Source organism: Carboxylicivirga caseinilyticus, from assembly GCF_050589785.1.
Lineage (GTDB): Bacteria > Bacteroidota > Bacteroidia > Bacteroidales > Marinilabiliaceae > Carboxylicivirga > Carboxylicivirga caseinilyticus.
The window spans coordinates 1-89,042 of record NZ_JBNGOX010000022.1; the positions used below are offsets into that span (position 1 = coordinate 1).

At 36.1% G+C, this 89,042-nt stretch carries 65 protein-coding genes; 41 read left to right on the forward strand and 24 right to left on the reverse strand.

Annotation, left to right across the window (positions count from 1 at the left end; genetic code table 11):
• Positions 1 to 289 precede the first annotated feature (289 nt).
• The 5 genes from ACRD62_RS12235 to ACRD62_RS12255 all read left to right on the forward strand — a co-directional run bounded on the left by ACRD62_RS12235 (position 290) and on the right by ACRD62_RS12255 (position 3,896).
• Positions 290 to 880 carry a hypothetical protein gene (locus ACRD62_RS12235; RefSeq protein WP_430820400.1) on the forward strand — a complete coding sequence of 197 codons (591 nt, stop codon included), beginning with the start codon at positions 290 to 292 and terminating at the stop codon, positions 878 to 880.
• Positions 881 to 1,181: 301 nt separating this feature from the next.
• On the forward strand, positions 1,182 to 1,547 hold the full coding sequence (locus tag ACRD62_RS12240) for a DUF2200 domain-containing protein (protein WP_430820401.1): 366 nt from the start codon (positions 1,182 to 1,184) through the stop codon (positions 1,545 to 1,547).
• 99 nt (positions 1,548 to 1,646) lie between these two features.
• Complete coding sequence (locus tag ACRD62_RS12245; protein WP_430820402.1) at positions 1,647 to 2,369, forward strand: carboxypeptidase-like regulatory domain-containing protein; 723 nt, start codon at positions 1,647 to 1,649, stop codon at positions 2,367 to 2,369.
• A 17-nt stretch (positions 2,370 to 2,386) separates the two neighbouring features.
• Positions 2,387 to 3,139: a hypothetical protein gene (locus ACRD62_RS12250; RefSeq protein ID WP_430820403.1), complete on the forward strand. Its 753-nt coding sequence runs from the start codon at positions 2,387 to 2,389 to the stop codon at positions 3,137 to 3,139.
• A 79-nt stretch (positions 3,140 to 3,218) separates the two neighbouring features.
• Positions 3,219 to 3,896, forward strand: a complete 678-nt coding sequence (locus ACRD62_RS12255) for a carboxypeptidase-like regulatory domain-containing protein (protein WP_430820404.1) — start codon at positions 3,219 to 3,221, stop codon at positions 3,894 to 3,896.
• Between the two features lie 10 nt (positions 3,897 to 3,906).
• Here ACRD62_RS12255 and ACRD62_RS12260 read toward each other — a convergent pair whose 3' ends face one another.
• The 3 genes from ACRD62_RS12260 to ACRD62_RS12270 all read right to left on the reverse strand — a co-directional run bounded on the left by ACRD62_RS12260 (position 3,907) and on the right by ACRD62_RS12270 (position 10,582).
• Positions 3,907 to 5,193, reverse strand: a complete 1,287-nt coding sequence (locus ACRD62_RS12260; RefSeq protein ID WP_430820405.1) for a pectinesterase family protein — start codon at positions 5,191 to 5,193, stop codon at positions 3,907 to 3,909.
• Between the two features lie 5 nt (positions 5,194 to 5,198).
• Positions 5,199 to 5,975: a rhamnogalacturonan acetylesterase gene (locus ACRD62_RS12265; protein ID WP_430820406.1), complete on the reverse strand. Its 777-nt coding sequence runs from the start codon at positions 5,973 to 5,975 to the stop codon at positions 5,199 to 5,201.
• Positions 5,976 to 6,199: 224 nt separating this feature from the next.
• Positions 6,200 to 10,582: a two-component regulator propeller domain-containing protein gene (locus ACRD62_RS12270; protein WP_430820407.1), complete on the reverse strand. Its 4,383-nt coding sequence runs from the start codon at positions 10,580 to 10,582 to the stop codon at positions 6,200 to 6,202.
• Positions 10,583 to 10,841: 259 nt separating this feature from the next.
• On the opposite strand from ACRD62_RS12270, the gene ACRD62_RS12275 reads away from it, so the two are divergent.
• The 10 genes from ACRD62_RS12275 to ACRD62_RS12320 all read left to right on the forward strand — a co-directional run bounded on the left by ACRD62_RS12275 (position 10,842) and on the right by ACRD62_RS12320 (position 28,171).
• Positions 10,842 to 12,413 (forward strand): glycoside hydrolase family 28 protein, encoded by a 1,572-nt coding sequence (locus ACRD62_RS12275; protein WP_430820408.1) that lies wholly within the window; start codon positions 10,842 to 10,844, stop codon positions 12,411 to 12,413.
• A gap of 13 nt (positions 12,414 to 12,426) precedes the next feature.
• Positions 12,427 to 13,641: a glycoside hydrolase family 88/105 protein gene (locus tag ACRD62_RS12280; protein ID WP_430820409.1), complete on the forward strand. Its 1,215-nt coding sequence runs from the start codon at positions 12,427 to 12,429 to the stop codon at positions 13,639 to 13,641.
• 14 nt (positions 13,642 to 13,655) lie between these two features.
• The gene (locus ACRD62_RS12285) at positions 13,656 to 14,987 is read left to right on the forward strand and encodes a pectate lyase family protein (protein ID WP_430820410.1); all 1,332 of its coding nucleotides are present in this window, start codon (positions 13,656 to 13,658) and stop codon (positions 14,985 to 14,987) included.
• Positions 14,984 to 18,229, forward strand: coding sequence for a SusC/RagA family TonB-linked outer membrane protein (locus tag ACRD62_RS12290; RefSeq protein WP_430820411.1), 3,246 nt, complete (start codon positions 14,984 to 14,986; stop codon positions 18,227 to 18,229). The genes ACRD62_RS12285 and ACRD62_RS12290 overlap by 4 nt, the downstream gene beginning before the upstream one ends.
• An 18-nt stretch (positions 18,230 to 18,247) precedes the next feature.
• A complete protein-coding gene (locus ACRD62_RS12295) occupies positions 18,248 to 20,062 on the forward strand; it encodes a RagB/SusD family nutrient uptake outer membrane protein (RefSeq protein ID WP_430820412.1) in 1,815 nt (604 codons plus the stop codon).
• Positions 20,063 to 20,097: 35 nt separating this feature from the next.
• Positions 20,098 to 21,684 carry a DUF5123 domain-containing protein gene (locus ACRD62_RS12300; protein WP_430820413.1) on the forward strand — a complete coding sequence of 529 codons (1,587 nt, stop codon included), beginning with the start codon at positions 20,098 to 20,100 and terminating at the stop codon, positions 21,682 to 21,684.
• Between the two features lie 90 nt (positions 21,685 to 21,774).
• Positions 21,775 to 23,487 carry a pectate lyase family protein gene (locus tag ACRD62_RS12305; RefSeq protein WP_430820414.1) on the forward strand — a complete coding sequence of 571 codons (1,713 nt, stop codon included), beginning with the start codon at positions 21,775 to 21,777 and terminating at the stop codon, positions 23,485 to 23,487.
• A 194-nt stretch (positions 23,488 to 23,681) separates the two neighbouring features.
• Complete coding sequence (locus tag ACRD62_RS12310) at positions 23,682 to 25,118, forward strand: tagaturonate reductase (protein WP_430820415.1); 1,437 nt, start codon at positions 23,682 to 23,684, stop codon at positions 25,116 to 25,118.
• A 3-nt stretch (positions 25,119 to 25,121) separates the two neighbouring features.
• Positions 25,122 to 26,609 (forward strand): UxaA family hydrolase, encoded by a 1,488-nt coding sequence (locus tag ACRD62_RS12315; RefSeq protein ID WP_430820416.1) that lies wholly within the window; start codon positions 25,122 to 25,124, stop codon positions 26,607 to 26,609.
• A 47-nt stretch (positions 26,610 to 26,656) separates the two neighbouring features.
• Positions 26,657 to 28,171: a right-handed parallel beta-helix repeat-containing protein gene (locus ACRD62_RS12320; protein ID WP_430820417.1), complete on the forward strand. Its 1,515-nt coding sequence runs from the start codon at positions 26,657 to 26,659 to the stop codon at positions 28,169 to 28,171.
• Between the two features lie 331 nt (positions 28,172 to 28,502).
• Here the strand turns inward: ACRD62_RS12320 and ACRD62_RS12325 are convergent, their stop codons facing one another.
• The 11 genes from ACRD62_RS12325 to uxaC all read right to left on the reverse strand — a co-directional run bounded on the left by ACRD62_RS12325 (position 28,503) and on the right by uxaC (position 41,636).
• Complete coding sequence (locus ACRD62_RS12325) at positions 28,503 to 29,342, reverse strand: hypothetical protein (RefSeq protein ID WP_430820418.1); 840 nt, start codon at positions 29,340 to 29,342, stop codon at positions 28,503 to 28,505.
• A 232-nt stretch (positions 29,343 to 29,574) separates the two neighbouring features.
• Complete coding sequence (locus ACRD62_RS12330) at positions 29,575 to 30,825, reverse strand: tagaturonate epimerase family protein (RefSeq protein ID WP_430820419.1); 1,251 nt, start codon at positions 30,823 to 30,825, stop codon at positions 29,575 to 29,577.
• A gap of 103 nt (positions 30,826 to 30,928) precedes the next feature.
• Positions 30,929 to 31,981 carry a LacI family DNA-binding transcriptional regulator gene (locus ACRD62_RS12335; RefSeq protein ID WP_430820420.1) on the reverse strand — a complete coding sequence of 351 codons (1,053 nt, stop codon included), beginning with the start codon at positions 31,979 to 31,981 and terminating at the stop codon, positions 30,929 to 30,931.
• Between the two features lie 78 nt (positions 31,982 to 32,059).
• Entirely contained in the window at positions 32,060 to 33,490 is a 1,431-nt protein-coding gene (locus ACRD62_RS12340; protein WP_430820421.1) for an MFS transporter, read from the reverse strand.
• A 39-nt stretch (positions 33,491 to 33,529) separates the two neighbouring features.
• A complete protein-coding gene (gene gnd / locus ACRD62_RS12345) occupies positions 33,530 to 34,984 on the reverse strand; it encodes a decarboxylating NADP(+)-dependent phosphogluconate dehydrogenase (protein ID WP_430820422.1) in 1,455 nt (484 codons plus the stop codon).
• A 24-nt stretch (positions 34,985 to 35,008) separates the two neighbouring features.
• Entirely contained in the window at positions 35,009 to 36,283 is a 1,275-nt protein-coding gene (locus tag ACRD62_RS12350) for a nickel-dependent putative hexonate epimerase (RefSeq protein WP_430820423.1), read from the reverse strand.
• A 23-nt stretch (positions 36,284 to 36,306) separates the two neighbouring features.
• Positions 36,307 to 37,386, reverse strand: a complete 1,080-nt coding sequence (locus ACRD62_RS12355) for a sugar kinase (RefSeq protein ID WP_430820424.1) — start codon at positions 37,384 to 37,386, stop codon at positions 36,307 to 36,309.
• Between the two features lie 115 nt (positions 37,387 to 37,501).
• On the reverse strand, positions 37,502 to 38,341 hold the full coding sequence (locus tag ACRD62_RS12360) for an SDR family oxidoreductase (RefSeq protein ID WP_430820425.1): 840 nt from the start codon (positions 38,339 to 38,341) through the stop codon (positions 37,502 to 37,504).
• 3 nt (positions 38,342 to 38,344) lie between these two features.
• Positions 38,345 to 39,016 carry a bifunctional 4-hydroxy-2-oxoglutarate aldolase/2-dehydro-3-deoxy-phosphogluconate aldolase gene (locus ACRD62_RS12365; protein ID WP_430820426.1) on the reverse strand — a complete coding sequence of 224 codons (672 nt, stop codon included), beginning with the start codon at positions 39,014 to 39,016 and terminating at the stop codon, positions 38,345 to 38,347.
• Positions 39,017 to 39,189: 173 nt separating this feature from the next.
• A complete protein-coding gene (locus ACRD62_RS12370) occupies positions 39,190 to 40,227 on the reverse strand; it encodes a PfkB family carbohydrate kinase (protein ID WP_430820427.1) in 1,038 nt (345 codons plus the stop codon).
• 5 nt (positions 40,228 to 40,232) lie between these two features.
• Positions 40,233 to 41,636 (reverse strand): glucuronate isomerase, encoded by a 1,404-nt coding sequence (gene uxaC, locus ACRD62_RS12375; protein WP_430820428.1) that lies wholly within the window; start codon positions 41,634 to 41,636, stop codon positions 40,233 to 40,235.
• A 314-nt stretch (positions 41,637 to 41,950) separates the two neighbouring features.
• Here uxaC and ACRD62_RS12380 point away from each other — a divergent pair, with 314 nt between their 5' ends.
• The 9 genes from ACRD62_RS12380 to xylE all read left to right on the forward strand — a co-directional run bounded on the left by ACRD62_RS12380 (position 41,951) and on the right by xylE (position 51,693).
• Positions 41,951 to 42,961 (forward strand): LacI family DNA-binding transcriptional regulator, encoded by a 1,011-nt coding sequence (locus ACRD62_RS12380; protein ID WP_430820429.1) that lies wholly within the window; start codon positions 41,951 to 41,953, stop codon positions 42,959 to 42,961.
• A gap of 16 nt (positions 42,962 to 42,977) precedes the next feature.
• Entirely contained in the window at positions 42,978 to 43,814 is an 837-nt protein-coding gene (gene kduI, locus ACRD62_RS12385) for a 5-dehydro-4-deoxy-D-glucuronate isomerase (RefSeq protein ID WP_430820430.1), read from the forward strand.
• 9 nt (positions 43,815 to 43,823) lie between these two features.
• Positions 43,824 to 44,162, forward strand: coding sequence for a cupin domain-containing protein (locus ACRD62_RS12390; RefSeq protein WP_430820431.1), 339 nt, complete (start codon positions 43,824 to 43,826; stop codon positions 44,160 to 44,162).
• A gap of 15 nt (positions 44,163 to 44,177) precedes the next feature.
• Positions 44,178 to 44,978, forward strand: a complete 801-nt coding sequence (locus tag ACRD62_RS12395) for a gluconate 5-dehydrogenase (RefSeq protein WP_430820432.1) — start codon at positions 44,178 to 44,180, stop codon at positions 44,976 to 44,978.
• A 1-nt stretch (position 44,979) separates the two neighbouring features.
• On the forward strand, positions 44,980 to 46,140 hold the full coding sequence (locus ACRD62_RS12400) for a BT3233 family polysaccharide utilization protein (RefSeq protein WP_430820433.1): 1,161 nt from the start codon (positions 44,980 to 44,982) through the stop codon (positions 46,138 to 46,140).
• A gap of 158 nt (positions 46,141 to 46,298) precedes the next feature.
• Complete coding sequence (locus ACRD62_RS12405; RefSeq protein ID WP_430820434.1) at positions 46,299 to 47,285, forward strand: GntR family transcriptional regulator; 987 nt, start codon at positions 46,299 to 46,301, stop codon at positions 47,283 to 47,285.
• A gap of 64 nt (positions 47,286 to 47,349) precedes the next feature.
• The gene (locus ACRD62_RS12410; protein WP_430820435.1) at positions 47,350 to 48,822 is read left to right on the forward strand and encodes a xylulokinase; all 1,473 of its coding nucleotides are present in this window, start codon (positions 47,350 to 47,352) and stop codon (positions 48,820 to 48,822) included.
• Between the two features lie 27 nt (positions 48,823 to 48,849).
• Entirely contained in the window at positions 48,850 to 50,163 is a 1,314-nt protein-coding gene (gene xylA, locus ACRD62_RS12415; RefSeq protein WP_430820436.1) for a xylose isomerase, read from the forward strand.
• A 135-nt stretch (positions 50,164 to 50,298) separates the two neighbouring features.
• Entirely contained in the window at positions 50,299 to 51,693 is a 1,395-nt protein-coding gene (gene xylE / locus ACRD62_RS12420; protein ID WP_430820437.1) for a D-xylose transporter XylE, read from the forward strand.
• 209 nt (positions 51,694 to 51,902) lie between these two features.
• On the opposite strand, the gene ACRD62_RS12425 is transcribed toward xylE, so the two are convergent.
• The 3 genes from ACRD62_RS12425 to ACRD62_RS12435 all read right to left on the reverse strand — a co-directional run bounded on the left by ACRD62_RS12425 (position 51,903) and on the right by ACRD62_RS12435 (position 53,728).
• A complete protein-coding gene (locus tag ACRD62_RS12425) occupies positions 51,903 to 52,616 on the reverse strand; it encodes a LytR/AlgR family response regulator transcription factor (protein WP_430820438.1) in 714 nt (237 codons plus the stop codon).
• Between the two features lie 70 nt (positions 52,617 to 52,686).
• Entirely contained in the window at positions 52,687 to 53,367 is a 681-nt protein-coding gene (locus tag ACRD62_RS12430; protein ID WP_430820439.1) for a TrmH family RNA methyltransferase, read from the reverse strand.
• A gap of 88 nt (positions 53,368 to 53,455) precedes the next feature.
• Positions 53,456 to 53,728 carry an HU family DNA-binding protein gene (locus ACRD62_RS12435; RefSeq protein WP_319397756.1) on the reverse strand — a complete coding sequence of 91 codons (273 nt, stop codon included), beginning with the start codon at positions 53,726 to 53,728 and terminating at the stop codon, positions 53,456 to 53,458.
• Positions 53,729 to 54,121: 393 nt separating this feature from the next.
• On the opposite strand from ACRD62_RS12435, the gene ACRD62_RS12440 reads away from it, so the two are divergent.
• Both ACRD62_RS12440 and ACRD62_RS12445 read left to right on the forward strand, forming a co-directional pair.
• Positions 54,122 to 54,655, forward strand: coding sequence for a dihydrofolate reductase family protein (locus ACRD62_RS12440; RefSeq protein ID WP_430820440.1), 534 nt, complete (start codon positions 54,122 to 54,124; stop codon positions 54,653 to 54,655).
• Positions 54,652 to 55,203 carry a WcaF family extracellular polysaccharide biosynthesis acetyltransferase gene (locus ACRD62_RS12445; protein WP_430820441.1) on the forward strand — a complete coding sequence of 184 codons (552 nt, stop codon included), beginning with the start codon at positions 54,652 to 54,654 and terminating at the stop codon, positions 55,201 to 55,203. The genes ACRD62_RS12440 and ACRD62_RS12445 overlap by 4 nt, the downstream gene beginning before the upstream one ends.
• 1 nt (position 55,204) lies before the next feature.
• On the opposite strand, the gene ACRD62_RS12450 is transcribed toward ACRD62_RS12445, so the two are convergent.
• Positions 55,205 to 55,819, reverse strand: a complete 615-nt coding sequence (locus ACRD62_RS12450; RefSeq protein WP_430820442.1) for an IMPACT family protein — start codon at positions 55,817 to 55,819, stop codon at positions 55,205 to 55,207.
• A 243-nt stretch (positions 55,820 to 56,062) separates the two neighbouring features.
• On the opposite strand from ACRD62_RS12450, the gene ACRD62_RS12455 reads away from it, so the two are divergent.
• The 5 genes from ACRD62_RS12455 (at position 56,063) to ACRD62_RS12475 (ending at position 63,561) form a co-directional block, all read left to right on the forward strand.
• A complete protein-coding gene (locus ACRD62_RS12455; protein ID WP_321411031.1) occupies positions 56,063 to 56,578 on the forward strand; it encodes a KdsC family phosphatase in 516 nt (171 codons plus the stop codon).
• 52 nt (positions 56,579 to 56,630) lie between these two features.
• A complete protein-coding gene (locus ACRD62_RS12460) occupies positions 56,631 to 57,572 on the forward strand; it encodes a geranylgeranylglycerol-phosphate geranylgeranyltransferase (RefSeq protein ID WP_430820443.1) in 942 nt (313 codons plus the stop codon).
• A gap of 109 nt (positions 57,573 to 57,681) precedes the next feature.
• Complete coding sequence (locus ACRD62_RS12465) at positions 57,682 to 58,269, forward strand: Maf family nucleotide pyrophosphatase (protein ID WP_430820444.1); 588 nt, start codon at positions 57,682 to 57,684, stop codon at positions 58,267 to 58,269.
• A gap of 14 nt (positions 58,270 to 58,283) precedes the next feature.
• Entirely contained in the window at positions 58,284 to 60,464 is a 2,181-nt protein-coding gene (locus tag ACRD62_RS12470) for a S46 family peptidase (RefSeq protein ID WP_430820445.1), read from the forward strand.
• A 307-nt stretch (positions 60,465 to 60,771) separates the two neighbouring features.
• Entirely contained in the window at positions 60,772 to 63,561 is a 2,790-nt protein-coding gene (locus tag ACRD62_RS12475) for a LamG-like jellyroll fold domain-containing protein (RefSeq protein ID WP_430820446.1), read from the forward strand.
• Positions 63,562 to 63,970: 409 nt separating this feature from the next.
• Here the strand turns inward: ACRD62_RS12475 and ACRD62_RS12480 are convergent, their stop codons facing one another.
• Positions 63,971 to 64,651 (reverse strand): Crp/Fnr family transcriptional regulator, encoded by a 681-nt coding sequence (locus tag ACRD62_RS12480; protein WP_430820447.1) that lies wholly within the window; start codon positions 64,649 to 64,651, stop codon positions 63,971 to 63,973.
• Between the two features lie 332 nt (positions 64,652 to 64,983).
• Positions 64,984 to 65,397, reverse strand: coding sequence for a DUF2116 family Zn-ribbon domain-containing protein (locus tag ACRD62_RS12485; protein WP_430820448.1), 414 nt, complete (start codon positions 65,395 to 65,397; stop codon positions 64,984 to 64,986).
• 116 nt (positions 65,398 to 65,513) lie between these two features.
• On the opposite strand from ACRD62_RS12485, the gene ACRD62_RS12490 reads away from it, so the two are divergent.
• Together ACRD62_RS12490 and ACRD62_RS12495 are read left to right on the forward strand one after the other, a co-directional pair.
• Entirely contained in the window at positions 65,514 to 65,858 is a 345-nt protein-coding gene (locus ACRD62_RS12490) for a single-stranded DNA-binding protein (protein ID WP_430820449.1), read from the forward strand.
• Between the two features lie 225 nt (positions 65,859 to 66,083).
• The gene (locus ACRD62_RS12495) at positions 66,084 to 67,619 is read left to right on the forward strand and encodes a SulP family inorganic anion transporter (RefSeq protein ID WP_430820450.1); all 1,536 of its coding nucleotides are present in this window, start codon (positions 66,084 to 66,086) and stop codon (positions 67,617 to 67,619) included.
• Between the two features lie 117 nt (positions 67,620 to 67,736).
• Here the strand turns inward: ACRD62_RS12495 and ACRD62_RS12500 are convergent, their stop codons facing one another.
• Together ACRD62_RS12500 and ACRD62_RS12505 are read right to left on the reverse strand one after the other, a co-directional pair.
• Positions 67,737 to 68,378, reverse strand: a complete 642-nt coding sequence (locus ACRD62_RS12500; RefSeq protein ID WP_430820451.1) for a hypothetical protein — start codon at positions 68,376 to 68,378, stop codon at positions 67,737 to 67,739.
• 96 nt (positions 68,379 to 68,474) lie between these two features.
• Positions 68,475 to 70,316: an ABC transporter ATP-binding protein gene (locus ACRD62_RS12505; protein ID WP_430820452.1), complete on the reverse strand. Its 1,842-nt coding sequence runs from the start codon at positions 70,314 to 70,316 to the stop codon at positions 68,475 to 68,477.
• A gap of 261 nt (positions 70,317 to 70,577) precedes the next feature.
• Here ACRD62_RS12505 and ACRD62_RS12510 point away from each other — a divergent pair, with 261 nt between their 5' ends.
• Positions 70,578 to 70,781 (forward strand): hypothetical protein, encoded by a 204-nt coding sequence (locus ACRD62_RS12510; protein ID WP_430820453.1) that lies wholly within the window; start codon positions 70,578 to 70,580, stop codon positions 70,779 to 70,781.
• A gap of 100 nt (positions 70,782 to 70,881) precedes the next feature.
• Here ACRD62_RS12510 and purB read toward each other — a convergent pair whose 3' ends face one another.
• Positions 70,882 to 72,237, reverse strand: a complete 1,356-nt coding sequence (purB, locus tag ACRD62_RS12515; protein ID WP_430820454.1) for an adenylosuccinate lyase — start codon at positions 72,235 to 72,237, stop codon at positions 70,882 to 70,884.
• A gap of 96 nt (positions 72,238 to 72,333) precedes the next feature.
• On the opposite strand from purB, the gene ACRD62_RS12520 reads away from it, so the two are divergent.
• On the forward strand, positions 72,334 to 73,122 hold the full coding sequence (locus tag ACRD62_RS12520) for an EI24 domain-containing protein (protein ID WP_430820455.1): 789 nt from the start codon (positions 72,334 to 72,336) through the stop codon (positions 73,120 to 73,122).
• Here ACRD62_RS12520 and ACRD62_RS12525 read toward each other — a convergent pair.
• The gene (locus ACRD62_RS12525; protein ID WP_430820456.1) at positions 73,107 to 77,156 is read right to left on the reverse strand and encodes a hybrid sensor histidine kinase/response regulator transcription factor; all 4,050 of its coding nucleotides are present in this window, start codon (positions 77,154 to 77,156) and stop codon (positions 73,107 to 73,109) included. The two genes, ACRD62_RS12520 and ACRD62_RS12525, sit on opposite strands and share 16 nt — an antisense overlap.
• A 278-nt stretch (positions 77,157 to 77,434) precedes the next feature.
• On the opposite strand from ACRD62_RS12525, the gene ACRD62_RS12530 reads away from it, so the two are divergent.
• The 6 genes from ACRD62_RS12530 (at position 77,435) to ACRD62_RS12555 (ending at position 88,925) form a co-directional block, all read left to right on the forward strand.
• Positions 77,435 to 78,655 carry a glycoside hydrolase family 53 protein gene (locus ACRD62_RS12530; protein WP_430820457.1) on the forward strand — a complete coding sequence of 407 codons (1,221 nt, stop codon included), beginning with the start codon at positions 77,435 to 77,437 and terminating at the stop codon, positions 78,653 to 78,655.
• A gap of 2 nt (positions 78,656 to 78,657) precedes the next feature.
• A complete protein-coding gene (locus tag ACRD62_RS12535) occupies positions 78,658 to 81,039 on the forward strand; it encodes a glycoside hydrolase family 2 protein (protein WP_430820458.1) in 2,382 nt (793 codons plus the stop codon).
• Between the two features lie 234 nt (positions 81,040 to 81,273).
• The gene (locus ACRD62_RS12540) at positions 81,274 to 84,213 is read left to right on the forward strand and encodes a SusC/RagA family TonB-linked outer membrane protein (RefSeq protein WP_430820459.1); all 2,940 of its coding nucleotides are present in this window, start codon (positions 81,274 to 81,276) and stop codon (positions 84,211 to 84,213) included.
• A 48-nt stretch (positions 84,214 to 84,261) separates the two neighbouring features.
• Positions 84,262 to 85,851 carry a RagB/SusD family nutrient uptake outer membrane protein gene (locus tag ACRD62_RS12545; protein WP_430820460.1) on the forward strand — a complete coding sequence of 530 codons (1,590 nt, stop codon included), beginning with the start codon at positions 84,262 to 84,264 and terminating at the stop codon, positions 85,849 to 85,851.
• Between the two features lie 11 nt (positions 85,852 to 85,862).
• A complete protein-coding gene (locus tag ACRD62_RS12550; RefSeq protein ID WP_430820461.1) occupies positions 85,863 to 87,827 on the forward strand; it encodes a DUF5114 domain-containing protein in 1,965 nt (654 codons plus the stop codon).
• Between the two features lie 57 nt (positions 87,828 to 87,884).
• A complete protein-coding gene (locus tag ACRD62_RS12555; RefSeq protein ID WP_430820462.1) occupies positions 87,885 to 88,925 on the forward strand; it encodes a glycoside hydrolase family 53 protein in 1,041 nt (346 codons plus the stop codon).
• Positions 88,926 to 89,042: the final 117 nt, after the last annotated feature.

Sequence of the window (89,042 nt, forward strand, 5' to 3'; positions counted from 1 at the left end):
TGGTAAAGCTTTTTTTTCATGATACAATATTTTATTAACACAAATAAAGGTAGCAAGGGCAACGGACTTTAGCTACCTTTAGGTTTAGTGCAACATCGTGTCAAAAGCAATGGCTGGCGATAGCAAAAAGTTTTAAGGTGTCGACTCTCGTCTGATTCTTATATCCTTGCGGACACAGAATCACTCCGAAACCCACCACTGCTCTTACGCGAACTGTTGTAGCTAATTTAAGAATATGAAGAACCATTATATTTTTTTTACCCTTTTTACTTTCTTAATTTCGAGTTGTATGTTCAACAATTATGAAAACGTAAAGCTGAGGAATGGTGATGTCGAATTAATAAAAACTATTCAGATAAATGATACCTTGACTCACAGTTACTTTGACAATAATAATCTTTACATGGAAGTAAAAAAGCAACAAGGATTAAAAGGCCTGGAGGAGACTTTCGTATTACATTTCAAAAAGAATGGACAATTAGATAAATACTCAGTTTATATTGACGACAAATTGAAATTTTACAAATTCTATGAAGACCAACCTTCCTATGGTGGAAATCCCTTATTATATTATGACTTAGATTGTGAATATTATGACACTGTGATGTCAAAGACATACTTCAAAATTGATTATCAAATTGCTTACCCTCCTCATTGTATTCCTCATTTAATGTATGGCATTTATGTCGAGAATGATAAACTAAGGGATTTAGAAAAAGAACCAGTATATGAAATAGATATAAAAAATGGAAGAACCTTCATTCATGATAAATTTGATCTGACTGGAGATTATAAAAAAACAATTTATTGGTCAATTAGAGATACATTAATAGACCATTACTATAATGGAAAGAACATCTTAAACTTTCATGTAAAATAAACTAGCTACAACCCGCTAGAAATTAGGAAAAACTGGGTTTAATCGTCCCAATTTAGTATTATCATCTTACATTAGAATAAATGTATATTGCTAATGTAGTGGAATAAAACGTTGTTTAGTTGGCGGCTTATAGTAGCTTTTATAATTATAGTAAATATTGAACCAAGATTGTATATTTACTACAGTTGTCAATATGGGATACACATATTTTGATATTATCTGACCATTAATAAAACCCTGAATTGCTATATAATATGATTATAAGTTGGTGGATCCTAAACGAAATGTTAAAAAGATTATCATGAAAACAACACCTGAGCATAATAAGAAAATAGCTGAAATGACCTTTGCTTCCGTTTATCCGCATTATCTATCAAAAGTTGAAAATAAGGGCAGAACTAAGGACGAATTACATCAGGTTATAGAATGGTTAACCGGCTTTGATAATGAGAAAATCAAGGAATTGATAGATGACAAGGTAAACTTTAAATCATTTTTTGAATCAGCAAAATTAAATACAAATGCAGGCCTTATAAAAGGTGTGATTTGTGGTTATAGAATAGAAGAGATTGAGAATCCAATTACCAAACAAGTAAGATACCTCGACAAACTAGTAGACGAATTAGCTAAAGGTAAAAAGATGGAAAAGATTCTTAGAACAGTCTAGATGTTAATTAAATAAATTATTGATTAAGAGAAAATATTAATTTGTTTAATAGTATTTGTATATTTGAATTACACATCTCCTAATTGTTGAATCAATTCTATGAAAAACCTTATTCTTCTGACTATTTTGTTAATTATTGCATTTTGTAGTTGTAAGAAAAATGAAATATTGCCCATTGATTTAAAGGGAACTATTCAGGGAACATGGTATACCCGAGACGAATTTGGTAATACTGTTGATGACAGAATAAAGGTTGTAATTCAATTAGAAGGAAGTGATCCTTTAATAAAAACTGAGACAGATATAGAGGGGAGATATGTATTGAATAACATTCCAACCGGCACCTATAATTTGATTATATCAAAAGATGGCTATGGAGAATTTCAAACTCAGGGATTACAAATTGTTGGCGGAGATGAGCCCCTATACAGTGGCGGATTTCTTGTGCAAAAATCGTCAACACGAGTTAGTAATCTCTACTTGGAACTTGATGATAATGGATTATTATATTTAAAAGGAATCATACATCAAAATAATCCATGGGGAATGGTATTTGTACGGTTTTATTTTCATAATAGTGAAGATATTTCTAGTATAAACTATTTAAAAACAATGAATTTAATAGTTTCTGAACCCAATGGTTCTGAATTTAGCTTTAGGCTTTATGATAATTATAAAACAGGTGATTTCGCAAGTAAATTGCATGCCATTGCTTATGGAGAATCAGAATGGTCAGGTGGATATTATGACATTGCATCTCAACAATATGTAATTACAACACTTGGTGAAGCATCCAATGTAGCAAAAATAGAATTTAACTAAATCTGAAAATCTCTAAAATGAGAAATCTAACACCAAAAAATAAGTTGCAACTGTTTCTTATTATGGTTTATGTTGGTTTGTTAAGTGGATGTACAAAAGTAATCGAATATGAATTGCCCAAAGGGGCATTATTGGTGCAGGTTAATCTAATGGATCTTGCAGGTAAAAGTATTCCCGAAAATGGTGGTGTTGAAGTTACTTTGGAAGGGAGTACTCCATTAATAAAGGTCTCAACAGATGAAAATGGAATGGTTGAGATAAGTAACCTGAATAGTGGAACATACAACATTCTTTTTAATAAGGAAGGATATACCCAATACCGTCTTATGTCTTATCAGTTTGTTGGAGGTAATGAAATAACAATGGTGAATGGTTATCTATATGAGAATTCAAATGCTCAAATTCATGATCTGACGTTGTCTGAATCTGATTACTATTTTTATCCTAATATATTACTCGAAGCTGATATATCAGATAACGATCGGGGTAACAGTTTTATAGGTCGTTATTTTATAAGTAATTCACCTGATGTTTCTTATATGGATTATCAGGTGACAGGTGTGATCAATGAAAAATTGGATTATAATCATTTACAGTATAATTTAAGATATAATACAGAAACTTATCCTGTGGATTCAAAAGTTTATGTTATTATGTATCCTGCATCAATTAATGGCATGCAGTACATAGATATAGATTCTGGTCAACTCATATATACTGATATAAATTTAGATAATGGTTCTTCTGTAGCCAGTTATACAATCAAATAAGCAGATAAATATGTTCGAATATTTGAAAAGCATAAATATAAAAGTGTATAAGATGGCCTTTGTGTCCATATTTATGTTGATGAATACGGCGTGCAGTAAAAAAGACTATATTTATCCTGAAGGCAGTATTGTAGGATTTATTAGGTTGATAGACACAAATGGAAAAATGCTTACAGATAATAGTGGTGTCATTGTAACCGTTGAAGGAACAAATATCAATGCTATAACCAATGAAATTGGTCGCTTTGAGTTAGTAGATGTGCCGGTAGGTACTTATAATATTGTTTGTGAAAAAAATAATTTTGGTTCTTATATATACGAGAGTTTCCAATTTATAGGTGGAGATGTACCTGCTTTTATATATATGCCCAAAATTTACCAACAGTCTGAAGTTGAAGTGACTAATGTTGATATAGATATTACAGAGAGTGAAATAGAAATTAGAGGTGGCCTATCAGAATCAAAGGGCCTTAGATTCTTTATTTGTATTGGTAATCAAGAAGATGTTTCTTTTTTAAACTATGATTTCGCTTACAGGGGATACTGGACCGGAGTTGGATCAGAATTTAATCTATATGACAGTAATGATGGAAAATATCACTATTCTGCCGGAGAAAGGGTTTATGTTATAATATACTCTGTAAATGCGTATGAAGAGTATGGATTTCTCAATAAAGCTATTGATGAATACATTTATACCAGTTTAAAACAAACTTATAATCGGGTAGAAGTGGTAGTTGAGAAATCTAAATCTTAATTCAATATATTTATTCTCTACAACTTAGCTCTGTTATTTGAGCATTTGATGTGAATATTGTTTCGCCAATATTGATTGAGGTATCTGTTATACGTGCTGTATTGGAACCTATCTTGCCTTGAATTATTTTGATCGATTGTTTAAAATCAGATTCCTTCAAATCAATACGGGAACTAAACTGTAAAATATTTCTTCCCGTTCCTTGCATAAAAACTAATTCAATCCCGGTTTCAGTTTGTAGTTTTAATGAATTATCTGCTCCCACAGATTCATTAAATTCAAGAAAAACATTCCGTTTATCAACTATTTTAATTTGAGAAACATATGGCTTCTCTTTTGATTCTGGATCCCATTGTTGGATAAAAGTCCAGGCAGGAGATAAGTCAGAAGGAGAGAGGTCGACTATGCCTTTACTGATGAAATTATCATCAAACCAATTGTAATGGAATCCATCACCTATACATCCTGAAAAGTAATAGCGGTCTTTCCAGAAATAGGGGCGGTTTTTCTCTGGTTTGTTTGGATAACTAACATAGTAGATTGGCTTGTCTGCCATGCCTTTTCCAAAAGAGCAATCAATTAAATAGAAAGCGGCTTCGTAGTGATGACGACCTAATTGCCATCCATCCACACCAGTAAATTTGCAATTCTGAAGCACAAATTTCTTTTCTTTATCGTCCACTGCTGCATGCCATAGAGTTGCAGTATTTTTTAATTGGTGAAATTCAGAATCTTTAATAAAGCACCATCCTCGTGGACAAACAAAATCAACACATCCTTCGAAATAACAATTAGCATGGTAATACATACCTTGTTTGTAATTCCAAAGCGAAACGGTATCTCCTCCTTTACTTGTAATGTTGCAATTGGTCAGGATGGTTCGCGTACCATTACCTAAAATGGCAAAGGCATGCGGACCAATTTCGGGCTGTGTATTTCTTATGGTTAGATTGTCGAGAACAATATCATCCGCCTCAATATTAATGACAGCTGGTCCGATTATATCCGGATGTTCAATCCAATCTTCACGAAGTTGGGAATATTCAATAATTGTGCTATCCCGACTCTCACCTCTGATAGTCAGGTAATCTTTTCCTATCCGAATCTTTTCATTGTAAATACCATTCTTTACAAAAATCACCACACGTTCGTAATTATAATATGGTAGTTGATTGATGGCTTCAGTTAAGGTGTTGTAATCTCCTGTTCCGTCTGCAGCAACAACAATATCAGGCTTATTATCAGCCCATATATTAATACTGAAGAATACGCAAAGTATGCTAATGAAAAGTCTCATTTTAGTTAATGTTGAGTGATCAGATCATTTTTAATTGCAAGGTCAGATTCTTCAATTGCTCTAACCGCAAGTTTTGCAATTTTCTTAGCACCCATGTTATTAAGGTGCGTATTGTCGTCAATACCATCGGGGTAATTTGTCCACACTGCTGAATCGGCAATTAAAAAAAGCTCTTTGGATTTTATTTCACCATAGTTCTCAATCAATTCTTTGGTAAGTTGGTGCATATCCAACAGAACAACTTTTTTATCAGCAGCCGCTTTCCTTGTCATTTCGGGATATTCGGCATGCGTGTCATAAAACTGTCCGTTCTCATCAAATCTTCGTCTCATTATAGGCGTTAATAATACAGGTGTTGCCTTTTTTGATCTTGTATCGTCAACATAACGACAGAGATTGGTGTAAAAATCTTCAGGAGATGAATAACGCTCTTCACTTTTAATCTTCTGATCGTTGTGTCCGAATTCAATAAATACATAATCACCCGACTTTAAAAGACTCATTATGGAATCCCATCTTCCTTCAGAGACAAAAGACTTACTGCTTCTTCCGTTTTGTGCATGATTGGCAACTGTAACATTAGCTGAAAAAAACTCCTGCAAATGTTCTCCCCAGCCTGTCTCCGGACGCTTATCTTCTTTCTTTTCTGCCATGGTCGAATCACCTGCCAGGTAGATGGTATAAGGTTCACGCTGCTTACAACTGAAAAGTCCGGTAAGTAGTATAAGAGCTACAAAATAGATTGTCTTTTGAAATGAAGTAGAATGCTTTATTTGTATCATTTGGAATTGTTTTGGCAATAACACAGGTGCTAAAATAACGAAACTATGGTTGTCATTATAAGATTCCAGCTTTTAAATCATTGTTGCAACCGCTTGGTTAATAGTTTGATGAATGAACTTCACCGTAATTGAAACGATCCGTCAACTTTCTAATAAATGTTACATAAGCTATAACGACCTCATTTGATTGAGCTTCAAAACTGAAGATTATTATTACTTACTAATTAATTATCAGTTGGTTTAGGTGTTTTACTAGGCGGATAACCGTATTGTTTTTTAAACAATTTCGAAAAATATTTTATATCGTTATATCCAACTTTAAAGGCGACTTCAGAAACTGAATATCCTTTTAATAAGAGTTGATTTGCAATTTTTAATTTCATCTGTCTCACAAACTCCAGTGGGCTTAGTCCGGTCAATCCTTTCACTTTATTATACAATACTGTTCGGCTAACACAACAATGGCTCGATAGAACTTCCACACTCAAATCATCTGAGAAATTCTCCTCGATATATTCAACCAGCTTCTTTAAAAATTCCTCGTCTTTGAAATTAATTTTCAGTGTTTTGGGATCAATGGTATTATTGTTTCTGAATTTTGATATTAAAAGCTGACGCTGTTGATTGAAGGTATCAATTACTGCTTTCAGGTATTTGATATTTAAAGGCTTGGTAATATATGCTTCAGCTCCTGTTTCGATACCTGTAATCTGATCCTGAACATCTGTTTTAGCAGTCATCATAATAACAGGAATGTGGCAGGTTGAAAAATCTTCTTTAAGTTGCTGAGTCATTTCCAAACCATCCATCTGTGGCATCATAATATCAGTAATAATCACATCCGGATTTTCCTGTCTAGCCAACCTTATTCCTTCTACACCGTTAGCAGCAATCAAACAATTATAGTAACTGTTTAACGAAGATTTGAGATAATTGGCAATTTCCAAATTATCTTCAACAATCAATATGGTTGGATTGGGTTCATTTGATTCTTCTTTCTGCGCACGTTTATCTTCAATAATGTCAAAATCAAGATGATGATCAATTTTGTTTTCTGCTGAATATTCCTTTTTCTGTACATTAGGTAAGTTTAAGATCTTTTCCGGATCAAGAGGAAGGCTTACCCAGAATGAGCTACCCTGACTTTCAACAGAGGAAAGTTCTATATTACCCCCATGTAACTTGGCCAATTCGTAAGCCAGCGATAATCCAATACCTGTTCCGGCCTGTTCGTTACCACTCAGGATAGTGTAACGTGTAAATATTTCAGACATATCTTTATCTGATATACCCGGGCCCTGATCAATAACTTTGATTTGCGCCATGGATGTTTGTGTGTCGACCGAAACTGAAACAACCACTTTTTTACCCTCCGGAGTGAATTTAATGGCATTCGAAATCAGGTTGTAAATAATAGAGTCGAGTTTTGATCTGTCGGCCCAAATGTCAATGGGTGTATCATTAGGTTTAAATGTATAGAAGATACCTTTGTGATTGGCTAAAGGAATAAAGCTTTCGTAAATGTCCTGTGCAAATTTATTTAACTCAACTGTTTCAACTTTTAGTGTCATTTTATTATTCTGTACCTTTCTGAAGTCGAGTAACTGATTGACAAGCTGAAGCATTCGATTGGCGTTTTTTCTGATTATTTTTAGTTGCCTGCTTATTTCATTATCCTGAATATCCTGTTGCAGTAAATCATCAATTGGACCTAGAATTAATGTCAAAGGAGTCCTGATTTCGTGCGATATATTTGTAAAAAACTTCAACTTCAAGGTGTTAACTGTTTTTTCCAAATCAAGTTCTTTACGATACTTATTAATTCGCCAAATTATCTGTCGGATAATATAATAGGTAAGAATAGCAATAATAATATATCCTAGTAAAGCGAGATTGGTTTGCCACCAGGGTGGAGTAATCACAATTTTTAAGTCACGATAGTTGTTATTCCATTGACCGGTATTACTGGTACATTTTACCTTAAAATTATATTCGCCCGGCTTAAGGTTTGTATATGTAGCTTTGGTTTGATGATTTACAGTTATCCATTCGGGATCAAATCCATCAAGCATATAAGCATATTGGATCTTATTTGGATCACGGAAATCTAAAGCTGAATACTCTATACTAAAACTGCTCTGATGATGAAGTAATTTTATTTCGTTGGTATAGGAGATGTTTTGCTTTAAAGGTGATTTGGGTGCACCAACAATCACATCCTTGTTGAAAAGTTGAAAGTTCGTTAATTCTATATTATTCTGAGATTTGGATTGCTCAATTAAATCAGGACTGATTACTTCAACGCCTTTGAATCCTCCAAAAAACAACTTACCGTCAGACAATTTGATGGAAGTACTCTCGGAAAAGTTGCTGAATGAAAGGCCATTATACTCATTAAATACTTCTATCGAATTCAGTTTTGTGTTGTAACGACTTAAGCCGTTCTCTGAACTAAACCATATAAATCCTTCATTGTCTTCTTCAATACTAAATACAACATCGTTAGATAATCCTTGTTGAGAAGAGATTGTATTAAACTGAATAGAATCACTCAATGGAAGTTGAATACTATTGACTCCACCACCAAATGTACCAAACCAGATTCGTTGTTCTGAATCTTCTTTAATAACAACAATATCGTTATAACTAATACTTGTTTTATTGGTCGGACTGTGGTAGAATGTTGTAAAATTAATCCGGTTGTGTTGTAAGCTATCGGCAGGTAACAGGTTTAAACCAAATGAGGTAGCCACCCAAAGGTTAGCATTACTGTCAAAAGACATGTAACGAACCAGGTCGTTGGATAAATTACTGTTATTGGTGTTGTAATTGGTAAAGCTTAATTCTTTGAAGTTATTTATGGTAGCCTTTGATATTCCGCTTTCAAAAGTTCCAATCCAAATGTCTTTACCGGCCCCTTTAGTAATGGTGTATATTTTATTACTACATAGCGATGTGGTATCATTTTCAATATGTTTATGCTGGATAAATCGTAGGTTCTTATATTCTGATGGAGAAGCCGGGAGTGGGGTAGTACTAACCAATAAACCTTCTCCTTTAGATCCTAGCCAAATGTGTTGATCCTCATCGATATAAATACTATATATGTTTATGTTTTCCGGATTGTCTATTTGACCATTAAAGGTGCTGAATTTGTGAATCTTTTTATAGTTCGAATCAATTACATGTAAGTCTCCGCTTTTTGTTCCAATCCATATACAGTTATTTTTATCTTGTACCATGGAGCGTACCACATTATCGTTTATCTGATCAGGATTCTCTTTTAAAACAAGGTGCTTAAATGCCGGATTATTCCGAATTACTTTTTCCATTCCACCTTTAAACTGTCCGGTTCCTAACCACATAATTCCTGCAGCATCTTCAATAATACTATGAACTATATTACTGGAAAGAGAATTAGGATCATTGATATCATTGATATAACCTTTAAACTCATCTTTTTCAGCATTGTAAAGATGTAAACCGCTACCATGTAGACCTATCCATAAGTTATTGTCTTTATCTTCATAAAAAACATGTCTTTCAAGATCGGTTATGGATTGGTATGTTTTTTTAGTAAGATTATAAAAATGAGAACTCAGATCGTTGAGATCGAGTCTTGTTAAACCCAGTTCTTTGGCAGTAATCCAGGCATTGTTTCTTCTGTCGAAATAAATATCCAGAATATCTTTTCCATGGGTTTGAATAGTATGCCATTTTTGTTTGTTTGAATCATAAGCAATTACTCCGTTTTCAACCAAACTAACAATTACAATTCCTTCTTTCGAAACAAATAATTGATTGATTTCATCTTGAGGCAGATCAGAAGTGTTTTCTGTATTTAATAAAGTAAAGGTTCCGGTTGATTTTTTATATTCCAGAAGTCCTTTATCACTTCCAAACCATAGTTTGTCATTTATCTCAATGGCTGAATTAAAAGACAGATTAATAAAGTAATGCTGAAAATGAAATGATTCAGATTTAACGTCTTCTTTGGTTAAGAGGTTTAATCCCTTATCCGTTCCAATCCATACCGATGAATCCTTTGCCGTGTATATAAAATTTACCTTCAGGTTGGAGATACTAAAACGTCCCTTGTCTGAAAAGTGTTGCTGATCATAAACGCCTTTGTCCTGATTATAATTTAACCGGTAAATACCTCCGTTTGATGTTCCAACCCAAATAACGTTTGGGTTTTCCTGCCGAAAACAGGAAGCATGATTATACTTACTGTTAATATGTGTAGAATATTCCGGAAGCGTTTTAAATTGTTCTGTTTTCGGATTCAGATAATGATAGTAATTGTCGTAAGTCTGAAGCCAGATAAATTCCTTTTGATCCTGCCAAAGTGAAAGTATCCGGTTGTTTGTAAGAAGAGGGTTATCTATATTATTTTTATAAATCTTAAAGTTATAGCCATCATATCTGTTTAGTCCGTTCATGGTTCCAATCCACAAATAACCTTTGTTATCATTTAATAAACTGGTTACGGTGTTTTGCGAAAGGCCATTAGTAGAGTTGAAGTGTTCGAATCTAAAAATATCTTGCCCTACTGATGTATAACAATAATAAATAAAGTATAAAAATATTAATGCGGATCTCTTCATATGAATAATATGTAATGCAAATATAACATTTTGAACCTTAATTTAACCTTTGTTTTATCGAATGTGTGATTTGGTAGGTGTTTGTGTAAGATGTTGAAATATAGAATTAAATGTATTAAAGGGTGACTTTTTTGTGATGATTTAACCCCTTTAATTGGGTAATGTGTGGCCTACATGTAGATGATGACATTAATTATATTGCAATTGTGAAATTAACAAATTTGAACACTTTCGATTGATGTCCATTTAAAATGTTAATATGCTGAAAAAATCCAATAAAATCCAATTGTTAATTTGGTCCATTTTCCTTTTTGTCGGTAATTCATTTGCCCAATCAGGTTATATTAATATTAAGGAAGTAGGAGGTGATTCGTCCGGAAAAAAAGTGTGTACCAAAATAATAGCAGAATCAATTGACCAGTTAAGTAAATCAGGTGGAGGGGAAATTTTCTTTCCCGCTGGTCTGTATCTGTCTGGACCTATTGAAATGAAGAGTAATATAACTCTCAATATTGCTGAAGGTGCCATACTGAAATTTACAGATGATTTTGATGATTATTTGCCTATGATTACTTCACGTTGGGAAGGAGTAAGAGTGAAAACATTTAAATCAAATATTTATGCCCACAATGCAAGCAATATTACTTTAAAAGGAAGAGGAGTAATTGATGGTAGTGGGAAAAAATGGTGGGATTTATGGTGGCGCATTAGTAAAGGTGAAAAAACAAACACTAAATGGGAAAACATTTTTGCCGAAGAAAATGATAGTTTGATAAAGCATAATCAATACATTCAAAAAATGGGGCGTTTTCTACGTCCGCCTCTATTTATGCCTTATGAGTGCAGCAATGTAAGAGTAGAAGGCTTGACTTTTCAAAATCCACCTTTCTGGACATTAATGCCGGTATTCTCAGAGAATGTAACTATTGAAGGTATTACCATCTTAAATCCCGACAATTCTCCGAATACTGATGGTATTGATCCATCATCCTGTCGCAATGTTCATATCAGTAATTCTCATATCAGTGTAGGTGATGATTGTATTGTTATTAAATCCGGACGTGATGAAGATGGCAGAAATGCTGAACAACCAACCGAAAATATAACCATCACCAATTGTACAATGCTTGATGGACATGGTGGAGTTGTAATAGGAAGTGAGATGTCAGGTTCTGTGCGACGTGTTACTATTTCAAATTGTGTGTTTCAGGGTACAGACAGGGGAATCAGGATTAAAACCATGAGAGGTCGTGGAGGTGTTGTAGAGGATATTCGTGTTTCGAATATTGTTATGTATGATATAGTAAAAGAAGGTGTAATGCTAAATATGCATTATCACGAAACACCTGAAGAACCTGTCTCAGAACGAACTCCTGCAATTAAAAATATTTTCATCTCTAATATCAGAATTAACAAAGCAAAACAGGCTGTTAATATCCTGGGACTTACTGAACGTGATGTGAAAAATGTGACTTTTAATGATGTATTTGCCGACACTGAGAAAGGAATTTACGGCGATCGCGCAAGTAATATTCAGTTTGTGAATTTGCAGATCGAAGCTGAAAAATCGGAACCAATACATTTCGAGAATTCAACAAACCTGCAATTCCGCAATGTGAGTATCTTAAATCCTGTTGCATCTAGAAATGGCTTTGTTTTTAATAATTGTTCCGATGTGCTAATCAAAGATTGCTTTCAAACAGAAGAGGTTGTAAATTACATTAAAGCAACAGATTCCGATCCGGTATACATTATTAATAATGTTTTGCCGGGAGTGAAAAATATTATTGAAAATGATCAATCCAAAGTAATAAATCAGGGTAACTATTAACACTCATATGATAATGAAATCTAACATATTCAAGTTTTCTCTTTTAGTGCTTTCTGTGCTTTTTGTGCTTTTTGTTGTGAGTGCATGTAAAACAAAAAGTTCAGGTAATACTGAAACAAATGAAACTACGCAAAAGAAATGGTCTGTAAAGATGGCTGATGCAGTAATGCACGACTATGATAGCCTGGTTTATTATTTGAATCCTTCCAAAGTAAAATGGGAGTATGATTTTGCATTTCTGGGGCAGGCAATAGATCGTTTGGGAAATATTGATCCCAAATATTCGAAGTATATGTCTGATTACATCGATTACTTTATACAGGAAGATGGTTCTGTAAATACTTATAAGCAATCTGTTTATAATATAGATCGTATTAATCCGGGTAAAAATGTAATTACATTATACAAACGTACCGGAGAAGAGAAATATAAGAAGGTGATTGATCAGTTGGTGGAGCAAATGAAGAATCATCCAAAAACGAATTCTGGTGGATTCTGGCACAAGAAAGTTTATCCCTATCAGATGTGGCTGGATGGAATTTACATGGCATCGCCTTTTTTAGCTCAATATGCCAAGGAATTTAACGAACCTCAGTGGTTTGATGAGGTAACATACCAAATCAAATTAATCTACTCTAAAACGAAAGATGAAAAAACAGGTCTGATGTATCATGCCTGGGATGAAAGCAAGGAACAACAATGGTCTGATCCGGAGACGGGTTTATCTCCTCATTTCTGGAGTAGGGCAATGGGTTGGTATACAATGGCAATTGTTGATGTGTTGGATTATTTGCCGGTTAATCATGTTGATAGAGATAGTTTAATTCAGATTTTAAATGCCACCTGTGCCGACTTGCTGAAAGTAAGAGATGAAAATACTTCACTTTGGTATCAGGTTTTGGATATGGGAGATGCCGAAGGTAATTATCTGGAAGGTTCTGGTTCAGCAATGTTTGCATATGTCTTTGCTAAAGGAGCCAATAAAGGTTATCTGGATGCCAAATACAGAAAGTATGCTGAAGAGACTTTTGATGGTATAATTAACAACCTGATAACAGAATATCCAGATGGCAGAATTGAAATGAAAGATATCTGTGGAGGTTGTGGATTGGGTGGAAATCCATATCGTGATGGTTCATTTGAATATTATATCACCGAGAAGAAAGTTACAAATGACACAAAAGGTGTTGCTCCGTTTATTTTGGCAGCATTGGAATTAGATAAGTAAGAATGGATTTTAAAATGAAGAAATTACTAATCATATCACTTGTACTGGCCGGATCGATGGCTTTTGCATGCAATAACAATAAAAAAGTTCTTGCTTTTCCGGGAGCTGATGGAGCAGGTAAATATACAACGGGTGGAAGAGGTGGATATGTTTATACTGTAACCAATTTGAATGATGAGGGTCCTGGTAGTTTACGAAAAGGTATTCGTAAAAAGGGTCCAAGAACTATTGTATTTGCTGTTGCAGGATACATTGATTTAAAATCTCAACTGGTAATCAATAACGGTGATCTTACAATAGCCGGACAAACAGCACCCGGAAAAGGAGTCAGCTTAAAAGGCGAAGGTTTGCGCATAAATGCTGATAATGTAATTATTAGATATTTACGAGTTCGTCCGGGAGATATAGCTCATGTTGAGTTAGATGCTTTAACAGGAATTGGTAATAAAGATATCATAATTGATCATTGTAGTTTTAGTTGGGCAACCGATGAGGTTTGCTCATTGTACGATAACGAGAATCTGACATTGCAATGGTGTATCATAAGCGAAAGTCTGAATCAGAGTTATCACCATAAAGGAGAACATGGTTATGGAGGTATATGGGGAGGACAGAAATCTACTTTCCATCATAATTTATTAGCTCATCACAAAAGCCGCAATCCACGTCTACAAGGTAGCAGAAGACATAAAAATCCGGATAGTGAAAAGGTGGAGATTGTTAATAATGTAATTTATAACTGGAAATCGAAGTGTATTTATGCCGGAGAAGAAGGAAATTACTCGATTCTTTCAAATTATTTTAAACCAGGACCAGCAACCGGCGATAAGGCTGGCAAGCAGATTCTGGAGCCGTATTCACCCTATGCCAATTTTAATTTCAATGATAATGTAGTTGATCAGCATATTTCTATCACTGAGAATAATCTGCTTGGAGTGGATATGCCTCAGGATTCTGTTTCAAAATACTTTGTTTCAAAACGATTGTATGATTCAGAGATCAAAATTGAAAAGCCAGAAAAAGCTTACGAGGAAGTGTTGGAATCAGCCGGAGCTAACCTTTATCGTGATAAGATTGATCAAAGTGTTATTGAGGATGTGATGAATGGATCGGGCAGGGGCGAACAAAAAGGTATTATCAATTCACAGGAAGAAGTTGGTGGTTGGCCGGTGATTGAATCTGTATCGGGTTTACCTGATTCCGATGGAGATGGAATGCCGGATGAATGGGAACGACAAAACGGATTAAACGCCGAAGATAGCAGCGATGGTTCAAGTTACAAATTAGATAAATCGTATACCAATTTAGAAATGTATTTAAATAGTTTACTAAAGCAAGTTTTATGAAAAAAGAAAATCGTCAGCTCAACAGGTTTATGTTGCTGAGTCTGTTACTGCTTTTTTTATGCAGCACAACAGGTTGGGCGCAAAAAGTAAGTGGTAAAGTTACTGATACAGGTCGTCAGCCTTTACCAGGTGTGACTGTATTGGTAAAAGGTACTACTGATTTGGGTACAATTACTGATATGGATGGTAATTATTCATTAACGGTTAATGATGCTCAGACAGATGTTCTTGTTGTTTCATTCATTGGAATGGTTACACAGGAAATTCCGGTTCAGGGAAAAACAACCATTAATGTTGTATTAGAAGATGAATTCACACAATTAGATGAAGTAGTTGCCATTGGATATGGAACGGTAAAGAAAAAAGATATTACAGGTTCGGTAGCTTCTGTTAAAGGAGAGGACTTACAAGCCATACCTGTTACATCTGCTGCTGAAGCAATGACTGGTCGTATGTCGGGTGTTCAGGTTATTACAACAGAAGGTTCTCCCGATGCTGAGGTTACCATCCGCGTTCGGGGTGGAGGTTCTATCACCCAGGATAATTCACCAATGTACATTGTGGATGGATTCCCTGTAAGAAGCATCTCAGATATTCCAGCTTCAGAAATTCAGTCTATTGATGTACTTAAAGATGCTTCTTCAACTGCTATTTACGGAGCACGTGGTGCAAATGGTGTTGTTATCATCACAACAAAAAGTGGTAAAGAAGGAAAAGTCTCAGTAAGCTACAATGCTTTTACAGGAATCAAGAATATTGCTAATAAATTAAAAACGTTAAGTGTTGAAGATTATGTGCATTGGCAATATGAATATGCTGTTCTTGATGACGAAATTGATTCGTATAATAAGTATTTTGGTGAATATCAGGATATTGACATGTATAATGGGCAAGCTGGCAATGACTGGTTGGATCAGGTGTATGGTCGTACAGGAAAAGTTTTTAGTCAGGACTTAAGTATTAGAGGAGGATCAGAGAAATTTTCTTACAATTTTAGTTATGCTGGAATTAACAACAGGGAGATAATGTTAGGTTCTGATTTCAAGCGAACCAATTTAGCTTTAAAATTAGATCATAAACCCAATGATAAGATTAAAATTTCATATTCGGTAAGGTATTCTGATGCAGAGATTAACGGTGGTGGAGCTATTGAACAAACAACTGCTACACCTAGTGATGCACGCGTTAGACATACAATGTTATATTCGCCAATTCCATTAAATGGTTTAGATGATGTTGATGAAGAAGAAGTATCGAGTAACAGAGTTTATCCTTTAACAGCTGTTGCAGATAATGATCAACAACAAACCAGAACTACCTTAAACATGGGGGCTAGTTTTGAATGGGAAGTTATTCATAACTTAAAATTGAAAACAGAGGTTGGTTTTCAGACCTATAATTATGAACGTGATCGTTTCTATGGTCAAAGTACGTATTATGTGAAGAATAATCTGCCTGCTGATACACAGGGCTTACCTGCTGCAGAAATGGAAGACAGGAAAAGAGGAGGAGTTCGTAATACAAATACTTTAAATTATAGTTTTGATCAAATTATTCAGAACGAAAATCATAATCTAAACTTCCTGGTTGGTCAGGAATTGATTTATGGGTACGAAAGTACCTTAACCACAAATATGCATGGTTACCCTTCGTTTTTTACATCTGACGAAGTATTTCGATTAACAACTCAGGGAGATCCTCTTAGCATAGAGAATGAGATAGAAGCAGATAATAAATTGCTTTCATTTTTTAGCCGCGCAAACTATGATTTTAAAGGTAAGTATTTGGCTTCTGCTACTTTTAGAGCTGATGGATCCAGTAAATTTGCAGAAGGTAATCGTTGGGGATATTTCCCATCAGCTGCTGTTGCATGGAGAATCTCTGAAGAAGGATTCATGGATGGTATCAGTACCACTCTTAGTAATTTGAAATTAAGATTGAGTTATGGTACTGCAGGTAATAATAATATACCTTCAGGTCAGTTGATTCAGTCTTTTCAATCAGGCAGTACTACTTATATAAATGACGTTAGCAGTTATTGGGCTGTTAACAGCCGTATGGCAAATCCTGATTTGGTATGGGAAACAACAGTAACCCGTAACATTGGATTGGATTTTGGATTATTTAATAACAGACTTAACGGATCATTTGAAGTGTATAAAAACACAACCACTGATCTTTTAATTGATTTCCCAACCCCAGGTACCGGTTATACATCTCAATACAGAAATATGGGTGAGACAGAAAACCAGGGTTTTGAAGGTACTGTAAACTGGGTTATTTTAGATAAACCTAATTTCGGGTTGAATTTCGGATTTAATATTGGAATGAATAAGAACAATATTAATTCATTAGGTATAATGGAAGACTTTGGTGCAGCTTCAAGCTGGGCATCAACAGAAATTGGTACAGATTATTGGATTGCTGTAGGAAGCCCTGTAGGTCAGATTAGAGGATATGTTTCTGATGGCAGATACGAAGTTTCTGATTTTGAAGGATATGATGAAGCCAGTGGAAAATGGATTTTAAAAGAAGGTGTTGCTGACGGTTCAAAAGTTGTTGGTACTGTTAGACCTGGTTCAATGAAGATTAAAAATGTAAATGTTGGAGTAGACGATCCAAGTACACCTGATATTGATGAGTCAAAATTGATTGATGAGAACGATATTACTGTAATTGGAGATGTGAACCCATTGGCTACTGGTGGTTTTAATATTTCGGCCCGAGCTTATGGATTTGATCTGTCTGCAGTATTTAGCTATAGTTATGGTAATGATGTTTATAATGCCAATAAAATTGAGTTCACTACTGCAACTCAGAATGGTCAGTATTATAATATGATTGATATTATGGCAGAGGGACAGCGTTGGACAAATATTGATGCCAATGGTCAGTTAGTAAATGATCCTGCTCAATTAACGGCTATGAATGCCAATACAACCATGTGGTCGCCATATATGACCAGAAGAGTTCTGACAGATTGGGCGATAGAAGATGGTTCATTCCTGAGAATGAATACGCTTACACTAGGTTATACCATTCCTAAATCATTAACAGAAAAAGTACGAATTAGTAACTTAAGGTTTTATGCAACTGCTAATAATCTGTTCATCTTGACTAATTATAGTGGATTTGATCCTGAAGTTTCTACAAGAAGAAAGACACCGTTAACTCCTGGAGTTGATTACTCAGCTTATCCAAAGAGTAGACAGTTTATATTTGGTTTAAACCTGAATTTTTAATTGAAGCATTTTCTAGTTATGAAAAGAATAATATATATACTAATCATATTTTTTGCAGGTGTTCTAACATCATGTGAAGATTATTTGGATGCTCCAACTCAATCTACGATGGATGAGTCTTTGATTTTTTCAAAGTTTGAATTAGCAAAGGGAGCTATTGATGGAATTAAAGAGCCTATGGGGCAGACCAACTCTTATCGTGGTCGTTTTTTAACCCACTATGGATCAAATACTGATATTGAATGGATTAATTCAACAAGTGCGAGTGCTCGTGGTGATTTATCCAGATATATAAATTCGACTACCAATACAGATATGAATCGCGATAATGTGTATTGGGCGATGTTATATAGAGGTATTGAACGAGCTAATATTTGTATTCGTGGATTAAGAGCCTATGGAAGCCCTGAACCAGGTAATGAGATGGGACAATTATTAGGTGAAGCACTTACTTTAAGAGCTATTTATTACTCTGACTTATTGAAAGCTCATGGTGATGTTGTGGCTCGTTTTGAACCTATAAGTACTGAGACGCTTTATCTGCCTAAATCAAACAGAGACGTTATTTATAAACAATTAATAGACGATTTGGAAGAAGCTGCTACATTAGTAGCCTGGCCAAATGAAACACAATTGACAGCAACTACAGAGAACGTAAATAAGGTTTTTGTAAAAGCTTTTCGTGCCCGTTTATGTTTGTGGGCTGCCGGATACTCTCAAAGAGGTGCAACTATCAGTCGTAGCTCAGATCCTGAATTATCTGTATCAACATTATATCCGATTGCATTACAAGAGTGTAAAGAAATAATGGATCATGACGGAGATTATGTTTCTCTGGAATCTGACTTTGAAACGGTTTGGAGAAAAAACTGTGAAGAAGATATTTCAGCAGGAAATGAATCTTTATGGGAAGTTCCATTCTCTGAAGGTCGTGGTCGTCATTTATTTACTTATGGTGTGCTACATGATGAAGCTGATGGTTATACAGCTCAGCCAAGAGGCGGAACATATGGTCCACTTCCTACAGTTTTCTATGATTACGATGCTAAAGATACCCGCAGAGATGTAACCTGCGTTCCTTACGGATGGTATCGTTATGACAATGATAATGGTACAGTTCAACAATTGGAAGGTGTTAATACATGGTACTTTGGCAAGTGGAGATATGAATGGATGAACAGAAGGGTGACATCTACCAATGATGATGGATTAAATAAAATCTATATGCGCTATGCTGAAGTGGTTTTGATGAGAGCTGAATTGGAGAATGAAATTAATGGTCCAACTGCCGCAGCTCCTTATTTAAAGAAAATCAGACAACGTGCATTTGAATCATCAGATTGGTCTTCAAAAGTTGATGACTATGTGAATGCTCTTACTACTAAAGAAACAATGTTTGATGCCATTGTAAAAGAACACGGATATGAGTTTTGTGGTGAAATGGAACGTAAAATGGCATTAATTCGTTGGGGATTATTGAAATCTAAAATGGCCGAAGCTAAAGACAAAATGGATAATCTTCGAAATCAGACAGGTGAGTATGCTGATGTTCCTTCTGTAGTATATTACAATGAAAATGTAATAGATAAGAATGTTTTTGGTTTGTCATTTAAATCAGTTGAATTGGATTGGTACGGATTGGAAAGAGGTGAAACAGATGATAAATCATCTGAATATACTTTCCAGGAAACATGGGTAAGTCCAACTAAGATAGATGATGATAAAATTGCTTCTTTATATACTAATGATCCGGATCAAAATCAATTCTGGCCTATCTGGCAGGTGTTTATTGATGCAAGTAATGGAATGTTAACAAATGATCCTCTTGAATAAGATTGTTTTATTAGAGAAAATTAAAAATGATACACATGAATAAAGCATTTAAATATATAGGATTGATGGGGATTGCTGCATTATTTGCACTCAATGCCTGTGATGATAATATTGATCCGGTGATTGAAGAATTAGAGTACGAAAGGATTTTTACACCACTGGATCTGGAAGCACGCATAAGTAATCAAACCACTGTTTCGTTAAGTTGGATTGACAATAAAGGTGTTGATTCTTATGTGCTAGAGATTAGCGATGATAGTCTTGAATACAGTAATATTATTCATACTGCTGAAATTTTACCTGAAGAAATACCATATGTATATGATTTACCTGCAGGTGATAGTCAATATTCTGCTCGAGTAAAAGGTATTAGTAGTACAAATACCGATTCGAAATGGGCAACATTAGCATTTAAATCTTTGCCTGAAAACCTGTTTAATAATTACGATATTGTAATGACAGGACTAGGTGAATTAACAATTAGCTGGACTCCAGGTAAAGCGGTTACTTCATTAGTATTTTATACCAGAGCTGGTGTAGAAGTATTTAGTGAAGATATTACTGCTGAGGAAATAGCGGCCGGATCTAAAAGTTTAACAGATGTTGCAAATGGAGATTATACTATTCAATTAATGAATGGTGTAAAAACCAGGGGATTTCAGGATTATGTTTTAGAAGGTACTGTTTTGATTGATTCAGGTGCTGATCTCACTGCTGCAATTACCGCAGCATCGCCTGGCGATGTTATTATGCTTCAGGCAGGTGGACAGTATGGTTTTATTGGTGATTTTACAATTGATAAGAGTATCAAAATAAAAGGACTTGATGGAGATTTGCCAGTGTTATATTTAACATCAGGTGATCGTATGTTTTATGTTGGGTCAAGCCTAACGCCATCTGATTCATTGGTTTTTGAAAAACTGCATATGAATGGGTATGTCGACTATATTGATGGTGGAAGTCAGATACGAGGGGTTTTTGATATGGAATCGGAAGCCTGTAATATTGGAGCAGTTAAATTCTTAAGCTGTGAGCTACGAAACATGGGACGCCAAGTTATGCGTTTAAGAGGTGGATCAGACCAATATGTTGGTGAATTTGTTATTGACGATTGTATCATTAATGATTTAGGACGTAGCAGTGGAAGTTATGGTGTATTCTGTGCAACAGAAACAAATACAAATGCCGGAGTTGTTAAAATAACCAATTCTACATTAAGTAATTTTGTTTGCCATTTTATTCGTTATGATGATGCTACTTTAGGCAAGAGTATTATAGTTGAGGACTGTACATTTAATAAAGTGCCATTTGCCTCTGGCAGGTACTTAATGGATGTTAGAAATGCTGTACTATCAGAAGGAATTGAAGTAACAAACTGTATTTTCGGTAATACATCATATGGTGATGAGCCATCAATATCCGGAATCAGAGCCGCTGACGGAGTAACCGTTTCTGTTTCAAATAGCTTTGCTACAACAGATTTTGTTAATTCTGGATATTCAATAGTTGAAATGTGCTCTTCTACTGGAGGAACATCAACAGAATTATGGGTAAATCCTGATAATGAAGATTTCTCTTTTATTACAGAAGGAATTGAAGCAGGTGACCCTCGCTGGTATTAAATTGTATTTATAATTTATTGGGCGCATCCGATTTGGATGTGCCCATTTTTACTATTCATCTATTATTGAAGTAATTTTACATTGTATTTTATGAAAAGGTATCTTTCAAAGGTTCTATTGTGTTGTTTGATTGTTTTTAGTGCGTGTTCAGATAAAAAGGATTCTAATGAAGAACCTTCTACAATCAAAATAGAGTTTACTAATCCAAACCCGCTATCAGTTGATATTTCAACTTATAAGCCTGTTATATCAGGTGTTATTACATCCGAAAATGCATTGGTAAGTATCAAAGCATTCAAATTAAATGGTACAACAGAAACTGTTTTAGAAGAAAGTTCTATAAATGATGGTAGTTTGGTATACAATTTCAGTTATACAATGTCATATCAAAGCACTACAACCGGTGTCAGGGTTGAGGCATATGATGAAATGGGCCAGAAAAAAACAGAAACGTTAGTCATTAATGTTGAAAGCTCAACAGCTGTTGATCCGCAACCTATTGGAACCGTAGATGCTTTCCCCGGAGCTGAAGGCTTTGGGCGATATACAACCGGAGGAAGGGGAGGTAGAATTTTCTTTGTTGAAAATTTACTGGATGATAATCAACCCGGATGTTTGCGTTATGCAATAAATCAGTCTGGTGCCCGAACCATTATTTTTAGGGTTTCAGGAACTATACATTTAAACTCACCTTTAGTAATTAGTCAGAATAATTTAACCATTGCAGGGCAGTCTGCGCCTGGTGATGGTATTTGCATTGCAGGTGATTATATGCAGATTAAAGACAATTTAGAAAATGTAATTATAAGATATATTCGTTTCAGAGCAGCCAAAGGAACTGGTGAATATGATTCGGCCTGGGGACGTAACTGCAAAAATATTATCATTGATCACTGTTCTTTCAGTTGGGGTAATGATGAGGTTGCCAGTTTCTATGATAATACTGATTTTACAATGCAATGGTGTATTATAAGTGAAAGCTTTTATCGGTCAACTCATCCCAAAGGAGATCATGGATATGGAGGTATCTGGGGTGGTATGGGAGCTACTTTTCATCATAATCTGATTGCTCATCATACCAGTAGAAATCCAAGATTTTGTGGAGCCAGGTATCACATTGATACAAGAGATACAGAAATAGTGGATTTTCGAAATAATGTGATTTATAATTGGGGATACAACAGTAGTTATGGTGGAGAAATGGGCCAGCATAATATGGTGAACAACTATTATAAATCAGGACCGGCTAATGAAAAATATCCAAACAGAATTGTTGAAATAACAGATATTAGTACTGATTATCCATATTACAGTAAATGGTATATTGATGGTAATTATGTCGATGGTTATCCTGATATCACAGCCGATAACTGGGCTGGAGGAGTTCAGGGACTGAACGGTACTGTTGTGAAAGCTTACACACCTTTTGATTTTGGTGTTATTAAAACTGATACACCTGAGGATGCTTTTGTTAAAGTATTGGCAGATGCAGGTGCTAGTTTAGCAAGAGATGTTGTGGATTCGCGCATTGTACATGAAACAGAAATGGGCATAACCACGTATCAAGGAGTTTACGGACCTGGAATTATTGATTCGGAAAATGATACTGAAGGATATCCGGTTTTGGAGCAATATAATGAAATAACAGACAATGATAATGATGGGATGAATGATGAATGGGAGTCTGCAAATGGTCTGGATCCAACAGATCCATCTGATCAAAAAGGGAAAACATTAGATGATAATTTCACTAACCTGGAGGTTTATCTGAATTATTTAATTGAGCAAAAGAATAGTAACTAAATAGTTACTATTCGCTAATCATGTGTTCTGATTAAAATGAACACGATAATAAGGGAAAACAACACTTCGTAATCAATTTTTATCTGTGGCAGAATACCAATTATTCTGTACGCAATTCCATATTTTTTATCTGAAAAGGGTATTTATTTGCACTTCGATCCTAATAGGCTAGTGACAAACAAACAAAACTAGATATGCAGAAATTAAGTAACGAAACATTAAAACGTGAAGAGTATCCCGTAAAAATTTTACAATTCGGGGAGGGTAATTTTTTAAGGGCTTTTGTTGATTGGATGATCAATAAAGCAAACAAAGAGATTGGTTTTAACAGAGGAGTAGCAATAGTGCAGCCATTAGAGAATGGTTTGGTGCCAATGCTGAAAGAACAGGATTGTCTTTACCATGTAAAGCTCGAAGGGATGAAAGATGGTAACCCCATTACACAAACAGAGTTGGTCGATGCTGTTCAGGATGCATTAAATCCATATAGCGAATACGAAAAGTACCAGCAATATTTTTTAAGTCCTGAACTGGAACTGGTTGTTTCAAACACTACAGAGGCTGGTATCTCAAGAGTGGAGAATGAGGATATTTATGCTAAGCCTCCAAAATCATTTCCGGGCAAGGTATGTCAGTTGTTGTATCAACGATATGAACATTTTAACGGAGCAGCTGATAAAGGCATTACTTTCTTTTGCTGTGAGCTGATTGATAAAAATGCTACAGTACTGAAGGAAATTGTATTTGAATTAGCTGAACAAAATAACCTGGGAGAAGGGTTCATTAACTGGTTAAACGAAAGCTGTAATTTCTGCAGTACGCTGGTTGACCGCATTGTTACAGGTTTTCCAAAAGATAATATCAAAGAGATTCAGGCTGAATTAGGTTACGAAGATAACCTGGTTGTGGTAGGTGAATATTTTCATTTATGGGCTATTGAGGCACCGGATCATGTAAGGGAACAATTTCCGTTCGACAAAGCAGGTTTAAATGTTGTTTGGTTGAATGACATGACCAAATTCCGAGATAAGAAAGTGCGCATTTTAAATGGTTCACATTCTGCAATGGTTGCCTTAAGTATGCTAAGCGGATATCAAACTGTAATGGAGGCTTTTAATGATGAGACCATTTCAGAATTCATCCAAAACATGGTAAGTGAAGAGGTGAGTCCTAATATCGCAGGAGACAAAGAGGCGCTCAAAGTTTTTGCAGACGAAATTCTGGAACGTTTCTATAATCCATACATTAAGCATTACCTTAAGGATATTTCATTAAACTCTATATCAAAATGGGTAACCCGCGATTATCCTTCATTAATCGATTCATTTAATCGGACAGGAGAATTGCCAAAGCGATTAACTTTATCATTAGCAGCCTTGATTACTTTGTATAAAGGTGAATACAACGGTTTGTCATTTAGTATTACAGACACTCCCGAATATGTTCAATTTATTCAGAACGAATGGAGTAGTGCTAAAAGTGTGAATGAGAAAGTGGAAACTATTTTATCAAATAAGGAAGTCTGGGGTGTAGATTTTACAGCTATTGATGACCTTATTGCTGAAGTAGCAACATATGTTAATGCCATCTTAGCAGAAGGTATTGCAACTGTATTGAAAAAAGTAGCATAAATAATGAAGAACAGTATTAAAATTCACCCTGATGACAGTGTAGTGATTGCTTTGGAAGCAATCAGTAAAGGGGATTTGATTTTAGTTGAAGGGAATGAAATTGTGGTGAATGATGATGTTCCACAAGGGCATAAAATAGCGATAAAATCAATCAATAAAGGCGAGCATATATTAAAATATGCTGCCTCAATTGGTATCGCTCAGGCCGATATAAAAGTGGGTGATCATATTCATGTTCATAATTTACGTACCGGTTTAGGTGATAACCTGGCATACTGTTACAATCCAAACGGGAAAGAAATACAAAGTTCTGCTGAAGGATTAACATTCAATGGATATCAAAGAGCAAACGGAGATGTTGGTATTAGAAATGAGTTATGGATAGTACCAACCGTTGGATGTGTAAATGGTCAGGCTCGCTTAATAGCCAATCAGTTAAAACAAGAAGCTGATTTATCACACATCGATGATGTGGTGGTTTTAGGTCATCAGTATGGTTGTTCGCAGTTAGGAGATGATCATAGTAATACCCAAAGAGCCTTGTCGCAATTAATCAAGCATCCTAACGCAGGAGCAGTTCTGGTATTAGGACTTGGGTGTGAGAATAATCAGATCTCATCATTAAAAGAGGTGATTGGCGATTACAACGAAAGTCGTATTCGATTTTTGATTGCGCAAGAAGTAGAAGATGAGGTAGAGGTTGGTCTTGAAATGGTTAAGGAACTTGCTGAATTAATGAAGCAGGATAGCCGTACAGCCCAACCTGTGTCTAAACTACGTATTGGTTTAAAATGCGGTGGCAGCGATGGTTTCTCTGGTATTACTGCAAATCCTTTATTGGGACGTTTCTCAGATTGGTTGGTAGGTCAGGGTGGTACAACTGTTCTGACTGAAGTGCCCGAAATGTTTGGTGCTGAAACCTTATTGATGGACAGGGCCGATTCGGAAAGTGTTTTTGATAAGACTGTTTCGATGATTAATGGCTTTAAGGATTATTTTCGTCGTCACGATCAACCAATTTACGAAAATCCTTCTCCTGGAAATAAGAATGGTGGAATTACTACTCTGGAAGAGAAATCTTTGGGGTGTGTTCAGAAAGGTGGTACAGCCATTGTAACCGATGTACTTGATTATGCTGATCCGATTGTCAAGAATGGATTGAATTTACTTTGGTCACCTGGTAATGATTTGGTTGCAGCTTCTGCACTGGGATTCTCAGGTTGCCAAATGGTACTATTTACTACCGGAAGAGGAACTCCGTTCGGAAGCTTTGTGCCAACAGTAAAAGTAGCCACCAATACCCAACTATTCGAGCATAAATCGAAATGGATGGACTTTAATGCAGGTGTGCTGGTTGAAGGTGCAGATATGAATGAAGTTCGTAAAGACTTTACAAATTATCTGATTGAAGTTGCCAACGGAAAGAAATTAAATCACGAAATAACAGATTTTAAGGAAATAGCCATTTTTAAGAGTGGTGTTACATTATAAGCGCAATTACAACAACCTGCTTAAATTGTAAATAATACCTGATTGTTATGAAAAAAATAATTCTGACAGCATTTATGGTTTTGCTGACAATGGGAATGGTTAAGGCCACAGACTATTATGTAGCAAAAACAGGCAGCGATTCCAATACAGGAACATCGTTGGATTCACCTCTTGCTAATGTTACAACAGCCATTAGTAAGGCAGTAGCAGGTGATGTAATTTATATTCGTGAAGGAGAGTATAAATACTCGACTAAAATAAGCCTGAGTCGGAGTGGAACTGCAGCTAATCCAATTCAGATGATGGCTTATCAGAACGAAAAAGTGATCATCGATTTCTCGCAAATGGCACTTGATAGTGGTAACCGGGGATTTAGTTTGAGTGGTCAGTATTGGATCATTAAAGGTTTGACCATCCGCAGAGCAGGTGATAACGGAATGTTTATTTCCGGAAGTTACAACACCGTTGAAAACTGTATTTTTTACGAGCATCAGGATACGGGTCTTCAACTGGGAAATGGTGCTTCTGAAAATAATATTATCAACTGCGATAGCTACGGAAATGCTGATCCAACAGATTATGGTGATGCTGATGGATTCGCCTGTAAAATGGATGTTGGAAACAATAACTATTTCTATGGATGTCGTTCATGGCTGAATGTAGATGATGGCTGGGACGGTTATTTGCGTGGGACAGATGATGTTTATACTGTTTTGGAGAACTGCTGGACATGGCGAAATGGATATTTCCTGAACGGAACAGATGCAGGAGCAAGTGCTAATGGAAATGGATTTAAAGTTGGTGGAAGTGATGATAAAACGTTGATGCATAATTTTACCCTAATCAATTGTGTTGCTTTCGATAATAAAGCAAAGGGATTTGATCAGAATAACAATAAGGGTGATATGTATTTCTATAACGGAACATCGTATCGGAATAAAGGAAATAATTATTCTATTCCTTCAGCAGTTAATTCAGCCAAAGAAGCTGAGGTTGTCAATTGTATTTCAGTAGAAGGAAGCAATAAAGTAAGCTTGACTTCAAGTGTATTGCAACAAACCAATAGCTGGAATGGGTTCACCTGTAATTCGGCTGATTTTGTTAGCCTCGATACGACGGGTGTTACCGGTCCGCGACAAGCAGATGGTAGCCTTCCTGATCTGGATGTTTTTAAACTGGTCCAGGGAAGCGATCTGATTGATGGTGGCACTGATTTAGGTTATGATTTTTATGATGATGCTCCGGATTTAGGAGCCTTTGAAACCAACTACAATCAAACCGGGATATTTAGTCCTGTAAACGAGATTGATTACGAACTGTTTTTACATGGTAATCCTGTTACATCCAAAGTAAGATTTAGTTATCAGGCAGGTGAATTACCTTTAAAAGTAACGGTTAATGTGGTATCACTTAATGGAAGCGTTATAGAATCTGTTAATTTGCCTGCTAAAGCATCAAGATGTTATGGCGAAGTTGATATAAATGCATGTTCGAATGGTATGTATATTCTTCAATTAGTATCGTCTAAAGGAATGCAGAGCAAATTGTTTGTTAAGCAATAATTACCCATAATTAATAATAGAGAAATGCCTGTGGATTTAATATCTGCAGGCTTTTTTATTGATTATTTAATGTCAGATGATATTGGTGATAGATAGAATATGAGACGTGTTTAAAGCTTGAGCTTAAATACTTCTTTTCGTTTAATAAACAGTTAATCATTTTAATAAGTAGTCTTCTCCGTATTGATAGTCTATTGCATCAGTTATTTGAAATGTATTAGCTTCTGTATTAATGGACAAGGTTCTGGTGTAAAATGGTTTAATTTAAGAGTTTTAAAACAAAAAAAAGCTGCCCAAACGGACAGCCTTAAATCTTTATTCGGAAACTTGATTATTTAATTACCTGTATCTTACTTACCTTAGAAACCCCATTGCTGTAGGTTTGTTTTTGGATATAAATACCTGTTTTAAGAGAGTTTTGTTCATCACCAACATAAACTCCGCCCAAGTTATAAAGTTCAGTTTTAACAACTGTACCATTAAAATCAATTCTGTTTATTGAAGTTGACACACCATCAACAACAACTCCTGTTGGTACAGCTGTTCCAGGTTCAAACTCTCCTGATGTATCCCATGCAATCCAATCCAGGTAACCATCGGTATCATTTGAACCACCATCACCAAATTTAACAACTCTTGACTGAGTACCTTGGTTTGAGGTACCAGTCGCAATTGGTGTTGCATCTTCATCCATATATGCTTTCCATGCAGTACCATTCATTGTAATACGGTAGGTGTGCCAGGTATTTACATCAATATCAGATGCATATGCTGAGGAACCTAAATCATCACTGAATTTGACTCTAGAATTATCATATTCTAAGTAAATTTTTAAACGACCATCAATAGTATTGATTTCAAATTCAAGACCATCAGTTCTGGTAACACCTGTTTTTGTTCTAAACATTACAGTAATGGCAGTACTTTTATCACCATCCATTTTAAAAGAACCTTTTGAACTATTGTCACCATCAACACCTAATCCGTGAATCACGGATAAAGCATCCACTGTTTCAAGAGTATAGACAGTTGCATTACTGCTTGCATCTGATTCAGCCCAGGCTGGATCAGCACTAAGAGGCATAACATCACACGTATAGATTGTCCAGGTTTGAGCATTAACCATTCCTATAAAAAAGCAGCCTAATAAGATTGTAAAGATTTTTTTCATACTGATTTAATTTTAAAAGTTATTATCATAAAATTAAAGCTTATGAATGGTTACAAGGGTGTATGTTTAATCGTAAAAAGGGGGGCAAATATCAGAATGATTGTATGAGTATTGCTCTTATAGCCTTGATTGTAAAGGATTCCTTTTTTCTAATTGAAATTGCTATTACAAATGTCGGAATACAAAAAGAGGCAACCGAAAGGCTACCTCTTTATAGTAAAATATAAATCTATTAAAGATCAAAAAGACGTTTTAGATGTCGGTCGTAAATGTTTTCGTAAACGCACTCACCAATTATATCGGCATGTTTTTTCAAAAGTGGTAAGTAAACATCCGATTGTAGGGCAGCAAGTTTATATGCCACATGAACTAACTGACGCATGTTGGGGTTGTACTGCGGATGGTCCGGAATATGACGAATAGCGTTTGCCATATCATCTGCACTCCAGTCGGCAATAGCTTCTTTCGATGGTAATTCATCTGTTTTAATATCAATTACATCAGCGTATGGCGCACATAGTTCATCGATTTTTGCTAAAGCCTTGCCATAAAGATCTTTAATAAACTGCAAAGCATCACCACCCGCCATTGACAAGCCAATAACTTCTTCTAACCATGTTGTGCCGGCTGTTTTTACATGGATTCCTTTATCCAGTTTTTTCAGGATGTTACCGATGTAAGGATAAATAGAAAATTTATCAGAGCCAGAGTGGACACTTAATTTAATTTCAGCAGGTAAGCCAAACTCAGCCACACATTGATCCAATACATGCAGATCTTGTTCAAATTCTTTCGCAAAATCAAGTGGATTACCTGTGTAATCTACTCCTTTGTTGAATCGACCAGAGAATTTAGGGGCGATGGTCTGAACAGGAATTTTTTCAGCAGCCAGCATCTTTAATATAAAGAATAATTCAATTGGAGTCTGTGGTTTAGGAACTTCATCCATGGATACTTCAGTGATGAAATTTCCTTTTCCCTTGGCATCTTCTATAATTTTATAGATTGCTCCGGCTTTTTGTGCTGCAAATAGATACTGACCTGCCAGTTTCTTCAAGTCATCGCGTTTTACCTCAAAAGGTTCATCTATACCTGTAATCGAAACTTTTCCAATATAGATTTCACAACTGTTGATAAACGCATCGATGTCAGCGTCAGAGGCTGGTTTGCCAATATATCCGGCTACATCAATGGTGAAAAAGTCAGATGAAGGTAAAAAACGATCAACTGTATCCAGATTAATATGATCTGCATCTACAAAGTATTGATTATCCCAACCCAACGCTTTAACGCTGGCATCAGCTTCCACACGAACGTCATCAGGATGAGTTCCTATAGTTGTATGTTCGCGGTTAGATTTGTTCCAGACAGGGCAAATATCATAACCCATGTCACGAACTTTTATTACAGCCTTTAGCTGGGCATTGCCCTGGTGACCAAAACGGTCGCCTACACCAAAGGAGTACTTCGATAATTTTTTCATAACTGTTGATTTTATTTAGTTTAACTAATATGCCCAAGGCATCAGGATTTTTCTTAGTTTGTAATAACCTTGTCTGGAGGTTATTTTTTCTTTTCCCTTATTTTTAAAACAATCCCATGTTTTCAGCATTGACAATGTCAATGGGTTGAAATTCTTTCTTTTCAGGAATTGTATTTAAAGTCAGATAATCAAACAGCTTTTTAAATGCTTTCTCAGCTTGTTCAACAGGTCGTTGTCCAATTAAAAATTGAATAACTCTTCGTTGAAGGTAGGTTACATTTTTCCCAAATAATTCATAACCTACCAGAAATATGTCACGTTTACCCTTATTATATAAATATTCGGCAACCGAATATGTTCTTGAACTTGAAACAAGAATGGCCCCGATATTATTTTCTTTATCAAAAATTGGATCCAGCACTTCTGACACTACATTAGGCTGGGCACTCGGTATTTCAATGCTTATTTTCTCACCTGTATTAATTCCGGCGTCCATAAAATAGCTCAGAAATCCTTTGTTACGACTGTTCAGATGCTGCGTATTTTCCAAATCGAGCGACATATTCACAATCAATACATCTTTATCTTTTGTTATGCCCATGTCAATAAGGCTGGCAGCAACACGTCCACTTTGATATGCATCTTCTCCTAAAAATGTCAGGCAATTGGTGTTATTAATGAAAGTATCAATAAAAACATAGGGAATATTTTCATCATCCAGTAAATGACAAAAAGTATCCGATTCCTTTTTCATTATAGGAGCAAAAATAACTCCGTGAGGCTGCCAATTCAGAATAGACTTTGTTTTGTCTTCAAAGTCAGAAGTATTATACATCTCATAACGGTAAAACTGTGTCTGAACCGTAAATGGCTGAACAGCCTCAACTCCATTTAATATGCCCTGTGGATGTTTATCCCAGAAGAGGTTGTCGCCATAACTTTGAGGTATTAAAACGGCAATGCGATAGGCTGTTGAAGATTTTAATACACGAGCCGCAATATTGGGTTGATATTTCAACTCTTTTGCAATCTCTAAAATACGGGTTTTAGTTTCAGCTTTAACCTCGCCACGATTGTGTAATACTCTGTCAACTGTACCAATAGAAACACCTGCTTTTTCAGCAATGTCCTTTATTCGGGTCTTTCTGCCGTTCATAGATTCTGAGTGGAAACCGGGAGTATTAACATCTCCCGGTTTTTATAAATTGAAATAATATTGAATGATCAAAGAAGATTATTCAACAACGATTGGCTTATATTGAGGAACTAATGATTTCATAATGATCCATCCAATAAGGTAAGCAACCGCACAAATTGAGAAGATAATCAGATAACCAGAAGGTTTTCCTTCAAATCCGAATAATCTCATTTTTGATTCATCTGCAAAATCAAATAAAAGACCAGATCCTTTATTAATCATTGCAGAACCGATACCTCCAGCCATACCACCGATACCTGTAATAGTTGCAATAGATGATTTAGGGAACATATCTCCAATGGTAGAGAAGATGTTAGCCGACCAGGCCTGATGAGCTGCACCGGCAATACCGATAATGATGATAGGGAACCAATATGAATATGCTCCTAATGGTTGAGCCAATAAAGCAAGTAGTGGGAAGAAGGCAAAAATTAACATTGACTTCATTCGACCTGCATATGGGTTCATTCCTTTTTTATCTACAAAATAAGTTGGTAACCAACCGCCAATGATTGATAATAAAGTAATGGCATACAACACAAATAATAAGACCTGAGCCATGGTAGTATCAGAAGTTAATCCATACACATCACTGATATACGCTGGTGTCCAGAATAAATAGAACCACCAAACACCGTCAGTCATAAACTTACCTACGATAAAAGCCCATGTTTGCTTATACTTAAAACTATTCCAGAAACCAATTTTATTTCCGGCTTTTTCAGTATCAACAGAATGCTCTTTAATAACTTCATCATCCTGGTTGATATAAGCTAACTCAGCTGCATTTACTTTTGGATGCTCATTAGGTTTTTTATACATAAATACCCAGAATCCCATCCAGATAAAACCAAGCACACCAATTACTATAAATGCCATTTCCCATCCAAAATAATGAGCTATGACAGGTACAGAAATAGGAGCTGCTAAAGCACCTACAGTAGCACCGGCATTAAAAATACTGGTTGCATAAGCACGGTCTTTTTTAGGAAAGAATTCTGCAGTAGCTTTAATAGCTGCCGGAAAGTTACCTGCTTCACCAATGGCCAGTACAAAACGTGCAAAAATAAAGAGGGTCACACTTACACTGACAATGAGTCCAACATCTTTTACCTTTTCAATTGCATGCAGCGCCCCTTCGAAACCTACAAACCATTCACCTGCTACGATACCTGAAGTAGCAATGCCACAGAATGCATGTAATACGGCACCTACAGACCATACTCCAATAGCCCAAAGGAATCCTTTTCTAGTATCCATCCAGTCGACAAATCGACCGGCTACTAAAAGTCCGATAGCATAAAATATGGAGAACAATGCGGTAATATTACCATAGTCTGAATCTGTCCAGTGGAATTCAGGTGCAATAAAGTCCTTCCATGTCAACGACAGAACCTGCCTGTCTAAGTAATTGATTGTTGTTGCAAAGAACAACAGTGCACAGATTGCCCATCTGTAGTTTGTCATTTTGTTTTGGTTACTAGCCATTTAGTTAGTTATTTAAGTTTATACATTATAAGTCGTCGATGCCGTATCACCACCTCTTCCTGTCCAGTTGGTATGGAAGAATTCGCCACGAGGCTTGTCAATTCTTTCATAGGTATGTGCGCCAAAATAGTCGCGCTGAGCCTGTAACAGGTTGGCAGGTAAACGTTCACATCTGTATCCGTCAAAATAATTTAAGGCAGTTGTTAAAGCAGGAGCCGGAATACCGTTAGTCAAGGCAGCAGCAGCTACTCTTCTCCAACCAGCCTGCGCTTTTTCAACTTTTTCTTTGAAGTAAGGATCCAGTAACAAGTTGGAAAGTTCGTTGTTATTATCGAATGCTTCCTTAATCTTACCTAAGAAAACAGAGCGAATAATACATCCGCCTCTCCACATCAAAGCAATGCCTCCGTAATTTAGTTCCCATCCGTATTCTTCAGCAGCAGCACGCATCAAGGCATAACCTTGTGCATACGAAACAATTTTAGATGCAAAAAGAGCATCGCGTAGATCGTCAATTAATTGTTTTTTATCGCCAGTGAATGATGGTGTTGGTCCGCTTAATATTTTTGATGCTGCAACTCTTTCTTCTTTAATAGCTGATAAACAGCGAGAGAATACAGCTTCTCCAATCAAGGTTAATGGAATACCAAGATCTAGGGCTGCAACGCCAGTCCATTTACCGGTTCCTTTTTGACCTGCAGTATCCAGAATTTTATCTACTAACGGAGATCCATCTTCATCTTTAAAAGCAAGAATGTCGCGGGTGATTTCAGTCAGATAACTATCCAGGTCACCAGTGTTCCACTCTTTAAAAACTTCGTGCATTTCATCAGCCGACATACCCAACAGATCTTTCATAATCTGGTAAGCTTCGGTTATCAACTGCATATCACCATATTCGATACCGTTATGAACCATTTTTACAAAGTGACCGGCTCCGTCTTCACCTACCCAGTCGCAACAAGGTGAGCCATCCTCAACTTTAGCTGCAATAGCCTGGAAAATAGGTTTCACCAAAGGCCATGCTTCTTTTGAACCACCAGGCATGATGGAAGGGCCTAATAATGCTCCTTCTTCACCACCTGACACCCCGGTTCCGATATAAAGAATACCTTTTTCCTGAAGGTATTTAGTGCGTCGGTTGGTATCAGGGAAATGAGTGTTACCACCATCAATTAAAACATCTCCTTTTTCAAGATATGGAAGAATCGATTCAATGGTAGTATCAACTGCCGGACCTGCTTTGATCATCAACATGATTTTGCGTGGACGCTCAATTGAGGCAACAAATTCTTCAAGGGAATGTGCTCCCCTGATATTTTTATCTTTTCCACGGTTGGCTAAAAAGTTATCTACTTTTTCGGTTGAACGGTTGAAAACACTTACAGTAAATCCTTTGCTTTCCATGTTTAGAACCAGGTTTTCGCCCATTACAGCCAATCCAACTAATCCTATGTCTGATAAATTTTTCATTTTCTTGAAGGTTATTTTTATTTATTAATCTTTAAATCGATCTGGGTGAGCCCAAAGACCCATAGCCGGATTGGAAATATAATAAATTTCTTCTCCATCGGGTAGTGTATTGAATCCATCAACTAACTTTTCTGGATTATAACGAGCTATCATCTCGTCCAGAGGAGCATATTTAAAGTTTACAGATTCAATCTCATCTTTTGTCAAATGACCTGGACAGTAGGTGATTGAAAAACGTCCTTCGCTACTTCCGTGCATTAAATGAGCGGCAGCGCCAAGGTTGCTTTTTAAATCATCATTTTCTTCAATGGCTTTTAAAGTTGCAGGAGTTCCGCAGTAGCCATATTTGCGAATTAACTGGTCGATGGTAGCATCTTCACCAAATTCTTTTAGTGCGGGTGCCAGTACAATTAATTCGGCATTGTCTGCCAGGGCCATTCTGGTTCGATACACACTTTTATTACCTAGCCATGTGCTTTTAAACTCAGACGGATCTAAGTAAACAACCACTTTTTTAAGCGGTTGTTCAACCATTTTAAAATTAACCTTTAACGATAATGCTGCAGCCAATTCAAATACTTCAACATTATCTCCTATAAATAATCCACGAGTGACTGATTTGCCACTGTCGTCTTTACCTATTACTGTTAAAACATAGATGATAGGCAGGTGATTGGTGAAATTATCTGAAGCGTAGTTCAGCAATTGCCGAACCGGAGATTGAGTACGACCCATAATCCGTTCCATACCGTAAGCTGCACCCACAAAATGACTTTTGTTGATGCCTTCAGAACCTCCTGTACCAACAAATATGTTTTTGTTATAATTAGCCATACCTATTACTTCGTGTGGGACCACCTGACCAATGGATAGGATCAGATCATGTTCGCCATCAAGTAATAATTTATTTACCTGTGCTGGCCAGGTATAGTTTACCAGTCCTTCTGTTGCTTCAGATACATATTCGGCCGGAATCTCTCCAACTGTTACAATGTCGTTTCGCCAGTCATGCACTCTGAAAAGAGATGTCGGAACACCCTGAAACATATGGTTGATTTCTTCTGCAGTCATTGCTGCATGTGTTCCAAGAGCAGGTAAAACATCTTTTAGCTTATCGCCAAAATACTCATAGGTGAATGTTGTTAGCTCACCAGCCTTGGAATGAAATCTTGTATAATCGGGAGGAATTGCCAGTACTTTTTCCTTGTTACCCAGTTTTGTCAAAGCTTCAAACAAGCCTTTTTTCAAATCTGTATCACTGAGTACTGTATTTTCCGATCCTTTTTGATAGTAAATCATTGCTGTTGTTTTAAGAGTGCTGATTAACGTTGAACTCTTGCGTTTCCTTCCCAGACACTCCAAACCATCGCTTCATCAGCTGGTTGGGCATAATCGGTAAGGAAGGTAGTTGCCAGGGCTCCTGAGGCCCATCCGAACTGCATGGCTTTTTCAGCCGGCATTTCTTTTAAAACACCATAAAGCAATCCACCCACAAAACCATCTCCGCCACCGATACGATCCAAAACCGTAATCTGACGTGGTTCAATTACATGCCAGTTGGTATCTTGCAGCATTATTGCACCCCAAAGATGTTGGTTGGTGCTGATTACTTCGCGTAATGTGGTGGCAAAAATAGATGCTCCCGGATAAGTTGCTTTAACTCGGGTGATCATCTCTTTGAAACTATCAATTTTTGATTGCAAGCCTTCTCCACCTGCTTCGGGTCCTTCAATACCCAGGCATAACTGGAAATCTTCTTCGTTACCCACTAAAATATCGGAAACAGATGCTATCTCTGAAAATATTTCTCCTAATTCCTTTTCGCGACCTTTCCAGAATGTTGCTCTGTAATTTAAGTCAAAAGCAATTCGTGTACCATGTTTTTTTGCTGCTCTGGCCAATTCAAGGCAAAATTCACTGGTCTCAGGCGAAAGGGCAGCTATCAAGCCTGAAAGATGTACAATCTGTACTCCATCCTGACCAAATAATTTTTCAATATCAAAATCCTTCACACTTAAAGTGCGACCTACTTCACCGGCACGGTCGTTTTGTACACGTGGTCCACGTGAACCATAACCGCTATCAGCAATATTAAACTGATGACGGTATCCCCATGGTCCTCCCTGAGGCACTTCCGGACCTTCAAAGTCCATATGACGGCCTTTAAGATTGCTTTTAATAAACTCGGCAATGGGGCTTCCCTGAACAAATTTTGTTAATACTTTTACCGGTAAACCCAGGTATGAAGCAATGCTTGCGACATTGGTTTCGGCACTTGTGGCATACATGGTAAATTGATCGCTGCTGTAAACGGGCTGGCCGTTTGGTGGCGTAATGCGAACACCCATACTGGTGGGTACTACCAGAGCATATTTGCAGTTGTTTTTCAATTGAATACTCATTGTTATTTTGATCTAAGGGTTTTCAAGTATTTTACATTTGCTGGGAAGATAGCAGTAAATGGCATTTCACCATCTACTGCCAAGAGTTTACTTCAATAATTGCAATTTATTTTGTTTAAACACCACTAAAGGCGCTAAAACCTCCATCAACAGGAACAACAACACCGGTAACGAATTTTGACCAGTCGGAAACCAAATATAATAAGGTTCCGGCCAGTTCTTCTGCGTCGCCGTAGCGTCCCATCGGTGTGTTATTTATAATTTTCTGTCCGCGAGGTGTTGGCGATTGAGTTTGCTCATCAACCAACAAAAAGCGATTTTGGTTAGTTAAGAAAAAACCAGGGGCAATGGCATTTACTCTGATTCCTGTTTGAGCAAAGTGTACTGCCATCCACTGCGTGAAATTGTTAATAGCAGCCTTAGCTGCCGAATATGCCGGAATCTTAGTGAGTGGCGTATAACTGTTCATCGAAGAAATATTGATGACAACACCGTTTCTTTTCTCCAGCATGTCTTTTGTAAAAATCAAAGAGGGTAGGAGTGTCCCTTTAAAATTAAGATCGAATACATTATCAAAACCTTCCATCTGCAAACCATAAAAGGTTTTTTCAAGGTCAGAAATGTTTTCTTCTGTAATCATCTCAACCTGTGTCGTGGCTGAAGCAGAGTTTCCTCCTGCACCGTTTATCAGATAGTCGATGGTACCTAATTCGTTGTGGATGATTTCCAATGCTTTTACAAGAGATTCCTTGTTTAAAACATCGGCAGAGATACCAATTGATTTAGAACCGGTTGCATCTTCAATTTCTTTGGCAACCTTATCAGCTGACTCCTGATTACGATTTAAAATGGCTGTTTTAACTCCTTTAGTGGCTAAACCATGAGCCATGGCAGAACAGAGTATTCCTGAACCGCCAGTAATTACCGCTACTTTGTTTTTTACATTTAATTCCATGGATTAATTCTTTACTTCTTGGATATTAGCTATCAATTCTTTCACTTTATCAGCAAGGGCAGAATAGTTTTTAGCGTCCATAATATCCTTTGGAAATAAGTTTGATCCCATTCCCACACAGGTTACTCCTGCATCAAACCATTTTTTAAGGTTATCTTTTTCAGTGGTAACACCTCCTGTTGGCATTATATCAGTCCAAGGCATTGGAGCCTTAACTGCTTTTACAAAAGATGGTCCTCCAACTTCCGACGCAGGGAATACTTTAACTACTTCTGCACCTAATTCTTGTGCTTTATTAATTTCTGAAATGGTTCCGCAACCTGGCGACCACATTATTTTTCTGCGGTTACAGATGCGGGCCATGTTTTCATTCAATAATGGTGAAACAATAAAGTTAGCACCCGACTGAATGTATAAGGCAGTGGTTGCTTCTTCAACAATTGATCCGGCACCTAAAATCATACCGGGCAATTCTTTTAAAGCATACTTGTTTAGTTCGCTGAATAGTTCGTGCGCAAAATCACCACGGTTAACGAATTCAAAAACACGAATTCCACCATCATAACATGCTTTTACAACATTTTTACACACATCTAAATCGGCATGAAAAAACACAGGTACAACACCGGTTTCTTTCATCGCCATAAATACTTCTGTTCTGGAATATTTTGCCATTTTTTATCAAAATAAAACAAGCCGGAGCAAGTATATGTTAACAAGCTCCTCCAAGAAATTACTGTACTCCGACTTGTTGTAATCAAGCATTTTTTATCTAAAGTCCGAAGTTATAAGTCTGAAGTCCGTTTGTTAAATGTACTTCTTTCTATAAAAACTTCTGCTTTTATTACTTATCGTGAAACTCTTCCTGAAGCGTCGCCACCCATCAATTTCTCTACCTCTTCAACAGATACCTGGTTGAAATCACCCGGGATGGTATGTTTCAAACAAGATGCTGCTGTAGCAAAGTTGATGGCTTTCTGATCATCGCCTTCATAAGCAATTAAACCGTAGATTAAACCACCCATAAAAGAGTCTCCACCACCTACACGGTCAACAATGTGTGTAATTTGATAGGTAGGTGCCTGAAATAGGTTTTCACCATCGTAGATTACACCCGACCAGCTGTTGTGATTAGCACTTACCGATCCACGAAGGGTAGTAATTACTTTCTTGACGCGTGGGTATAATTTCATTATCTGTTGAGATACGCTACGATAAGCTTCTGCTTCAACGTGTCCACCAGTAATATCAACACCTTCAGGTTTGATACCCAATACCATTTCAGCATCTTCTTCGTTACCTAAAACAATGTCACAACCTGCAACGAGTTCCGGCATAACTTCAGAAGCTTTTTTGCCGTACTTCCATAGGTTTTTGCGATAGTTTAAGTCACATGTAACAGTAACTCCCATTTTATTAGCAACCTGAATGGCTTCCAGACATGCATCTGCAGCTCCCTGAGAAACAGCAGGTGTAATTCCTGTCCAGTGGAAGTAATCTGCATCCTTCAATATTTCTTCCCAGTTAAACATTCCTTTTCCAACTTCAGAGAAGGCTGAGTTTGCACGGTCGTATACCACTTTACTGGCACGTGCCACAGCTCCTGTTTCAAGGAAATAAATACCTAATCGATCTCCACCGTGAAGAATTTTGTCGGTATTAACACCGTACTTTTGAAGATCCATCTGGCACGATTTACCAATGTCGTTGTTTGGTAATCGGGTAACAAATGAAACATCTACGCCATAGTTGGCAAGTGATACAGCTACGTTAGCCTCGCCACCGCCAAAGGTAGCTTCAAATGATGTAGCTTGAGTAAAGCGCTGGTAACCAGGGGTGGCCAGACGTAACATGATTTCTCCAAAAGAGACTACTTTCTTTGACATTTCTATTAAAAATTAAAGTATGTTTTTGCGTTTTTATAGGAAACTCCTTCAACCATTTGTTTTAAGATAGATTCATCATTAGGAATCATACCTTTTTCAACTTCTTTACCCAGATGATTACAAACAATTCGACGGAAATACTCGTGACGAGGGTATGATAAGAAGCTACGGCTGTCGGTTACCATACCAACAAAGCGACTCAATAATCCCAAAGCAGAAAGGTCTAACAGATGTTTTTCCATTCCTGTTTTTTGATCAAGGAACCACCATGCTGCTCCATATTGTACTTTACCAACAGTAGAGCCATCGTTGAAATTACCACACATGGTAACCATCATCTCATTATCAGCTGGATTTAAGTTGTAAAGAATGGTTTTTGCCAACTGATCTGTGGTATCCAATAAGTTCAGGAATTGCGACATTTTAAGCGCATTCTGAGAATTGTTGATTGAATCCCAACCTGTGTCAGCTCCCATAATATTGAATTTACGGGTATTGTTGTTACGTAAAGCTCCAACGTGGAATTGTTGTGTCCATCCGCGTTTGTGATTTAACTTGGCCAATTCTGCCATTACACAACAACGGTATTTTTCAGTTTCTTCTTCGTCAATTGTTTTACCAGCCATTAATTTTAGGAAGATTGCATTAACTTCCTCTTGAGTATAAGCAGCAAAGAAGAAGCGGTCTGGTCCACTATCAGAAGCTCGGGCACCTAATTCATGAAAATATGCATGGCGACGATCCAATGCTTCAATCAAATCAGTTAAAGATGAGATGGACACATCAGCAACTTCTCCTAATTTCTCAATGTATGCTTTGAATTGAACAGGATCTTCTGTTTTAATAACATTATCGGCACGATAGGTTGGCACGACTTTAATATGATAACCTTCTTCTTTTAATTGCTTGTGATAGCGAAGATCGTCAGCAGGATCATCTGTAGTACCAACTACTTCTACATTTATCATCTCCAAAAGTTTTCTGGTACTGTAGTCTGGAGTTTGAATCATTGCTTTGGTAGTCTCAAAGATTTTTTCAGCTGTAACAGGAGAAAGTAAATCTGTGATGTTAAAATAACGGGCAAGTTCCAGATGGGTCCAATGGTAAAGAGGATTACCAGCTGTGTAAGGAACTGTCTCAGCATATTTCATGAATTTCTCCTTGCCAGAAGCTTTGCCGTTACAATAGTGTTCGTCTACGCCGTTAATGCGCATTGCACGCCACTTGTAATGATCACCTTCCAGCCATATTTGTCCCAGACTCTCGAATTGACGATCCTCGGCAATAAACTGTGGATTTAAATGACAATGGAAGTCAATGATTGGTTGGTTCTCTGAATACTCGTGGTATAATTTTTTTGAAGTCTCGGTTTCCAAAAGGAAATCCTTGTGTATAAATGGTTGCATCATCTAAAAAGATTTGAATTGTCATTAGCCGTTAACGAACACGAAGATGCAACGCAAAATTTATTTTTGCAATATTTACGATGAAAATTTTTTTAGTTAATATATTTAAATAGCAGAAAATGAGAAAGATAAAATTTTAATTTAAAATGAATTTTATTTAGCTGTAAATCACTCGAATGAATTATTCAAATGTTTTAAGTTGAAAAAATATTGAGATAAAACTTGTTTTGTGTGCAAACGATTGTATTTTTGTATTGCTTTAATGTGAATAGTATTTATTAAGGCAGAAATTAATTGCTGATTATAGTATATGACTAATGAAAAAAGTAACCATAAGTGATATTGCCAGGAAATTAAATATGACAGCCTCTACTGTTTCGAGGGCTTTGGCAAATAATACACGGGTTAGTGAAAGTACACGGGCAAAAGTGCAGGTGACAGCCAGGGAGATGGGATATCAGCCGAATGTTATGGCAGCTTCGTTGCGCAAAGGAACAAGTGATTCCATTGGTATGATTGTACCACGAATCAATCGTCATTTCTTTAGCAATGTAATCAGTGGAGTTGAGGAAATATTAAATCCGGCCGGATATAATCTGGTTATCATTCAAAGCGGTGAGATGTTAAGCCGGGAGGTGAAGGCTGTAGAGTCGCTGTTGCAGAACAGGGTTGGAGGGATTATTATTTCTTTGTCGCTTCAAACCAACAGTTTTGAACATCTGCAGGAAGTAATTAAGCACAATGTGCCGTTGGTTCAATTCGACCGGGTAACAAAAAGTCTGCCCGGATCAAAAATAACAAACGATAATTATACCGGAGGTTATCTGGCGACACGTCATCTGATTAAATGTGGATTTAAGCATATTGCTCATTTTAGTGGAAGTTATAAGCTAAGAGCTTATCGCGAAAGAAAGGCGGGTTATATAGCTGCTTTGGAAGAGGCAGGTATGAAAGTGGATGAGAAATTGATAGTGGATGATGTAATTACCCGTGATGCCGGTTATTCTCACATTCATAAACTAGTAATGCGTACCAGTGCTGATGCTGTTTTTTGTGCGGGTGATTATAGTGCTCTTGGGGCCATGGAAGGGTTGAAGTCTCTAGGTTATCATATTCCGGATCAATTTGGGATTGTGGGTTTTGCCAATGAGCCATTTTCCGAATTAATGGATCCAGCTTTGTCTTCAGTGGAGCAAAATGCTTTGGAGATGGGAAATAAGGTAGCCGCAGCTATGATAAAAGCTATTCAAAAGGAAGAAGTGCCGGAAGAAGAAGTTATACCTGTTCGGTTTATAGGTAGAAGTTCTTCATGGAAAGATTATAGATAACTAAAAATAAAATATTATGAGTTTAGAACTTCGTTATGCAGTACATCCTCAGGATGCTAAATCTTATGATACAGAACGTATCAGAAAAGAATTTTTGATTGAAAAAGTAATGGTTCCCGGCGAAATTAGTCTGGTTTATTCGATGTATGATCGTTATATGGTTGGAGGTGTAGTGCCTTTAGAAAAGCCAATTAACCTGGGAACCTATGATGAGTTGAAGTCTGAATATTTTCTTAACCGTCGAGAAATGGGAATTATCAACGTTGGAGGTAGTGGAACAGTTACTGCTGACGGTGTTGAATATAAATTAGAATATAAAGAGGCTTTGTACTTGGGTAGTGGCATTAAAGATGTTGTTTTTACCTCAGCTGATGCTTCAAAACCAGCTCATTTTTACGTTAATTCAGCTCCTGCTCATAAGTCTTTACCGTCTAAGCATGTTACTTTGAAAGATGCTAATGTTTTGCAACTGGGTGCATTGGAGACTTCAAATGAGCGTCAGATCAATCAGCTTTTGGTTAAAGAAGTTGTTGAGACTTGTCAGCTTCAAATGGGTATGACGGAGTTGAAACCTGGTAGTGTTTGGAATACTATGCCAGCTCATACACACAATCGTCGTATGGAAGCTTATTTCTATTTTGAGGTACCTGAAAAACAAGCGATCTGTCACTTCATGGGTCAACCAGATGAAACACGTCATATCTGGATGCAGAATGAACAGGCGGTGTTATCGCCATCATGGAGTATTCATAGTGCTGCAGGTACATCCAACTATATCTTTATTTGGGGTATGGCAGGTGAGAATCTTGATTATGGAGATATGGATGTACGTCAGCCAAACGAATTAAAATAATATTATTAGATGAAATATGTGGGTAAATACGACGAGTTGCCGGTTACAAAAGTAGCTGATGGCATTGAGCGGAGAATTTTAAAAACAGATCATCTGATGATGGTTAATGTTGAATTTACTGACGGACCAACGGAAAATCCGGATCCATTTCATTCGCATCCTCATGAACAGGTTTCCTATATGATCGAAGGTGAAATTTACTTGTTGGTAGGCGATGATGAAAAGGTATACCTTAAGGCAGGTGACCATTTTGCGATACCATCAGGTGTTCCTCATACTATTCAACGATTAACTCCGATTGTTAGACTCATTGATTGTTTTACCCCTTTACGACAGGATTTTTTATAAAACTTATTGCATAAAATGATACAAGAATTATTTGACTTATCAGGAAAAGTAGCCCTTATTACCGGTGGAACACATGGTATTGGTATGGCTATCGGTAAAGTGTTAGGAAAAGCAGGTGCTAAAATCTGTGTAAATGACCTGGCTGAAGATAAACTGGAAGCTTGTAAAGCGGCATATGCCAAGGATGGTATTGATGTTTACACATTGGTTTTTAATGTTACCAACGAGGCTGATGTTGACAAAGGAATTACTCAAATCGAGAATGAAGTTGGACCTGTTGATATCCTTGTAAATAATGCCGGAATTATTAAGCGTATTCCTATTTTGGATATGCCAATTTCAGATTTTCAACAAGTGATTGATGTTGACCTGGTTGCTCCATTGATTGTTGCTAAGCGTGTTGCTCCAAAGATGATTGAGAGAAAAGGAGGTAAAATCATCAATATGTGTTCGATGATGAGTGTTTATGGACGTAATTCTGTTTCGGCTTATGCTGCTGCAAAAGGTGGACTAAAGTTGTTGACAGCCAATATGTGCTGCGAATGGGCTAAGCATGGTTTGCAAATAAATGGAATTGGTCCTGGTTATATCGCAACCTCTCAAACGGCTCCAATTCGAGAAAATGGTCATCCTTTTAATGATTTGGTAATGACTCGTACTCCTGCTGCACGTTGGGGTGAGCCTGAAGATATAGGGAATGCTGCATTGTTCTTGGCATCAAAGGCAAGTGAATTCGTAAATGGTCATGTGTTGTATGTTGATGGAGGTATTTTGGCCAATTTTGGTTATGTAAAAGGCGAAAATGATCTTGACTAAGATGAAGAAATTTCTTCCAATTTCTGCAATGGTATTGGTGTTTGTATTTTCAAGATGCAGTGCACCAGTGCCTACAGTTACAGTGACGAATCCTGCTGATTTCAATCGTGTAATTGAAACAGTGGAAGTGAAGCTGGCTGATGTTAATATTCAAAATGGAAAAGCGATTGTAATCGATCAGGAGTCAGATAAAGAAGTTTTAAGTCAGTTGATTGATACAGATGGAGATGAAGTCTCAGATGTTATTCTGTTTCAGGTGGAGTTGAAGGCAAATGAATCAAAAAACTTTTGGGTAAAAGAAGGTGAGAGTTCTATAGAACCTACTGAAGTGAAAACATTTGCTCGCTTTGTACCTGAGCGTACCGATGATTATACCTGGGAAAATGATCGTGTTGCATTTCGTACGTATGGTCCAGAGGCGCAAAGGATGGTTGAAGAGAATATTCCGGGTGGAACCTTAAGTAGTGGAGTGGATTGCTGGTTGAAGAAAGTAGATTATTCAATTATAGATAAATGGTACGCTGGTTATCAGAATGACCACATGTATTATCATAGTGATCATGGTGAAGGTTTGGATAATTATCACGTTGGATCCAGTCGTGGTTGTGGAGGTACAGGAGTTTATAAAAATGGAGTGTTGTATACATCAAAAAACTTTGTAGCGCACAAGAGCTTTTTTAACGGTCCTGTTTCAACAGAATTTGAATTGGATTATATGCCTTATGATGTGGATGGTGCAATGGTGAAAGAGCGAAAAGTTATCTCCATAGATCTGGGTAGTAACATGACTAAATTTGTAGTGTATGTTGAAGGTACTGATACGCTTACATCTGGTGTTACATTTCACGATCGTAAAGGCACTTTTTCGAACAATGATGAATTAGGATGGATTAACTGGTATGCTCCTCATTTTGGCGAAGAGATCAGTAATGCTATTGTTGCTTCTTCTGATTATTATGCGGGCCATTCAAAAATTGAAACAGATGTGCCTGATGCGAGTCAAGGTCTGTTGCATTTAAAAGTTGTTGATGGTAAAGTTGAGTTTTATTCCGGATTTTTCTGGAGCGGAAGTAAACAATTTGAAGGTAATGAGCAGTGGGAAGCTTATTTAAATGTATTTGCTAAATGTTTGAATACACCTTTAAAAGTTGAAGTGAAATAATTCAAAATTGAAATAATGATAAGACCCGATTCTGATACAGGATCGGGTTTTTTATGTTTTAATAAAATAATTTTCTTAAAGAAAAGATGCTTCTTTTATAAATAAAGTTTACCTTTGACCATACCAGAACAGAACACGTAAAAATTAAAGTTTAGAAGATGGAGTTTAGTATTAATCCGGCAAGTGATATTCCCAAATTTCAACAATTGGTTGATCAGGTAATAAATGCACTTGCAGAGAATAAATTGTTTGAAGGGGATCAGTTGCCGTCGGTAAATCAGATTTGCCAGACTTATAAATTGTCGCGTGATACGGTTTTTAAGGCGTATGGGATTCTTAAAGAACAAGGTGTGATAGAATCGGTGCCCAATAAAGGTTACTTTGTTGCTAAAGAGGGGCGTAAGGTGTTTTTGTTTCTGGATACATTGAAAGCTTATAAAGAGGTTTTGTACGGTAGTTTTGTTAAAAATCTTGACAAGGATACTATTGCGGACGTACATTTTCATCATTATAATATTGATGTTTTTAAAAAGTTAATAACCGAAAGTCGGGGGAGGTACAGTAAATATATTATTATGCCATTTGCGCATAAGGGAGTGGAAGAGGTGGTAAGCATGTTGCCTGCTGATAAGACCCTTATTATTGACTGGGATACAAATATTAAAAGTATTACCAATAAGTTATATCAGGATTTTGGACAGGCTGTTATTGAAGCTTTATCGGAAGCAGAGCATTTGCTAAGGAGGTATAATAAACTGATAATGGTGTATCCTGAATTTACTAATCATCCCAAAATAACGGTAGACTATTTTAAGCAGTATTGCAATAAAAAGAAATTTGATTACAGTGTTTTAGTGGATTCAGGTACATTAAATGTGAAGGCTGGGGAGATGTATTTTAGTGTAAGTGATCGAATGCTTGGTGAGATACTGGAACAATGTAGGGAAAAGAAACTGGAGCCGGGTGTTGATGTTGGAATTTTATCGTATAACGAAACGCCGATGAAGAAATTTATTTATAAGGGTATATCTGTTATCTCAACTGATTTTAAGCTAATGGGACAAAAAGCTGCAGCTTTTGCTTCGGAAGATATGAAGCTGGATTTTTGTGTGCCAACAAAAATATTTTTCAGAGAATCATTGTAGTAATGAATCTTTTTTATAGCTTTGGACCATACCACAACAGAACGGAACACTAATAAAGCGCAATATGTATTCACTAGGTTTTGACATAGGAAGTTCTTCAGTAAAAGTTGCTTTGCTGGATGTAAATACCGGTAAGGCAGTTGATTCAGCTTTCTATCCGAAAGAGGAAATGGCTATTTCTTCACCTCAGCCCGATTGGGCAGAACAGCATCCGAATGATTGGTGGGCTAATTTAAAATTAGCTTTAAAGGATGTGCTAGGTAACTCAAAAGTAGAGGTTACTCAAATCAAATCGATTGGTATCTCATACCAGATGCACGGATTGGTAGTGGTGGATAAAGAAGGGGAGGTTTTACGTCCTGCAATTATCTGGTGCGACAGTCGTGCCATTAAATATGGTAACGATGCCTTTGATAAATTAGGTGAGGAACACTGTTTATCACATATGTTGAATTCGCCAGGTAATTTCACAGCTTCAAAATTGAAGTGGGTTAAAGAAAATGAACCTGAGGTTTTTAATAAAATTGATAAGATCATGTTACCTGGCGATTACATTGCGTATCGTTTAACCGGTGATATTGTTACTACTAAAAGTGGTTTGTCGGAAGGAATCTTCTGGGATTTTCAAACACAAAGTGTGTCAAAAGAACTTTTGGAATACTATGGTTTTGAGGCAAGTGTAATACCAACTATAAAAGAAACTTTTGAAGTTCAGGGAACATTAACCGAAGAAGTTGCAAAAGAGTTGAATCTGGCAGCAGGAATAGCAGTTTCTTACAGGGCTGGAGATCAGCCTAATAATGCTTTAAGCTTAAATGTATTGAAACCTGGAGAAGTGGCTGCTACTGCAGGAACTTCCGGTGTTGTTTATGGTGTTAGTGACCAGTTGAAATACGATCCCAAGGGCCGTGTTAATACATTTGCTCATGTTAATCATAGCAATGTCGATCCACGTTTGGGTGTTTTATTGTGTATCAACGGAACAGGGATCCTGAACTCCTGGTTACGAAAAAATATTGCTTCAGAATTGGACTATGTACAGATGAATGAAGAAGCATCTGCAGTTGCACCTGGTAGCAATGGCTTATTGTTCTTCCCGTTTGGTAATGGTGCAGAACGGGTACTTCAAAATCAGAATCCGGGTTCAAGTTTGGTTAATCTTAATTTCAATCATCATACAAGAGCACATATGTTACGTGCTGCTCAGGAGGGCATTGCATTCAGTTTTAAATTTGGAATGGATGTAATGGAACTGACAGGTATTGAAACAAAAGTTATCAAAGCCGGAAAGGCAAATATGTTTCTGAGTCCGATATTTCGTCAAACATTGGCAGATGTTACCGGCTCAACCATCGAATTGTATGAAACAGATGGAGCATTAGGAGCTGCCAGAGGAGCGGCTTATGGTGCAGGTTTATTCGACTCGTTGGATGTGGCATTTGAATCTTTAGCCAAGGTTGAGGTTATCGAACCGAATAAAGACAATGAGTCTGTTTTGAAAGCAGCATATGAATTATGGAAATCACAATTAAAATAAAAAACTTACAATCTAATAGTTACAGTTATGGCAACAAATGAATATTTTCCTGGAATAGGAAAGATTGGGTACGAGGGTAGAGATTCAAAAAATCCATTGGCATTTAAATGGTACAATCCTGAGCAGGTGATTGCAGGAAAAACAATGAAAGAGCATATGCGTTTTGCAATCGCTTACTGGCACTCTTTCTGCGCTAAAGGAGGTGATCCTTTCGGTGGTGATACAATGAACTTTCCATGGGACAAAGGTACTGATGCTATGGATCGTGCAAAATATAAAATGGAAGCTGCATTTGAATTCTTTTCTAAGATTGGTGCTCCTTTCTATTGTTTTCACGATACTGATGTAGTTGGTGACGGATCTGTTTTTGAAATCGAAGATCGTTTACAGAAGATTATACCTATTGCTCAACAATATCAAAAAGAAACCGGTGTTAACTTGCTTTGGGGTACAGCAAACGTATTCTCGAATGCTCGTTACATGAACGGAGCTTCCACAAATCCTGATTTCAATGCCTTGGCTCATGCCGGTACTCAGGTAAAAAATGCAATTGATGCCACTATTGCTTTAGGAGGTCAAAATTATGTATTCTGGGGAGGACGTGAAGGTTATATGTCATTGTTGAATACAAACATGAAGCGCGAAAAAGATCACATGGCTCAGTTTTTAACTATGGCCCGTGATTATGCTCGTAGCAATGGTTTTAAAGGTAATTTCTTTATTGAACCTAAACCAATGGAGCCATCTAAACATCAGTATGATGTTGATGCTGAAACTGTTATAGGATTCTTAAGAAATTATGGATTAGATAAAGATTTTAAATTAAACATTGAAGTAAACCACGCTACTTTGGCTCAACACACATTCGAACACGAATTGCAATGTGCAGCTGATGCAGGAATGTTAGGTAGTATGGATGCCAACAAAGGAGACTATCAAAACGGTTGGGATACAGATGAATTCCCTACAAACATCACTGAAACAGTACAGGCTATGATGGTGGTACTGCAGGCAGGTGGTTTACAAGGTGGTGGTATTAACTTTGATGCCAAAATCCGTCGTAATTCAACTGATACGGAAGATATCTTTATAGCTCACGTTTCAGGTATGGATACATTTGCACGTGCATTGGTTATTGCTGATGATATCCTTACAAATAGTGAATATCTGAAATTAAAAACAAATCGTTATGCATCATTTGATAGTGGTAAAGGTGCTGACTTCGAAGCTGGTAAATTATCTTTAGAAGATTTAAGAACCATTGCTAAAGAAGTGGGTGAGCCTAATCAGATCAGTGGCAAGCAAGAGCGTTATGAGCAATTGATCAACATGTATATCTAATCATATTTTCCCGAAAGATATAAATACCGAACATAAATGCACTAATCGTTTTGGTTAGTGCATTTCTTAAGAGTACATTCAGGTAGGTCAACTTCAAACCAACTATCTTTCGGGATTTTTATAAATCCAGGTTTTATGAATAAAGAACAAAATATTGGCTATATCATTCTGTTAACATTGGTGGCAACCTTAGGAGGGTTGCTTTTTGGTTATGATACAGCTGTAATCTCAGGTGCTGAAAAATCCATTCAGACCTTCTTAATTGACGGACTTAATTTGAGTTCGTTTGCCCATGGAGCAACTGTATCCAGTGCATTGATTGGGTGTATTATTGGTGGTGCAATTTCTGGTATTCTAGCCTCCCGATTAGGGCGTAAAAAATCCTTGATGGTTGCTGCGGTTTTATTTTTTATTTCTGCATTGGGTTCAGGGAAGCCTGAATTTATGTTTTTTGAAGAAGGTGAGCCAACTATGGGGTTGCTTTATATGTTTAATTTCTATCGAATTATTGGTGGTATTGGTGTTGGATTGGCTTCTGCAATTAGTCCAATGTATATCAGTGAAATTGCTCCGGCGCATATTCGGGGTCGTTTAATTTCGTTTAACCAGTTTGCCATTATATTTGGTATGTTGGTTGTTTATTTTGTCAACTGGTCTATAGCCAAAGGACAAAATATTGAATGGATAAATAATGTAGGCTGGCGATATATGTTTATATCTGAGGCTATTCCTGCGGGTTTATTTGGTGTTCTGTTGTTTTTTGTGCCAGAGACACCCAGATATCTTGCATTGCAAGGTCAGGACGAAAAAGCATTATCTATTCTCGAAAAAATTAATGGTATAAATGCTGCAAAAAATATCCTTAATGAAATTAAGGAAACAGTGAAGAAGTCTGTTGGTTCTTCAACTGTTCTGGCTTATGGAAAAACAGTCATTGTAATTGGAATTCTGCTTTCTGTTTTTCAGCAATTTGTAGGAATTAATGTAGCCTTATATTATGCTCCCCGTATCTTCGAAAGTATGGGTGCGGCAAAAGATGCCTCTATGCTTCAAACCATAGTAATGGGACTAGTGAATGTAGTTTTTACAGTTGTGGCTATTGCTACAGTCGATCACTGGGGGCGTAAACCATTATTAATTACTGGATCGATTGGTATGGCAATAGGAATGATTGCTATTGGTATGTTGGCTTTCTTTAAAGTTATTGGTATCAGTACGTTGGTATTTATAATTATATATACTGCTTCGTTTATGATGAGTTGGGGACCTATATGTTGGGTATTAATTGGAGAGATCTTTCCAAATAAAATCAGGGGTAAGGCTATTGCAATAGCCGTTGCTGCTCAATGGGCGGCCAACTATTTCATCTCATCTACCTATCCTGCAATGATGGAGTTTAGTGGTGGAGCAACTTATATGTTCTATGGTATTATGAGTATTTTATCTGCCATCTTTGTTTGGAAAATGGTTCCTGAAACTAAAGGAAAATCATTGGAAGAGATGGAAGATGTGATAAAGAATATGAAATAAAGTTTGAGTTAATATAGTGCAAAGGATGTCAGAACGATGGCATCCTTTTTTTTGTTGGTTCCAATACTTCACTTCTTGGAATAAGTAACGAAAACTTTGAGCCAACATTAACAGGAGAACTTACTTTTAAGCTGATTAACGTTTTATTTTGATATATCTACGTTATTATAATTTCAATAAAAAAGCCGTCGTTTGACGGCTTTCGAATCTTATTTAGTAATTAAATTAATATCATCCATTAGCTTATCCTTATAGGATTTTCCGATTGGAATTATTTTCGATCCTCCGTCATGCATGATAATAACTGAATTATCTTCAATTACTTTAATTTTAGTGATATTAACAATAAATGAACGGTGAACACGCACAAATCTATCGGTTGGCATCTTTTCAGAAATTGCCTTCATTGTGAAATGAATGGTATACTTATCTTTAAATGTGTTGAGAACAACATAGTTTTCAAGTGCTTCAATCCAAAGAATGTCGTCGTATTTCACTCTTACTAAAGAACTATTGTTCTTAATAAATATCTCACTACTTTCTCTTGATACAGTATCGCTCTCTTCAAATCGTTCTTTAGCCCGATTAACTGCCTTGATAAACCTTCCGTATTGTACAGGCTTTAACAGATAATCAGTTACATCATATTCGTATGATTCAATAGCATATTTTTCCTGAGAAGAGTATACAATAACCTGAGGCAACTTACTTAAAGATTTAAGAAAATCAATACCACTCATCTCTGGCATCTCAATATCAAGAAAAATTAAATCAATAGGATTGGTGTCCGGTTTGGACAGGTAATTAATTGCAGTCACAGCACTATCAAAGCTTCCGGCATGCGTTAATCCATCGGTTTTCTCGATAAATTCTTTTATGATTTTCGTTGAAAGCTTATCATCATCAATAATAATGCAATTCATAGATTCTGTTTTTTGTCAAATTTAAAAAAATATCACCACTATCAAACTGTAGATGTTAAAAAATGTATGATTATTTCTGATTGGTGTATCTTTCTTCGAACTCTTGAATTAATAAATCACTTTTCTTGATCGATTTCTTCATCCAGTCGATATATAAATCGTCCCTTTCTTCAGGGGCTAGTTGCCAATTAATATTACTTTGTCTTAGTTTGTAAGTTAAGTGATGAAGCGAAATGGCTGCAGCAACTGAAATATTCAGACTTTCAGCAAATCCGTGCATCGGTATTTTCAGAAAGTCATCAGCTTCTTCTTTTACAATGTCAGAAATTCCGGTAAGCTCAGTTCCAAAAACCAGAGCTGTTTTCCCTAAATTTAGATCATATTCCTCCAGATTAATATCATTATGATGAGGTGATGTGGCTACAATACGATAGCCTTGTTTTTTTAGATCTTTTAATGCTTTGCGAGTATTGTTTTCCTGTTCTTTATATCGGTAAATATCCAACCACTTGGTGGTACCAACAACAACCTTGGGATTTATATTAAATGAATTTCTGTTTTCAATTATATGAACATCCTGCACTCCAAAACAATCGCAAGATCGAAGTACAGCACTGGCATTCTGCGTTTGAAATATATCTTCTAAAACAACGGTTAGGTATCTGGTTCTGTCATTAATTATATTTATCATAGTTTCTCTACGATCCTCAGTCATCACTTTTCCCAGAAACTCTATAAGCGCTTGTTTCATTCGATAAGTCTAATTTTAAAGTTAAAATTTTATGCAAAAAAAGAGAGCACCTTGGTGCTCTCCGAATATTTTTTTGTTGCTTTCTTAATTAGTTGATAGCATCGCTTAATTCGCTACCAGCTTTGAATTTCACAACTTTTTTAGCAGGAATTTCAATTTCTTTACCTGTTTGAGGGTTTCTACCTGTGCGAGCACTTCTTTCAGAAACACCAAAAGAACCAAATCCTACTAGCGCAACACGACCACCAGTTTTCAATGAATCACTAGTTACTTTAATAAAAGCGTCTAGAGCTTTTTTTGCGTCAGCTTTTGTAATTTCCGCTTCACCAGCGATTGCATCGATTAATTGAGCCTTGTTCATAATACTCCTTAATTATAGGGTTAAATACTAATAATTCTTAAACTTTCCTCTACAAATATATAGTATTTCCAGTGTTTACCAAATCTGGAGCAAAAAAAATGCAAAAAAATGTTTTAAAAGTTCATTTTGTGTTAAGGATGTATTTAGTGTTTATTTGTGAATATAAGTATCAGATATATAGTGTGATAATAGATATTTTTGATTTGTGATGACACATTTGTTTAAAAATATCAGTATTTAAATTGAAATTGAAAATTAATCTTACTTAACAAAATTGATTATTGTATGTTTTTTGATTACTATGAAAATTGATTATTAAGAAGTTTGAAAGATGTGAAGATAATCAGATACTTAAGTAATCAGGGTTGGGATAAGTAAAAATAGATAAGATATATGGCTAAAATAGTATTGTATTCAGCTGTATCAGTTGATGGATATATTGCGGATAAAAATGGAGATGTTGATTGGTTACATGGTTTTGAAGAGGAGGGTGAAGATTATGGTTATTCAGATTTTTATCAATCAGTTAAATTTACATTAATGGGAAGAAATACATATAATCAAATTCTATCATTTGATGTACCTTTTCCATATGCTGATAAAAAGAATTTCGTTTTTAGTGAATCATTAAAGAGTTCTAATTCAATCAATACTGAAATTATTAATGAAGATTATATCTCGAAAGTAGAAGAGATTAAAAATAGTAATGAAGGTTTAGTTTGGTTAGTTGGTGGTGGGCAGTTAAATAGTCTGCTACTAAAAAATGGATTAATCGACGAATTAATTTTATCTCTTATACCTGTAGTTTTAGGAGAAGGAATACCTTTGTTTAATATCGATAGTAAATTGGTGAAACTTATATTGCAAAAATCTAAAACTTATAAAACAGGAATTATTCAGCAATATTATCAAGTTGTTAAAGAATGAAAGAAACAGATTTATCCAAATACAACAATTCATGGTTTGATGAAGGTGCAGGTATTATTAAGCGCACTATTTGGTTTTTTATAAACGGAATTTGTCTGATGAATCCGCTAAATCCATTCTCTGGATTAAAAGTCAGAACACTTCGTTTGTTTGGTGCTAAAATAGGGAAGGGAGTTGTAATTAAACCATCGGTTAATATTAAATACCCCTGGAATCTGGAAATTGGAGATTTTACCTGGATAGGAGAGAAAGTGTGGATTGATAATCTGGATAAGACAGTAATTGGTAAAAATTGTTGCCTTTCGCAAGGGGCTATGTTGTTAATTGGTAACCACGATTATAAAAGCACAACATTTGATTTAATGGTTGCACCAATAACTCTTGAAGATGGAGTATGGATAGGTGCAAATAGTATGGTAATTGGTGGTGTCACCTGTAAAAGTCATTCTGTTTTGTCTGTAAATAGTGTTGCTTCAAGTAACTTGGCTGAATACAGTATTTATCGGGGTAATCCTGCTACTAAAGTAAAGGAGAGATACATACATTAAATCAGGCTGTATGTAAAAATTCTATTTCAACAGATTCAATTTTACTTAACCGGGATGTAATTTTTTCAACCTCTGATTGACGTGTATTCCATTTAATTGAACAACGTAAATTAAAATCCTGTGCTGTAATATTCGGATTTTCTTCTTTCATGATTCGCATGACATCATTCATTACCCCGTAATCAAAGTCGATTTGGTAAAAGTCATTGACTGTTCGTTCCTCTATAATACCATTATTAATCGCGTCAATTGTGGCTTCTTTATAGGCATGAATTAAACCACTTGTTCCAAGTTTGGTGCCACCAAAGTAGCGAATGACCACAACCAGCAGATTAGTTAATTCAAAGGAGCGAATTTGTCCCAGAATAGGTTTGCCTGCTGTTCCGGATGGTTCGCCATCATCATTAGCTCTGAATCGGTCTCCTTCTGTACCTAATTGCCAGGCGAAGCAGTGATGGCGTGCATCGTAATATTGCTTTTTAAGTTCGTCAATAATAGGTTTAACTTCCTCTTCGGTATAAATCGGATAAGCATAGGTAATAAATTTACTTCCCTTTTCTTTATAAATTCCTTCCGAAGGCTCTTTTAATGTTTTGTACTGATCGGTAATAGACATGCAGAATATTGACTTTGACGACGAAATTACTAAAAAGCGATAGAGCATCAAATAATTTTACCTAATCAAACATGCGTTGAGTAATACCAAACAAACGATAAGTGTTGAAATTCAACTCACATATACAAGAGAATAAGTTGTGGAAAACTGTAATAACTGTTATAGCCAGAAACATAATAATCTTAAAAAGGGCTCATGAAAAGGAGGCATTTTTGCTTATCTTCGCCATAAATAAATACTGGAATGAGCAATTTTAAAGAAGATTTAATGAAGGTGAAAGCCTTTGCTTTTGATATTGACGGTGTATTATCGTTACAAACAATACCTATGCACACAAGTGGAGTCCCAATGCGTACAGCAAATATTAAGGATGGATTTGCCATTCAGTTAGCTGTAAAGCTGGGATATCCGGTTGCTATTATCAGTGGAGGTAATACAGAGGCTGTATTGAAACGATATAATGGCTTAGGAGTGAAAGATGTATATCTTGGTGTTTCTGATAAGTTGCCCGTATTTGAAAAATGGATCGAAGAAAAAGGATTAAGTGCTGATGAAGTATTATATATGGGTGACGATTTGCCTGATTATCCTGTAATGAAAAGAGTTGGTGTTCCAACCTGTCCTGCTGATGCGGTTGAAGAAATTAAGTCGCTTTGTAAGTATATATCTGATCGTAAAGGTGGAGAAGCAGCAGGTCGCGATGTGATTGAACAAGTTCTAAGAGCTCATGGTAAGTGGGCCCTGGATTATGTGTGGTAGTTTAATGTAATTTGAAAACAAGTATATTTATTAAGTCAGACAATATTTGAACATGGCATATCTTAGATTGATTCGATACAAGAATTTAATAATCATTGCCTTATTGCAGATTTTGCTAAGGTATGGACTTATATTACCTATTCTTGACTCGTTTAAGATTTCTCCTGTTTTATCTGACTTCAGATTTATACTTGTAGTTATTTCTACTGTTTTACTGGCAGCATCCGGCTATATCATTAATGATTATTTTGATATACGAATTGATCGGATTAACAGGCCAGATTCAGTTGTGGTAGGTAAAAAAATCAGTCGCAGATCTACATTGTTTTTGCATGTTCTTGTTACCATCACGGGTATGTTAATTGGATTGTTTATTTCGTACGTTACACGAAAAGAAAACTATGCATTATTCTTTATTGGCATTCCTGTAATTTTATGGTATTACAGTACTACTTTTAAACGACATATTCTCATTGGTAATCTTATTATTGCCATGTTTACAGCCATTGTGGCATTATTGGTGGTTTCTGTTGAATTCGCGGCATTAGCCAGAGTAAATGGACCACAAATTCTGGAAACAGAGGCATGTTCAACAGCCTGGTTCTGGACAGGAGGATTTGCCTTTTTTGCCTTTATTACGAATCTGGTTAGAGAAATTATTAAAGATGCAGAAGACATAAAAGGAGATAAAGCGGTTGGCTGTAAAACATTACCACTAGCTATGGGGATGAAGCTTACAAAACTTTTTGTATTATTACTTGAGATAACATCCTTAGCAATACTCTGGCTGATTTATTTTTTAATTCCGGAAATTACCCATATCCCATATGCTTTTGTGTATTTTATAGTTGGTTTTACCATTCCACACTTACTGCTCATTTATTTTTGGATGAAAGCCAGTGAATCGAAACATTTTCATGGAGTTAGTGTTTTGGGTAAAATAATCATGCTGTCAGGTATACTGTTTATCCTTTTAGCCGGCCAGGCTTTTTAATAAAAGGTATTATTTACTGTATTTGATTGAATTGATTGAAGCTGAATCAAAACAGATATCATTTTCTGTTGATGACAATTTATATACTTTTGAGTTTTAAGGAATAAAAATGCTTAATAAAAAATTAAAAGATTTTAAACTTATTCTGGCTTCCCAATCACCAAGAAGACAGGAATTAGTCAAACATCTGGATATCCCTTTTGAGGTAGTTATAAAGGAAGATGTGGAAGAAGTATATCCGTTAGATCTCAAACCACATGATGTGCCGGTATTTCTTGCTGAATTAAAAGCCAAACCTTATGAAGATGATATCAATAATTATCCATGGATTTTAGTAACGGCTGATACAATTGTGTTGTGTGAAAATGAAATTCTCGGTAAGCCAACTGATAAAGCTGATGCAATTCGTATGTTGCAAATGCTTTCAGGTAAATCGCATGAGGTGATAACAGGAGTTTGTTTATCATCAAATACAAGAAAACACACTTTTTCGGTTTCCACAAAGGTGTTTTTTAAACAATTGACTGAGGAAGAAATAACCTATTATATAGATACCTATAAGCCCTATGATAAAGCTGGAGCTTATGGTATTCAGGAATGGATTGGCATGGTGGGAATAGAAAAAATTGAAGGATCGTATTTTAATGTTGTGGGATTGCCTGTTCAGGCTTTATACAACGAATTATTGAAATTTTAAACCATAAATATATAATGAGAAGAATTCTGTTTGGATTAATGGTCTTGGCCTTTCTACTGCCACAGGCAAAGGCTGATGAGGGAATGTGGATTCCAATGCTTTTAAAGAAATACAACATTGAACAAATGCAGGAAATGGGCTTTAAACTTACTGCCGAAGATATTTACAGTGTAAATGAAGCAAGCTTAAAGGATGCTGTTGTGATATTTGGTGGAGGTTGTACGGGTGAGTTAATCTCTGATAAAGGTTTGTTAATTACTAATCACCACTGTGGTTATAGTAAAATACAATATCATAGTTCAGTGGAACATGATTACCTGACCAACGGTTTTTGGGCAATGTCGCAGGAAGAGGAGTTGGTGAATCCGGGATTGACTGTTACTTTTCTCAAAAGAATGGAAGATGTAACTGAACAGGTTATGCACGGTGTTACTGATGAAATGAGTGAGTTGGATCAGTCAAAGCTAATTCAAAAAAACATCAGTGCAATTAAAAAGGATGCTGTGAAAGATACACATTATCAGGCTGTATTAAAGCCCTTCTTTAATGGCAATCAGTACTTCTTGTTTATAAACGAGGTTTTTAAAGATGTGCGTTTGGTGGGAGCTCCTCCTTCAGCCATTGGTAAGTTTGGCGGAGATACCGATAACTGGATGTGGCCACGCCACACCGGAGATTTTTCAATGTTCAGAATATATGCTGATAAAAATAATCAGCCTGCTGAATATTCGAAAGACAATGTTCCTTACCAACCTCAAAAACATTTTTCGGTATCAATGAAAGGTGTTGAAGAAGGTGATTTTACTATGGTTTTTGGTTATCCCGGATCTACGTATGAGTACGTTCCATCGTATCATCTTAAAATGCTAACCGAAACGGTAAATCCTAAGTTAATTGACGTTAGAACAGAAAAACTGAATATACTTAACAGATATCAGGCTGCAGATCCAAAAGTACGAATACAGTATGCAGCAAAAAATGCCCGTATTTCAAATAGCTGGAAACGATGGATAGGTGAGAACAGAGGTTTGGAGATTTTAGATGCCTTTGCAAAAAAGCAAGTTTACGAAAAATCTTTCAATCAATGGGCTACAGCTGATGAATCACGTGCTGAAATATATGGTAACTTACTTTCGAATTATAAGAAGCTTTATGAAGAATATACTCCGTATCGACTGGCTAAAGATTATATTTTAGAAATTAGTTATCGTAATGGTATTGAAATAGCTTCTTTAGCAAATAAATTGAGTCCATTAGCAACACTATATTATTCGGCTAAAGATTCAGGTATAGAAGCTGATAAAGAAAAAATTTCCAGTTTAAAGGAACAGATTAAATCAGATGTTGAATTGTTCTTCAAAGATTATTATCAACCTATCGATAAAGAAATAAGTGTGAAATTGTTGGCAATGTATCTGGCAAACATTCCTGAAGAGTTTCATCCTGATATTTATTCTAAAATAGATAAAAAATTCAAAGGAGATATTAATAAATATGTCGAAAACTTGTTTAATAAATCAATCTTCGATAACAAAGAATCTGTATTGACTTTTGTTGATGAGTTTTCAGAAAAATCCTTGTCGAAACTGGAGAAAGATCCTGCTTATGAGTTGTATAATAGCTTTATGAACCTTTATAATGACAAAGTTTCGGTGAAGGATAAAGCCATGCAGCTAGAATTAAATAAGTTGAACAAAGCATATATGTCAGCTCAAATGGCATTTGAATCGGATAAGGTTTTCTATCCTGATGCTAATTTTACTTTGCGTGTTGCCTATGGTAAAGTGGCCAGTTATAAGGCACGTGATGCTGTTCGCTACGAATATTATACTACTTTGGATGGTATCATGGAGAAAGATAATCCGGATATTTACGATTATCGTGTTCCTGAAAAACTTAAAGAACTTCATAGAAATAAAGACTTTGGCAAATATGAAGTGAATGGAACAGTTCCTGTTTGTTTTATCGCAACCAATCATACCACGGGTGGAAACTCAGGAAGTCCTGTATTAAATGCCGAAGGGCAACTGATTGGTGTTAATTTTGATCGTGCCTGGGAAGGAGTAATGAGTGATTTGATGTTTAATCCTGATCAGTGCAGAAATATCTCACTTGATATCAGGTATGTGTTATTCCTGATTGATAAGTTTGCAGGTGCAGGTTACCTTTTAGATGAAATGACGATAGTTGAATAATCAGCGATAATTAAATGAATAAAGCGATTTCTTACGGAGTCGCTTTTTTATTCTTTACCGTTGAATAAATTTTGTTTGTTTCAATTATGTATCATATAATCAAGCTGATGTGAGTTATTCTAACTTGTATTTGATTACATTATCAGTATTATATAAGTTTGATTTGCAGAGTTTCTTTTAGTATTTCGACTAATTAGTGACCCTAAAGATTCGTTTCTCAAGTTAACTTTGTTGCTGTTTAATCGTATTTATTTGCGATTACTTAAATCAGAAATTTGCAATTGCAAATTCAAGGAAAGAAAGTTTTATGAAAAAGGAATTACTTACTTTATTGTTCCTGTTGACAGGAATCAGCTTACAGATAGCAAATGCTCAATCTTCAAATGAAGTCGCCAGTACCAGTGATTATATAGTTCCTCAGGTTTCTGCTGATCGAACAGTTTATTATAACATGTCAGACGAAGGTGTTTCTCTTCCTATTTTATGGGGCTTGGATCTGGCATGGTTGGATGCCAATAATATTATACGAGGTAGCAGATTTATGGGGCCAGATAATGTTGATGTAGTGCGTTCATCATTTATGCCAACAAATGCGATAGTGGATGGAGCTTTAACAGGTGATGCATTGACTAATACCAACCTTAGGATTAATATTATTAATAATTATCTGCCTTCTTCAACAAAAGTGGTTTTGAATTCGGATCATCCTTCGATCGCCGATGATTTTAGTCCGACTAATCCAGATAGAGCAGCTAATTGGGCACAATTGATTGATATAACACGTCAGATGCATGTTGAAGCAGGACGAGAGGTTATAACTGTTTCACCATTTAACGAACCAGATTACTCGGCAACAGGACAAGGTACTATCGATGATTTTTATGCTGTAGCAGGAGAATTAAAGAATAACTCCAATTTCGAAACGATCCGTATATCAGGTGGTAATACTCTGAATTGTGATGAGGCTTTACCATGGTATACTTACTTAAAGGCTCGTTTGGATGAAGGAAATACACATCAATTGGCTGGTGTTTTTGATAATTATGCTGCTTTTTATGAGGCTGTAAGAGCCAATGGACATCATGCAACTAACGACGAGCTTCATAATGTTATGGAAGCCATGGTGGGAGTTGAATATGGTATGCAGACTGGTATCTGGTGGGGATGGGCCGAATATGCCCGTGGTGAGTTTTGTAAAGCCAGTGATGGAGTACGTCTGGGTTATGCCGAACATAGAGCAAACTGGACTGCTGCTTCAGTTTATCGAGCTCCGAATGGAAATGTTCAGGCGTTTGGAGGAACTTCAGAACGTCAGGCTGTAAATACATCTTATCGTTTCGTGGCAGAAGACAGAGATGTTTATTACAACGGCTATGGACCACAGCGTGAGTATGTAATGGATTTGCCTGGAGGAACCGGATATCAGGTGGGACAGACCAATGCTGAAACAGTTGTTAATATCACCACTGGAGATGATATTCAACCAATTATTGATGGTAAATATGTACTGGTAAATCGAAATAGTGGAAGAGTGATGGAGGTAGCCAGTGGTTCGTATACTTCAGGCGCCAATATTCAGCAGGGAACCTATAATGGCGGAACCTACCAGCAATGGAATGTAATTCCGGTTGATATTCGTATTGGGGGTGATTTTAGTTATTTTACCATTACTGCTGTTCATAGCGGAAAATCCCCAGATATTTTGAATTGGTCGTTGGATAATGGTGGTAATATCATTAGCTGGGACGATGCAAAAGGTGCCAATCAACAGTGGTACCTTGATTATGCAGGTGATGGTTGGTTTTATATTCGAAGCAGACATAGTTCATTGTGTTTAGATGTATTTAATTCTGCCACCTATGCAGGAGCAAATATTGATCAGTGGGAAAAAACAGGAGGAGCTAATCAGCAATGGCGGTTTTTACCGGTTGATGCACCTATTGAATTTGTAGCGCCTGCAGCACCTACTGAGTTGACGGCAATTAATAACGGATCATCAATACGTTTAGATTGGACTGCCAGTACAGATGATGATGTTACAGAATATGTAGTTTTGCGCTCATTAAATTCAGGAGGAGACTATCAAACAATTGCTCGTAATGTAACAGCTACTGCTTTTGTTGATAATACGGTTGAAATAGGTGTTCAGTATTATTACGTGGTTCGTGCTGTAGACTATTCTTTAAATCGTTCTGAATATTCAAGTGAAGTAAATGCCAGTGCTCTTGGAGATGATACTTTAATAGCTCAGTTAACTTTTGAAAATAATACGAAGGATCAAAGTTTGAATTTACATCATGCACAATCATATAACGAAGCAGTATATGTTGACGGGAAAAGTGGTTCAGCTATATCATTGAATGGAACGGATGATTTCATGCAGTTATCATCAACAATAGCTAACCAATCAGAAATAACTGTTGCAACCTGGGTATACTGGAATGGTGGTGCCCGCTGGCAGCCTATTTTTGAGTTTGGTATGAATGATAAACAGTTTATGACTTTAACACCTCGTTTACGTTTCTCAATTATGAATGAAGGAACTGAACAACGTTTGGATGCCTCTGTGATTCCGCAGGCCGAATGGGTTCATTTAGCCGTTACCTTAAATGCTGATGGAGCAAGTATGTATATGAATGGAGTATTGGTAGCCGAATCAACTGATGTTACCGTTAGACCAGGAGACTTTAAACCTGCATTAAATTATATTGGTCGAAGCCATCAAACAACAGCATTATTTAATGGATATGTAGATGATTTCAGGGTTTATAATTATGCCTTATCAGCGACTGAAATAAACGAAGTTATAGATCAGGCAACAGATATTGATACTCCTTCTACTGGAAGTGAAACTTCAATAGATGTATTTCCTGTACCTGCAGATGATGTGATAAATGTTCGTTTAGTAAGTAACGGGTTGAAGAATTTGGGCTCAATGGCATTGTATGGTATAAATGGAGCAATGGTTAAAAGTCAGACAATTCAAGATTCGATGAACGGAATTGTAAATGTATCTGATGTTCCGGAAGGAATTTACATCTTAAAAGTGTTTTCTGATTCAGAGACTTATATGAAAAAGATAATAATTAGACATTAGTTTTTTAATACTTCGGATGAAGGGCGGCCTAAAACGGGTCGCCTTTTTTTAGTGACTTTTGTAATCACAAGAACTAACTAAAGTCGACATAAAATTATTATTCGAAAAATTAACCATTTTATGTCGTAAAATTCAGTTCTAAAATGAATACAATACCCAGCAAGTCTCCAAAATCATATAATATCTTTTCTAAGATGAATGATCATTAATTTAATAAAAGTTGACAGGTTTATTTAATTTAGAATTGGATAGTCATCTCAACAGAAACAGGGTTTATTATTAAAAATATCCGGTAAAAATAAACATTGTAAATATGTGATGTCAAAAATAGTAGCTTAGTGTTTTATCATTTTTAGATATTCAATTAGTATAAAATGAGTTTGTTAATTGATAATTGTTAGCAAAAAAATTAACCGTTTTTACTTATTTCTTCAAGCTTCCGTTTGTTTAGTAGCTTAATATGTTTTCCTTCTATCTTAATGATATTATCTTTAGAAAAATCTGTAAACAGACGGCTTACTGTTTCGCGACTGGTACAAATCAAATCGGCAATCTCGTTTCGGTTCAAAGGCAAATCAAATTCATCAGAACCGTATATTTCGTTCGAGAAGAATAGTAGGTTAGTGGCCAGACGACCATATATTTGATTTTGTAACAACTTAACAAATCGTTTGTAAAGAAATAGTTCGTTCTGACATAGATCCAGCATAATCTCGTAGGAAAATTCAGGACTAATTTTAAGGAGTTCTTTAAATACTTTTATTTCAACATAACAAGCTACTGATTTTTCCAGCGCAATGATGGAATAGTTATTTATCTTATCACCCATAGTTGTGGGAAGCCCAAGGTAACATGGTGCTTTCTTAATTTTTAATATTTGTGTGCGTTTGGGTCCATCAGCAATAAGTTTTACAAGTCCGGTTTTTAAATAAACAATATTGGTTGACAGGGTATTTTGTTTCAAAATAGTTTCTCCTTTATCAAAAGATACCTGAACACAGTTTTCTCCCAATAGATTCAATTCTGACGCTTTTAGGTTTTTTGTAGCTTTCGATTTTAAAAGGCAGGAAGCGCAATTCTCATTTGTCATTAGTTAGCTTTTAATAAAGATAAAGACTTTTGTGATATCTATCACATTTTTCTTGAATGAGATTCACATGTATTTGATAGTATCTGACATAGTTTGCTCATAAATTTGCACTAATACATTAATATAAAAAGGTAACATGAACGTAAGTACTATTGATCAAAAATTAGGAGCATTTGGAATGGTCTGCATTTTATGTAGTGTGTCAATTGCGTTGATTATTTCTTTGGCAGCTTTAGTGACATTAATTTATTGCGTATTGAATTGTGTTTTGTAAACCGAAATTGACAATAAAAAATAATTTGCTTCAATTGGATATTCTATTGTTGGCAGGTTTATTGTCCCTCCCAATAAATCAGCAAATAAGTATCTTCGTTGAGTTCCAGATATCCCTGATCGTAACACAAGTGATAGGTTGATCCTTTTTGGGTAGTGTATGTGCTCGTAAAAAAACTAAAATCAAAACCTTCCTGTAGTAATTTGGTTCTTTTTACTTTCGTTTTTCCTTCAGTATTCAGCTCTTTTAAAATATGATAGTTCTTTTTTAACAATCGGTTAATCTTCTGAATCATTACATTTTCATTGCTGTAACGGCTATTGTTAAAAGAGTTACGACACTGATCAGAGCAGAATTTTTTATCAATACGACCGATTATTGGATCACCACATACCGGGCATACACGTTTTTCTTCCATAGGGATAGATTTTGTAAGTGTCAGATTATTAAAGTTAAAAACGTTTTTAAGCATTTGCAAGTGGTTTTAAGCGAATGTTAAGTGACTCTAAATAATTAAATACCGAGTATTGATCTGACTCTGTTGCAACTTTGAATCGTCAATTAATTATTAACTAAAATTTACGAGACATGACAACTTTAAGGAACAGAGTACAGTTAGTAGGAAATTTAGGAATGGATCCTGAAATTAAGGCTTTTGATAATGGACGCAAACTAGCCAAATTTACAGTAGCAACCAATGAAACCTATAATGGCGTGAATGGTCAGGAACGCACGGAAACACAATGGCATAATATTATTGCATGGGGAAAACAGGCAGAGATTGCAGCTAAAAACCTTCATAAAGGTAATGAAGTTGCTTTGGAAGGTCGTATCACATATCGTCAGTACGAGGATAAAAACAAACAAACTCGTTACATTACCGAAATTGTTTTAAATAATTATCTGGTGTATCCTGGAGCAAAAAAACAGTAATCTAACAATTATAAATAAAACCGTCACTGTCTTCAAAAAAAGATAGTGACGGTTTATTATTTTTTGAATTTTGAGAATGTGATGTGTGAATTTTTCAATTAATCAATAATGCTTACCTTTGTGGCTGTTAAAATCCTTGTTGTTGCCCACAATAAAATTTCCCCTTAAATTTTCACATTGCACGAGAGTGTATATGCTAAATTGTAAACAATTTAACATACTCATATGATTTTTATCGACAAATTACGTCAAGGTTCGAACTTAAAAAATGAAATTTTATCCGGATTAACAGTAGCTCTTGCGCTGGTACCGGAAGCTGTTGCTTTCTCGCTGATGGCACATGTAAGTCCTTTAATTGGATTGTATTCTGCTTTTATTATTGGATTAATTACGGCTGTGTTGGGTGGTCGTCCGGGTATGATTTCTGGTGCTACAGGGGCAATTGCGGTTGTAATTGTAGGATTGGTAACCCGTCATGGAGTTGAGTTTCTTTTTGCAGCTGTAATTCTAATGGGGATCATTCAGATATTGGTGGGAGTACTAAAGCTTGGTAAATTTATTCGTCTTGTGCCACATCCTGTGATGTTTGGTTTTGTAAATGGGTTGGCTATTGTGATTTTTATGGCTCAGCTTGATCAATTTAAGATAGTAGATGAATTAGGCAATAAATCATGGATGGGTGGTATGCCTTTATTGATTATGCTCGGTTTTGTCGGTTTAACTATGCTTATCATTCATTTCTTGCCAAAACTCACCAAAGCAATTCCTGCAGCTTTAACAGCTATTCTGGTTGTTTCGGGTATTATCTTAGGATTAGGAATAGAAACCAAAACAGTAGGCGATATTGCTAAAATTTCTGGAGGATTACCAGAATTCCATTTGCCGATGATTGATATTACTTGGGAGAATTTTATGATTATCCTTCCTTACTCACTAATTATGGCAGCAGTTGGTTTGATTGAAAGCTTATTAACCTTGACTGTTATTGATGAAATGACTGAAACTCGTGGAAGGGGAAATAAAGAAAGTATTGCGCAAGGAACAGCCAATTTAGTTTGTGGCTTCTTCAGCGGAATGGGAGGTTGTGCAATGATCGGACAAAGTGTAATCAATGTGAGTTCGGGTGGACGTAAGCGTTTATCCGGTATTATTGCAGCTATTGGTTTATTACTGATTGTTTTATTCGGCTCTTCCTTAATCGAAAGAGTTCCCATGGCAGCATTGGTTGGATTAATGTTTATGGTTTCGATAGGTACTTTTGAATGGGCTAGTTTAAAGATCTTCCGCAAAGTTCCAATCACGGATGTTCTTGTAATGATTGTTGTGGCAGGTGTAACTGTTATCTTCCATAATTTGGCTGTAGCGGTTGGGATAGGAGTAGTTATTTCAGCCTTAGCCTATGCCTGGCAAAATGCAAAAAGAATCACAGCCCGTAGTCACATTCATGAAGATGGAGCTAAACATTATGAGATAGTAGGTCCGTTATTTTTTGGTTCTGTAACTGGTTTTTCCGAATTATTTGATGTGATGAATGATCCTGAGGACGTTATCATTGACTTTAAAGAATCACGTGTTGCTGATCATTCTGCTATTGAAGCGTTAAATAAACTAACTGAACGTTATGCCAAGCAAGGTAAAAAAGTTCATTTGCATTATTTGAGTAAAGACTGTGAACAGTTATTGGAAAATGCATCGGATTTGATTGATGTTAATTTCTACAAAGATACCTATTATCGTGTTGCTGATAATAAATTAGGATAGATTCAAAAAACATATTCGATTGAATTAAAAATCCGCTTCATACAAGAATTATACAGGTATGGAGCGGATTTTTAATAATAATTCAATTTCCCTATCCTTTTGTCACATAATTGTTACTTAATATGTTTGTTCCATCTGAGTAAGAATGGTAACCGGTTTCATATATACCTCTGACTTAAAAGCTTTGTATTCTTCACAAGCATCAGAGTCGTTCAAAACAAAAGTGGCCCAGTGGTAAAGATTTTGACCAAACCCGGCAGCTATAGTTAAACCATCGGTATAATGTTCTACTTTTGTTTTACCCTGGAATGATAAGTATTGGTAACCACGTTCAATAATACCCGTGATTCTTCTGCTTTCGTAATCACGAATATGCATGAGTTCATGTGCAAATAGTCCAATTCTGGCTTTTGAAGGAACATTCTCGAGTTTTACCCCGCTAAAATTTTTGTCACTGTTAATCACAATAACATAACGGCGGTTTTTCTTTCCTAATAATAATGAAAGAAAATTCGGACGGGCTGCCATTGTGGTTTTTAACTTTTTGTTTTTGATTTTTATATGGCAATTCTGTAAGTCGCCAAACTCACTGAAAGGTACCATGAAGTCATTCAGGTAAGCTGTTTGAAAGGTTGTATCAACCTTTAGTTTCCCTATCTTATTGTATTTCTTAATTTTTTTTGCACCAGCATCTTGTGCAATCATTACTGTGGCTGTTAAAAAACCAATCAGTAGTATAATAATCTCTTTCCACGCCATAATCTAACCCCTTTGCTTTTCTATTATGGAAAAGTAGCGTTAAATGTTACAGATGGAATGTTAAAAAGATTTAATCTGATTTTTTTAGTTTGATATTTAGCTCATTTGCATCGAATGCAGTTTGTTGTAAATACCATTTAAAGCAATTAACTCATCATGAGTACCTGTTTCAACAATTTTACCCTCGTGAAATACACAAATCATATCAGCATTACGAACGGTTGATAAACGGTGTGCAATAACCAGTGAAGTGCGGTTCTTCATCAGTTTTTCCAAGGCATCCTGTACCAAACGTTCTGATTCGGTATCCAATGCTGAAGTTGCCTCATCTAAGATCAGAATAGGAGGGTTCTTTAAAATCGCACGTGCAATGCTTAAGCGTTGACGCTGACCTCCGGATAATTTACTTCCCCGATCACCGATTTTGGTTTGATAACCATCTTCAGTGGCTTCAATAAAATCGTGAGCATTAGCCACCTTTGCAGCATCAATAACTTCCTCCATAGTTGCATTTTCAACACCAAAAGTAATGTTGTTGTAGATGGAGTCGTTAAACAAAATTGCATCCTGATTTACATTACCCATCAATTCACGAAGATCGAATAGTCTTAAATCTTTGATGTTATGTCCGTCAATGTATATGCCACCACTCTGAACATCATAAAAACGAGGAAGTAAATCAACAAAAGTTGTTTTACCACTTCCTGATTGACCAACAAGAGCTATGGTTTTTCCTTGAGGTATTGTAAGGCTAACATCTTTAAGAACATCAACTTCGTTGTTGTATGAGAAAGTGATATTACGGTATTCGATTTTATCCTTGAATTCCTGAATTTTTTCAGAACCATCATGTTCTTTAATTGAAAGTTCGGCATCTAAAACCGCTTCGATCCGTTCGTAAGCTGCCATCCCTTTCTGAATATTATAAGTGGCCTGTGAAAAAGCTTTAGCAGGGTTGATTATTTGGTAAAACATTCCCAAATAAGTAAGGAAAGTTGCCATGTTTAAACTAGCATCTTCATCAATGATTAAAGAACCACCATACCAAACAATTATTATGACCATAATGGTTCCCAGAAATTCACTGGTCGGATGAGCTAAATCTCTTCTGCGTTGCAGTCGATTATTTATTCTTCGGTAACTTTCTGTTTCATTCCAAAAGCGATTATCCATCCTTTTTTCAGCATTAAAAGCCTTAATAATTCGCAACCCGGAAAGTGTTTCTTCAATTACCCCTAAAATTTCACCCATTTTATTTTGACCTTCCCGAGAGGTTTTTTTAAGATTCTTACCAATACGTCCAATAATGAATCCCATTATTGGAAGCACAATGAAGACAAAAAGTGTAAGCTTAAAACTTATAAACAGCATTGACCCAAGTACCACAATAACAATGATTGGATTCTTTAAAAACATATCCAAAGACGACATTATTGATGCTTCAACTTCCTGCACATCTACAGTAGATCGTGCCATCATATCGCCTTTTCGTTCTTCGCTGTAAAAACCCAAGGGCAATTCAACAAGCTTACGATAGATTTTATTTCTAATATCACGGGTAACTCCATTTCTTACACCTATCATGGTGTAGGAAGCTAAATAAGTAAAGCCTGTTTTTAATAGAGTTGCAATAACAACAACAATCCCCAATATTAATAATGCATTAGCTGGTCCGTAATCTTCTTTAGCTAATGTTATGTAATAATAGATGTTGTTTTTAAGAGTAGAACCAAATTCAGAGAACCCATTGTTAAATGACCATGTTAACAGCTCATGTACGTTTTTATCATCCTGTAGAATAACTTCCAACATTGGAATCATTGATGCCATTGAGAATACAATAAATAGGGCAGCCAGGATATTAAAAATAAAGGCAAAAACCAGGTTCTTTTTATAGGGTGGTATATATAGCTTTAGTACGCGAAAAAAATCTTTCATTTTTAAAATTTACAATTGGCGCAAATATAACAAATAATTATGCAGGCATCCGAATGGATAGGTCATGGATAAGATTATTTAACGGATGAATAGATCATTTCTTGAATTAAAACAACCATTTAGTTATTGTATATTTGAATGTATAGAACTAAAGTTGTTATGAAAATTGTAAATTATATAAGATTACTTTTAGGGGCAATCAATTTATTATGTTCAATTATATTTATTATTATTCTTATAGTCTTATTTTTTACGGAGATTATGGAAACAGCTCAACTGTTGGTTATGCTGGTTTTTCTGATATATTTTTCAGTGTCATTTGTCTATTCTGTTCTCAACTTTGTTTCAAAGGAGGAGATTAATGCTATTAAGCAATTAAAGAAAGAAAATGTTAAAATGGAATTAGAAATAGAACAAATGGCTTTAAGACATCAACTTGAGAATTTTAAGATGGATAATGATTGAAAGCTGTTGTTTATTTGTATAAACAGGTTGATACAATTGTAGATAAAACCAAATAAAAAAAGCTGCCCGAAGACAGCTTTTTAGTATCATATTTTATGAATTATACTTTATAGATACCTGTATATGTTTGAGGTGAAATAGTTCTCATTTCTTCCTTAACTGATTCAGGTACATTTAATCCTTCGATAAATTTAGCCATTGTTTTTGCATTGATTTGCTCATTAGTACGAGTCAGCTCTTTCAATGCTTCGTATGGATTAGGATAGTTTTCGCGACGAAGAATGGTTTGAATGGCTTCCGCTACTACAGCCCAATTGTTTTCAAGATCTCTTTTTATGGCATCTTCGTTTAATAATAATTTACCTAATCCTTTGGCCAGTGAACGTATAGCAATAATTGAATGGGCGATAGGTACACCAATATTACGTAATACTGTTGAATCTGTTAAATCGCGTTGCAAACGTGAAACTGGTAATTTTTCAGCCAAATGAGAGAAAACTGCATTTGAAATACCCAGGTTACCTTCTGCATTTTCAAAATCGATTGGATTTACTTTATGGGGCATTGCACTTGAACCAACTTCACCTTTTTTGATGCGTTGCTTGAAGTATTCCATCATAATGTAGGTCCAGAAATCGCGTGCCAAATCAACCATAATAACATTAATGCGCTTCAGGTTATCGAAGATAGCTGCCATGTTATCGTAATTCGAAATCTGAGTTGTCAGTTGTTCGCGATCCAACTTTAAGGTTTCGTTTACAAACTTATTACCAAATTCAACCCAGTCGATTTGAGGATAAGCAACATTGTGTGCATTAAAGTTACCTGTTGCACCACCAAACTTAGCTGAACATGGAATGCCTTTTAATAAAGCAAGTTGTTTGTTTAAGCGCTCAACAAAAACTTTTAATTCTTTTCCCAATCGGGTTGGAGAGGCAGGCTGACCATGCGTTTTGGCTAACATAGGGATGTCTTTCCATTCGGTAGCCATGTCATCCAACTGCTGAATTAATTCTTCCAACAATGGATAGTACATTTCATGAACTGCATCACGCAAAGAATAAGGGATCGCTGTATTGTTGATGTCCTGTGACGTTAATCCGAAGTGGATAAACTCTTTGTATTTATCAAGCTTTAAAACGTCGAATTTTTCTTTAATGAAATATTCAACAGCTTTTACATCATGGTTGGTTACCGATTCAATTTCTTTGATTCGATCAGCATCTTCCAATTGGAAATCTTTGTAAATCTTACGTAAATCATCATAAAGATCTTTGTTAAAATCGGCCAACTGAGGAAGAGGCTCTTCACAAAGAGCAATAAAATACTCTATTTCAACTAATACTCTGTAACGGATCAGGGCGTATTCCGAGAAATACAATGCCAGGCCGTCAACCTTGTTTCTATACCTTCCGTCGATCGGAGAAATTGCAGTCAGTAATTGAATATCCATCATTTCTTTTATTTGAATTTTTGGCTGTGCAAAAGTAGTAAAATTTGCGCTAAAACATTAGTTTTGGATCACTGTCATTAACCTAATATTGTGTTTATAATGAATTATTCTCAAGGCTTCCAGCTTGGATTACGTTCGTACACCGAGGCATTCCGATTTATACGGCAAAATAAATTAGGGTGGTTTTTTATTTTTCCACTGTTATTAAATGTTGTTTTGTTTGCTGTAGGGTTCTATTCAGTTGGTAGTCTAGGTAGTGTTTTAATCAACTATCTGAACCAATGGATGGGAATTGAATCATGGGACTTTTTGGGAGCGTCGTTTTTGGCTGGCACCATCAAGTGGTTTATCTGGATTGTATTGCGTTTGTTGTTTTTTGTGATTTATGCTTATCTGGGTGGTTACATTATTTTAATTGCATTATCACCGGTATTTGCATTTTTATCAGAACGAACCGAAAAAATACTGTCAGGAAGTGAAGTGCCATTTAATACCAATCAGTTTTTAAAAGATATTTGGCGGGGTATTGTACTTGCACTTCGTAATCTTGCCGTGGAGATGTTATTTACACTTTTGCTTTTTATAATCAGTTTTATACCTGTTGTTGGTTGGTTTAGTGCCATTGTTTTGTTTTTTATATCTGCCTATTTCTATGGTTTCTCATTTATGGATTATACTTTCGAACGACGCAAGTTTAATGTGCAATCCAGTGTGCGATATATGAGAAGTAACAAGGGACTGGCAATTGGTAACGGATTGATCTTTGCCTTGGTGTTACTGATACCATTTATTGGAGTTACATTGGCAGGTTTCTTTTCTATTGTGTCGGTTGTTGGTGCAACCATTGCTGTGAATAAGGCACTCGATAATGATCAGTCTGTCTTTTGATTTTTGTACTCGCTCGGATTGCATCCAAACATTACTTTAAAGCTTTTAGAAAAACTTGATAAACTGCTGAAACCAACATTATACATTATTTCGGTAATATTACCTTCATTGTTTGTAAGCATTTGGGCCGCCATATTCAGTCTATAATTTTTAATAACATCTTTAGTCGATTGATTCGTAATAGCCTTAATTTTTCTATAGAGGTGAGTTGAACTCATACCAATATTGGAGCTTATAAAATCAACGGTTAAATCAGGGTTACTAACATTTTCAGCTATGATCTCCATAACCTTTTTAATAAACTGTTCGTTCTGATTATTTTCTGATGAACGGTTAGGTTCCGGGTTGATGATCATTTTATTTCTGATGTACTCATATATAACAGTCTCTGTTTTAATCAGGTTGTTGATACAAGCCTTCAGGTATGCAATATCAAATGGTTTGGTTATATACATGTTAGCACCGCTTTCAATTCCTTCTGTTTTTTGATTGTCAAGGGCCTTGGCTGTTAAAAGTATTACAGGGATTCGTTGATATTGTACATTGTTTTTTATTTTTTTACATAATTCAATACCATCCATTATGGGCATCATTATATCAGAAACAATTATGTCGGGATTTATCTGGTCAACCATTTCTAATCCGCTTTGACCATTTGACGCCCTGTAAATCTGAAAGAAAGTGTTTAGGTTCATTTCAATGTAATCCAATATGTCTGGATTATCATCAATGATTAAAACCTTATTTAGTTTATCAGACTTAACTGTTTTAGTTGATGTGTTGACTTGTTTATTACTATAATGGATGTGTTTTGAAATACGGCCGTCTGCTTTTTCAGCAGGGAAAGAGTATGTGAAAGTACTACCTTTATCAACTTCACTTTGAACATCAATTTTACCTTTGTGCAGCAATGCATACTGCTTAGCCATTGCCAAACCAATGCCTGTTCCTTGTTTATGTTTGCGATGGATATCTGCCTGATAAAAATGATCGAAGATCTTTTCAAGTTCTTGCTCTGGTATGCCGGAACCTGAGTCGCAGACTGAAACTTCAATAGTATTAAGGTTAGACGGAATTTTCAATTTCACGGTAATAGTTCCTTCAATAGGAGTGTGTTTAAAGGCGTTTGCCAAAATATTGAATAGAATAGCTTCTGTCTTCTCCCTGTCGATAGAAGTGACGAACTGAGATGCATTACTTTCAAACTCGTATTTAATTTCATGGCGTGAAGCCATGTCTTTAAAGGATTCAAATATTTCATTACAAAAAGCAACTAGCTCAACATCTGATTTTATGAGAGGTATTGATTCTGTTTCCAGCTTTCTGAAATCAAGAATTTGATTAACTAATGTCAGCAGTCGTTTGGAGTTTTTTTCAGCCAATTGCAGCATATCCAGGTTCTTTCCTGCAACCAAACCTGAATCGATCACCTGTTTAATTGGAGGCATAATTAAACTCAGAGGAGTTCTGAATTCATGAGATATATTGGTGAAGAATTGCTGTTTTGTATTTAAAATCTCTTCGCTGTGCTGTTTTTCAAGATTAGCCAAACGTAATTGATTATTGAATTTCTGACGGGCAACAAAAATCCTGAAAATAAGGTATGTTAGACCAACCATCAAAACAAAGTAAAGTGCTAAAAAAGGTTTACTTAGCCATAGGGGAGGCAGGATGATTACAGAGAATGAGCTTATATCTTTACTTTTTATTCCGGTATAATTGAATGATTCGATTTCAAGAGTGTATTCCCCTGGTTTAAGATTAGGATAATTTGCAAAGTTAGTGTTGAGTGAATTATTCCAGTCATTGTCGAAATTCTTTAGTCGATATCTGAAGTAACTTTTCTCTGGATGCCAGTAATTAAGAGTTGAAAAGAAAAAGGTTAAGGAGTTATTTGCATAAGAAAAAACTAGTTCATTTAGATAAGGTATGTCTCTTTGAATATTTTCATTAGCCGTTGTTTGGTACAACTCATTATTTATGTGAAGCGATGATAATATGGCTTTGGGAGGCATAATTGTCAATTCATCTTCTTCAGGATTAGATGCAATATATCCATTGTCACCGCCAAAGTAAACAACACCTGAAGAAGAGACAGTTGAACAACCTTTGTAAAAACTTTTAATCGGACTGTTTGCATCAAGAGGCATAGAAATGATGTTTCCGGTTAATGAATTATATTTAATAACCGAATTAATGGAAGCCATCCATATATCATTTTGTTTATCCATTTCAATACTGATAGGATTATTGATTACCGGGTTATTTATTGGATATGTTTCAATTTTAGAGATAGAAGGCTGATAATGTATAATTAGCTTATTAGTGGCAATAAGAAGACTTTTATTGTTAATGGTGTTTAAACATAGAATCGATTCATTATTTATAAGATTGTTAATTGCATCAACCGAAAATGGTGCAAGGTTTTTATTATTGACCGACCAAAGTTGATTAGACTTTAAGTAATATATATCATTACCACAAGAATAGATTCTGTCGGGCGCTGATTTTTCAGTTCTTACAAAACGAAGGTTTTCAAGAGAATTTATCTCACCGGTAATCTTAAATATTCCTCCTTCCCAGGCGCTTACCCAAATTGATTTGTCAGATGTTATTGCAAAGCTATTGATGTAATTGGATGTTAAACCATTGGTTTTATCCGAACTTACACTTCTCATAGACTCATCTTTCGGACTCCATATATTAATACCTGCTGCCGTTCCCATCCATATTCTACCTAATGGATCTTCGAGCAAAGCGTATGTGTTATCAAGAAGAAGTTTGTGGCTTGTTTTTGACGATGCTGTAAAATAGGTCTTTTTTTGATTTGTTTTATTCTCAATAACACCATGTATTGTGGCCACATACATCGATTCATCCTTACTAATCAATATATCCCGGATTTGATTTCCGACTTGTTGATTATTGATTGTGTAATATTCTTCGTGTAAGTTGTAGAATGAGTTTTCTGTATTAATCAGGCTAATTCCATTAGAAGTCAGAAGCCATTGAGTATTAGTATTATCTTTAAATATTTTCCAGATTACGTTGTTGGCAATACTCTGATTTAATATCGGATTGTGGAAATATGCATCTATTTTATTAAGGTCTGAAGTTGCAATATTTAATCCAAAATCTGTTCCAAGCCAAAGTTTATTGTTTTCGTGATGAATACATTTTATTACTTCATTACTGATGGATGTGTTGGAGCTATTGAATAATATGTGGTGATGAGTAGTTCGGTTAAATTTTGCCAAACCTGTTTCTGTGCCAATAAGCAAGATAGAATCGTTATCAGGGACCAGTGGTTTAATGTCCAGAATAAGATTGTTTTTTAAAAAAGGTTTATACGAACCTTTAAGGTCATATGACTCAAATTTGCCTTTTTTGTAACTGTTTAATTGATCATATGTACCAATCCACATGGTACTGTCACTTGTTTCATACAAACATCGTATAGTTGAATGACTTAGTTTACTGTTAACATTGTTAAAGTATTCGTATTGGTTAATGCTTTTATCGTAAATAATCAATCCATTAGAGGTTCCAATCCATATTCGGTTATCTTTTGATTTATACAAACTTCTGACAGATGCATTTTCTCCAATGTTAAAAGGGGTAATTTCAAATGTTTGTGTATTAATAGTGCATAATCCTTTCCAGGTGCCAATCCATAATAGATCATCATCAAGAAGAAGGCTTCTGATATTACTGTTAGGCAAAGAACCCGGTTCGATACTTTCTCTGAAGATTGAGGTTTGATATCCGTCCCATCTGCATAAACCATCATCTGTTCCTATCCATATAAAGCCTAATTTATCTTGCTCTACGGTATTGATCATGTTTGAAGGTAGACCATCTTCCTGTCTCAGGTTTGTGAAATAAATAGATTGAATTGTACTGCTTTCCTGGGCAATTATCCCTGTAATAATAATCTGCACAAAAAGCATTGAGATTAATTTCTCAAAGTAGATTGATGCATTATTAAGCCTGATGCGTCTCTTGATATTGAAGATTACCCTGATTGGTTTCAATATTACACAGTGAAAAATGATGATTTATATAGCGTTGTAAAGATAATTAAAAATTAAGGTTTGTTGTAGAAATGTATGATTTAGACAAATAAAGGTATTAAATAAGATTACATTTTATATCGTAAGTTTAATAAATGAGAACTTAAAGTTGTAATTAATTTCAGGTAGGTATGAAATAGACAAATAATTGTATGTTTTCAATAAATGTTTAAAAATGTTAACAGCTAATTTTGATAACAATAATTAACAATGAAATAAAAAACTTAAGTCTAGTATTTATGATTAAATCCAGGTTGATCTATATCGTTTATCTATTGGTGTTTTCGTTATTGATAGGTTCGTGTAACTTAAAAACCGATAAAGCAGCTCAAACTTCTAATAGATTGATTAATGAATTTATGAATGGTGTTGATCTATCATACGTTAATCAAGTTGAAGACCATGGCGGTATTTATAAAGAAGACGGTACTAAGGTAGATCCATATGAACTGTTTAGTAAAAAGGGAGCTAACGTTGTTAGGTTACGAATCTGGAATAATCCCGAATGGATTTATCAGGTATATGGAGAAGATACACCTTTATATAGTGGTTACAACGATGTAAAGAAGTCCATAGAAAGAGCAAAGGCAAATGGAATGGCCATTAACCTTGATTTTCATTATTCAGATATATGGGCTGATCCGCAGCATCAAAAGGTTCCTTCAGTATGGAAGAATATAACAGATCTCAATGTTCTTTGTGATTCAGTTTACAATTATACTTATTCAGTATTAGATGATCTTTTAAAAAGTAATCTTTTACCTGAGATGGTTCAGATAGGTAATGAAACCAATTGTGGTTTCATGTTGGATGAAGCTGATTCACTTTTTCCAAAGCTTTCGATATGTGATGGAAACTGGGTGGCTTTTGGGAAAGTGTTAAATGCAGGAGTTAAAGCTGTGAGGGATATTGACTTAAAAGCAGGCTCCAAAACTTTAGTTGCTTTGCATGTTGCCGATCCGAAAAATCTGGAATGGTTCTTTAAAGGAGTTATGGAAAAAGGTATGGTCAATGATTTTGATATTGCTGGTTTTTCATATTATCCACACTGGCATACAGAGATTTCATTTGAAGAACTCCCAAAACTTGTATCAAGACTTACAAATGAGTTAAATAAAGATTTTGTGATTCTTGAAACGGCATATCCTTATACTTTGGAGGAAGCAGATGAATATGGAAATATTTTTGGTGAGCATAGTGGTATTGAAGGTTATCCTATTTCAATAGAAGGACAGCGGGCATTTTTAATCGATTTGGTCACAAACATGAGAACTGCTGGTGCTAAAGGAGTGATGTATTGGGAACCAGCATGGATTTCTTCTGATATGAAAGATTTATGGGGACATGGTTCGGCTTGGGACAATGCGACTTTGTTTGATCGTGAGGGAAACTCATTGGCTTCAATTGACTATCTGTCTTTTGATTATGCTTCAACAACGGATGACTTAAAGACGAAATAAGGATGAAGATATTTAAAAGTAAGTTGGTTTTGGCTTCTTTAATGGTGTTACAACTTATTTCGTGCGATAAGTCAGGTAAGGAAGAAATTACTATAGGAAAAAATCTTTTTAATAAGAACTGGCTTTTTGTTAAAGATGTTGATTCTTCTGTTGAGGATTTATTTAATAACAAAAATAAAGCAATTAAGTGGGAAGAGGTTACTATACCACATACTGCCAGCATAGAACCGTTAATAATTAAAGGTGATCAGTGGCAAGGTGAATGTTTCTACATGAAAAATTTTAATGTCAGTAAAAAGTTAGCAGGATCACATGTTGGGCTTTACTTTGAGGGAGCTATGCAAGTGGCTGAAGTATACCTTAATGGTGAGTTGATTGGGGCAAATGAAGGTGGTTATCTTCCTTTTTATATTGACCTGTCTGAAAGAATACAATTTGGAGAGAATAATTGCCTTTTAATTAAGTTAAATAATGAAGATAATCTAAATGTACCTCCTGGAAAAGCATTGAATGTTTTAGATTTTAATATTTACAGTGGAATCTATCGTAATGTTTGGTTGTTGGTTAAAGACCCGGTGCATATTTCTAATCCGGTTGAAGTTGATCATCTTGCAGGTGGTGGTGTTTTTGTTAGTTGTACTAATGTATCGGAACAATCGGCTGATGTAAATGTGAAGGTTGATGTTAGCAATGATCTGGATTTAAAGAAGAAGATCCATATCACAGCTGAACTTTTGCATGAAGAAATTTCAATTGTTAAAGCCACTTCTGATAATGTTCAACTTGATGCTTTGTCATCAGGTAGTCTGGATTTGTCTCTTAAAGTGGATAATCCCAGATTATGGTCGGTTGATAAGCCTCATTTATATACTCTATCAGTTAAACTTTTTGCAGATGGAAATGAAACAGATGCTGAGTCCATCAAAGTTGGTATTCGTACCATTGAAATAGCTTCAGAAGATGGTTTTAAAATCAATGGAAAGTCATTAAAGTTAAGAGGAACCAACAGACATCAGGAATACCCTTATGTTGGATACGCCATATCTGATAATGCCAATTACAGGGATGCAAGAAAAATAAAGGAAGCAGGATTTAATATGGTTCGTTTATCACACTATCCGCAGAGTCAATCTTTTTTAAATGCATGTGATGAATTGGGAATCTTGGTAATGGATGCTATTCCGGGTTGGCAATTTTTTGGAGGTGATGTTTTTCAAAAAAATGCCTATAAAGATATTCGTAAAATGGTGAGGGTTGATCGTAATCATCCATCAGTAATACTTTGGGAGGCATCATTGAACGAATCACAGATGACGACTGAATTTATGGAAAGGGCTCATGCAATAGTTCATGAAGAATATCCAGGAAAAGATGTATACACCTGTGGCTGGATCAATGGAGCATATGATGTTTTTATACCGGCACGTCAACATGCCAAGCCACCATATTATTGGAATCAATGTAATAATACTAAACCTTTATTTATTGCTGAATATGGCGACTGGGAGTATTATGCTCAGAATGCAGGGTTTAATCAAAAGGCATTTGAGAATTTATCTGACGAAGAACGAAACTCACGCCAGCTAAGAGGTGACGGACAAAAAAGACTTGCCCAGCAGGCATTAAATTATCAGGAAGCACATAATAGTAATCTGCAGGGTGAGGCAATAGGTGATGCGAATTGGTTAATGTTTGATTATAACCGTGGTTATGCCCCAGACATAGAAGCTTCAGGTATAATGGATATATTCCGATTGCCAAAGTTTGCCTACTATTTTTACAAGAGCCAAAACGATGTTGATTTAGATAATGAATTTTATCAACCTGTTGTTGCCATCGCCAATTATTATAATGATCCGTCTTTTTTAGAGGTTAAAGTATTCAGTAATTGTGACGAAGTTGAATTATTGGTAAATGATATTACCTATTCTAAACAAAAACCTGATCAGGATGTGAATTCAACTCATCTGAATCATCCTCCTTTTACCTTTCATCTTTCGTCATTTATACCTGGCAAAATAGAAGCGATTGGTTATTTAAATGGAAAAGTTGTTACCAGAGATCTAAAACTAACACCTGAACAAGCTTATGGAATTAAACTTTGGATTGATGAAAGTGGAAAAGCCCTACAGAGCGGTTGTAATGACTTGGTTTTTGCTTATGCTTCCATAGTTGATACAAATGGTACAATTCTTCCTTTAGCCGAAAATACTATTCGTTTTTCTATTAAAGGTGATGGTGAGATTATAGGTATGAATCCTGTAAATGCCGAAGCCGGAATTGCTACTGTTTTGTTAAAAGCCGGTGAAACGTCCGGTCACCTTCAAATACAGGCTTCATCTCCTGGATTAAAGAATGATGAGCTTGTTGTTGATGTTCAATAATACAATACAATTATAATTTACACTAAAAACTTAAAATCAGCTACTATGAAAAACAAACATCTGCTTATGAGTTTCAGAACTTGATAACTCAGAATACGGTTTTCCAAAAATCGTTTAATCTATCAATTAGTTACAACACTTATAAAATTATTGATTTATCGGGTATATAGCCAATGAATAAAAGTGTTGTGACAGAAATTACAAGAATGACTAATTAAATTTTAAGTAAAAAATATGAATAGTTTATTAAAGCGTTTGACTTCTGCTATTCTACTATTGAGTTTCGGAATAACTCTATGGGCTCAGCAAACCCAGGTTAGTGGAACAGTAACAGATGCAAAAACAAATGAACCTATTCCGGGTGTAACTGTATATGTGAAGGGTACACAACGGGGTAGTATAACCTTACCTGATGGTTCTTATGCCATAATGGTTAATTCGGGTGAAGTATTGGTTTTCTCCTTTATTGGTTATCAGCAGCAAGAAGTTGCGATTGGGCCTGATGCTAATTACAATATCTTTCTTCAACAGGATTATATCAATGTTGATGAGGTGATTGTAGTTGGATATGGTGAAACCAAGAAAGGTGATTTAACAGGAGCTGTTTCCAATGTTTCTTCCAAAGATTTTAATCCAGGGGTGGTGACTTCACCTGCTCAGTTAATTAACGGAAAGGTATCTGGTGTTCAAATTGTTTCCGGAAGTGGTTCTCCAACATCCGGCAGCTCGTTTCGTATCAGGGGAGGAGCTTCTTTAAATGCCAGTAACGATCCTTTAATTGTTTTAGACGGTGTACCTCTTGAAGCCGGTGGTATCAGTGGTAACAGTAATAATTTTTTAAGTCTGATCAACCCGAATGATATCGAGAGCATGACAGTCTTAAAAGATGCATCATCAACGGCTATTTATGGTTCGCGTGCTTCAAACGGCGTGATTATCATCACGACTAAAAAAGGTTCTAAAGATAAATTCAGAGTTAATGTAAACTCAACCAACTTGCTTCAGGTTAGAACAAAATTACCGGAAATGCTTTCGGAGAGTGATTTTCGAGCTGTGGTTGAATCACAGGGAAGTGAGGCTCAAAAAGCACTGTTAGGAACAAGTAGTACTAACTGGAATGATGAAATTTTTAAGTTGGCTTTTGGAACAGATAATAATTTTAGTGTGTCTGGAACATTATGGGATATGCCGGTTCGTTTCTCAGGAGGTTATTACAATCAGGACGGTATCCTGGATACAGATAATGCTCAAAGACTGACAGGTAGTTTAAATATTTCTCCAACATTTCTTGAGGATCATTTGAAATTTAATGTAGGGGTAAAAGGAGCAACCAACCAAAATACTTTTGCTAATACAGGTGCCATTTGGGGTGGTTCAACAATGAATCCTACCTTACCTGTCTATTCCGGTTTATCCGGATATGGAGGATATATCGAGGCGATTGATGGGGATGGACTGCCTGTTACCGGAGCTGTTCTTAACCCTGTTGGACTGCTAAATCAGTATTCATCTACCAGTACGGTGAACAGGGTAATTAGTAATCTGGATATGGATTATCAATTTCATTTTTTACCTGATCTACGTTTTCATGCCACCTTGGGCTATGATTATGCTCAGGGGGAAGGAACCATTCAAGTACCTGTTGAAGCTGCCCAGTATTATTTAACAGGTGGTAGAAACTACACTTACGGACCTCAGAAAAATGAAAACCGTTTGTTAACAACCTACCTGAATTATAAAAAAGATTTGGCTGAGATAAATAGCAATGTGGATGTTACTTTAGGATACGATTATCAATTTTGGAAAAGTACAACTCCAACCTATAACGAGGTAAATGTTGCTGGTGAGGTTCAAAGTTCAATTGCACCATACGATCAGCGACATGCATTACTATCCTATTATGGTAGATTGAATTACAGCTTCAAATCGAAGTATATGATAACAGCAACCGTTCGGCAGGATGGTACTTCGCGATTTAGTGAAGATAATCGCTGGGGTACATTTCCTTCAGTGGCACTCGCCTGGAGACTTTCGGAAGAAGGATTTTTATCTGGTATTGATGCACTATCGAATTTGAAGTTACGTGCAAGTTATGGTGTAACTGGGCAGCAGGAAGGCATTGGTAATTATAACTATCTGCCTGTTTATACTATCAGTCAGGATGGAGCTCAATATATTTTTGGTAACTCAATTATTAATACATGGAGGCCTGAAGCCTATGTTTCCAACCTTAAATGGGAAACAACCAAATCGTTTAACTATGGTATCGATTTTGGATTTATCAATAATCGTTTATCAGGTTCTGTTGAGTACTACACCAGAGTTACGGAGGATTTATTGGCTACAGTGCCATCTCCGGCCGGTACTAACTTTGATAAGCAGATACTTACCAATGTGGGTAATGTCGATAGTGAAGGTGTTGAGTTGACGATCAATGCTACCCCGATTGATAATCAGGACTGGACATGGAATTTTAGTTTTAATGCAACCTGGCAACAGCAAACCATTAAAAATCTGTCTTTAAATCCTGAAGCAGGTGTGAATCATACACCTGTTGGCCCAACAATCGATAGCTATTATTTTCAGACTTTTACTGAAGGATATTCTCCTTACATGTTTTATGTGTATCATCAGTTGTACGATGAATCAGGTAAACCTATTGAAGGCGCATATGCCGATTTGAATGATGATGGTGAGATTAATTCGGATGATTTGTATCATTATCACAATCCTATGCCTGACTATATATTGGGCTTTAGTACTTCGGTACGTTACAAAAACTGGAGCTTAAACACAAGTATTCGTTCTTACCTGAATAACTATGTGTATAATGGAATGTCGATGAATACTGGTGCATTCGGAACCATGTCGTATAATGCGTTTCAACTGAATAACCTGCATCAGAGTTATCTTGAAACCGGATTTCAGAGCCGTCAGTATCTGTCGGATTATTATATTGAGAATGCTTCATTCCTTAGAATGGATAATCTTTCACTAAACTATAATTTCGGAAGAGTATACGATTTGTTTAATCTGAATCTGACAGCTTTAGTTCAGAATGTTTTCACAATTACCAATTATTCAGGTGTTGATCCCGAAATATCAAATGGAGTAGATGTGTCATTCTATCCTCGCCCTCGCATTTTCTCATTAAGTATCGGAGTTGATTTTTAATGAATAATTGAGATGAATATTTTGAATATTGACACAAACAGAACGAAAATGAAAAAGATAATATATATATCAACGGTTTTTGTTGTTTTTATTTTATCGGCTTGTTCCGATGATTTAAATCAATATCCGCATGTAAGAGAGACTTCTCAGTCTGTATTCTCCAAGCCCGAAAATTACGTTTCTGCATTGGCCAAATGTTATGCTTCGTATGTTACAGCGGGTCAGGAACGAGGTGGCGGTGATGCTGACCTGAGTAGTAATAATGGATATGATTACATGCGTTGCTATTTTAATGTACAGGAGGCCGGAACTGACGAAATTGGTTCTACCTGGATCGAAGGTGATAATATTGGAAATCTTACCTATATGACCTGGGATGCCAATGATCCCTGGGTGGCAGATATGTATTACAGATGCTATTACACCATTTCACTTTGTAATGAGTTTTTAAAGAATGCTACGGATGACAAGATATCAGCTTTTACTGATACTGAACAAACTGAAATAAAGGTATATCGAGAAGAAGCACGTTTTCTGAGAGCATTGGCTTATTATCATGCACTGGATTTATTTCATGATGTTGCTTTTGCTAATGAATCACATATAGGTAGTTCTACACTGCCTGAACGAATTGAATCTGCCGATCTGTTTAATTTCCTCACAACAGAGTTGAAGGACTGCAGTGAAAAGATGAACGATGTTGATAATTGTGATTATGGCAGAGCTCCCAGAGCTGCTGCATGGATGTTGCTGGCACGTTTGTATTTAAATGCCGAAGTGTATGAAGCAGGTGCTAAGTATGATTCCTGTATGATTTATACCCAGAAAGTTATGGATGAAGGTTATGCCCTTGCATCCGATTACAGCACATTGTTTAATGCCGATAACGATAAGCGTGTAGGACGTGGTAATGAAATTATTTATCCGTTGGTTGTTGATGGTGTAAATGTGGTATCGTGGGGTGCAACAACTTACTTGGTGTGTGGTCAGGCGGATCAGGATTATGGATATGATCCTTTGGAAGTAGGCTGTGGAAGTGCATGGGGTATGTTTCGTGTAAGAGGCGAGATACCTGCTTTATTTGATATGGATAATGATGATCGAGCCATGTTTTATGTTGGGGATCAATCACAGTTTATGGATAATGGTGTTGATGATCGTACTGGTGGATATTTTGTTCGTAAATGGAGCAATCTTACCGATGATGGAGAAGTGGCTTCAAACACGGTGAGTGATGGCGTAAATACTGATTTTCCTATGTTCCGTTTAGCTGATGCTTACCTGATGTATGCTGAGAGTGCTGCACGTACCGGTACAAATATGACTGAGGCAGTTAGTTTAGTTAATGAGTTGAGAACAAACAGAAATGCTGCTCAGGTATCAGAAAGTGAATTGATTGCTACTACTGATGGCATACCTTACAAGTTTTTTATGGATGAAAGAGGTAGAGAGTTGTATTGGGAGTGCGTACGTCGTACCGACTTAATCCGCTTCAATTCTTTTACAGGTGATAAATATATATGGCAATGGAAAGGGGGAGTTAAGGACGGTAAGTCAGTAGACTCAAAATTTGATGTTTATCCGATACCTGCTGCCGAAATCTCAGCAAATCCAAATCTGTACAATGCTGACTATTAAAACTGATAAAAATGAAGAATATATTTAAATATCTCACATTGTCTTTATTCGTAATGCTTTTGGCTTGCGAAAAAGATGGCGATAAGCTGATTCTTGCAGGACTTGATTCATCAACCCTGGTTAGTAGTGGATCAGATGTTGTACTTACGCAGGATAATAAGGATGCCATATTATTGAGTTTCTCATGGAATGAGAGTGAACTGTCCATCAGTAATGAATTATATGGTATACCTGATGATGTTCCTCAAATGATACTTGAAATTTCAGCAACTGAAACGTTTGATCAGTATGAAACCAGACAACCGGAAGAAAATATGCTGGCTTTGACTGGTGGAGAGCTAAATACATTGGCTAAAAATTTTGGTTTTGAAGCGGATAAGAGTACTCCTATGTACTTCAGGGTAACTTCTTCTTATGGCTCAAATACTGAGGTGTATTACAGTAACATCATAGCTGTTAATATTACCAGTTACGAAATTGATATGTCGCTTGGTTTTATATTGGAGTCAGATCAGTCAACTGATACTGGATTTACTCTTTACTCGCCGAATAGCGATGGAAATTATCATGGTTTTACGGGTTCAACAGCCTGGTATAACTGGTATCTGAAAGAAGGTGATGGTACCATCTGGGGTAATGATGGTGTGGCAGGTACACCGTTCTTAATTTCATCTGAACTGGCGTCAATGTGGAATTTCTGGTATCCGGGTTTTGGCGGATGTTACTATACCACTTTAAGTACATCAGCAAAAGAATGGACAGCGACTTATATTCCGTCTTTACAGGTTTCAGGCGATGTAACGGGTGAAATGACTTTTGTGCGATCAGAAGTAAAATGGTATTTATCATTAACAACAACCACTGATAATGCTGTGGTTAAAGTAAGTTCAACAGATGCTAAATTGTATAATTTATCAACCGGAACAGATGATGCTTCTGCTATTAACAAAGAAATTGGTTTTGTTGCAGATGGTACCAATGGTTTAAGTTTTGCAATGTCGGCAGATGCAGCAACAGATATTAGCTTTGGCACAGCAGGCGATTATACCTTAACTTTATATTTGGCAGATCCAACCAATCTGTATTACGAAATTACGGAAGGTTCAACGGTTGTTATTGATCCTATAAGTGAGTTTCTGTATCTTCCAGGTATTGATGATTTGATATCAGGTGAATGGACCTTTGATAATTACCTTCGCTTGATAAGTGCGGATGATTCAACTTTTGCTGGTGTAATTAATGTTAACTCCGAATGGGGGTATCAAATGACACTTGAAGAAGGAAACTGGGATGATGTTTATAAAATGGGTGATTCGGAAGGTCAATTGGTATTTAAAGGACCAAATAATATTACGCCTCCGCCAGCCGGTTTATATCTGATAGAAGCTGATTTAAAAAATCTTACTTATAGTCATACCGAATTTAGCAGTTTGAGTTATGCCGGTTTTAACGATGACTGGACTATGGTTCAAATGGCTGAAACTGCTACCACAGGCGTTTATTCGAGTAGTGTAACCATAAATGGAGCATCTCCATGGGGCGCCAAGTTGTATATGAATAGCAATTGGGATCTTTTCTTTGGTGGTTCAAGTGGTAATCTGTACTTAGGTGGTGAAGGTGTAACGGATGATGCAACAATTAATCCTGGAACTTACGATTTAATTGCGGATGCTATTAATCAAACCTATGTATTGTTAGGAGATGAAGTATATGTTACAGGATTGAATGATGTTTGGGATTTTACTTCAGTGGTACTTACCAAACAATCAACCGGAGTTTATAGCGGTAGTGCAACTGTAACGGCAGGTGTTCCATGGGGTATTACAATTCATATCGATCAATCGTGGAACCGATATTTTGGAGGTTCTTTGGACAATATGGATTATATGGGTGATAATATTGACATGAGTGGATTAGCGAATGGAACCTATACTGTAACCGTTGATTTTATTAATAACACCTGTACATTTGAATAAAGAATATTAATGCCGCAGGTATATTGCCTGCGGCTATTAAAATAAAAAAGTATAATAATGAATTTTAATAGGATTTTATATCTGCTACTTTTTGTGTTGATATCATTTGCGTGTGTAGATGATTACGATAAAGCTGTTAAGACAGAAGTGCCTGATGTTCCAAATAAGGATATGAGTGGTTATGCAAAGGGTGCTGATGTTAGCTGGTTAACCGAAATGGAATCGCAAGGAGTTTTGTTTTACGATACAGCAGGAGTTCAAACCGAGTGTATTACACTTCTGAAAGACATGGGAATGAATTCCATTCGTTTAAGGGTATGGGTAAATCCAACAAACGGTTGGTGCAATACAGCAGATTTATTGGTGAAGGCAAAGCGCGCTAATGACTTAGGTATGCGCATATTGGTTGATTTTCATTACAGTGATGTTTGGGCAGATCCTGCCAGTCAAAACAAACCTCTGGAATGGGAGAGTCTCTCATTTTCAGATCTTTGTACAGCAGTTTCTAACCATACAACAGACGTTCTTAATGCATTAAAAGATTGGGGAATTACTCCGGAATGGGTGCAGGTTGGAAACGAAACCGGAAACGGCATGTTGTGGGATGACGGACGAGCATCGGATAATATGGCGCAATATGCTACCTTAAATAATAAGGGATACGATGCTGTTAAAGCGGTTTTTCCGGATACCAAAGTGATTGTACATCTTCAGGAAGGTAATCGAAACAGTTTATTTCGTTGGTTGTTTGATGGGTTGAAGAATAATGGAGCCAAATGGGATGTGATTGGAATGTCACTTTATCCTGAAGCAGATACCTGGCAAAGCTTAAATGATGATATTATTAGTAATATTCATGACATGATAAGCAGATACGACTGTGAAGTAATGATCTGTGAAGTTGGCATGGACGTGGAGCAAGAAGATGCGGGGTATAATTTTCTAAAAGACCTGATGACACGAACACAGACCATTGACGAATGCTTAGGTATCTTTTACTGGGAACCCCAGAGTTATAACAACTGGAATGGTTACACTAAGGGAGCATTTAATGCAGAAGGAATGCCTTCGAAGGCAATGTATTCTTTTGGTGAATGATAATTACACTTTAATTCTTTTGGAAGAGGGTGTCCAAAAAGTGATTCTGCAAATAAGGAATCTTTCAAATTGTAACTTTACTTTCATTATACCCCACCAAACCTCCCCTAAAAGGGA

Excerpts from the sequence above, each read along its gene's own strand:
- ACRD62_RS12445 (WP_430820441.1), top strand. The coding sequence starts at position 54,652 with ATGAAAGAAACAGATTTATCCAAATACAACAATTCATGGTTTGATGAA.
- ACRD62_RS12315 (WP_430820416.1), top strand. The coding sequence starts at position 25,122 with ATGAAGAACAGTATTAAAATTCACCCTGATGACAGTGTAGTGATTGCT.
- ACRD62_RS12335 (WP_430820420.1), bottom strand. The coding sequence starts at position 31,981 with ATGAACGGCAGAAAGACCCGAATAAAGGACATTGCTGAAAAAGCAGGT.
- ACRD62_RS12380 (WP_430820429.1), top strand. The coding sequence starts at position 41,951 with ATGAAAAAAGTAACCATAAGTGATATTGCCAGGAAATTAAATATGACA.
- ACRD62_RS12460 (WP_430820443.1), top strand. The coding sequence starts at position 56,631 with ATGGCATATCTTAGATTGATTCGATACAAGAATTTAATAATCATTGCC.
- ACRD62_RS12505 (WP_430820452.1), bottom strand. The coding sequence starts at position 70,316 with ATGAAAGATTTTTTTCGCGTACTAAAGCTATATATACCACCCTATAAA.
- ACRD62_RS12470 (WP_430820445.1), top strand. The coding sequence starts at position 58,284 with ATGAGAAGAATTCTGTTTGGATTAATGGTCTTGGCCTTTCTACTGCCA.
- ACRD62_RS12320 (WP_430820417.1), top strand. The coding sequence starts at position 26,657 with ATGAAAAAAATAATTCTGACAGCATTTATGGTTTTGCTGACAATGGGA.
- ACRD62_RS12235 (WP_430820400.1), top strand. The coding sequence starts at position 290 with ATGTTCAACAATTATGAAAACGTAAAGCTGAGGAATGGTGATGTCGAA.
- ACRD62_RS12285 (WP_430820410.1), top strand. The coding sequence starts at position 13,656 with ATGAAGAAATTACTAATCATATCACTTGTACTGGCCGGATCGATGGCT.
- ACRD62_RS12250 (WP_430820403.1), top strand. The coding sequence starts at position 2,387 with ATGAGAAATCTAACACCAAAAAATAAGTTGCAACTGTTTCTTATTATG.
- ACRD62_RS12440 (WP_430820440.1), top strand. The coding sequence starts at position 54,122 with ATGGCTAAAATAGTATTGTATTCAGCTGTATCAGTTGATGGATATATT.
- ACRD62_RS12390 (WP_430820431.1), top strand. The coding sequence starts at position 43,824 with ATGAAATATGTGGGTAAATACGACGAGTTGCCGGTTACAAAAGTAGCT.
- ACRD62_RS12395 (WP_430820432.1), top strand. The coding sequence starts at position 44,178 with ATGATACAAGAATTATTTGACTTATCAGGAAAAGTAGCCCTTATTACC.
- ACRD62_RS12365 (WP_430820426.1), bottom strand. The coding sequence starts at position 39,016 with ATGGCAAAATATTCCAGAACAGAAGTATTTATGGCGATGAAAGAAACC.
- ACRD62_RS12545 (WP_430820460.1), top strand. The coding sequence starts at position 84,262 with ATGAAAAAGATAATATATATATCAACGGTTTTTGTTGTTTTTATTTTA.
- ACRD62_RS12360 (WP_430820425.1), bottom strand. The coding sequence starts at position 38,341 with ATGGAATTAAATGTAAAAAACAAAGTAGCGGTAATTACTGGCGGTTCA.
- ACRD62_RS12520 (WP_430820455.1), top strand. The coding sequence starts at position 72,334 with ATGAATTATTCTCAAGGCTTCCAGCTTGGATTACGTTCGTACACCGAG.
- ACRD62_RS12485 (WP_430820448.1), bottom strand. The coding sequence starts at position 65,397 with ATGCTTAAAAACGTTTTTAACTTTAATAATCTGACACTTACAAAATCT.
- xylA (WP_430820436.1), top strand. The coding sequence starts at position 48,850 with ATGGCAACAAATGAATATTTTCCTGGAATAGGAAAGATTGGGTACGAG.
- ACRD62_RS12370 (WP_430820427.1), bottom strand. The coding sequence starts at position 40,227 with ATGTCAAAGAAAGTAGTCTCTTTTGGAGAAATCATGTTACGTCTGGCC.
- ACRD62_RS12295 (WP_430820412.1), top strand. The coding sequence starts at position 18,248 with ATGAAAAGAATAATATATATACTAATCATATTTTTTGCAGGTGTTCTA.
- ACRD62_RS12535 (WP_430820458.1), top strand. The coding sequence starts at position 78,658 with ATGAAGATATTTAAAAGTAAGTTGGTTTTGGCTTCTTTAATGGTGTTA.
- ACRD62_RS12260 (WP_430820405.1), bottom strand. The coding sequence starts at position 5,193 with ATGAGACTTTTCATTAGCATACTTTGCGTATTCTTCAGTATTAATATA.
- ACRD62_RS12550 (WP_430820461.1), top strand. The coding sequence starts at position 85,863 with ATGAAGAATATATTTAAATATCTCACATTGTCTTTATTCGTAATGCTT.
- ACRD62_RS12435 (WP_319397756.1), bottom strand. The coding sequence starts at position 53,728 with ATGAACAAGGCTCAATTAATCGATGCAATCGCTGGTGAAGCGGAAATT.
- kduI (WP_430820430.1), top strand. The coding sequence starts at position 42,978 with ATGAGTTTAGAACTTCGTTATGCAGTACATCCTCAGGATGCTAAATCT.
- ACRD62_RS12475 (WP_430820446.1), top strand. The coding sequence starts at position 60,772 with ATGAAAAAGGAATTACTTACTTTATTGTTCCTGTTGACAGGAATCAGC.
- ACRD62_RS12355 (WP_430820424.1), bottom strand. The coding sequence starts at position 37,386 with ATGAGTATTCAATTGAAAAACAACTGCAAATATGCTCTGGTAGTACCC.
- uxaC (WP_430820428.1), bottom strand. The coding sequence starts at position 41,636 with ATGATGCAACCATTTATACACAAGGATTTCCTTTTGGAAACCGAGACT.
- ACRD62_RS12405 (WP_430820434.1), top strand. The coding sequence starts at position 46,299 with ATGGAGTTTAGTATTAATCCGGCAAGTGATATTCCCAAATTTCAACAA.
- ACRD62_RS12430 (WP_430820439.1), bottom strand. The coding sequence starts at position 53,367 with ATGAAACAAGCGCTTATAGAGTTTCTGGGAAAAGTGATGACTGAGGAT.
- ACRD62_RS12265 (WP_430820406.1), bottom strand. The coding sequence starts at position 5,975 with ATGATACAAATAAAGCATTCTACTTCATTTCAAAAGACAATCTATTTT.
- ACRD62_RS12490 (WP_430820449.1), top strand. The coding sequence starts at position 65,514 with ATGACAACTTTAAGGAACAGAGTACAGTTAGTAGGAAATTTAGGAATG.
- ACRD62_RS12290 (WP_430820411.1), top strand. The coding sequence starts at position 14,984 with ATGAAAAAAGAAAATCGTCAGCTCAACAGGTTTATGTTGCTGAGTCTG.
- ACRD62_RS12300 (WP_430820413.1), top strand. The coding sequence starts at position 20,098 with ATGAATAAAGCATTTAAATATATAGGATTGATGGGGATTGCTGCATTA.
- ACRD62_RS12310 (WP_430820415.1), top strand. The coding sequence starts at position 23,682 with ATGCAGAAATTAAGTAACGAAACATTAAAACGTGAAGAGTATCCCGTA.
- ACRD62_RS12540 (WP_430820459.1), top strand. The coding sequence starts at position 81,274 with ATGAATAGTTTATTAAAGCGTTTGACTTCTGCTATTCTACTATTGAGT.
- ACRD62_RS12480 (WP_430820447.1), bottom strand. The coding sequence starts at position 64,651 with ATGACAAATGAGAATTGCGCTTCCTGCCTTTTAAAATCGAAAGCTACA.
- ACRD62_RS12465 (WP_430820444.1), top strand. The coding sequence starts at position 57,682 with ATGCTTAATAAAAAATTAAAAGATTTTAAACTTATTCTGGCTTCCCAA.
- ACRD62_RS12255 (WP_430820404.1), top strand. The coding sequence starts at position 3,219 with ATGAATACGGCGTGCAGTAAAAAAGACTATATTTATCCTGAAGGCAGT.
- ACRD62_RS12450 (WP_430820442.1), bottom strand. The coding sequence starts at position 55,819 with ATGTCTATTACCGATCAGTACAAAACATTAAAAGAGCCTTCGGAAGGA.
- purB (WP_430820454.1), bottom strand. The coding sequence starts at position 72,237 with ATGATGGATATTCAATTACTGACTGCAATTTCTCCGATCGACGGAAGG.
- ACRD62_RS12350 (WP_430820423.1), bottom strand. The coding sequence starts at position 36,283 with ATGATTTACTATCAAAAAGGATCGGAAAATACAGTACTCAGTGATACA.
- xylE (WP_430820437.1), top strand. The coding sequence starts at position 50,299 with ATGAATAAAGAACAAAATATTGGCTATATCATTCTGTTAACATTGGTG.
- ACRD62_RS12270 (WP_430820407.1), bottom strand. The coding sequence starts at position 10,582 with ATGAAGAGATCCGCATTAATATTTTTATACTTTATTTATTATTGTTAT.
- ACRD62_RS12510 (WP_430820453.1), top strand. The coding sequence starts at position 70,578 with ATGGAAACAGCTCAACTGTTGGTTATGCTGGTTTTTCTGATATATTTT.
- ACRD62_RS12325 (WP_430820418.1), bottom strand. The coding sequence starts at position 29,342 with ATGAAAAAAATCTTTACAATCTTATTAGGCTGCTTTTTTATAGGAATG.
- ACRD62_RS12330 (WP_430820419.1), bottom strand. The coding sequence starts at position 30,825 with ATGAAAAAATTATCGAAGTACTCCTTTGGTGTAGGCGACCGTTTTGGT.
- ACRD62_RS12530 (WP_430820457.1), top strand. The coding sequence starts at position 77,435 with ATGATTAAATCCAGGTTGATCTATATCGTTTATCTATTGGTGTTTTCG.
- ACRD62_RS12410 (WP_430820435.1), top strand. The coding sequence starts at position 47,350 with ATGTATTCACTAGGTTTTGACATAGGAAGTTCTTCAGTAAAAGTTGCT.
- ACRD62_RS12305 (WP_430820414.1), top strand. The coding sequence starts at position 21,775 with ATGAAAAGGTATCTTTCAAAGGTTCTATTGTGTTGTTTGATTGTTTTT.
- ACRD62_RS12280 (WP_430820409.1), top strand. The coding sequence starts at position 12,427 with ATGAAATCTAACATATTCAAGTTTTCTCTTTTAGTGCTTTCTGTGCTT.
- ACRD62_RS12455 (WP_321411031.1), top strand. The coding sequence starts at position 56,063 with ATGAGCAATTTTAAAGAAGATTTAATGAAGGTGAAAGCCTTTGCTTTT.
- ACRD62_RS12425 (WP_430820438.1), bottom strand. The coding sequence starts at position 52,616 with ATGAATTGCATTATTATTGATGATGATAAGCTTTCAACGAAAATCATA.
- ACRD62_RS12495 (WP_430820450.1), top strand. The coding sequence starts at position 66,084 with ATGATTTTTATCGACAAATTACGTCAAGGTTCGAACTTAAAAAATGAA.
- ACRD62_RS12500 (WP_430820451.1), bottom strand. The coding sequence starts at position 68,378 with ATGGCGTGGAAAGAGATTATTATACTACTGATTGGTTTTTTAACAGCC.
- ACRD62_RS12555 (WP_430820462.1), top strand. The coding sequence starts at position 87,885 with ATGAATTTTAATAGGATTTTATATCTGCTACTTTTTGTGTTGATATCA.
- ACRD62_RS12400 (WP_430820433.1), top strand. The coding sequence starts at position 44,980 with ATGAAGAAATTTCTTCCAATTTCTGCAATGGTATTGGTGTTTGTATTT.
- gnd (WP_430820422.1), bottom strand. The coding sequence starts at position 34,984 with ATGAAAAATTTATCAGACATAGGATTAGTTGGATTGGCTGTAATGGGC.
- ACRD62_RS12240 (WP_430820401.1), top strand. The coding sequence starts at position 1,182 with ATGAAAACAACACCTGAGCATAATAAGAAAATAGCTGAAATGACCTTT.
- ACRD62_RS12275 (WP_430820408.1), top strand. The coding sequence starts at position 10,842 with ATGCTGAAAAAATCCAATAAAATCCAATTGTTAATTTGGTCCATTTTC.
- ACRD62_RS12245 (WP_430820402.1), top strand. The coding sequence starts at position 1,647 with ATGAAAAACCTTATTCTTCTGACTATTTTGTTAATTATTGCATTTTGT.
- ACRD62_RS12340 (WP_430820421.1), bottom strand. The coding sequence starts at position 33,490 with ATGACAAACTACAGATGGGCAATCTGTGCACTGTTGTTCTTTGCAACA.